Raw genomic sequence first — 112,481 nt, forward strand, 5'->3', positions numbered from 1 at the left:
ATTCGATTTCGCTGATGAGCATGTCGCGGTCGATGCCGATCAGCGGGTCGACCACGCGCACAATCATATTCGGCACCCACAGGGCACCGGTGGACTGCCGCCAACCCTGGATTTTGTAGCGCAGGGTCAGCGCCTTACCCATCCGGCTGCCGCGCTCCCAGTTGGCCCGCGCCTGGGCCAGCTCCGGGGTCATCTGGCCGCTCTCGTGGATCAGCAGCACCCGGCGCCGTGAGGCACGCGGATCGGTGACGCCGGCCTTCACTTCGCTGGCCGCCTCGCCGTAGTCAGTGTCGGTGCCCGAGCGCTGACCGGTGACGCGGTACTCGGAAAACACCCCCGAGAAATCCAGCTCGGCGCTGCCGGTCAGCAGGTTCTGCCCCAGTTCCAGGCGGTCGACGGCGCGGCCGGCACTGCCCGGCTTGATGATCACCACCCGCCCCCGGGCGTCATCGGTCGACAGCAGCCGCGACAGCGTCAGCAGGCGGTCGATGGACTCGAAGGCCGTTTCGCCCGGCTCTATCTGGTGGTCGGCCAGCTTGGTGGTTTCCGCGACCTCGCTCAGCACCCGCACACCGTAGGGCTCGGCCAGCGCCTGCACGATTTTCTGCACGCTCTGCCCGCGCCACTGGCCGGGCTTGTTCACCGCCGAACAGTCCACCAGGTCGGCAGTCAGCGAGCGGCCGGCCACCGACCGTTCGACACTGCGAGCGTCGTAGCTGATCGGCGTGCCGAACACCCAGCCGGTCAGCACCAGGTCGGCACCGATGCGGACTTCGCAGCGGTCGCCCTGGCGCACCGGGATTTCCTGCACCTGGCCCGGCCAGCTCCAGGTTACGCCCAGGCGGAAATCCCGGGCCTGGCGTTCGATGCCGGCACCGATGCTGACTTTCTTCCAGCCGCGATAATCCAGGCCGTTCACGCTCAGCGTGACAGCGTTTTGATAGTCCATGGGTTCACTCTCGGGCGATGGTCAGCGCGCCGACAGGCAAAAAGCCCGGGTGCTGCACCTTGTTACGCGTAACGATTTCCTCGGCGCGGGTGGCGTCGCCGTAGCGCTGGTAAGCCAGCACCACCGCCGGCAGGCTTTCCCGCGTGGTGACCTCGCTCAAACGCACGCCAGCGCGGGCCACTTCGGTCATGTGAGCACGCACCTGGCTGCGCACCGCCTCCAGCTGCTCGACGTGCTCGACGGGCGACGCCAGGGCGGCCAGCCACAGGGCGTCGCTGATGGCGTCACGCAGCGCTACCACGTCGGCAGTGACCGGCACCTCGGGGCGCTGGATCGGGGCCACCACCTGCTGTTCCAGGGTGGCAAAGCCAGTCAGCGGCTCGGGCGCCTGCACCACCGGCATGGCCACCGCCTCGCGCACGGCCAGCACGATCAGCGCGTCGCGCACCAACTCTCGGGCAGCGGTGACCACGGTGGCGGTGTCGGTTCCTTCGGCCGGCGGCGCCGCGTTGGCCAACTGGCGGGCCTGCTCCACCTGGCCGGTGATGGCCCGGCCGGACTCGGCGAAGTTGGCAAACTCCGGCGCCGCGTCGGGCAGCGCCGCGACAGTGCGGGCAAACTCCGGATCGGCTTCCAGGCTCGCCGACTCGCCGCCACTGGACGGCCCCCAGCGATAGCCCGACGACCGCGAACTGCCGCCGACACTGGCGAACTGCCCCCGGATCATTGCCGCGAAGTTGCCCGGGGCGTTAATCAGCATGTCGGCCAGCGCCTCCACCGAGCTGACCAGGCCGGTCAGCTGGCGAAGCTCTGAGGCAATGGCCATCTGCACGCCGGCCACTCCGTTCTGCAGCGCGACCACCGCCAGGCGCGCCCGGTTGACCACCGCCATGGCGGCCTTGTACCGGGCAATCGCCGACTCAAGCAGGCTTTCCGATGAGTCCTCCAGTTGCCGCGCCGTGTTCGGCACGCCGGCAGGAAAGCCCTTCTCGCCGTCCTCCACGAACACCAGGTCAAAGCGGACCATGCCGCCCTCGCGGCGCTCATGGCTGACGCTACACACCGTCGCGGTGGCCGTCAGCCGGCCATACCAGGGATGGACCAGCTCCCCCGCCCCGGGCTTGTCCAGGGCGTTGAGCAGGTTGTCACGCTGAAAATAGCAGTCCTCCCCGATCACGAAGCCGGCCAGCTTGATTTCCCGCGTGACGCGGCCCAGGTCTTCCACCAGCGGCTTGTCCCGCTGCGGATACTCATGCGTCTGTGTGCGCCGTCCTGCCGGCATGCTGTCGCTGTCGACGTGGAACGGCACGCCCCGGAATGAGGCCGGGTGCAGCTGATCCCGCCAGGTACTCATGACGCCCTCCCCAAGGATCGGTAGCCCACTTGTGGGCTGACCTGCAGCCCGGGTTGGTTGGTATCGGCCTGCTCCACCCGCATGCCGGGCGGCGCGTTGTCGAAGCGCACGACCATTTGCCCCTCCAGCTGGGCTTTGCTGGCCTGGGCCGCCTGCTGCACCAGGGAGCCCCGCGACGCAGCCAGGGCACCCGCTGCAGGTGCTGCCAGGCTGTTCTGCCCAGGCAGGCCCATTTCAGCGCGTTTCAGCGCCTCCCCCGGGGTCAGCCCTTTGGCCAGGCTTTCCTGCGCATGCTCGGCCATCTGCGAAGCCGACAGGGGCATAGCTGCCCATGGCCCCGGCTGGTCCGGCGCGCGCATCAGGCTGGCCGCGCTGGTGGCCTCCGGCATCAACTGCACCGGCTGCGCCATCGGCTTGACCAGTGCACCCGGTACCGGCTCGCCGGCGGCGTTGCGCGCCTTTTGCTGCTCGGCCCAGTCGTTGACCTTGGCCGTCGCCGCGCTGATCACGCCGTCACCACTCGACTCGCTGTCGAAGCCCAGGAATTTCATCATCGGCTCGATGATGGGTCGCAGCTTGTCCCAGATCCCTTTGAAAAAGCCGGTGATGGGCTCCCAGTGCTTGATGATCAGGCCCAGCGGCGACCAGTCGAACATGGTTTTGAGGAAGTCGAAGAACGGCACCGACAGGGCTTTGACCAGCTCCCACAGCGCGCCAAAGAACGCCGTCAGTGGCTCCCAGTTGGCGACGATCAGACCCAGCGGCGACCAGGCGAAAGTGGTTTTCATCCACTCCCACACTGCCATCGCCGGGGCCTTGATCTTGTCCCACACCGCTTGGAAGTACGGCGCCACGGTCGACCAGTTGGCAATCAGGACGCCGGCAGCGATGGCGATGCCACGGACGATCATGCCCACCGGGCTCATGCTCGCGACACCGTTCATCAGGGCCAGCGCCGCCGTGGCCCCGGCCGTGGCCAAGCGCAGCACGGTGAAGCCCACGGCCGCGCCCAGCACGCCCTTGATCAGCCACGGGTGCGCCCCGGCCAAGGTGGCCACGCTGCTGATGATTGGCCCCACGGCCGCCATGAAGTCGTTGAGCGGCGGCAACAGCATGCTGCCGACCGTAATACCCAGGCGGGTCACCCGGTTCTGCAGCAGCTGCATGGCGTTCTGCGTGGTCGCGGCCCGTGCGGCGTACTCGTTGTTCATCGAGCCGGCATACTGGCTCTCATCGCCAACCGCCTTGAAGTTGCGCTGCAGCGTGCTCAGGCTGGTCAGCAGCGGCGCAATGGCCCCTACCGACTCTTTGCCGAACAAGCTGGTCAGCACCGCCGCGTGCTTACTCTTGTCGACCTTGGCCAGCGTCTCCAGAACGCGGTTAATCGTCCCTTCACTGTCGGTCTGCATACCCTTGGCCAGCTCGTTGGCATCCAGGCGCAACGCCTTGTAGGCATCCTTCTGCGCCTTGGTAGCCGCCGTGCCGGCGGTCAGGCTCAGCATGAAGTTTTTGATACCCGTGGCAGCCACGTCCTGGGCGATGCCGACGCCGGCCAAGGTCGAGCCCATCGCGGCCAACTGCGCCGCGCTGACGCCCGCCACCTCACCCAGCGGACCAATGGCCGTCAGGATCGAGGAGATCTGCCCGGTGCTGGCCGCGCCGGTGTTGCCCAGGTAGTTGATCTGGTCGGCCAGCGTGACCACTTCGTCTTGGTTCATCTTGAAGGCCGTGCGCCACTTGGCCATCATCGAGCCCGACTCGGCGGCCGTCTGGTCGAAGGCAACGCCCATTTTCACGGCGTCTTCTGCGAAGCGGTTCAGCTCTTCCCGGGCAATACCGGACTGGCCGCCGGCGGCGACAATCTGCGCGATGCCCTCGGCCGCCATGGGCAGCCGCTCGGACAGGCCCAGCACGTCGTCACTCATCGCCTTGAACTGCGCCGGCGACTCGAAGTTGACCACCTTCTTCACGTCGGCCATGGCGCTTTCAAAGCCCATGGCCGCCTTCACGCCCATGACGAACGGGGCCGCAATCGCCCCACCCTGCAGGGCCTCACCGAAGGTGATCTTGCCCAGGCCCGAGCTGTTCAGCTGCTTGCGCAGCACCGCGGCGTTCTTGCGTACCCCGCTCAGCACCGGCGACAGCTTGTCGACGCCGGTGATCAGCGCCTTGAGTTGGAATTTATCCGCCACCGCCTCCCCCATTCAGCGCGTTGATGCGCCACGCGTTTTCCTCGCTCTCGAACAACGTGTCGAGGTTCCAGCCCAGCACCTCACCCGGGGTGGCTTTCCACCACCAGGCAAGGTCGTAGGCCAGCTCGGTCAGGCCGCCGACTGCTTCGAATCTTGGGGCATGAAAAAACCGACGATGATCCAGGCCAGGGTGTTCAGGTCCGACAGCTCCAGTTGGTTGACCGAACTGGCCGGGATCGCGGCGCACACGGCGATGTACTTCGCCGCCGCTTCAAGGTCTACCACCGGGTAACCGTCGCCGCCGAGGTTGTACGGCAGCACCTTGATTGCCCGGCACTCCTGCACGGTCGGGCGGCGCAAGTTCAGTTCTTTGACTTCCTCACCGTGGGCCTGGATCGGGGTTGCGAGTTCGTGGGTTGCGGTAGTCATTACTGCCAGTCTCCTTGGATGCCTTCGAATTTGAGCGAGACCTTGGCGTCATCGCCGGTCACTTTGGTTTCGTCCACCAGGTACGCGCCGCTCAGCACGTACACCGAGCCGTCGGCCAGCTCGGCGGTGACGGTCATGCCGATCCCGTTGGCCAGCTTGGCCCGGGGAAAGTTGGCGGTTTTCACCGCATCGACCACCACGTAGGGGATCAGGTCTTCTTCCTTGAAGAATCCCCGCGTGATGGTTTCGCGCTTCTTGTCCGACAGCGGGCATTCCACGCCGCCGGTGATCACCAGCTGATCGCCGTCGACCTTGATAAAACAGGTGCCCGCGACTTTCTGACCCATAAAGGGCGCTCCCATAAAAAAGCCCGCACTGGGCGGGCTGGGGTTGAACGATGAGGGTTACGCCGCGTCCGGGTACTGCAGGCGGAACTGGTACAGCAGCGCGAACACACGCAGCTGATTCACCAGGTCCGGCGGGAACAGCACACTCAGGCGGTTGGGGTTCTTCGGGTCGCGCTCGACGATCAGGTACTGATTGAACGCCTCGGCGTTCTCGACAATGCCCTCACGCTCCAGCGCGCCATAGGCCGCGATCAGCTCGCCGCGAATCACCTTCGGCGTGACGATGGCCTGGCCGGGACCGAAGCGCGTGCCGTCGTTAGCCAGCTTGTGACGGCCGTACTTACTGGTGATGATGCTGCGCAGATAGCGGATCACGTAGGCCGACTGGTGCAGCGTCTCGCTGTCCAGGTAGGAGTCATCCGGCTGGCCATAGGCGTTACGCTGGTAAGTCGTAACGGCGCGCTCGATGCGGTAGCTGCCGCCGTTGTAGACAGCGGTGGCCATGCCACTGGTCAGCAGCGACTGCCGCTCGGTCAGGGTGAAACGGTCACTTGCCTGCGCCGGGTCGATGCCCGTCAACGCGCCGGTCTGCGTCGGTCGCGCCGGGTCGGCGCTGATGAACACGGCGGTACGTGCCGCCCAAGCCGCCGCCACTTCCCACGCCGGCTGCGGCACGCCGCGCTCGAAGCCATGTACAGAGACGTGCGGGTCGTTGCGCAGGCGCCCAGCGGCGACCAGCTGGCCCAGTGTGCCGCGCTGCGCGCTGTACACATGGCCGTAGAGCTGCTTCGCCCAGGACCAGCGGCCGGCGCTGTCGTCCATGGCGGTTTTCCAGGCACCCAGCGTGTCGGCATCGGTCCAGGGCTGGGCGATGAACTCGAATTCTTCGTCGCCCAGTGCAGCCAGCGCCGCCGATACAGCCGGGGTGCCGGCGCCGTTGGTCATGGCCGTGGCCACCACCGTCAGGCCGGCCGGCGTGGTTTCGCCATTGGCGCGCCCCAGGCGGTTCAGCTGCACCTGGATATCGTTGCCCAGCTCGCCCTTGAACTTGGCCTGCAGGGTGACCACACCAGCGGCGGCCGTGGCCGTCACCGGCAGGTCAAGGGCGGCATTGATGGCCGCCGCCAAGCTGGCCGCCACGGCCTCGGCCGAGGCGCCGACCACCGCATCGGCCCGCACGCGCTGGCCAGCCACGTACAGATTGACCAGGCCGGCGGTGGCCACGCTGCCCGTTACGGTAACGGTGGCGGTCGCGGCCGCGCCGGTGGCCACCTTGAGCGGCAGGCACCAGACCTCGCCGGCCACGTCGATGGCCCGCCAGCGTGCATGCATGGCGGCCAGCATCGAGCCGGTACCGCCGATGTCCTTGGCGTCGCTGGTCTTCGACACCAGCACCAGGCGGCCGATTTCGTCGCTGTCGGCGTCGTCGTTGACCTGGCCCACGATCAGCCGGCGCAGGCTGGACCCGCCGCTGTTGGCCATGGAGTTGTCGACTTCGGCATAGAACAGCGGCACGCGAATGTCGCTCGGGATGTTGCTGAAACTGACGCTCATCGCGCTTTGCTCCCCCGGGTGGTGGTCTTCTGTTCCAGGGCGTCGCCGTCAAGTATGCGGCGCTCCCAATAGGCATCACGGGGCACTGCAGCGCCCTCGGCCGGCAGGTACTTGCCCGGCTGATCCGGCAGCGGGCAATCGCGCCCCGGGGCCGGCTTGAGGTGAATGGTGATCATGGGTTCAAGTCCTCACGGGTAATGAACTCGACCCGCCCGTCTGGCCCAGGGGCGTTGACGTTGGGGTCTTTCAGGGGGTTGAGGAAGTCGATACGGGTGTCGATGCCTTCCAGGGCCGGGAGGCCGGCCAGCTGCCATTCCTGCCAGGTCTGCGGCTTGCCTTCGCCGGTCTGCTCCCAGCGGCCGAGCTGGAAATCGGCATAGAAGCGATAGCGGTAGACCAGGCGGCTGCGGTCGAGCAGCAGCAGCTGACCGCCGTCGTACAACAGCGGCCCCGACTCGTCGTCCGGCTCAAAGCCCACCAGGGCGCGCCACAGCTGGGCGCGCAAGTCGTGTAGCGGATCGGCAACCGATTGCCCCCGCTCGTCGTCGGTTGGCAGCACGACACACACGTCGATGACGTCGCGCACGGCCTGGGTGTAAACGTTCTGCGCTTGCGGCTCGTCGGCCGAGTCGCCAACGGCGATCACATAGGCCGCCGGCGGCTGCATCTGGGCGCTGTCGGCGGTCGGGTCCCAATCCAGACCGCCGGCCACGCGCCCTTCGAAGCCAGGCGCATAGGCGCGCAGCTGCTCGATCACAGGCGTGATTTTCATGTCAGATACTCAGTTGAGCAACGCGGCGGCAAAGGCCTGCTGCAGGATGCGCCGCACCTCATCGCGGCTGTCGGCCAGGGCGTCGGTCATGTAGTTGTCACGGGGTCTGATCCGCCACCCGCCACCCGTCTTGCGGCGCACGCCGTAGTGCAGGTAAGCCGGGTAATACTCCTTCATGCTCGCGGTCTTGTTGGGCGCAACCCGCACCAAAAAGCCCGACCTGGACAGCTTGAAGTTGATCGAATCAGTGGTGGCCCCGGTCCGGTTGACTGGGTAGCCCTCCTGGCCACCGCCGAGCGCCAGATTCATCTGCGCCCGGCCGGTGATCAGCTGACCCACCTTGCGCATGCCGGCGCGGATCTTCCGCTTGTTGAAGGCCTCTTGGTCGAACTTGTCGAAGCCCTCGACGTGCAGATAGCCGTCAATCGAAACGGAGTTGGCCACGTCCACCCCCCGCTGGGACCTCCGGCCCCAGCTCCTCGACCTCGACTACCGACCAGATCTGCCGCCCGGCCAGCTCGCTAGGGCGCTTGACCCGGTAGACCCTGCCTCGCCCGACAAACTCCACATCGGCCTGCAGACCAGGAATGAATCGGCAGTACAAGCGGTGCGTGACCCCGGTCTTGGTCTGCTGGGCATGGGCATATGTCGCCGTACCCAGTGGCTCAACTTTCACCCACCGCATGCAGATGTGGCGAAACTCAGACGCCAAGCTCGGTCCAGCGGTCTTGTCGGTACGCTCTCGCACCTCCATCCGATGGATCAGCTCGCCCGATGCCGGCTCTCGGATGCTTCTCGTAGCTCCCGACGCCATGGCTAAAACCTCGGTGGGACAGTGATGTCCGCCAGTAGGTGATCAACGAAGCTTGACGGAACCTCTGCGAGAGCCTGACCGACGATCAGAACGCCACGGTGGGTAAACGCTGTTTCAGCAGCCATCAGCAACCAGCTGCGCACCCCGGGGTGCGCCTCTAGATCGACGCCGGCTCGGTAGCGGATTCGCAATCTGCCGTCAGGGCGACCATCGGGAAAGGCCAGATAGCTTTCCTTGCCACCTTGGATGAGATCTACAGCACCCTCAAAAGGTGACGAGCCACCGGAATGACCCAGCACCATGACAGATTCGATAGCGACAACCTGGCCAACATCCAGTGAATGGCCTGACGGATAGCTCGCCGGCCAGTCTTCCTCGTAGGTGGCCTCACGTATCGCCGCCCCCGTCCGTGACTCGCCTTGGGCAGTCACACCAGGGATGATGATCTGATCGATCAGCTCGGGCTGCAGATCTTCCGCCTCAGCCCGGCATTGAAAAGCCACCTGGTCCAGTGTCAGCACGGGCGCCCCCGTGTAGGCGATGCGACGCGCCATGATTAAGGCTTATCGTCGTCGGCGTCATTTCCAGCCGCGCCGGCATTCGGTGGAGGCTCGGACGAGGGACCGGGCTGAGGCGGCGCTTCCGGTGGCGGCGCCCCCTTGCCCTTGCCACTCGATTTACCAGCCTTCTTACCTTCGTACAGCTCAGCGCGACCGCCATCGATCAACGATTTCGCGATGTCATCGGGGAAGCCTGCAACCTCTTCCGCGCTGTAGCCCCGCCAGGAGCCAGTGAATTTGATAATTACTTTGTCCATGGATCTTCACCTTCCAGTTACGGCCCCGCTCGCGCAGGGCCAGGGTTTACATGCCCTTGCCCCACTTCACACCAATCGCCACCACGACGCTTTCAACGTGACGCGGGCCGAAGTCGTGCTTAGCAATGACACGCACCAGGGTCTGGTTGCGTTGGAAGGCGCTGACCATGTTGCCCTCGGCGTCCTTGTAGGAAGCCTCGCTGCTGAAGCCGATAGTCAGGTCCATGTCTTCGCCGATCATGCAGTCGGCGAAGTTGACGAAGTAGATCTCCGATTCGTCGCCGTCGGCGCCGAGGTTGGTCGGGATCTGCGTGCTGAGCCCGACCGGGTAGCCCTTCAGAAGGACTTGATCGATCTCCGGGTAGGCTTTGTTGCCATTGCCATCACGCAGCGACTGCAGCCAGCGCAGCACACGCGGAGCCATCAGCCAACCGCAGGACTTCATCTGGACGTTCGCAGCCTCAAGGCGCAGCATCATGCCGCCCAGGAACAGATCGATCTTCTCCAGCGTGAGGTCAGCCACAGCCGGCGCAGGCAGAACGTTGAACGCTGGAGCCCAGTGGCGCAGGCCCTTTGGCAGCACGCCAGAACCGTCCGCACGGATGAAGTGCAGATCCTCGGACAGCCCCATGCTGACGGTCAGGTCGCTCGCCACGATGGCATCAACCCGAGGGTTGACCCCGCTCATGGCCAACAGGTCGTTGGAGATCGGTACGATTGCCGCCGCAGTCTTGGCCGACAGCTTGGTATCACCGAAGGTCATCCCAGTGACCGGGATATCAGTATCGCTGCCGATGTAGCTGACTACGGTGTTGCCGGTGATTCGGGGCATGGTCAGGTTGCCGTTGTTCAGCGGCAGGCTGGTGACGCCCATCTTGCGAACGGTGGAGACAGGTCGCAGCGACTCGATAATGTCGGTCGCGAAGTTCTGCGGCACCAGCACACCACCGGCCCCCGGGGTGACGACACTCAGCGCCATGTGGACATCGGACGGATAGCCACCGTCTTTGGCGAGCTGGGCCGCCATCTGCTGATTGCCCTGCGCAGCTGCAAGCAGCCGGGTCATCTGTGCCATCCCGGTACCGGGCTTGGCTTTCTCGCTGAACGGACCGGAAATACTGCCCCCCGGCGGGCTGGTTGCGCCCTGCGCCGACTCGTTGACCGGCACCGCACTGGCCGCCGCCAGACGCTCGGCCGACTCGGCGCGGCTGATCTTGGCGGTCAGATCGTTGATCTGCGTTTCCAGACTGGTGAATTGCTGCAACTGTTCGGCGCTCAAGCTACCGCCGTCGGCCTCGATCTTCGCCAGGGTTTGAACCTGGGCGACCAGGCCGGCGCGCTCGTTGCGCATTTGAAGTACAAGGGACATGGTGCCTCCTGGGCATAAAAAAACCCGCACGTGGCGGGCCTTGGGATTCGTTGGTACCGCCTGGGCGGTCACATCATTGATTGCATCGCCAACGCTGCGGCGCGAACGCTGATACGGCTCGACTGGCGTGTTGCACGGTTCTGCGCAACAGCACGCGACAGTTCGTCAACGGCGTGCTGCGGGCTCTGCAGGCGATCAGCAAGCCCCGCATTGATTGCGCCCTGCCCGCGATAAAGGCCAGCCTCGGTGGCAATTACCTTGGCAACCGGCAGGCCGCGATACTCAGCGACGGCACTGACAAACATCTGATAGCTCTCCTGCACCAGCTCGTTGAGGAAGGCCAGTGACTGTTCGGTGATGGGTTCGTGTGGAGACAGGTCGTTCTTGTGCGCCCCCGCAAACACCGTGGTCACCTTGACGCCCATCCCCTCCTCCATCTTGGAGCGGTCCATATGGCTGGCAATCACGCCGATGGAGCCAACGCCGCTGGTACGGCTCACCACAAGCTCGCTGCACGCCGAACCGATCAGGTAGCCGCCGCTGTACGCCATGTAGTTGACCAGGCCGGTGATGGGCTTCTGCGCTGTCATCGCCCGGATATCTTCGGCCAGCTCGAACGCGCCCACAGCCGACCCGCCTGGGCTGTCGATATCCAGCACGATGCGCTCGACCAGAGGATCGGCCACTGCGCGCTGCAGCTGGGAGCGCAGCCCTTCGTAGCTGGTCATGGTCTCGCAGGCGTTGATGTGGCTTCCACGACTGACGAGCACGCCACTCACTGGGATAACCTCGACGCCGGTCTGCGCAATGGCGTTGCGGCGTTGCTCATCGGCAAACGCCACACGGTCGACAGGATCGTCGTCCTTCCAGAGCTGGGCCGAGCTGCCGCCGAGGTTGATGATGTTTAGGCTCATGGTCTGATTGGCCCAGCGCACGCCCAGGTCGAGCATGTCCGGGGTAACCAGCAGCGGCTGGTTGAATAGCAGGCTGGATGCCCGCAGGTATTGCTTACTCATTGGGCAAGGATCCTCCCGATCTCGGCGTGCTGAAGTTCCAACTGGGCGCGCACCGTGGGGTTGTTCAAGTCGGGCTGCTTGCCAGCGTCGACCATGTTGAGGGGCTGCAGGTAGATATCGCCGCCCTGTACCGGCGGCATGTTCTCCAGGCGCCGGATGTCGTTCACGCTCAGCCATCCCCACTGGCGACCAATAGCGTAGGCCTCATAACGGCTTTTCTGGTCGCCGCGCAGTAGACCGGACAGGTTGAACTCAATGAAGTAGTCCCGCCGATCCTTGGGCAGCAGGAAGTCGCGCATCATCGCTTGCTCATGGCGCTTCACCCAGGGCAGCAGGGCGAACACCACAAACTGGATCATCAGTTGCTCCAGCGTGTTGTAGTTCGACTTCTCCAGGTCGTTCACCATGGGCAACGGGATCTTGTAGATCCGCGCAATGTCCAGGCCGGTCAGCTTCATGATGCCGACGATCTCGGCATCAACGTTTGTCATGGAAACCGGCTTGAAGGTCATCCCCTCTTGCAACAGGGCGACTTTCTTGGCGTTGTCCATGCCACCGAACTTCTGGCCCCACTGATCAACGATCTTGTCGATGATCCCCTGATCCTTGATCGCGGGAGCTTCGCGGGGACGCTCAATCACACCGGACACGGCCACGCCGTTGGCGAAGCTCTTGCCGGTGTACTGCCGGACGGCCTGGGTCAACCCAATCGCGTCGGCGTGCAGCTCAATGGGCGACAATCCGAGGTAGGGGCTGGTGCCGAACCAGCGCACGTGATGCACCATCCGCATCGGTACCGCCTCGCTGACGCCAATGCGGTAGTACGGGAGCAAGTCGGCACCCTTGAGCACCTGCACCTGATCGTTTTTGAGCGACCAGAGGGCGGTGACATTGCCATCCTCTCGCCGGTCGATGAAACTGAATGCATTCCCTCGCAACCCCGCCGCACCCTGGTGCCGTTCCATGTACTCACATGGCGTTTGAAACGGGTTCGGCTGGTACCGGAGCACGTCGTACAGCGGATGATTGATCGCCGCGTCCCGCTGCCCCTTATCCTTGCGCTGGTACAGCTCCAGCGGTAACTGAGCCACAGTCTCAGCCAGCAAGGTCACGCAGTTCTGCAGGATCGGCAGAGCAAGCGCCGTTTCGGGTGTTACAGCCACACCCGCAGAGGCACGCCCCCGACCGAGCAAGCCACGCCAGAAGCCGCCATCCGCGTTGGTCAGCGTGCCCGCGCCCGAGGCACGCAAGCTGGAAAAGAACATGTTCAGCCCCCTTCCCTTTTAACTTGGCCCGCCGCCGCTTGGTCGGCCAGCTTCGCCCAGACCAGCAGCCCGCTACCGGCAATCATGAATGCGGCCGGCCGGTAAACCATCCAGACGCCCGCGACCAGCAGCGCGAAGCCCAGCAGGCCCGCCAGCCAGGACGCAATTTGCAACTTCATATACCTACCCCTTCGTCGTAAACCGACGTGCCTGACGCCTCGGAAATGTCACCACTGATGCCTGCCGCCATCACAGCAGCGACAATGCCGTCGATCCGGCCCGTGGCTTTGGATTTGTCGACCTTCCGGTTGTTGGCTGGGTCGAACACGATCACCGCGTTGCCTGCGTTCCAAGTCATCACCGGGTTGTCATCGTGCAGCAGGGTTTCGACGACCTCGGTGCTTGTGACCACCTCCGACACGACCTCATAGTCGTCAGCGTCCAGCTCGATGACGTCGGTCGGCTCGGCTTTGCGCCCCAGCAATCGGCGCTCGAACTCATCCACCGCCGGCCCCATGTCTTTAAAGCCCTGGCCGAAGGGCTTCAACTCGGGCAGCGTGATGCCGTTATCGGTCATCAGCTGCAGCAAGTCCTCGATCCGCCAGCGGTCGTAAGCGATCCGCCGCACATCGAAGAAATCGCAGATCGTCTGTAGCCGACGGAGCACGTGCAGCTTGCTGATGGCCCGCCCCGGGGTCGTCTCCAGGTGGCGTTCCTTGATCCACTGGAGGTACGGTACGCGGTCGCGTTTCTCCCGCCCCACCAGGTCCTCGTCAGGGATCCAGAAGTACGACAGGGAGCGCCAGTGCGGGTCGTAGGGCATCGGGCTGAACATCAGCACGAACGCCGTCAGGTCCGTGGTACTGGAAAGATCGAGCCCACCCACGCATGGTCTGTTGCGCAGAACGCGCATCGGCACCCGCTCGGCGGCGCCGCTCCAGATCTCCCACGAAAGCCACGGCGATGTCGCCTGTGTCCATTCGCAGAAGTTCAGGCGCCTGACCACGGCCTCTTTAGCTGGCAGCCCCTTGGCCTCGGCCACCTGCTCGCGCAGGTACTTGCGCCCCGGGATGCCATCGGTTTGCCCCTCAAGGATGTAATCCAAGGATGGGTTGACCTTCGGCCAGCAGGCCTCGTCCTTGAACGGGTCATCCCCCTTATCCAGGGAGCAGATGAAGGCGAAGAACGCATCGTTGTGCTCTTTGCCCTCGCAGATCCGCACGCCCAAGTCGTGATACTGGCCGCACACCGAGCCCTTGTCAGAACCGCTGTTGGTGATCATCACGATCAACGCCCGGCGCCGAAACTTGGTACCGGCCCGCATCATGTTCACGGCGCTGGCGGTCTTGTGTTCATGCAGCTCATCGATCAGCGCCACATGAGGCCGAGGGCCGGACTGGCCGTCGTCGGAGCTGATTGGGCGAAAGAAGCTGTTGGTTGCAGGGTAGAAAAGGTTCCAGACCTTCTCGTCGCGTCCTGATTGGATCAGTCGCCCGGCAAGATGCGGCGCCATGTTCACCATCGCGACCGCATCACGGAACAGGATCTGCGCCTGGTCCTTCTTCGTTGCAGCGGCATACACCTCAGCCCGCTGCTCGCCATCGGCCACCAGACCATACAGGCCGATCCCGGCGACCAGGGGCGACTTGCCGGAGCCCTTGCCGGTTTCGATGTACGCCTGCCGGAAGCGGCGGTAACCATCATCGGTGTACCAGCCAAACAGGCTACCGACGATGAACGCCTGCCACGGTGCAAGGCGAAATGGCATGCCTTCGAAGTCGCCGCCATTCAAACGCAGTACATCTTCGAAGAAGCCGATGGCACGTTGTGCCGCCTCGGCATTCCAGATCAATCCGCGCTCATGCCCGCTTTCCAGATCCAGCAGGTGCCGGCGTGCAGCGTTGCGAACAGCTGGCCCAGCGACGATTGAGCCGACCAGCACCTGGTCAACGAAGGCCTTTACCCGGCAGTCAGCTGAAATACTTTGAGGCTGCGTCTCGTCCTTCATTCGGGAACAGATCTCCTTGCGCCGCCGGGGCGGCTCTCATGTTCCGGCGCGCCAGGGGAGATAATCCGAACTGAGCACCGGCCGCGTTCGCACGCTTCTCGGCGTCGTTGGCCAGCTGCCGCAGCACGTGGGTCTGTTGGGCGCCGGTCTTGAACGTCTGCACCTCGCCGCCCAGGCCATCAGCCGACGCGGTGTTCCGTTCAGCAATCAGCCGCTGAAACCGCAGCCAGTCGCCGTAGGCCTGGCAGTAAGTGGCAAGCGCCATCTGGTCGAGACGCGACACCCAGCCCAGCGCCAGCAGCGCTTCGGTGATGCGGGTCCATTCAGCAGCGGCGTCGCCTGTGAGGAAGTCGGGCATGGGCGGCACGCCAACCGGCACCGCAGGGTCTTTGATTTCGTTCATCAACTGCGCGGGCGAGAGCTTGCTGCGGTTGCCGTTGAGCAGATGCACCGATGCGGGCAGGCCTGGCCGCCCGGAGTTACCGTTTCCGGCCATGGAAACCTCCTATGTCTGATACCCCCCCACCCTCATTTTTCCCGGTTTTGCACACGGAGGTGGGCGAGCGGTCAATGAGAGGGCGAGGGAAAAGTTTTTCACCCCCCTACCCCGGCAGGCCAGGGCGGGCGGGGCGCCGGGTCAGCGCCGGTTCCAGTGGTGGTTCGGGTCTAGGGGCATGCCCGAGGGGCTGCAGCCCGCCACCCGACCGCTGCGCTCCAGCCTCTGCTTCACCGAGTCATGGCACAGCTTGCAGAGCGGCTGCCAGTTGTCCTGATCCCAGAACAACTTCCATGCAGCCCTGGTCTGGTCAGGGTCACCAGCCTCCTTGGCTTCCTGCAGGCGGGGCGCGACCTTGTGGTCCACCACCGTGGCGGCCACCGGGCGATAGGCCGTTGAGCACATCGAGCAGAACGGGTTGGCCGCCAGGAACACCTCGCGGGCCAACCGCCAGCGGTGACCGTACCCACGCGATGCGCTACTGCCCCGCCTTTCGTTACCCTTCATGGCTGGCTGGCGGCACGTCGCATACGCCCAACCGTTTCGCCGCCCAACGTTCATACAAGCCGATAGCCACATCAGCACCCGCCATCGCGGTCAGGCACCCGAACGCTGCGGCCGACCAGAGCGACGCCCCCATCGAATACAGCAGCATGATGGTGGACAACCCGCAAACGATGCAGGCACCCGAGCGCAGCAAGATCCGGCGGAACAGCGCCCAGCCCCGTACACCGGCCTTGTCGGCCCGCCACATTTCACCCGACACACCGCCGACCAGGGAAAGGAAGATCACCATCCAGATTGGCATTTCAACTAACGCTTGTTGCTCGCTGTTCATGTAAGCCTCATTGGCAAAGCACGATGCCGGAAAAAGAAAACCCCGCCGGATGGCAGGGTTCTCAATGCGCCGACAGATCGGAGCGGATTGCACAGCACAGTGCTTGTAGGGGAAGCGCCTAAGCGCACTTTTGATATCGTGGCGACTTTTTACCCTGGACCGGAAAAACCGAAAAGGGGCAATTTTCGGTACTCCGTTTGGACGCTACCTCGGCGCATCTTCGGCGCACGCTCGGCGCATTCCAACCCGACGAACGGTATGCGTGCGGTTCGGCCCTGACCGCACAGCAAGAATCCCCTGCACCTGCAGATGCAGGGCTTTAACCCAGTTGCGATAGGTCCGGTCGGCGTGTTCAGCCAAACCAACCTGGCGCATTTGCTCTCGCACAGGCACCTCATACAGGTAGCGAAATACGGCCAGTCTAGCCAATACCTTGCCACGCTCGTCACGCCGCTCCAGCTCGGCCACTGCAGCGTCGACTTCAGCAGCAGCATGATCTAGCCCAGCGCCCGACACCAATATGCTTGAGCCGGCCCCGCTCCCGCGAGGCGCTGCCCCTTTCCACTCCATGATACTGCCCATCTGACTGCCCAAGCCCGATACAAGCCCGAGCCGGGCGCGCTGCTCGGCCCAATGGCGCATCAACATTTCGACGTCAGCAAGCATCCTCAGCTCCTCAGCGACGGGGGCGACCAAGCGGATACTCTTCCACTTCCTTACGCAGCTCTGCATCGCGGGTGCGCAGAGGCTCGAGCATGGCAACCACTGCCAGATAGTCCGGCAAGCTATCCCTCACCAAAATGCAATCCATCACATCTCCATGCGCGTGAACATGGAAGAGGTAGCTGATGCCTGGCAGAGGCGCGCCAACAACAGCGGGAGCACGTTGATATTGGGCGTAGACATCCCTCGCATCGTCCCAAAGGGAAAAGCCCATTGCGCCGAAGTAGTCATCGCAACTCCAAGACGATTCCCACTCCTGGCCGGAGTACTCATCTAGTGCCTCAGCAACACGTTTCAGTTGTCCATTTTCTACGGTGTAAACAGCCATTTTCTGCCTTCCTACGCTTCTGATTAATGTCGGAACTACTGTCTGAATTCTGTCGGAATGGTTAATCCCTTTAAATTCAATGATTTGATACCCGATTCAGACAATCAGACAGGTATTTTAAGAAAGCCTTACGTATGGGAGTGCGCGCACGCGCACATGAGGACTTTCAAAAACTCTGTCGGAATGTCGGAATGCCCGATTTCATTGGGCGAAGTCTTGTCGGAACGTTGTCGGAATAGTGTCGGAATGTCGGAATCAGAAAGGTCCCGGCGGGGGCAGTACATGGCGGTCGAAAGCCGTCGTAAATTTACGGCACTCCAGCCCGGCCTTGCCAGCCCAATCACGCCCTAAATCGCCCTTCTCAGCCAAGAACGACGGCGTCACATAGATCCGTTTGGTGATGAACTGATCACCCTTCGTGGGGTACCGAATATCTGTTCGTGCTTGCTTCAAGTCCCGCACAGCCTCCTGAGTGAAGTCGCGTTGCCTTCGCTTGAACTCATTCGCGCCGTCGCACCACTTACAGAATGCACGCCACAGATCGTCCTGGGTCACAGCAGCCGTCACCGGGAACTCTGTTTCCCCAGCCAACCAACGACGCACAAAGTACCTTGGCGCCGGAAGGCTTCCGTCAATGAGGCCCTGCTTTTCCTCGTTGAGTGGTGGCTTGGTATGGGGGCTGAATCCCGTCAAATCAAGGCTCATGAGATATTCATAGAATGCCGCGATGCCTCCCGATTCAATCTCATTCACCAGGGCTTGGAAGTATTCCTTTGGCGGCACTCGATCCACGTACAGCACGAGATAGCGCCGATCACCATCATCCAACGCCAGCGGCACCGTAGAATTGGAGAGAAACACGAAGTTAAGGTGATTCTTCTCTTCCCTCACCGGCATATTTTTCTCGTTGATCTGCAGCGTCTCCCCCGTAACCAGGTGCTTCAGCACACCCTTGTAGTGGCGCATCTCTTCACGGCTCACGACTTCTTCAGCCAACGCGAACAGCTTGCGACTTTGCCACCCAGTAAACTGGCTCTCCAACTGCGCTTGCCCGATGGTGGTTCCATAGGCTCCATAGATCTCACGGACGACCTTTTCCCATAGCAAGCTCTTGCCCGGGCCTTCGGCACCAAACATCACCACCGCAGTGGCCATTTTCGCGCCTGGGTTCTGTAACGGATACGCGATCCACTTCAACAGAAACCGATACTCATCAGCGCGGTTGTTGCACAGCAGCCCCAAGTGCTTGAGGATCAGCTGGCAGCCTTCCTGTCCACGCTCATCACGCTCAGCATGGAACCCATCGAAGAGGTTCAGCATCATCGGGCTGCAAGTCTCGGTGGGATCAAAAACCACATCCTGCGCCATACGGCGATGCTCACTCTCTTGCCACCATTTGTATGAGGTTCGCCCTACCGCTTCGCGGATAGCGGACAGCTTGATCATGCGCCCCCGAACACAGTCCCAGGCGACATCAGATCCATAGATCACCACGAAGTCACGCAACAACTCCTGCTCAGTGATTCTGAAGCCCCCCGAGCCCCCCGGTGCGTGTGCGCCCATCTGCTCGCTATCCTCCGGCCACTCCCGAGAAGGGGCGTCGGGAAGAGACTCAAAGTCCGCCGCCGCATGCGCTGGCTCTGACGCCGTCTTGGGTTCAAGCGAAACGCACCCATTGGCAGGGGCGCGGGGAAGGTCTTTCGCGGACGATCTTGCCTCTCCCAGCGGAGGTGGAGATGGGGGCTGCGTCGAACCGCTCAGGCCGAGCTGGCGGGCAGCCTCTCTCGTGGCAGTGCGAACATCACCACCATGTTCCAGGATGCAGAAAACGTCGAAAGCATCGTTCCTGTGACCATTAGCCAACGGGTCAGATGTGTGGTGCGAATAGAGCTTGCCATCGGTGATGGTCACACCAGGCTCGCCGCTACTGCTCTGCGGGCACAGCCATTTGCCATCCATGCGTTTGTACCCATGAGCCTCGATCAGAGTCGCGATATCGTGGCAACGGTTGAACTCAGGAATCACCTCAGGCAGCACCTGACCAGGTGCGACCGCTGCACGAGCCCGAGGCGGCACTTGGCGAGAAGACACCACAGCCCTTGGACGCCATGGGCAAATTTCCTCAGCCTGCGGTTTGAACTCGTCCCATCCCTGCCAAATTGCCAGTAGCTGGGCCGGAAGCTCGGGCAGGCCAGCTGCATCAGGACGGGTACGCCAGACGTAGGGCTTACCTGTGCCCGGATGAATGGACGGAGGCAGGACGTCCTGCACAAGCCCGCCTCTCAGCTCGAAGACAGTGACTTTCTTGAATGGATCAGCAGCCAATCGGAATGCCGCCTCTCGCGCAGCATCGCCATCATCGCTCGCAGCCTTCACCTGCGCCATGAGGCCCTTGTAGATGGTGCCATCAGGGTCATTTTTGTTCGGCCACACCAGGGCATGACGACTCAGTTCTACGCCATCCGGCACGCGAAACATCACACGGAACCGTGCCGGGTTGCCCACGGTTGTCGGGAAAGCAGCCGCAAGTGCGTCGACGTCGAGGCCAAGGGTCTGGCTTAGAACCAGTCGGGTCAGCTCGACATCATCGACATCAAGCGAGCAGATCCGACTCGGCCCAAGCACCACCCCAAGGTTGTGGTTTGGGCGCATCGTCCAGAAAGCCGCAGCAGCGTCTGCGTCAGTGATGTAGCCTCCAGGCTTGTTCCAACCGCTACCCTTCGGCCCCTTTTCCCCCGGTTCGATAGGAACCAGAGCCAGACCGAAGGTTTCAATGTAACGCCGCGCCCAATCAGAGGTGGTCGAAGCTGGGCGCTCGCTCATCGACGACGCTCCCGCAACTCTTGGCAATCCACACAGGTCTCACAACCCACAATCGACAGCTGACGAGCTGCGGGGATCGGCTCGTCGCAATCCACGCAGCTCTCCGCGCTTGGCTTCTCAGGAAGCCGCGCAAGGCGCTGCAACGACAGCTGCAGGAAGTATTCGGCTTGATCGTTGGCAAAATCGACGGCGTCAGCCATGGGTCTGATCCTCCATGGCTTGGCGAGCACCCGCAGTGATCGCGAGCACCTGACGGATCACATCCATCCCGCAGGCCTCAAGCTTCTGGACCTCGTGGGGCTCCCATACGTTATCCGCAGCCCCCTCATGCATGCTGCTGACAAACTGCGCCGCTTCCTCCAGCAGTTGGCCCACGGCCTTCAGCTGTTCGTTAGTCGCTGGAACCGGCTGCGGGCGGTACCAGACCACTCCAGCTGCCCGACCCAGCGCATCAAGCACGCGCTTGTCTGAGGTCCACTGCAGCACCTCTTCAAGCTCGTCAGGGTTGAGCCAGCGGCGCTCTTCGTCGTGCTTCAGCTTCTTCTGAAGGGCATCCAAGTCCATGCCCATGTTGAATGCGAGGGTAGTGATACCCCCCTTGTATTCGCGACCTGCGCGGTAGAGCGCGTGCCGGAGGGAAAGGGCCGGACCGGCGTCCGGCAGAGTGTCGATGCGACTCATAACCGTTAATCCTCGGTTAACGGTGTAGCCTTGGGAGCGGGCAAGCCCTATCCTACGACCACGACCGTTGTGTGGTGCTTAGCGTGCTGTGCGGGCACTTCATGCGGTTCTAGTCATCCGGCCATTCTTGTGGTGAGAGGGCGCCGGATGGCGGGGGTCAAACACTGGGCTGGGGATTCTTGTGGTGAGAACCCTGGCCTAGTGATCCTTACTTTTCCCTTCGTTTGCGCCGCCCTCCTATCTGGCGGATCTCGATGAACTCATAGCCTCCGTGCCCATCACTGCGTACGCGGATATCTCTTTTCGAACTGAGCATCTGCGATACCGCGCTTTGCGAAACCCCAAGCAACTCTGCAAGCCGGGGTTGCGTCTTCCCCTCCGCGAAATCGCGAAGGGATAACCCAATGCTGTCTTCCATCCCTAAATCCTCAATGAGGTATGGCGAGAGATATTAGCGTGACTTCTTTTTATGAGCAACAAGGAAAGACGTACCACTGTTTTGATTTAAGCAGCCACGCTTATACATTTCGTCACATGACACACGAGATCCCCCAAGGCCATAGCGCCCCAGCACACCGCGAGGCCGACGAAGCCATTCGCAAGGAAGAAGCGGATCGCCTCAAGAAGATCTATCAGGAGCGAAAGCGCTCGGATCCGAGCCTGAACCAGGAACGGATTGCAGACCTGTGTGGCTGGTCTGGCCAAAGCGTGGTCAGTCAGTACATGAATGCCAAGATCGGCCTAAACCTTCCGGCCCTGCTCAAATTCGCCAGCATCCTGGCCTTTGACCCTGCCGAAGTAAGTCCACGCCTGGTAGAACAGCTCTCTCTGGCCGATCCGGCGAAGCAACAAGCCCCAGGCCACGCACAGGCACCGTCGGATCGCCACATCGCTCTGGACCCAATCGAGGTTTGGGATGACGAGACACCGCTTGGGCCCGACGAGGTTGAAATCCCGTTCTTTCAAGAGGTGGAGGTATCCGCCGGTACTGGATCTGCAGTGATGCTCGAAACGAATGGCAGGAAGCTTCGCTTTGGAAAGCGGACCCTGCAGCGCAAAAACGTAGACCCCTCGACCGCCGGCTGCGTACCTGTGAAAGGGAACAGCATGGAGCCTGTGCTACCCGATGGCAGTACTGTAGGCGTCAACACTGACGCCAAGAGCGTTGTAGATGGCAAGATGTATGCCCTCGACCACGATGGCCTACTGCGCGTGAAGCTGCTCTATCGCCTCCCCGGCGGAGGAATACGACTGCGCAGCTACAACGCTGCCGAGTACCCGGACGAGCACTACGACAGCGCATACTGGAGTGAGCACATCCGCATTATCGGACAAGTTTTCTGGTATTCCGTCCTCCTGTGAGGTCGAGAAAGACCACAAAAGACCGCTTCGGCGGTCTTTTTTTTGAAGAGAAAAAAGCAACACTCATCCAAAAAAGATTGACACCTCATATTAGCTTTACTAATTTCTCAAGCCGTAGCCCTCACCACAGGAAATCGCTATGGCACACGCACAGCACACCCAAGGGGGCAAGGTCTACTTGCACCCCACCACCTGCACCCGCCCCGCAATTGTCGACGCATTCCAGCGCCGCACTGGCCTGCGGTTGATCGTCACCTCCACTGGCCTGGTACGCGCAGTACCCACAGGAGGTGACGCGTGAGCGAATTCACCATCCCCCTGCGTCGGGTCATGCTGCTGCAGAAAACGCTGGAAGAAGGTGGAACCGCCGCCTGCCCAATGCGCCGCCCCGAAACCACTATCAACGCGCAGATCGAGGTGGAGAACGACGACCGCACACACCACCTCAAGGCGAATTTCGGGCCTTTCACCGGCTCGATCACCCTGCAGCGTGGCGACTCCGCCAAGTACATGGCCCTACGGGACTTCCTTGAGGAACTGGCCAACGACGGAGCCAGCCCGGCCGAATTGTCGCTGCAAGCCATTGCCCTGATGGAGGCCCAGGACTGCGTCAATAGCGTGATAAGCGCAAATCAGATCGCCTACGTCATCCCAACCATTACCCCTGCCCGCCCCTACGGCGCCGTCGTAACCGACGACCAGGGCGAGATCCACGCGGCTGCCACAGGCACCTGCAAGCAACATCTTGCAGACGCCGTGCGCGCCCAGCTCAGGCCCTCCCCCGAGGGGTATGGGGAGACCCCATGAGTAGAACGCTGGACCAGCTACGCACCCAATGGACGACCCCCTGCCCAACGCTGACCGCTGTGCGAGAGCACTACTTTCCGCACATCAAGACGGACCGCCGGTTCAGGGAGCTGATCCAGAAAGGCGAGATCAAGCTAGCGCTCAAGAAGCTGCATAGCTCAGCACGAGCGCAATACGTGATCTACCTACACGACCTGGCCGACTACCTCGACCAGCAACACAAGCAGTCTGCGTAACCAGGCGGCCCCGGCCATCAGGGGCATCGCATCCAGCACCAGGCCACCACCACACTCCGGCCGAAGCTGGGCACTACGGAGCACAGCACATGCAACCGCACCAACTAGTCCTCTCCATGGGCATCCTTTGGCTTGCCACCTTGATCGTCGCGCCATACCTGTTCTCGAAGGCCCGCAGCCGCGCCTTCAACCGTGGCGTGGAGATCGGCAAAGAACACCATAGAGCCGACCTCAGACTGCAGTTGAAGACCCTCCGAGACGAACTGGACGAGACTCGCATCCAGACCGAGGCAGACCAGCGTAAACACCATCTGGCCGTGGCCTCGCTCAAGCGGACCATCACCGAGCTCGAAGAGCGGATCATGTCCTACACCGGCATGCCCGTGACAAGGGCCGACTACGACCTGATGATCAGCGCTGTCGAGACACTGGCCCTGGCTGAGAAAACGTTGAAGGTCGTCCAGGGGACTGAGCCATGGTGCAAGCGGGCCCTGCAACAGCGACAGGACATCCAGGCTCTTGCAGTGCGCGTGCACCATCAACTGCGTAGCACACCGGCCAGCGCCGCAACAGCGGGGGCTGCAGCATGAGCGCCCACGACCGTCCCCAATCTGACGCCGAACACAACGCAGTCGCTTGGCTCGGCCATGCCGGGCTGTACCGCACTCGACTGGAAGCCGTGCAGAACGGCGAGCAGCACCTGGAACCAGTTTCTGCCGACGAGCTGTTCGAACTTGCACGCAGCCACGTTCGCGAGGGCTACATCCATGCCTAACCCAACACGCACCTGGCAACTGATCAGCTTGATTCTGGCGTGCGCACTCATCGCTGCACTAATCCAGCTGCACCAGCCTGCGCCTGTAAACAAGCAAAAAGGCACGTTACCGACCGTTAACAAAATGACCGGCTACGAGCACCTGGCCCTGAGCCCGAATGCGCGTCGCGCTCATGAGAGGTATTCGCTGTGACGGTAACGAACATCACAAGCGGTGAGATCAAGCCCCACCCAGGCGCTGGGTTGGCGTCATGACCGACCAGACAATGTTCATGACACCGGATGAGGTAGCCGAGATGACTGGCTACCTCCGTCCCAAGGACCAAGCACGCTGGCTACAGGCCGAAAAGTTTGGATTTGTGATCGCTGCCAACGGTAAGCCGAAGGTGTTGAGACAGGTTGTGCTCGCCCGCTTAGGCGGGCATGCCGAGAAGAAAGGACCGGAACTACGGTTCTGATAGAGGGACGACCGATGAGGCCGCGAAAGAAGGACAGGCACCTACCTCCGTGCATGTACATGAAGCACGGGGCGTACTACCTGGTGAAGAAGGGGAAATGGGAGCGCCTGGATAACGACTACCAGGGCGCTCTAATGGCGTACGCCAAGATCATGGGTGGCAAGAACCAAGGTGGAATGCCGAAACTGATAGACGACGCGCTTGACGCGATGCGGGCGCGGCTTGCAGAGAACACCGTGAAGCAGTACGAGGCCGCCGCAGAACGACTGAAAAAGAACCTGGCAGAGTTCGAACCGCGCCAGGTACTGCCACGCCACGTAGCAGCACTCAAGCTGCACATGTCTGACACCCCCAACATGGCAAACAGGGTCATATCGTTCCTGCGCATGGTGTTCGCCTATGCTCTGGAGCAGCAAATCGTCGACTCGAACCCCTGTACCGGCATCAAGCGACACACCGAGAAGAAGCGTGATCGATACATCACCGACAAGGAGTTCGGTGCGATCTGCGCTGCAGCCTCACCCTACATTCGGTCCATTATTGAGATGTGCTATCTCACCGGCCAACGGATCGGCGACGTACTGGCCATCAAGCTGTCAGACATTAGTGAGCAAGGCATAGCCTTCGACCAGCAGAAAACCGGGGCCAAGCTCATCGTAGGCATGACACCTGACCTCGAAGCCCTGATCGCCAGGGCAAAGGCCTTGCCCAGAACCGTGCGCGGGGAAACGTTGTTCTGCACCCGCGGCCGGGGCAAACCAGTCTCGTATGAGACCATGAAGGATGCATTCAGGAAGGCTTGCCTAAAGGCAAACGTCACCGGTGCGACCATCCACGACCTCCGGGCGAAGTCGCTCACGGACACGGACAAACAAGGGAACGACGCACAAAAACTCGGCGGCCACACCGACGCCCAAATGACCAAACGTTATCTGCGGCTGCGAGAAATTGACGTAGCCCAGCCCCCAAAAATGCCGAAAAATGGCTCCTGATGCCACGCGTCGGCTGGCTTGGGTGTTAGCTTGCAATTCATTGAAACCGTGCTGGCATATCGATATAGTCACTCGCCCAAAAAATCAATCAAGGATCAGAGTGTGCTGGGACTGAAAGAGGCCAACTCGGAAAGCGCGATTCATTTCCCCAGAACGCTCAGCGATTCGGATCCTGAGGCGCTTTTCCGCTTCTGTGCTAGCCTCAACGGCCCAAGCGACGTGGTTCTTGATGCTAGCGAGCTAATGTACATTGATCCTCTCGGCTTAGCAGTGCTGAGAGCAACCTTGGAATGCCAGCCGGAAGGCAAAACGTTCCATGTGAGGTACATGCAGGCCCACATGATTCGTCATTTGGTGAGGATGGAATTCTTTTCTGGCCTCAGCGTCGACGGGATCGACGTCCAAACGGGGAGAAACCCCCAAGGAGAGCCTGATCATTGCGTTGAACTGCGAAAGGTCAATCAAGGTCAATCTGAGCAGATTGCCTCTCTGTTGATTCAAGCAGTCACAGGCCTTGTTCAGGGCGATACCGAGCAGGCCATGGATGCGGTCCGCCGCCCCATCGAGTACGCACTCAAAGAGCTTCTCGAAAATTCGCTGTCTCATGCGAAAAAGGAAGGAAATCTGGGCTCGTCAGTCTGGGTGGCGTGCAAATATTCCCAGTCCAATGGAGAGGTGCGCCTTGCTATAGTGGACAACGGATGCGGTTTTCTTGCCACCCTGCTGAACCATCCACAGCTGGCCGAGCGTACGGACGCAGAAGCCATTAGGGCAGCACTGATCGCCCGGGTTAGCTGTAATCGTGGCCCAACCATTGGCTATGACGTTGATAGCCAAAATCAAGGAGTCGGATTGACCACCACCGCTAGAATTGCTTATGCAGCAGGTGGATATCTGGTGGTCGCTAGTGGAGAAGCTTGGCTCCGAACGAATTCTGAGGACGCTCATTCGTTAAGCGGAGCCCCCTGGAAAGGGGTGGCGATCTCATTCCACTGCAGCCGTGACCAGCTGCCGAATGTGAACATCCCATCCTTGCTTCCTGCTGTCGAAGGTGATGCAGACGGGGAAATTAGCTTCGACTGAATTTGCTTAGCTGGAGCCCCTAGCTAAAATTTCTACTGATGCGTACGATAAAAATCTGCGCTGATAATGCCGAGGAAAGCGTTATGCAAACTCTGATCAATCTAGCGTTGGGCGCTGAAAGCATCCGAACGCTGGGAATGAGAGCCTCTGCGACACCGATTCGAAAGGAAATCGAACGGTGCCTCCAAGAAGGATCCATTATCGCCATCGACTTTTCGGGCAAGGACGCGACCCAGTCCTTTGTAGACGAACTGATTGGCGGTTTGATTCTGCGCCACGGGCGTGCCGTACTGGGTCAGCTGTCATTCAAAAATTGTTCCGATGATGTGAAATCCATCATCAAATTCGTTGTGAATGATCGCGTCCATCAGATCGAAAGTGAGCGAGCAATCGCCTGATAGGTGTGAACCCTCACCCGAAAGCCCCGCATCCTGCGGGGCTTTTTGCTTTGGTCATCCTGTGAAGGGCAGCATCAAACCTGTAGTATTAGACGTTTCGCATTTGTCTAATAGACGCATAGCTCCAAGGCCTTGAATGTCCAGTCTTTCCGACCACACACCGATGATGCAGCAATACTGGAAGCTGAAAAACCAGCACCCGGACCAGCTGATGTTCTACCGCATGGGCGACTTCTACGAGATCTTCTACGAAGATGCAAAGAAAGCCGCAAAGCTGCTGGATATCACCCTGACCGCCCGCGGGCAGTCGGCGGGCCAGTCGATTCCCATGTGCGGGATTCCGTTCCACTCGCTCGAAGGCTACCTGGCCAAGCTGGTCAAGCTCGGCGAGTCGGTGGTGATCTGCGAGCAGATCGGCGACCCGGCTACCAGCAAGGGCCCGGTGGAGCGCCAGGTGGTGCGCATCATCACCCCGGGCACGATCAGCGACGAGGCGTTGCTCGATGAGCGTCGCGACAACCTGATTGCCGCCTTGCTCGGCGATGAGCGGCTGTTCGGCCTGGCGGTGCTGGACATCACCAGCGGCAATTTCACCGTGCAGGAGATCAAGGGCTGGGAGAACCTGCTGGCCGAGCTCGAGCGCATCAACCCGGTGGAGCTGCTGATCCCGGATGACTGGCCACAGGGCCTGCCAGCGGAGAAGCGCCGTGGCGCCCGGCGCCGCGCCCCGTGGGACTTCGACCGTGATTCGGCACGCAAGAGCCTTTGCCAGCAGTTCGCCACCCAGGACCTCAAGGGCTTTGGCTGCGACAAGCTGACCCTGGCCATTGGCGCCGCCGGCTGCCTGCTGAGCTACGCCAAGGAAACCCAGCGCACCGCACTGCCCCACCTGCGCAGCCTGCGTCACGAGCGCCTGGACGACACCGTCATCCTCGATGCCGCCAGCCGCCGCAACCTGGAGCTGGACATCAACCTGGCCGGTGGCCGCGACAACACCCTGCAATCGGTGATCGACCGCTGCCAGACCGCCATGGCCAGCCGCCTGCTGACCCGCTGGCTGAACCGTCCGCTGCGCGACCTGAAGGTGCTCAAGGCACGCCAGGACTCGATCCGCTGCCTGCTCGACGGCTACCGCTTCGAAAAGCTGCAGCCGCAGCTCAAGGAAATCGGCGACATCGAGCGGATTCTCGCGCGTATCGGCCTGCGCAACGCCCGCCCGCGTGACCTGGCACGCCTGCGCGACGCCCTTGGCGCACTGCCCGAGCTGCAGAACGCCATGGCCGAGCTGGAGGCTCCGCACCTGGCGCGCCTGGCGGCGATCACCGGCACCTACCCGGAGCTGGCCGGCCTGCTGGAGCGGGCTATCATCGACAACCCGCCGGCGGTGATCCGCGACGGTGGCGTGCTCAAGACCGGCTACGACAGCGAACTGGACGAACTGCTGTCGATCAGCGAGAACGCCGGCCAGTTCCTCATCGACCTGGAAGCCCGTGAGAAGGCCCGCACGGGCCTGGCCAACCTCAAGGTCGGCTACAACCGCGTGCATGGCTATTTCATCGAGCTGCCGACCAAGCAGGCCGAACAGGCTCCCGCCGACTATATCCGCCGGCAGACGCTCAAAGGCGCTGAACGCTTCATCACCCCCGAGCTGAAGACGTTCGAGGACAAGGCGCTGTCGGCCAAGAGCCGTGCCCTGGCTCGCGAGAAGATGCTCTACGATGCCTTGCTCGAAACGTTGATCGGGCACCTGGCGCCACTGCAGGACAGCGCCGCGGCGCTGGCCGAGCTGGATGTGCTGAGCAACCTGGGCGAACGCGCCCTGAACCTGGACCTGAACTGCCCAAGCTTCGTCGACGAGCCGTGCCTGCGCATCGAGCAGGGCCGCCACCCGGTGGTCGAGCAGGTGTTGACCACGCCGTTCGTGGCCAACGACCTGGGCCTTGACGACAGCACGCGCATGCTGATCATCACCGGCCCGAACATGGGCGGTAAGTCCACCTACATGCGCCAGACCGCGCTGATCGTGCTGCTGGCGCATATCGGCAGCTTCGTCCCGGCAGCCGCCTGCGAACTGTCGCCGGTGGACCGTATCTTCACCCGTATCGGCTCCAGCGACGACCTGGCCGGCGGGCGCTCGACCTTCATGGTCGAGATGAGCGAAACCGCCAACATCCTGCACAACGCCACCGACCGCAGCCTGGTGCTGATGGACGAAGTCGGCCGCGGCACCAGTACCTTCGATGGCCTGTCGCTGGCCTGGGCCGCCGCCGAACGCCTGGCCCAACTGCGCGCCTACACATTGTTCGCCACCCACTACTTCGAACTGACCGTGCTGCCGGACAGCGAGCCGCTGGTGGCCAACGTGCACTTGAATGCTACCGAGCACAATGAACGCATCGTGTTCCTGCACCATGTGCTGCCGGGCCCCGCAAGCCAGAGCTACGGCCTGGCCGTGGCGCAACTGGCGGGCGTGCCGGCGGCGGTGATCCAGCGGGCCCGCGAGCACCTGGGCCGGCTGGAGACCACCAGCCTGCCCCATGAAGCGCCAGTTACAACGCCGCGGGACAATATGCCCCACGTGCCCCACCAGAGCGACTTGTTCGCCAGCCTGCCACACCCGGCCATCGAGAAGCTGGGCAAGCTGGACCTGGATGACATGACGCCGCGCCAAGCTATCGAAATGCTATATCAACTGAAAAACCTGTTATAACGGCCCACCGCGCAAGCTGGTAGAATCCGGCGCGGTTTGCGAAGGCTGCAGGTTATTAGCCTGGTCTGCAGCCAGCACCGTGAACCGCGCTGCCCTGGAAGGAAGGGCAAGCTGCCGTCGCCTGAGGAGAGAATTAGAAATGACCTTCGTCGTCACCGACAACTGCATCAAATGCAAGTACACCGACTGCGTGGAAGTCTGTCCGGTGGACTGCTTCTACGAAGGCCCGAACTTCCTGGTGATTCACCCGGATGAATGCATCGACTGTGCGCTGTGCGAGCCTGAGTGCCCGGCCCAGGCGATTTTCTCGGAAGACGAAGTGCCGTCCGGCATGGAGAACTTCATCGAGCTGAACGCCGAGCTGGCCGAGATCTGGCCGAACATCACCGAAAAGAAAGACGCCCTGGCGGACGCCGAAGAGTGGGATGGCAAGCCTGGCAAGATCGCTGATCTTGAGCGCTGACAGCGCCCAGGTACGAAAAAGGCCCGCGAGGGCCTTTTTTCATTTTCAGCAGGCAAAAAAAGGGGCGGTTTGACCCGCCCACATTTTTTCCGTAGTCCCTGTATGTCCCAATCATCATCCTGATGAATCGCGTCCCGCGATGTCCTTGGCCATCATCCTTGATAGCCTGTGTCAGTCCGTAGACACAGTTCGAATACTAGCGATTCCCCGCCTTGCTACAAGCAGCGAATATCTCAGGATGATTCAGGCGAAACATCTTCTGATATTTATAAAAATTATATATTTCATGCACTTAGAAAAAGTATGCCATTAGAAACGACATTGATTTACTGATCCCTACAGCGATCACTTACATGATGAGTAAGCGAATGCTTACACGCGATACTACGAGGGTGGCGAAATAAACACTTTTGCTGAGGGTGTCATGGACTCCTCCCTCCTCAATGCCGCCCTCGCCAACGGTCAAGCCCCAGCAGTACCAGCCCGATGGCCCAGAACCCTGCCAGCACCCCCACCGCATTCGTCAGCACCTGCCCATAGCCAAGCCGCGCCACGTCGACGAACGGATAGGGATAGACGCCGATCTCATGCCCGCGCAGCAGCACGAAGGCAAAATACAGCATCGGATACAGCGCCCAGGCTGCCAGATGCCAGAGCCGCAGCCGCCCCTTAGGTACCTCGAACCACCAGTACAGGATGAACAGCAGCGGCATCACGTCGTGCAGCAACTCGTCCGCCAGCCACTGCCAGCCCTGGGGTTGCCATAGGTGTCGCAGCAATAGGCTATACGCCAGCGCCACCAGCACGATACTGGCCGCAACGCACGAGCTGATCGCCGGGGAAAGAAACCAGCGCCTGGCCGCCGAATCACGACCAAACGCGGCATGGCTCAGCACCGTGGCCACCAGCGTATTGCTGAGCACGGTGAAATAGCAGAACAGGTTGACCATCCCGCCGATCAGGCTGGCCTGTTCCTGCCAACGTGCCAGCAGTACCAGGTACAGCTGGATCGCCAATCCCGCCCAGCCAAGAACGGCCGCCAGGGCAAGCCAAGGCCGGCGCGGCATCAGCCTTTGCGCTGCAGCTTCACGTAAAGCTGCTCGACCTTCTCCCGGGCCCAGGGGGTCTTGCGCAGGAAGGTCAGGCTCGACTTGATCGTCGGGTCGCTTTTGAAGCAGCGGATATCGATGCGTTCGGCCAGGCCCTGCCACTGATAGTGCGCCACCAGCTCGGTGAGGATCTGTTCGAGGGTCTTGCCGTGCAGCGCGTTATGGTTGGCCGTGCTCATGCAGTGCTCCAGGTTCGGGAAGGTGCGCACCTTACACGAGTGTAGCGAGCGGGTGGGATCGAGGTTGCTTGGCCCGCCACAGCCCGGCTGAAGACGATGCAAAAACCACTGGCAAGCACGGAAAGCCTTGTGCTGAAATAGTTATGTTATATTGTAACAACACAAAGAATCTGCCAAGGAACGCCACATCCCCATGCGTCACATGCCGCTGCACCTCTCCCCCCTTGCCGTCGCGCTCTGGCTGGCCTCGACTTCCAGCCAGGCGGTGGAACTGCAACCCCAGGTAATTACCGCCAACCCATTGGGCAACGCCCAGCTGGCCGCCCCCACCACCGTCCTTGAAGGCGATAACCTGCTGCAGCAGCAACAGGGCAGCCTCGGCGAGACCCTCAACAAACAGCCTGGTGTTGCCTCCACCTGGTTCGGCCCCGGCGCCAGCCGCCCGGTGATCCGCGGCCTGGACGGTGACCGCATTCGCATCCTGCGCAACGGCGTCGGCGCCCTGGATGCCTCGTCGCTGTCCTACGACCACGCCGTGCCGCTGGACCCGGTGACCGTCGAGCGGGTCGAGATCGTCCGCGGCCCGGCCGCCCTGCTCTATGGCGGCAACGCCATTGGCGGGGTGGTCAACACCTTCGACAACCGCATCCCCGACGCGCCCATCGACGGCATCCATGGCGCCGGCGAGCTGCGCTACGGCGGTGCCGACACCACACGCAGCAGTGCCGGCAAACTGGAGGCCGGCAACGGCACCTTCGCCCTGCACCTGGATGCCAACAGTCGCCAGTTCAACGACCTGCGCATCCCCGGCTATGCCCGCGGCTCGAAGGTGCGCGACGCCGACGAGCCCGGTAGCAAGCACCGCCTGAAGAACAGCGACGGACGCCAGGACGGCGGTGCGATAGGCGGTTCCTATCATTGGGATCACGGCTATACCGGCCTGTCCTACAGCCGCTATGACAGCAACTACGGCTCGGTAGCCGAGCCCGGCGTGCGCCTGGACATGCAGCAGGACCACTACGGCTTCGCCTCGGAGCTGCGCGATCTCGACGGACCATTCAGCTCGGTGAAGGTCGATGCCGGCTACACCGACTACCAGCACCGTGAAATCGAAAGCGGTGAAGTGCACACTACCTTCAAGAACAAGGGCTACGAAGCACGCATCGAAGCCCGCCACCAGCCGCTGGGCCCGGTCGAGGGCGTGATCGGTGCACAGGTCAGCCGCAACGAGTTCTCCGCACTGGGCGAGGAAGCCTTTGTCCCGCACACCGATACCGACAGCCTGGCGCTGTTCCTGCTCGAGCAATGGCAGGCCACCGAGCGCCTGAACCTGAGCCTGGGCGCGCGCATGGAACATACCCGGGTCGATCCGGATGCCAAGGGCAACGAAACATCTGCAGGAGCCGATAGCGCCAGCAGCTTCAATGCCTTCAGTCTGTCATCGGGCGCGGTGTACCAGCTCGACCCGGTCTGGTCGCTGGCCGCCAACCTCGGCTATACCGAGCGCGCGCCGACCTTCTACGAGCTGTATGCCAACGGCGCCCATGTGGCGACCGGCGCCTACGAGATCGGTGACCCGAACCTGAACAAGGAAAAAGCCATCTCCGGCGACCTGGCCCTGCGCTTCGACAACGGCACCCACAAGGGCAGCGTCGGTGTGTTCTACAGCCATTTTCGCAACTACATCGGCCTGATCGGCACCGGCAACCTGCGTGAAGGGCATGATCACGACCATGGCGACGATCATGACCATGATCACGATCACGGTGATATCCCCGAGTATGCCTACCAGGGTGTGCGCGCACGCTTCTACGGTATCGAGGCCCAGGACCGCTGGAAGTTGCTGGAGAATCGCTACGGCAGCTTCGCCCTGGAACTGTCCGGCGACTACACCCGGGCCAAGAACCTCGACAGCGGCGAGCCGCTGCCACGTATCGCACCACTGCGCCTGAACAGCGGCCTAGTCTGGGAACTGGATCGCTGGCAGGCTCGGGTCGATGTGCAGCATGCCGCGTCGCAACGGCGCAAACCGGCCAACGAAACCGGCACCGACGGCTACACCACCCTCGGCGCAAGCGTGGGGTATCGCTTCGACATCGGCCAGAGTGAATGGCTGGCGTTCGTGCGCGGCGAGAACCTCACCGACCAGACCGTGCGCTATGCCAGCTCGATCCTGCGCGATATCGCGCCGGCGCCGGGGCGTAGTGTGCAGGTTGGCTTGCGCACCTCGTTCTGACCTTATCGCAGGGTAAGCCCTCTCCCACTGTGGGGTGGGCTACCCGGCGAGGGCCGATGGACTGTTACCCCATCAGCAACAATCCCCTGCGACATTTTGTCTTTTTTTCTTACAACTTCCCCTATATCCTCCCCGCCGCAAGCTGAATCGCTTCACTCGATACCCATCGCAGCCATTTCCCTTCGAAGACCTCGCACTTCGTTGCGCTTGCCGTTTCCTCAACAATCAAAAGATAGCGCTATCTCATGCTCCAGCTGTCCAATACCCGCTACTCCGGCCTCGCCCTCGCCACCCTGCTCGGTGCCCTTTCCCCTACCACCAGTGCTGGCGAAATGTTCGCCAAGGACTCGAAGTGGATGCTCGGCGACTGGGGCGGTACCCGCAGTGAACTGCTGGAAAAGGGCTACGACTTCACCCTTGGCTACACCGGCGAGATGGGCAGCAATCTGCACGGCGGCTACAGTCACGACCGCGCCGCACGCTACAGTGACCAGTTCACCTTCGGCGTGAACATGGACCTGCAGAAGATCCTCGGCTGGCACGACACCGAGGTGCAGCTGACCGTCACCGAACGTCACGGCAACAACATCAGCAACGACCGCATCAACGACCCGCGCGTCGGCGGCTTCACCTCGGCCCAGGAAGTCTGGGGCCGTGGCCAGACCTGGCGTCTGACCCAGATGTGGATCAAGCAGAAGTACTTCGATGGCGCGCTGGACGTGAAATTCGGCCGCTTCGGCGAGGGCGAGGACTTCAACAGCTTCCCCTGCGACTTCCAGAACTTGGCGTTCTGCGGCTCGCAGGTGGGCAACTGGGTGGGCGGCATCTGGTACAACTGGCCGGTCAGCCAGTGGGCCCTGCGCGTGCGCTACAACCTCGATGACGCGCTCTACGCCCAGGTCGGGGTGTTCGAGCAGAACCCCTCGAACCTCGAGAGCGGCAACGGTTTCAAGCTCAGCGGCAGTGGCACCCAGGGCGCGGTGATGCCGATCGAACTGGTCTGGAGCCCGCGGGTCAATGGCCTGAAAGGGGAATATCGCGTCGGCTACTACTACAGTAATGCCAAGGCACAGGATGTACTCAAGGACAGCAACGGTACGCCCGCCGCCATCAGCGGCGCCGCCTATCGCAGCAGCTCGAGCAAGCACGGCCTGTGGCTCGGCGCCCAGCAGCAGGTGACCGCGCTGGCCTCCGACCAGTCCCGCGGCCTGAGCCTGTTCGCCAACGCCACGGTGCACGACAAGAAGACCAATGCCATCGACAACTATGTGCAGGCAGGTGTGGTTTACAAAGGGCCGTTCGATGCCCGCGCCAAGGACGACATCGGTTTCGCCCTGGCCCGCGTGCACGTCAACCCCGGCTATCGCAAGAACGCCCGCCTCAGCAACCAGGCCAACGGCCTGGACGACTACGACAATCCCGGCTTCCTGCCCGTGCAGGACACCGAGTACAGCGCTGAACTCTATTACGGCATCCACCTGGCCGACTGGCTCACCGTACGCCCGAACCTGCAGTACATCCGCCATCCGGGCGGGGTGTCGCGGGTCGACGACGCGTTGATCGGCGGCCTGAAGATCCAGAGCAGTTTCTAACCCGACCCTTTCACACTACGGAGAACAGACGATGAGCACTGACGGTGCCAAGAATGGAACCCGCTGGCTACCGCGCCTGATGGGCGTGCTGCTGCTACTGATGGGCCTGGCCCTGCTGGCCGGCGGCATCAAGCTGAGCCAGCTGGGCGGCTCGCTTTACTACCTGATTGCCGGTATCGGCTTCGCCCTGTCCGGCATCCTGCTGCTGGCCAAGCGGCGCATCGCCCTGGGCCTGTATGGCCTGGTACTGCTGGGCAGCACCGCCTGGGCTCTGCTGGAAGTGGGCCTGGACTGGTGGCAGCTGGTGCCGCGCCTGGCCATCTGGTTCGCCATCGGCGTGGTCCTGCTGCTGCCGTGGGCGCGCCGCCCGCTGGTCGGCCCTGCGTCCAAGGTCAACACCGCCCTGCTCAGCGTCGCCGTGGTCGCCTCCGGCGCCACTGCCGTGGCCAGCCAGTTCACTCACCCGGGCGAAATCCGTGGCGAGTTCACCCGCGACAACAGCGAGATGGGCAGCGCCGCCCCGGCCATGCCCGACGGTGAATGGCAGGCCTACGGCCGCACCGAGCACGGCGACCGCTACTCGCCGCTGCGCCAGATCACCCCGCAGAACGCCTACCGCCTGGAAGAGGCCTGGCGTATCCGCACCGGCGACCTGCCGACCGAGAACGACCCGGTGGAGCTGACCAACCAGAACACGCCGCTGAAGGTCAACGGCATGCTCTACGCCTGCACCGCCCACAGCCGCCTGCTGGCGCTGGACCCGGACACCGGCGCCGAGATCTGGCGCTTTGATCCGCAGGTCAAGAGCCCCACCGGCACTTTCAAGGGCTTCGCCCACATGACCTGCCGCGGCGTCTCGTACTATGACGAGAACAACTACGTCAGCCGTGATGGCAGCCCCGCGCCGAAGATCACCGACGCAGGCCAGGCCGTGGCCCAGGCCTGCCCGCGCCGCCTCTACCTGCCCACCGCCGACGCCCGCCTGATCGCCATCAACGCCGACAATGGCAAGGTCTGCGAAGGCTTCGCCAACCAGGGCGTGATCGACCTGACCCGTGGCATCGGCCCGTTCACCGCCGGTGGTTACTACTCCACTTCCCCGGCCGCGATCACCCGCAGCCTGGTGATCATCGGTGGCCACGTCACCGACAATGAGTCGACCAACGAGCCGTCCGGCGTGATCCGCGCCTACGACGTGCACGACGGCCACCTGGTGTGGAACTGGGACAGCAACAACCCCGACGACACCAAGCCCCTGGCCGACGGCAAGTTCTACAGCCGCAACTCGGCCAACATGTGGTCGATCGCCAGCGTCGACGAAGACCTCGGCATGATCTACCTGCCGCTGGGCAACCAGACCCCTGACCAGTGGGGCGCCGACCGCACCCCGGGCGCCGAGAAGTACAGCGCCGGCATCGTCGCCCTGGACCTGGCCACCGGCAAGGCGCGCTGGAACTACCAGTTCACCCACCACGACCTGTGGGACATGGACGTCGGCAGCCAGCCCACCCTGGTGCACCTGAAGACCGACGACGGCGTCAAGCCGGCGGTCATCGTGCCGACCAAGCAAGGCAGCCTGTACGTGCTCGACCGCCGCGACGGCACGCCGATCGTGCCGATCCGCGAGATCCCGGTACCCCAAGGCGCGGTCAAGGGCGACCATACCGCGCCGACCCAGGCCCGTTCCGACCTCAACCTGCTCGGCCCTGACCTGACCGAACAGGCCATGTGGGGCGCCACGCCGTTCGACCAGATGCTCTGCCGCATCCAGTTCCGCAGCCTGCGCTACGAAGGCCAGTACACCCCGCCGTCCGAGCAGGGCAGCCTGGTCTACCCAGGCAACGTCGGCGTGTTCAACTGGGGCAGCGTCTCGGTCGACCCGGTGCGCCAGATCCTCTTCACCTCGCCGAACTACATGGCTTTCGTGTCGAAGATGGTCCCACGCGAGCAGGTCGCCGAAGGCAGCAAGCGCGAAAGCGAGACCAGCGGCGTGCAGCCGAACACAGGTGCGCCGTACGCCGTGACCATGCACCCGTTCATGTCGCCACTGGGCATTCCGTGCCAGGCGCCGGCCTGGGGCTACGTGGCAGCCATCGACCTGTTCACCAACAAAGTGGTGTGGAAACACAAGAACGGCACCACCCGTGACAGCACCCCGGTGCCGATCGGCATGCCGGTGGGCGTGCCAAGCATGGGTGGCTCGATCGTCACTGCCGGCGGCGTCGGCTTCCTCAGCGGCACCCTGGACCAGTACCTGCGCGCCTACGACGTGAAGAACGGCCAGGAGCTGTGGAAGGCTCGCCTGCCGGCCGGCGGCCAGGCCACGCCGATGAGCTACACCGGCAAGGATGGCAAGCAGTACGTGCTGGTAACCGCCGGCGGCCATGGCTCGCTCGGTACGAAAATGGGCGACTACATCATCGCTTACAAATTGGCTGAGTAAGCGTCACGCCTGTCGCGGGGCAAGCCCGCTCCCATCGAGGGAGCGGGCTTGCCCCGCTATTGTTTCCCCCGCAGTTCTCCCCCCTTCGTCTACCATTGAAACCTGCCAACCACCGCCCCATCTAAGCACCATAGCCATTCACGCAGGTGCCCCATGAGCGACCAGCAGGATTTCCCGGAACACCCCGACGAACACAGCGAAGTCGAACATCTCGATCCCTCGACCGCACCCGGTCACCATCTCGCCCTGCCCGGCCAGCAGCTGCCGGACAAGGTCTACGTGATCCCGATCCACAACCGCCCGTTCTTCCCCGCGCAAGTGCTGCCGGTGATCGTCAATGAAGAACCTTGGGCCGAAACCCTCGACTTGGTCGCCAAGACCCCGCACCACTCCCTGGCGCTGTTCTTCATGGACACCCCGCCGGAAGACCACCGCCACTTCGACACCAAGGCCCTGCCCGAATACGGCACCCTGGTGAAGGTGCACCACGCCAGCCGCGAAGGCGGCAAGCTGCAGTTCGTCGCCCAGGGCCTGACCCGCGTGCGCATCCGCACCTGGCTCAAGCACCACCGCCCGCCCTACCTGGTGGAGGTCGACTACCCACGCCAGCCGGCGGAGCCCACCGACGAGGTGAAAGCCTACGGCATGGCCCTGATCAACGCGATCAAGGAGCTGCTGCCGCTCAACCCGCTGTACAGCGAAGAGCTAAAGAACTACCTCAACCGCTTCAGCCCCAACGATCCGTCACCACTGACCGACTTCGCCGCCGCCCTCACTTCGGCCACTGGCAACCAGCTGCAGGAAGTGCTCGATTGCGTGCCCATGCTCAAGCGCATGGAAAAGGTCCTGCCGATGCTGCGCAAGGAGGTCGAGGTCGCCCGCCTGCAGAACGAGATCTCCGCCGAGGTAAACCGCCAGATCGGCGAGCACCAACGCGAATTCTTCCTCAAGGAACAGCTCAAGGTCATCCAGCAGGAGCTGGGCCTGACCAAGGACGACCGCAGCGCCGACGTGGAGCAGTTCCAGCAGCGCCTGGCGGGCAAGACCCTGCCCGAGCAGGCGAAAAAACGTGTCGACGAAGAGATGGGCAAGCTGGCGATCCTCGAGACCGGCTCGCCGGAGTATGCCGTCACCCGCAACTACCTGGAGTGGGCCACCGCCCTGCCCTGGGGTGTGTACGGCAAGGACAAGCTCGACCTCAAGCACGCGCGCAAGGTACTCGACCGCCACCACGCCGGGCTCGACGACATCAAGGAACGCATCCTCGAGTTCCTCGCCGTCGGCGCCTGGAAGGGTGAGATCAGCGGCTCCATCGTGCTGCTGGTGGGCCCGCCCGGGGTGGGCAAGACCAGCATCGGCAAGTCCATCGCCGAATCCCTGGGCCGGCCGTTCTACCGGTTCAGCGTCGGCGGCATGCGCGACGAGGCCGAGATCAAGGGCCACCGCCGCACCTACATCGGCGCCCAGCCGGGCAAGCTGGTGCAGGCGCTGAAGGAGGTCGAGGTGATGAACCCGGTGATCATGCTCGACGAGATCGACAAGATGGGCCAGAGCTACCAGGGCGACCCAGCCTCGGCGCTGCTGGAAACCCTCGACCCGGAACAGAACGTCGACTTCCTCGACCACTACCTGGACCTGCGCCTGGACCTGTCCAAGGTGCTGTTCGTCTGCACCGCCAACACCCTGGACTCGATCCCCGGCCCCTTGCTCGATCGCATGGAAGTGATCCGCCTGTCCGGCTATATCACCGAAGAAAAGCTGGCCATCGCCAAGCGCCACCTGTGGCCCAAGCAGCTGGACAAGGCCGGCGTGGCCAAGACCAGCCTGAGCATCAACGACGCCGCGCTGCGTGCGGTGATCGAGGGCTATGCCCGCGAAGCCGGGGTGCGTCAGCTGGAGAAACAGCTGGGCAAGCTGGTGCGCAAGTCGGTGGTCAAACTGCTGGAAGACCCGGACGCCAAGCTCAAGATCGCCGCCAAGGACCTCGAGCCCGCCCTGGGCATGCCGGTGTTCCGCAGCGAGCAGGTGCTGGCCGGTAAGGGTGTTATCACCGGTCTTGCCTGGACCAGCATGGGCGGCGCCACCCTGCCGATCGAGGCCACGCATATCCACAGCCTCAACCGCGGCCTCAAGCTCACCGGGCAGTTGGGTGACGTGATGAAGGAATCGGCAGAGATCGCCTACAGCTATATCAGTTCGAACCTCAAGCAGTTCGGTGGCACCCCCGGCTACTTCAACGAGGCGTTCATCCACCTGCACGTGCCCGAGGGCGCCACGCCCAAGGACGGCCCCAGCGCCGGTGTGACCATGGCCAGCGCCCTGCTGTCGCTGGCCCGCGACCAGGCGCCGAAGAAAGGCGTGGCCATGACCGGCGAGCTGACCCTGACCGGCCAGGTGCTGCCGATCGGCGGGGTGCGCGAGAAAGTGATCGCCGCGCGGCGCCAGAAGATCTTCGAGCTGATCCTGCCGGAGGCCAACCGTGGCGATTTCGAAGAATTGCCTGACTACCTGAAGGAAGGGCTGAGCGTGCACTTTGCCAAGCGCTTTGCCGACGTGGCGAAAGTATTGTTCTAAAGAGGACGGGGCCGCGTTGCGGCCCTATCGCCGGCAAGCCGGCTCCCACAAAGTGCAGGATGTATCCTACTTGTGGGAGCCGGCTTGCCGGCGATAGGGCGCGCGTAGACCACACAAACTTGCGACAGCTTCGGTTATCCTCAGGCCATTCCAGCTTCAGGAGCCAACATGACCCTCCCTCGCCTGCTCGTTCCCGCCGCCCTGGCCCTGCTCACCGCTTGCGCCCAGCAACCGCAACGCACCGTCGAACTGGACGGCGAAAGCGAATGCCCAAAGCGCCTGCAGGTCGGCCAGACCCTGACCCTCACCCTGCCCAGCAACCCCACCACCGGCTACCGCTGGCTGCTGCAGAACCCGGCTTCGGAGATCCTGCGCAGCCTTGGCCCCGAGGTATACAGTTCTCCGGAGCAAGCTGGCATCGTCGGCAGCGGTGGCCTGTCCAGCTGGCGCTTCCAGGCCAAGGCCGCCGGCGAGGGCCATCTGATCCTGGTCTACCAGCAGCCCTGGGCCCCGGAAGTACGTCCGGTACAGACCTTCGATTGCGCCATTCGGGTCAACTGAGCGAACGGCGCCGGTCAGCCAGTCATGCAAGCTTGCCGTGGTTTGGCTAGAATGCCGCCCCTGTAGATTGCCAGCCGCCTGGACCCACCGTGAGCAAACAACCCGACCGCCTATTCGCCCAACCCCTGGAGCAGGTGCCCGACTTCGTCTTCAACGAAGACGTGGTGCAGGTGTTCCCGGACATGATCAAGCGTTCGGTGCCCGGTTACCCGACCATCGTCGAGAACCTCGGCGTGCTGGCCGCGCGCTTCGCCCAGCCGGGCTCCGCACTGTACGACCTCGGCGCCTCGCTGGGCGCGGTGACCCAGGCGCTGCGTCGCCACGTGCGCGCGGACGGCTGCCGGGTGATCGCGGTGGATAACTCCGCGGCCATGGTCGAGCGCTGCCGCCAGTACCTCACCGCCCAGGACTCGATGTTCCAGGAGTTGCTGCCGGTGCAGGTGCTGGAGGCCGATATTCTCGCCCTGCCCTTCGAGCCGGCCTCTGTGGTGGCGATGAACTTCACCCTGCAGTTCGTCGCTCCCGAACAGCGCCTGGACCTGCTTGCCCGCATCCGCCAGGCACTTTTGCCGGGCGGCGCGTTGATTCTCTCGGAGAAACTGCGCTTCACCGACGCCCAGGAGCAGGAACTGCTCAACGAACTGCACCTGGACTTCAAGCGTGCCAATGGCTACAGCGAACTGGAAATCGCCCAGAAGCGCAGCGCCATCGAGAACGTGATGAAACCCGACACCCTGGAAACCCATGAAGCGCGCCTGCGCGCCGCCGGCTTCTCCAAGGTCGTGCCCTGGTTCCAATGCCTCAACTTCGCCTCGCTGATAGCCCTGCCATGATCGATCTGTCCCCCCTTGTCCGCCGCCTGGCGGGCACCCCCCTTGCCACCTGGTCCCAAGGCCTGCAGGCGCAACTCGAGAGCAAGCTGGAAAAAGGCCACGGCGACCTCGATCGCTGGCGCGGCGCCCTCGACGCACTGCCGCAGCTGACCCCGAGCGAAGTCGACCTGGTCGACGGCCTGCGCCTGGACTGCGACTGCGACGACGCCACCCGCGCGCAGATGCGCCAGGCGCTGATGGGCCTGTCGCCCTGGCGCAAGGGCCCGTTCGACCTGTTCGGCGTGCATGTCGATACCGAATGGCGCTCGGACTGGAAATGGTCGCGGGTCGGCCCGCACCTGGACCTCAAGGGCAAGCGCGTACTCGACGTGGGGTGCGGCAACGGCTACTACCAGTGGCGCATGCTCGGCGCCGGCGCCGACATGGTCATCGGCGTCGACCCCAACTGGTTGTTCTTCTGCCAGTTCCAGGCCGTGCAGCAATACCTGCCGGACTTGCCGGCGTGGCACCTGCCGTTCGCCCTCGAAGAGCTGCCGGCCAACCTCGAAGGTTTCGACACCGTGTTCTCCATGGGCGTGTTCTACCACCGCCGCTCGCCCATCGAGCACCTGCTGGCGCTCAAGGATTGCCTGGTCAAGGGTGGCGAGCTGGTGCTGGAAACCCTGGTGATCGAGGGCGACGAAAACCAGGTGCTGGTACCCGAGGACCGCTACGCGCAGATGCGCAACGTATGGTTCCTGCCGTCGGTGCCGGCCCTGGAGCGCTGGCTGCGCCGCGCCGGTTTCAGCGATGTGCGCTGTGTCGATGTCAGCGTCACCAGCGTCGAGGAACAACGCAGCACCGAGTGGATGCGCTATCAGTCACTGGGCGACTTCCTCGACCCGAACGACCACGGCAGGACCATCGAAGGCCTGCCGGCACCACGCCGCGCCACATTGCTGGCGCGCAAATAAAAAAAGGCGCCCGCTAGGGCGCCGAGGCTCACCTGCGCCGAGGAGCTGTGGCGGCGCAGGCGTGTGGTGCTCAATCCTTGGCCAGCTCGCGGGCCTTCTCTTCTGCCTTGCGCTCGCGCTCGGCCACAGCTTGCTGCTTGTCGCCGTGCAAACGCGCCTGATCCTCGCGGAAGGCTTGCCAGAATTGCTTCGAACGCTCCCCGCCACCCTCGGCGAAAATGCTGGTGCTGCCCAGGGCGAGGATCGCCAGCAGCAGGTACTTGGTCAGGTTCATCGTGCTTGCCTCGTGATAACCGTTTCGACAGGGCCATCATCGCAAGCGGGAGCTAACGCCAAGGTGAGGCAGACATTACAGTCCTGAAATCCCCGCCGTACCGCGTGGGAGCGGGCTTGCCCCGCGATTGCGACAAGCCTGTCGCGCATATGACCCACAGATTACAAATCAGCAATCCTCCTCTTTTCGCCATTCGCATCCAGTAACATTCCCGCCGCTTGACCCTGATGTCACTACAGGGTCGAGAATCGCCCCCTTTCCACACAGAGCCCGACCATGCGCCTACTGATCATCGAGGACGAACCACGCACCGCCGACTACCTGCAACAGGGCCTGCGCGAGAACGGGTATGTGGTCGACTGCGCCTCCAGCGGCACCGATGGTCTGCACTTGGCCCGCCAGCAGCCCTACGATCTGGTGATCCTTGACGTCAACCTGCCCGGGCTCGATGGTTGGGGCGTGCTGCAGCGCCTGCGCGCCGAATCCTCCACGCGGATCATGATGCTCACCGCCCACGGCCGTCTCGCCGATCGCGTCAAGGGGCTGGACCTGGGCGCAGACGACTACCTGCTGAAGCCGTTCGAATTCCCCGAGCTGCTGGCGCGTATCCGCAGCCTGCTGCGGCGCAACGACCAGCGCCTGCAGCCGAGCACCTTGAAGGTCGCCGACCTCGAACTCGATCCGGGCCGCCACCGCGCCTGGCGCGGCGGCCAGCGCATCGACCTGACCGCCAAGGAGTTCGCCCTGCTGCACCTGTTGATGCGCCAGAGCGGCGAGGTGCTGTCACGCACCCAGATCATCTCGCTGGTGTGGGACATGAACTTCGACTGCGACACCAACGTGGTGGAGGTATCGATCCGCCGCCTGCGGGCGAAGATCGACGACCCCTTCGACGACAAGCTGATCCACACCCTGCGCGGCGTCGGCTATGTGCTAGAGGCGCGGACGTGAAGCGCCCCAGCCTGTCGTTGCGCCTGGGCCTGGGCGTCACCCTGCTGGGCGCGGCGCTGGTGCTGCTGCTGGCGTGCCTGGCGGTATTTGCCCTGGACCACGAACTGGATAGCCGGGCGCGCAAGGACCTGACGCGCAAGATGCAGCAAGTCGAGCACAACCTGCGCGTAGACCTGCGAAGCGACGACCTGGGCGCCCGCGCCCACCCATTGCTCGATCTGGTCATGGGCCACGACAACCTCAGCCTCAGTGTGATCGCCATCAATGGCCGTCATCCGGCACTGCTCAGCCTGGGCCCGGCCATGCAGTCCCAGCATTTGCTGAACCTGGAAGCGGACGAGCGGCTGACCTTCCATGCCTGGCGCGACGACGGCGACAATCAGATCCTCACCGCCAGCCGCTTGATGCGCCTGCGCGACGACACCCCGGTCAAGGTGTTGATGTCGCTCAACCGCAGCGACGACAACAGCCTGCTGCAAGCCTATCTGCACTCGACGCTACTGGCCCTGCCGTTGCTGCTGGTGCTGATCGGCATCGCCGCCTGGAAGCTGGTGCAGCGCGGCCTGCGTCCGTTGCGGCACTTCCGCCGGATCGCCGGGCAGGTTTCGGCACAGGACCTTACTCACCGGCTGCCTGATGAGGGCCTGCCCAGCGAGCTGGCCGACCTCGCGCGCGCCATCAACATCATGCTCGACCGGCTCGACCAAGGTGTGCGCCAGCTATCGCAGTTCTCCGACGACCTGGCCCACGAGCTGCGCACGCCCATCGGCAACCTGATGGGCAAGGCCCAGGTGACCCTGGCCCGTGAGCGTGACGGCGACAAGTACCGCGAAGCCCTCGAAGACAGCGTCGAGGAGCTGACCCGCCTCAACCGCATCATCAACGACATGCTGTTCCTCGCCCAGGTCAGCCAGCCGCAGACCCAGGTTGCCCTGGCGCCCCTGACGTTGGCCGACGAAGTGGCGCGGGTGAGTGAACTGTTCGCCTTCAGTGCCGAGCTCAAGGGCATCTCCCTGCACCTGCAAGGCTGGGGCACGGCCCTGGCGGACCGGTTGATGTTCCAGCGGGCGCTATCCAACCTGCTGAGCAATGCGATTCGCCATGCACCGGAGGGCGAGCCGGTTGCCGTAGGCATCGAGCGGCTGGGCAACGAGATTGCCGTGTGGGTGCAGAACCAGGGCAGAGGGATAGAGGAGACCCACCTGCCGCACCTGTTCGAACGCTTTTACCGGGCCGGGGCCGGGCGTTCACGGCTGGAGGGTGGCACCGGGCTGGGGTTGGCGATCGTCAAGTCGATCATGCAATTGCATGGGGGGCGGATCGAGGTCAGGAGCAGCCCTTTGGGCCCTACCCGCTTCACTCTGGTATTTCGAGCGGAGTAAGTGGTTGATGCCAACGGCCTCATCGCCGGCAAGCCGGCTCCCACATGGATCGCACTGGCCTTGAGTGCTGCGCAGTACCTGTGGGAGCCGGCTTGCCGGCGATGAGGCCGGTGCAGACGATCAGAAAATCACCGCGAAGCGGCGACGATCAGCGCTTTCATCTCGGCCACCGCGGCCTTGAAGCCGACGAACAGCGCATGGGCCACCAGCGCATGGCCGATGTTCAGCTCGTTGATGCCCTTGATCGCGGCCACGGCCTCGACGTTGTGGTAATGCAGGCCATGCCCGGCATTGACGATCAGGCCCTGGCCAACACCAAACGCTACGCCATCGACGATGCGCTTGAGCTCCTCGGCGACTTCGGACGGCGTCTCGGCATCGGCGTAACGGCCGGTGTGCAACTCGATGGCCGGGGCGCCGACACGGCGCGAGGCCTCGATCTGCCGCTCGTCGGCATCGATGAACAGCGACACCTCGGCACCGGTGCGCGACAGGCGCTCGACCGCCGCCTTGATCCGCGCCTCCTGGCCAGCGACGTCGAGGCCGCCTTCGGTGGTCAGTTCCTGACGGGTTTCCGGCACCAGGCAGATATGCGCCGGGCGGATCTTCTCGGCGAAGGCCATCATCTCTTCGGTGACGCCCATCTCGAAGTTCATGCGGGTCTGCAGCACGTCCTTGAGCAGCAGCACATCGCGCTCCTGGATGTGCCGGCGGTCTTCGCGCAGGTGCACGGTGATGCCGTCGGCACCCGCTTCCTCGGCGTCCAGGGCGGCCTTGACCGGATCCGGATAGCGGGTGCCCCGGGCCTGGCGCAGGGTCGCCACGTGGTCGATATTGACACCGAGAAGCATGCGGTTGCTGTGAGTCACGAAGGGGCACTCCTGAAAGTTGAGGGCCACAGCATACGTGCTGCTCAGCGCTTGCGAAACAGTTCCCGGCTGACCAATGGCTTGGGCCCGAGGTGGACCGCCAGTGCCTGGCGCATCAGGCGCTTGGCGGCGAGCAAGGCACCGGGCGCCTCCCAGTCGGCCTGGGCCAGGGCCAGCAGTTCGCCGCCCTTGAACAACCCAGGCTGGAACAGTTCGACCCGCTCGAGGCCGGCGTCCACCTGCAGGCGATAAAGGCCTTCGGCGACCACAGGGCTGTCGTTGACGTCATGTTCAAGCGAGAAGGCGTAACCTAGCTCATCCAGCAGGCGCCATTCGAAGGAGCGCAACAGCGGCTCCAGCGCACGCCCGGCGGCCAGGGCCTGCAAAGTCAGGGTGTAGTGCTCGAACAGTGCCGGGTGCGGCGCCTCGGCGGGCAGCAGGCGCATCAGCAGCTCGTTGAGGTACAGCCCGCTGAACAGCGCGTCACCGTGCAACCAGGCGGCAATGCCGACGGCATCCAGGCGGCCGACGTTCTTCAACTCGCCGCGCCCGCGCAGCTCCACCTCCAGCGGCACGAACGGTCGCACCAGGCTGCCGCCCTTGCCCCGCGCCCGGCGCAGCACGGCGCGTACCTTGCCTTGCGGGGTAAGAAAGTCCACCAGCGCACTGGTTTCCTTGTAGGCGCGGCTGTGCAGCACGTAGGCCGGATGGGGGGTGGGTCGGTCCATCAGCGATTTCTCAACGTCATAAATGACTGTGGGAGCGGCGATGCGGCGGCCCGAATTGCCCCGCGATAGCTGTCGCGGGGAAAGTCGGGCCGCCGCATCACCGCTCCCACAAGAGGTACGGGTCCGGTCGGCGGATTACAGGTCTCCGTAGCCCAGCGAGCGCAGGGCGCGCTCGTCGTCGGACCAGCCGCCTTTGACCTTGACCCACAGGTTGAGCATGACCTTGGAGTCGAACAGCACTTCCATGTCCTTGCGCGCCTCGGAGCCAATGCGCTTGATGCGCTCGCCCTTGTCGCCAATGATGATCTTCTTCTGCCCGTCGCGTTCAACCAGGATCAACGCATGGATGTGCAGCACATGGCCCTGCTGCTTGAACTCCTCGATCTCCACGGTGATCTGGTACGGCAGCTCGGCACCGAGCTGACGCATGATCTTCTCGCGCACCAGCTCGGCGGCAAGGAAACGGCTGCTACGGTCGGTGATCTGGTCTTCCGGGAAGAAGTGATCGTTCTCGGGCAGGTGCTTGGCGATCTGTGCTTCCAGCGCTTCGAGGTTGTGCCCCTGCTGCGCGGAAATCGGCATCACCTCGGCGTTCGGCAGCTGCTCTTGCAGCCACTGCAGGTGCGGGATCAGCTCGGCCTTCTCTTCCATGCGGTCGGTTTTGTTGACCGCGATGATCAGCGGGCCGGTCACGTACTGCACGCGCTCCAGCACCAACTGGTCTTCGTCGGTCCACTTGGTGCGGTCGACCACGAAGATCACCACGTCGACATCCTTCAGGGCTGCCGAGGCGTTGCGGTTCATGTAGCGGTTCAGCGCCTTGTCGTTGGCCTTGTGCATGCCGGGGGTGTCGACGTAGATCGCCTGCACGTCACCCTCGGTCTTGATCCCGAGCATGTTGTGACGGGTGGTCTGCGGCTTGCGCGAGGTGATCGCCAGCTTCTGACCGAGGATGTGGTTGAGCAGCGTGGACTTGCCCACGTTGGGGCGACCGACAATGGCAACATAGCCGCAGCGGGTCGAAGTATTCTCAGTCATTGCCATTCTCCACGCCCAGGGCGATCAATGCGGCGGCGGCGGCGACCTGCTCGGCGATACGCCGGCTCACGCCCTGGCCGCGGCTTTTCTTGTTCAGCAGGACCACTTCGCATTCGACGAAGAAGGTCCGGCAGTGCGGTTCGCCCTGGATATCCACCACTTCGTAACGTGGCAACTCGCAGGCACGCGACTGCAGGAACTCCTGCAGGCGCGTCTTGGGGTCCTTGTTGGTGTCGACCAGGGTCAGGCCATCGAACTCGTCGGTCAGCCAGGCGAGGATTCGCTCGCGCGCGGTCTGCATGTCGGCGTCCTGGTAGATCGCACCGATCAGGGCCTCGAGGGCGTCGGCAAGAATCGACTCGCGACGAAAACCACCGCTTTTCAACTCACCCGAGCCCAGGCGCAGGTATTCGCCCAGGTCGAAGCCGCGGGCCAGCCGCGCCAGGGTCTCGCCCTTGACCAGACGGGCGCGAAGACGCGACAACTGGCCTTCACGCGCCTGCGGGAAGCGCTCGAACAGCGCCTCGCCGACCACGAAGTTGAGGATGGCATCGCCAAGGAACTCCAGGCGCTCGTTATTGCGCCCGGCGTAGCTGCGATGGGTCAGGGCCAGCAGCATCTGGTCCTGGTTCTTGAAGGTGTAGCCGAGCTTGCGCTCCAGGCGTGCAAGGGAACCACTCATGGGGCCACCCCGGCAATGTTCAACGCGTTGTTCAAATCAACATCCTGAAAGACGGTTTGACTGTGGTCAGACGCCGGCAACGGCGAAAGCCTCGCTCCCTGAGAACACAGCCTATGTCAGAAATGCAATCGGCGCCGTCCGTGGACAGCGCCGTCGTTACTCAATGGATCAGCCCGACCCGCGACAGGTTCGGGAAGTGGCTGAGTTTCGGCTCTGGCCAGCTCATCCAGACCGCGAAGGCCTTGCCGACGATGTTCCGGTCCGGAACCATGCCGTGCAGTTCCTTGGGAATGTTCGGATCATCCCAGAAACGGCTGTCGTTGGAGTTGTCGCGGTTGTCACCCATCATGAAGTAGTGACCGGCCGGCACGCTCCATTGCTGGTCCGGCGGCATGCGGTAGCGGGTCATTTCCTTGCGGATCAGGTGCTCGGCTTCACCGAGCTTCTCCTTGTACAGCTCGGCGCTGCCCAGGGTGCCCGGCTCGCTGCCGACCAACTGCTCGGCAATCGCCTGGCCATTGACGAACAGGCGCTTGTCGGCGGTGTAGCGGATCACATCGCCCGGCAGGCCGACCACACGCTTGATGTAGTTGACGTTGGGGTCGCTCGGGTAGCGGAACACCATCACATCCCCGCGCTGCGGATCACCCACCTCGATGACCTTCTTGTCGATCACCGGCAGGCGAATGCCGTAGGAGAACTTGTTCACCAGGATGAAGTCGCCCACTTCCAGCGTCGGCTTCATCGACCCCGACGGGATCTGGAACGGCTCGACCAGGAAGGAGCGCAGCACCAGCACGATGAACAGCACCGGGAAGAACGACTTGCCGTACTCAACCAGCAACGGTTCCTTGTTCAGGCGTTCGACCACGGCCATTTCGGGTTGGCTGACGCTGCCCTGGTAGTTGGCGATCGCCGCACGCCGGCGCGGGGCCAGGAACAGCAGGTCGAGCAGACCCAACAGACCGCAGACGGCAACGGCGATGACGAGCAACAGCGGGAAATTTAGCGACATAGGACCTAGCTATCCAACCTGAGCACAGCGAGGAAGGCTTCCTGTGGAATTTCCACGTTACCCACCTGCTTCATGCGTTTCTTACCGGCCTTCTGCTTCTCCAGCAGCTTCTTCTTACGGCTGACGTCACCGCCGTAGCACTTAGCCAGTACGTTCTTTCTGAGCGCCTTGACGGTTGTCCGCGCGATGATCTGGCCGCCGATAGCTGCCTGGATCGCCACGTCGAACATCTGCCGAGGGATCAGTTCCTTCATCTTTTCGGTCAACGCACGGCCTTTGTAGGCGGCGTTGTCGCGGTGCACGATCAGGGCCAGGGCATCGACCTTGTCGCCGTTGATCAGCACGTCCAGCTTGACCAGGTTGGCCGACTGGTAGCGGTCGAAATGGTAGTCCAGCGACGCGTAGCCGCGGCTGGTGGACTTGAGCCGGTCGAAGAAGTCCAGGACCACTTCGTTCATCGGCATGTCGTAGCGCACCTGCACCTGGCTGCCGAGGAACTGCATGTCGCGCTGCACGCCACGCTTCTCGATGCACAGGGTGATGACGTTGCCCAGGTGCTCCTGCGGAACCAGGATGGTCGCGGTGACGATCGGTTCGCGGAAGTCGGTGACGGACGAGACGTCCGGCAGCTTCGATGGGTTGTCGACGACGATGGTCTCGCCGGTCTTGAGCTCGAGCTCGTAGATCACGCTTGGCGCGGTGGTGATCAGGTCCAGGTCGTATTCGCGCTCCAGGCGCTCCTGGATGATCTCCATGTGCAGCATGCCGAGGAAGCCGCAACGGAAGCCGAAGCCCAGGGCGTCGGAGCTTTCCGGCATGTATTGCAGCGACGAGTCGTTCAGGGTCAGCTTCTGCAGGGCGTCGCGGAAGTCCTCGAAATCGTCGGAGCTGACCGGGAACAGGCCCGCGTAGACCTGCGGCTGGATCTTCTTGAAGCCCGCCAGCATTTCGACTTCCGGGGTGCTGGACAGGGTCAGGGTGTCACCGACCGGCGCGCCGTGAATGTCCTTGATGCTGGCGATGATGAAGCCCACTTCACCGGCTTTCAGATCGGCGGTCTGGGTGTGTTTCGGGGTGAACACGCCGACGCTGTCGACCAGGTGCACCTTGCCGGTGGACTTGACCAGGATCTTGTCGCCTTTCTTCACGCGGCCCTGGCGCACACGCACCAGCGAGACCACGCCCAGGTAGTTGTCGAACCAGGAGTCGATGATCAGTGCCTGCAGCGGTGCATCGATCTCACCGGTCGGTGCGGGAATGGTATGTACCAGGCGCTCGAGCACCTCGTCGACGCCCATGCCGCTCTTGGCACTGCACGCCACGGCGTCGGTAGCGTCGATGCCGATGATCTTCTCGATCTCGTCCTTGACGCGGTCCGGGTCAGCCTGGGGCAGGTCCATCTTGTTCAGCACGGGCATGACTTCCAGGCCCTGCTCGATGGCGGTGTAGCAGTTGGCCACCGACTGCGCCTCGACGCCCTGGCCGGCATCGACCACCAGCAGCGCGCCCTCGCACGCCGCCAGCGAGCGCGAGACTTCATAGGTGAAGTCGACATGGCCGGGGGTGTCGATGAAGTTCAGCTGGTAGGTTTTACCATCCTGCGCCTTGTAGTGCAGCGTGACGCTGTGGGCCTTGATGGTGATACCGCGTTCGCGCTCCAGGTCCATGGAGTCGAGGACCTGGGCTTCCATTTCGCGCGCAGACAGGCCACCGCACATCTGGATGAAACGGTCGGCCAGCGTCGACTTGCCATGGTCGATGTGGGCGATGATGGAGAAATTGCGGATATGACTCAAATCACTCACGGGTCAACACTCGAAAAGGCTGCGAGCCGGACGCCCGCCGAAAAATAGCCGGGAATTGTACCTCAAGCCGCGGGGATATGGGAGATTCCTCTATCGGTCTGTATACAAGCTGCATGGCAGCAGGCCGCCACGGACAGCGGACGCCTGCCCACTCATAGAAAAGGGCAGCCGAAGCTGCCCTTTTCCTACCTTTCATCCAGCTTATTCAGCCAGCTTGAAGGTGATGAAGCTGGCGCGCCCCTGGCGCAGCACGCGCATGGACACTGAACGGTTCTTCGGCAGGTCCTTGGCAATCTCGGTGAACTGCTTGGCCGAGGCAATGGCCTGGTTGTTCAGGTGGCTGATCACATCGCCCGGACGCAGGCCGATCATGGCCGCAGGGCCATCCTGGACTTCCTTGATGACCACACCGCCCTTGAGTTCGAGCGACTTTTTCTGCTCGGCGCTCAGGTCGGCGACAGAGACGCCCAGGCGGTTGCTGCTGCGTTCGGCACTGCCATCGGCACCGGCACCCATGCCGATGTCGGCGTCATCCTCGGGCAATGCGCCGATGGTGACATCCAGGTTCTGACGCTTGCCGTTGCGGATGATCTCGAGCTTGGCTTTCTCGCCATCCTTCAGGCTGCCCACCAGGTGCGGCAGGTCGGCGGACATGACGATCGGCTGGCCATTCATGCTCAGAATGACATCGCCCACCTGCAGGCCGCCCTTGGCTGCCGGCCCGTTCTCCAGGACCTGTGCCACCAGGGCGCCGGCCGGCTTGTCAAGGCCGAAGGATTCGGCCAGATCTTTGTTGACCTCCTGGATCACCACGCCCAGCCAGCCGCGGCTGACCTTGCCGTCTTTCTTCAGCTGGTTCGACACATCGATCGCCACGTCGATCGGGATGGCGAACGACAGCCCCATGAAGCCGCCGGAACGGGTGAAGATCTGCGAGTTGATGCCCACCACCTCGCCTTTCATGTTGAACAGCGGGCCACCGGAGTTCCCCGGGTTGATCGCCACGTCGGTCTGGATGAACGGCACATAGGTGTCGTTAGGCAACGTGCGGCCCTTGGCGCTGACGATACCCTTGGTCACCGAGTGGTCGAAGCCGAACGGCGAACCGATGGCCAGCACCCATTCACCTACCTTGAGCTTTTCCGAATCGCCCAGCTTCACGGTCGGCAGGTTCTTGCCGTCGACCTTGAGCAGAGCCACGTCGGTGCGTGGGTCGGTGCCCACCAGCTTGGCCTGCAGCTCACTGCGGTCGGACAGGCGGACGATGATCTCGTCGGCGTCGGCTACCACATGATTGTTGGTCAGCACGTAACCGTCGCTGGAAATGATGAAGCCAGATCCCAGAGACTGCGCTTCACGCTGGCGATCACCGCGTGGGGAGCGCGGCTGCTGCGGCATGTTGCGCTCGAAAAACTCGCGGAACATCGGCGGCAGGCCTTCGAGGTCGGGCATCTGCCCGGCGGCAACGCGGCGATCCGGCAGTTTCTGCTTGGTACTGATGTTGACCACTGCCGGCGAGGCCTGCTCGACCAAGGTGGTGAAGTCCGGCAGGGACTCTTCGGCCTGGGCGCTGAGCATCTGGCCGAGCATCAGCACGGCAGCGAACATCGATAGGTAGGTTTTCAAGCGTGGTATTGACATACGGCTCCCGTCACAACGAGCGTAGTTAGCAGTAAGGTTCCCGCAGACGCAGGAAAGGCCAGACTCCGAGAAGCCTGACCTATAGAAAATTTGCGGCAGGATTGCAAATGACAATGCCTTAATTTCATGTCAGCTCTGTGTAACAAGAGCTGTCAGAACACTGCGCTGTCATTGCCGCGCCTGGGCATCCTGGGCCCGCATCGACAAGGCGACACGTTCGGCCGTGCCCAGCGGAATCTCGCCAACCACCGTGACCATCACCTTGCCTTTGGGGGTTGTCAGGCGCCGCGATACTGCGACAGTGGGCCCAAGCTGGGCGCGGGTATCGATACCGGACTCGTTGCCGATCGGTTCAAGGAAGACCGAAAAACGGGCCAGACCATCGTCATACATCAGACTGCTGACAGTACTCTTGCGCTCGGGATCGCGCCGTACTGAGCTGTTGACCAGCTCGAAACCCGGCGGCAGCCAATCGGAACGCCATCCGGCAACACCCTCTGAAGTGCCTGGCGCGATCTTATCGACAGGTCGGCAGGCAGCGCCAGCACCAAGGTCGGCGTCGGTCGGCACCGTGTCGGTATCCAGGCGAGTCATCTGGAAACGCTCAAGCAACTGGCCCTTGTCGTTGAGCATCAACGAACGCAGGGGCAGTCCGGTGCGGCGATCAAGGTGCAGTTCGAAGGCATAGCGGTGCTGGTCACGCGGGGTGAGGGAGACAACCACGGCGTCGCGCCCGGCAACGCGTGACTCGCCTGACACGCTCAGGTCGTACCAGCTCATCAGTTTCAAGGGATCAAGCACACGCGCGGCATTATCCGGCGGGGCACTCACACTGGTGACCAGGTTGCCACTGACGCACTGCACCTTGCCATTGACCCGCACGATTTCCTGGGCCGAGCCGTCGAGCTGCAACAGCCGCTCGCTGACCTTGCCATCCTGGACGCGATGCCAGATATCGTGGGAAGAGAAGCTGCCGTTACGCTCGTAAACGAAGGAACCCTGGTAACTCTGCTGCTGCTCGGCCCGTGCCAGCTTGTTCAGCCACTCACTCGCCTCAGGCGAGGAATTGGCGGCCAGGGCCTGCACCGTCAGGCTGCTGCCAAGCAGCAGCGACAGGAGAGGTAGCGCGCGCATGATCCTCCTTACTTAGCGGTTTTCCAGGCTGGCAGCGCGAGCGTAAGGCAGCGCGGTCTCGTTGCCCTTCAGCGCGGACTCCTGGGCATGCTGACGCAGGTAACCTGGCAGCCGCTGATCCCAGCCAGCCTGGTTCTGCAGCACACCGTTGGCCATTGGCCCGGTCGGTTGCTCGTTGCTCTCACTATAGCCTGCCAATACAGCCGGACCTTGCACCTGAGGCATGCTCAGCCCTTGCTGGGCCGGTTGCTGGGCGGCCAACTGGGCTCCGGTGATTTCATCCTGGTTGTACAAGCGCACGCCAGCGAGCACGGCAACAGTCACCGATGCGGCCACGGCCAGGCGGCCGATGCTGCGCCATGGGCCCTGCTTGACCTTGGCCGGGACGGCCTCGTCGGCCAGCGCCGCGGAAACTGCCGAGGCGATGTCCAGCTTGGGCATCAGCAGTTCCTTGTGCATGGCTGCGCGGGCAATCTGGTAGCGCGACCAGGTGGCGCGGGTTTCTGCATCGTCGACCGCGTTCAGCACGCGACGCAGTTCCAGTTCGTCCGCTTCGTTATCCATCACTGCGGACAGCGATTCCTGCAAAGCTTCACGACTCATGGCGGTTCCTCTCTTGGCTGTCGCCGCTGTCTCAGGTTTCCTGCAACAAAGGTTGCAGGGCTTTATCTATGGCCTCCCGAGCGCGGAAAATTCGAGAGCGCACGGTACCCACCGGACATTGCATGACACTGGCAATGTCTTCATAACTCAGTCCATCGAACTCGCGCAGGGTCAGTGCCGTGCGCAAATCTTCCGGCAGTTGCTGGATTGTTCGATGGACAGTGCCTTCGATTTCATCCCGCAACAACGCGCGCTCTGGGGACTCGAGATCCTTGAGGCCATGATCGCCGTCGTAAAACTCCGCATCCTCGGAGCTCACATCACTGTCTGGTGGCCGCCTTCCACGGGATACCAGGTAGTTCTTCGCCGTGTTTATGGCGATGCGGTACAGCCAGGTGTAGAAGGCACTGTCTCCGCGAAAATTCCCAAGCGCACGGTATGCCTTGATGAAGGCTTCCTGCGCCACGTCCTGCGCTTCATGGGTGTCGTGTACGAAACGTACGATCAACCCGAGAATCTTGTGCTGATACTTCAGCACCAACAGATCGAACGCTCGCCTGTCGCCACGCTGCACGCGCTCGACAAGCTGCTGATCCTCTTCCTGGGTTAGCATGAACACTCCTCAATGATCTCGAAGGAGCGTTGCAACAACCATCGTTCAGGCTTGCAACCATAGACTCGGGCTTTGCGCAAAAGTTCTCCCCTCCAAGCAAGTTTCCTACGGCCCTTGGTCGGCTCGCACGGAAGACGCAGCGCGGTTACGGCCGGCTACGTCGATAATCAGGATTCATTACGCAGGTGCCAGCCCAGAATAGGACTGGTGCCTTGCGTCGCCGCGGCAATCTTTGGCGTAAGGGCAGCCTGTATAGGATTTCCAGGCATATCGGAAAGTTCCCAGAAAGATCGCCACTCACCCGCAAGTGCCATTGGAAATCAGGCGCCCGGGACTGCTATAAAGGCAACCCGATCCGGTTTCACGATAGTTTCACATTGCCATCGGCGCCCGACTATTGTGCCGTGCCCCCCCCAAAGATTACTAGTGTCCCGACATGAGCCAACAATTCCAACATGATGTCCTGGTGATCGGTAGCGGTGCCGCCGGTCTCAGCCTGGCACTGAACCTTCCCGGCCACCTGCGCATCGCCGTGCTGAGCAAGGGCGACCTGGCCAACGGTTCGACCTTCTGGGCCCAAGGCGGCGTCGCCGCAGTGCTCGATGACACCGATACCGTACAGTCGCATGTCGAGGATACCCTCAATGCCGGAGGTGGCTTGTGTCATGAGGATGCAGTGCGTTTCACCGTCGAGCACAGCCGCGAAGCCATCCAGTGGCTGATCGAGCAGGGTGTGCCGTTCACCCGTGACGAACACTACAGCGTCGACGACGGCGGTTTCGAGTTCCACCTGACCCGCGAGGGCGGCCACAGCCACCGGCGCATCATCCATGCCGCCGACGCCACCGGCGCCGCGATCTTCACTACCTTGCTGGAGCAGGCGCGCAAGCGGCCGAACATCCAGTTGCTGGAACAGCGCGTGGCCGTCGACCTGATCACCGAGCGGCGCCTGGGCCTGGATGGAGATCGCTGCCTTGGCGCCTACGTCCTGGACCGCAACACCGGCGAGGTGGACACCTTCGGCGCCCGTTTCACCGTGCTGGCCACCGGCGGCGCGGCCAAGGTGTACCTCTATACCAGCAATCCCGACGGTGCTTGCGGCGACGGCATCGCCATGGCCTGGCGCGCCGGCTGCCGGGTGGCAAATCTTGAGTTCAACCAATTCCACCCGACCTGCCTGTACCATCCGCAGGCCAAGAGTTTCCTGATCACCGAGGCCCTGCGCGGCGAGGGTGCGCTGCTGCGCCTGCCCAACGGCGAGCGCTTCATGCCGCGCTTCGACCCACGTGAAGAGCTGGCGCCACGGGATATCGTTGCCCGCGCCATCGACCACGAGATGAAGCGCCTGGGGGTGGACTGCGTCTACCTGGACATCAGCCACAAGCCGGCCGACTTCATCAAGAATCACTTCCCGACAGTCTACGAACGCTGCCTGGCGTTCGGTATCGACATCACCCGTCAGGCTATCCCGGTGGTACCGGCAGCCCATTACACCTGTGGTGGGGTAATGATCGACGAGCATGGCCACAGCGACGTGCCCGGCCTGTACGCCATCGGCGAAACAAGCTTCACCGGCCTGCATGGCGCCAACCGCATGGCCAGCAACTCGCTGCTTGAATGCTTCGTCTACGGTCGCGCTGCCGCCGCCGACATCGAGGCGCGCCTGGACCAGGTCGCCATGCCCCGTGCCCTGCCCTGCTGGGATGCCAGCCAGGTCACCGATTCGGACGAGGACGTGATCATCGCGCACAACTGGGACGAACTGCGGCGTTTCATGTGGGACTATGTCGGCATCGTGCGCACCAGCAAACGCCTGCAACGGGCCGAGCACCGGGTGCGCATGTTGCTGGACGAAATCGACGAGTTCTACAGCAACTACAAGGTCAGCCGTGACCTGATCGAGCTGCGCAACCTGGCGCAGGTGGCCGAGTTGATGATCCGCTCGGCCATGCAACGCAAGGAAAGCCGGGGCCTGCATTACACCTTGGATTATCCGGGGATGCTACCGGAGGCCAAGGACACGATCCTGGTACCAGCGAACCACGAGTAAGACCTGGACCGGCATGGGACCGGGCTAGCCGCGAAGAGAACAGCCTCTGTATCGACCTCGCGGCGCCGGCCCGCTCCCACGAACCGCCATCAAGCCAATGCTGGATCGATCACCAGCACCAGCTTCCCGGAAACCTGGTTGCTTGCCAGCTCCGCATACGCAGCTTCGGCAAATTCACCCGGATAGGTGTCGACCAGCTGTGGCGACAGTCGCCCCTCGCTGAACAACGGCCACACCTGCTGGCGCAATTCGCGCAACAATTCGGCCTTGAACCCGTCATCACGGTTGCGCAGCGTGGACCCGGTGATTTCCAGGCGCTTGCCCAACACCAGCGCCAAATCCAGCTCGACCTTGCGCCCGCCCATCAGGCCAATGATCACCCAACGCCCGTCTAGGGCCAGCAGTTGAAGGTTGAGCGACGCATAGCTGGCACCCACCGGGTCCAGAATCACATCGAATGGACCGAGCTGCTTCAGGTCGTCGAGGTTGCCATTACGCACCACGCCACCCGCAGCCCCCAGCGACTCACAGTAGGCCAGGCGCTCCGGCGAGCCGACGCTGACCCACACCGGGCTGCCGAATGCCTTGCACAGCTGGATGGCCGCAGAGCCCACGCCACTGGCGCCGGCATGCACCAGTACCTTCTCGCCAGCCTTCAATGCCCCCAGCTGGAAGATGTTCAGCCAGGCCGTGGCATACACCTCTGGAATCGCAGCGGCCTCGTGCAGGCTCAACGCTTCGGGCACCGGCAGCACATGACGGGCGTCGACCACCACCTCCTCGGCCATGCCGCCGCCGGCGAGCAATGCACAGACCCGATCGCCCACGCGCCAATCGGCACCGGCTCCAACTTCCTCGACCACGCCGGCGCATTCCAGGCCCAGGTAAAGGCTCGCACCGGGCGGTGGCGGATACAGCCCTGCGCGCTGCAGCAGGTCGGCGCGGTTCAGGCCCGCGGCGGCCACACGGATACGTACCTGCCCGGCATCGCATGCCGGGCGCTCGGCCTCGACCCACGCCACATGTCCGTCAACGCCTTGCAATGCCTTCACAGTGCCTCCATAGTTGAATCATATGACCGAGCCTGGGCACGCCAAGTCCCAGGCTTTTTGCAGTATGCGTCCGGCTCCGATGGAACCGGCGAACGGATAAGACGGCCTACTATGCGTGATCAATTGCCTCCACGTCGAATCAGCATGAAGCATTTCCTCCCCAGCACCGCCCTCGCCCTCATGATCGGCCTGGGCAGCCTCACGCTCGGTGGCAATGCGGCCGCCGCCAACAAGTGGGACAGCCTGCAGCCAGACCGCGACGAAGTAGTCGCCAGCCTCAACATCGTCGAGCTGCTCAAGCGCCACCACTACAGCAAGCCGCCGCTGGACGACGCCCGTTCGGTCATCATCTATGACAGCTACATCAAGCTGCTCGACCCTTCGCGCAGCTACTTCACTGCCGCCGACATCGCCGAATTCGACAAATGGAAGACCCAGTTCGACGACTTCCTGAAAAGCGGCAACCTCGAGCCGGGCTTCACCATCTACAAGCGCTACCTTGACCGCGTGAAATCGCGCCTGGACTTCGCCCTGGCGGAGCTGGCCAAGGGTGCCGACAAGATCGACTTCACGGTGAAGGAAGACCTGCTGGTCGACCGCAAGGATGCCCCGTGGATGAAGAACCAGGCCGAGCTCGACGACCTGTGGCGCAAGCGCGTCAAGGACGAAGTGCTGCGCCAGAAGATCGCCGGCAAGGATCCCAAGCAGATCCAGGAAACCCTGACCAAGCGCTACAAGAACCAGCTGGCGCGCCTGGACCAGACCCGCGCGGAAGACATCTTCCAGGCCTATATCAACACCTTCGCCCAGTCCTACGACCCGCACACCAACTACCTGTCGCCGGACAACGCCGAGAACTTCGACATCAACATGAGCCTGTCGCTCGAAGGCATCGGCGCGGTGCTGCAGAGCGACAACGACCAGGTCAAGATCGTACGCCTGGTGCCGGCCGGCCCTGCCGCCAAGACCAAGCAGGTGGCGCCGGCCGACAAGATCATCGGCGTCGCCCAGGGCAACAAGGAAATGGTCGACGTGGTCGGCTGGCGTCTTGACGAAGTGGTCAAGCTGATCCGCGGCCCGAAAGGCTCGGTGGTGCGCCTGGAGGTCATCCCGGCCAGCAACGCGCCGAACGACCAGACCAGCAAGATCGTCTCGATCACCCGCGAAGCGGTCAAGCTCGAGGAGCAGGCGGCGAAGAAGTCGGTGCTCAAGCTCAAGCAGGATGGCCGCGACTACAAGCTCGGCATCATCGAGATCCCGGCCTTCTATCTGGACTTCAAGGCCTACCGCGCTGGTGATCCGGATTACAAGAGCACCACCCGCGACGTGAAGAAGCTGCTCACCGAGCTGCAGAAAGAGAAAGTCGACGGCGTGGTCATCGACCTGCGCAACAACGGTGGCGGCTCGCTGCAGGAAGCCACCGAGCTGACCAGCCTGTTCATCGAGAAGGGCCCGACCGTGCTGGTGCGCAACAGCGACGGGCGCGTCGACGTGCTCGAAGACGAGAACCCCGGCGCCTTCTACAAAGGCCCGCTGGCACTGCTGGTCAACCGCCTGTCGGCGTCCGCCTCGGAAATTTTCGCCGGGGCCATGCAGGACTACCACCGTGCGCTGATCATTGGTGGCCAGACCTTCGGCAAAGGCACCGTGCAAACCATCCAGCCGCTCAACCATGGCGAACTCAAGCTGACGCTGGCCAAGTTCTACCGGGTTTCCGGGCAGAGCACCCAGCACCAGGGCGTGCTGCCGGACATCGCCTACCCGTCGATCATCGACACCAAGGAGATCGGCGAAAGCGCGCTGCCTGAAGCCATGCCGTGGGACACCATCCGTCCAGTGGTCAAGCCTGCCTCCGATCCGTTCAAACCGTTCCTGACGCAGCTCAAGGCGCAGCATGAGGCGCGCAGCGACAAGGATGCCGAGTTCGTCTATATCCGCGACCGCCTGGCACTGACCCAGAAGCTGATGAACGAGAAGACCGTCAGCCTCAACGAGCAGCAACGTCGCGCTCGCCACGACGAGATCGAAGCCAAACAGCTGGCGCTTGAGAACATCCGACGCAAGGCCAAGGGCGAAGAGCCGCTCAAGGAACTGAAAAAAGAGGACGAGGACGCCCTGCCCGCCGAGCCGGACGACACCAAGCCCGAGGACGATGCCTACCTGTCCGAGACCGGTCGCATCCTGCTCGACTACCTGAGCCTCAGCACCTCGGTGGCCAAGCACTGAAATGATGGCAAAATAATGTGAGCTGTCATCAAACAGTCACCGGACTGTCGTGAAATAGAAGGGCCGAACGTGCAAGCGTCCGGCCCTTTTCAATTCAGGAAGCAGTCCATGACCGTCACCGAACAGCTCAGCGCATTGAGTGCCATCCTGGCTCAACGCAGCATCCACTGTCTGTTCCAACCCATCGTCTGCCTTTCCGAACGGCGCATCCTCGGCTATGAGGCCCTGAGTCGCGGCCCCTCCAACAGCCCCTTGCACTCGCCCCTGAACCTGTTCGCCATCGCCCGCCAGGCCGGTCGCCTGGGTGAACTGGAGGTGCTGTGCCGGGAAACCGCCTGCCGACGCTTCAGCGAGCTGAACCTTGGGGGCCAGCTGTTTCTCAACGTCTCGCCCGAATCCCTGGTGGAACCCAATTACCCTTCCGGGCGCACTCTGCAGATGCTCGAACAGGTCGGCCTGTCCCCCAGCCGGGTGGTCATCGAACTGACCGAGCAGACCCCCACCGAAGACTTCCAACTGCTGTACAACGCCCTGCACCACTACCGCGACATGGGTTTTTCCATCGCTCTGGATGACCTGGGTGCCGGGTACTCCAGCCTGCGGCTGTGGTCGGAATTGCGCCCGGATTATGTAAAGATCGACCGACATTTCATCGACAGCATCCACCAGGACCCACTCAAGCGTGAGTTCGTCGGTTCGATCCTGCAGATCGCCCGTGCTTCCCGTGCCCAGGTGATCGCGGAAGGTATCGAGTTGGCCGAGGAACTGGCGATACTGGGCGACATGGGGGTGGATCTGGTCCAGGGCTACCTGCTGGGGCGCCCCCAGGAGTTTCCCCCAGGTGACAGCATCGGCCCGTTGCCCCCGGCGATGGATACGAACGTGGCACTGGACGAAGACAGCAGCGATCTCAGCGCGCTACTCATCCTGCAACCCTCGGTCACGCGCGATACCACCATTCAGCACGTGCTCGAGGCGTTCCACCGCCAGGCCAACCTCAATTCGCTCGCGGTGCTGGACGAGCGTGGCAAACCCTGTGGCATCGTCCACCGCTATTCACTAGCCGAGGCCCTGCTAAAGCCCTTCGGCACCGACCTTTTCGCCCGCAAACCAATCAGCCGATTGATGAGCCAGGATTTTCTCGCCGTCGAGCGCAGCCAGTCGCTGCAGCAAGTCAGCCGGCTGCTTACCAGCCGCGCCCGCCAGCGCATCGAGGAAGATTTCATCATCACCCAGAGTGGGCGCTACGTGGGGCTGGGGCGAGTGATCGACGTACTCAAGCTGATCACCGAACAGAAGATCCAGCAGGCAAGGCACGCCAACCCACTCACTTTGCTGCCGGGCAACGTGCCGATCCAGCAGTGCCTGGCGCGCTTGCTGCTGCAACGGCGCGAGGCCGCCGTATGCTACGTGGACATCGACAACTTCAAACCCTTCAACGATATCTATGGCTATGCCCGTGGCGACGAAGTGCTGTTGTGCCTGGCACAGTGCCTGAGCGACTGCGTCGATCCAAGCAGGGATTTCGTCGGCCATATCGGTGGGGATGATTTCATGCTGGTATTGGGATCGGCAGACTGGCGAGCTCGTATTGAACTGCTGGTAGAGGCCTTCGTTCGGGACTGTCGACGCTTCTATCGTGGTGAACATCTGGAAGCCGGATGCTTCGTCGCTCACAACAGGCAAGGTCAACATGAAACGTTCGAGTTGCTGTCCTTGTCGATCGGGGTGGTTTGGCTCGAACCGGGAAGCTGCGCAGGGATGGATGCCGGCCAGCTGGCCGAGCTTGCCTCACAAGCGAAAAGAAAGGCCAAGGAAATCGGTGGCGCGAGCCTGAGCCTGATCGATACGACAGTACTGGAGTAACCCCCTGGCAGGCTCCGGCAACCGCTACCACGTCAGGTAGCTCCCTCCTCCGGTTTCAAGCCTCTTCTGGATAGCGGTACTCGAACACCCGCACCACTTCCGAGGCATGCCAGGACGCAGCCTCCATGCCGTCCACCGGACCGGAAAACCGTCCCAGGCGCTCGACACACTCGAAAAACCCGGTACGTGGCAGGCGGCTGGCGCCTTGGCTGATCACCAGCGAACTGCGCAGCGGCTGCTCGGCGCGGGCGTCGAGCACCGCCAGGTACTCAAGGGCCGCGGTCAAGGTCTGCATGGCCGGGCTGGGCAATTGCAAACGCTCGAGCAGTGCCCGGTAGGTCAGCAGATGGCGTTGCCGGCGGGCCAGGTCGAGCTCGCTCAGCAGGCCCTGCCACTGCTGACGGCTGATCCTGACCTGGCTCATGACGGCTCGCTCCAGCCGGCCACGCCCAGGTGCCACGCCAGGCTGCGCAGAATGGCCGCGTCGGGGCGGCGCTCGCCAGACTCGATCATGGCCAGGTATGCCGGGCTGATGCCGACACTGCGTGCCAGCTGCTCCGGCGCCAGCCCCTTGGCCTGACGCAAGGACGCCAGCTCATCCAGTGAGGACAGGCTGGCGCTTGGTTGAGTGCTGGCAACATTGCTGTCGGTGACGGGTGCGCTGGCCGGTGCCTGGCCTGCGGCCGCGAGCAACGCCTGATACTGCTCCCAGGGAACCACTGCGTACTCGGGCTGACCGTCCCGGCTGATGACCTGAATACCCATACAACCCCCTTGACGTTGGATTACGGCATGTAATCCGTAGGCATAACCCTTATGCCAATTATATTACCAACCTCGGGGGTCTGTGCGGAATCAGCTGCCAGGCCTTTCCAGGCGCAGCGCTTCAGCGGTATCCGGCAGCCGTTCGACCACGCGCAGCCGCTCCGGCGCCTGGCTGTCGCGCCAAGCCTTGAAGCGGCCCAGCTCATCAGCCACGGTCTTGAGCACCCAGCCCAGCACGGCGATGTCATCGAGTAGGCCGACACCCAGCAGCCAGTCGGGGATGGCATCCAGTGGGCTGACGAAGTAGAGCAGCCCGGCGACGATGGTCACCAGTGCCTTGGGGCTGACAGCGCGGTACTCGCCACGCCACCAGGCCAGGCAAAGCGCCTGCATCAGGCGCAGGTCCTCGCGCAGTTGGCCCAGCTTCGGCCCTTTACGGGCCACTGCGAACAGCAATGCCGGCAGCCGGCCGCGGCTGAGCAAGCGTTCGGCAAGGGGCAGGAAGCGGGCGAAATTCCAGGGTGCGCTCATGGGGCCTCCAGGGGAGCCAGAGGTTATCCACATTTATTGTGGATAACCTTGTGAACAGGGCGGCATTGACGCCGCGTGGTGCCCACCGGGCAAGGGCCGGGTACGAATCGGGCGTTTTTTACACAACCGTTTCAACCGCGCAAACGTTTTGCGACAAAGGCACCTATATTCAGGCCGGGCACTGCTTGCGACAGTGAATGACGCCAACGGTTCGCGTCAAGCACTGCTGAAAACGACGACGCCCCGTCGAAACGGGGCGTCTTCATGCAACACGACGGCTATTACTTGGCCGGTGCTTCGCCAGCCTTGGCCGGGTCTTTGATGGCCAGCAGTTCCAGGTCGAACACCAGGACCGAGTTGGCCGGAATCAGCGGGCTCGGGCTCTGGGCGCCGTAGGCCAGTTCAGCAGGGATGTACAGCTTGTACTTCTCGCCGACATGCATCAGTTGCAGGCCTTCGACCCAACCCGGGATCACGCCGCTGACCGGCAGGTCGATCGGGCTGCCGCGCTCGACGGAGCTGTCGAATACCTTGCCGTCGGTCAGCTTGCCCTCGTAGTGGACGGTGACGACGTCGGTCGGCTTGGGTTGCGGGCCATCGGCCTTCTTCACCACTTCATACTGCAGGCCCGAGGCGGTGGTGATCACGCCAGGTTTCTTGCCGTTTTCCTCAAGGAATTTCTTGCCGGCGGCGGCTGCTTCCTCGCTGGCCTTGGTCAGGCGTTCTTCGGCGCGCTTCTGCAAGGCGGTGAAGGCTTCGACCAGCTCTTCGTCCTTGATGCGCTGTTCCTTCTTGCCAACAGCGTCCTCGATGCCTTGGGCGACGGCTTTCGAGTCGAGGTCGTCCATGCCTTCCTGGGCCAGGCTCTTGCCCATGTTCAGGCCGATACCGTAGGAGGCCTTCTGTGCTGGGGTCTTCAGCTCGACGCTGCTGGTCTGGGCGTCGCAACCGGCGAGGACCAGGCCTACCAGGGCAACCGCGGCCGCCAAACGATGCTGTTTCATGTAATTTCCTTGTTCATGCGCCATGAGGGCAATCAGGGTAAAGCCGCGAGCTTAGCAGGCGGCCGCGACCAATGGCTACCGGGATAAGAGCTGCTTTGGGAGCGGAAGTTCCTGGGTGAAAGGTTGTTCATGGTCGCACAGGCAGCCTTTGGCCAGTATTCACGCTGTTTCATGAGTCGTAGCACGCTTTTGCAGGTGAGGCTCCAGTCTTGCAATTGCTGTCGCGGCCTCTCGCCGGCAAGCCGGCTCCCACAGAAAACACCGTTGCCCTTTCAGCAACTGACTCAGGCGATCCCGACCTGATTGCGCCCACTGTTCTTGGCCTGGTACAGCCCCTTGTCCGCCGCCGAGATCAGCTGTCGGCAATGGCTGCCGACACTCGGGGTCAGGGTCGCCAGGCCGATGCTCACGGTCAGGTGCGACGCCGCCTCGGGCACGGTATGGGCGATCTTCAGGCCCATGATGGTCTGGCGCAGTTTTTCGGCCACCAGGCGCGCGCCGCCGGGCGAAGTGTTGGGCAGCACCAGGGCGAACTCCTCACCGCCATAACGCGCCGGCAGGTCGGTGGGACGCGAGCAGCAGCCACGGATGGCCTCGGCCACCTGGCGCAGGGCCTCGTCGCCGGCCAGGTGGCCGAAACTGTCGTTGAACGCCTTGAAATAGTCGACATCGATCATCAACAGCGACAACTGCTGCTGCTCGCGAATCGCCCGGCGCCATTCCAGCTCCAGGTATTCGTCGAAGTGACGACGGTTGGATAACCCGGTCAGGCCGTCCGAGTTCATCAGCCGCTGCAGCATCAGGTTGGTGTCGAGCAACTGCTGCTGGCTTACGCGCAGCGCGCGGTAGGCCTCGTCGCGCTGCAACAGGGTGAGGTAGGAGCGCGAGTGGTAGCGGATACGCGCCACCAGCTCGATGGTATCCGGCAACTTGACCAGGTAGTCGTTGGCCCCGGCGGCGAAGGCCGCGCTCTTGACCAGCGGATCCTCCTTGGTCGACAGGACGATGATCGGAATGTCCTGGGTGGCCGGGTTGTTGCGGTATTCGCGCACCAGGGTCAGGCCATCAAGGCCCGGCATGATCAGGTCCTGGAGGATTACCGTGGGCTTGATGCGCATGGCCTGGGCCACCGCCTGGTGCGGGTCGGCGCAGAAGTGGAAGTCGATGTTCTCTTCGTGGGCGAGGCCACGGCGCACCGCTTCGCCGATCATGGCCTGATCATCGACCAGCAGGACCATCGCCGCACTTTCGTTGATGGTCGTGAAACCTTCGATCGGTAGATCATTCATGCGTAATCACCCATCCACTGCCGGCCACGCGGCGCGACTCAATACATATCGTCATTTCGGAAAGATTTCCATCAGTCGTCCGGCGATTCGCTCCAGCGGACGTATTTCCACCGCCGCGTCGATCGCCGCAGCGGCCTTGGGCATGCCGTACACCGCGCTGCTCTGCTGGTCCTGGGCGATGGTCAGGAAGCCCTGCTGGCGCATCAGCTTCAGGCCCTGGGCGCCGTCGCGCCCCATGCCGGTGAGCAGCACGCCCACCGCATCGCCGGACCAGCAGCGCGCCACGCTCTCGAAGAACACATCGATCGAGGGGCGGTAGATTTCGTTGACGGGCTCGGCAGTGTAGGCCAGCTCGCCATTCTTAAGGAGGCGGATATGGTGGTTGGTGCCGGCCAGCAGCACCTGCCCCGGCTGTGGCGGCTCACCCTCGCGGGCCAGGCGCACCGGCAGGCCGGAGGCGCTGCTGAGCCACTCGGCCATGCCGGCGGCGAAAACCTGGTCGACATGCTGGACCAGCACGATGGCCGCCGGAAAACTGCGCGGCAGCCCCTTGAGCAGTACTTCCAAAGCGGCAGGCCCACCCGCGGACGAGCCGATGGCGACCAGTGCGCGGCGCTGCGAGGCCTCGCGCAGCGGCACGCTAACCGCCCGAGGCGCGCTGGGCCGCTGCTGGCCGATCAGCCAGCCGATGTTGAGGATCTTGCGCAACAGTGGCGCGGCCGCCTCGCGTGCATCACCCGCGCCCAATGCCGGGGTGTCGACCACATCCAGGGCGCCATGGCCCATGGCCTCGAAGACCCGGTGCACATTCTGCTTGCGGTCCACGGTGACGATGACGATGGCGCACGGGGTTTCGGCCATGATGCGCCGGGTCGCCTCCACGCCGTCCATGACCGGCATGATCAGGTCCATGAGGATCAGATCCGGCGTCTGCTCGGCGCACAGGCGCACCGCCTCGGCGCCGTTGCCGGCGACCCAGATCACCTGGTGCGCGGGCTCGAATGCCAACGCCCGGCGCAGGGCCTCGACGGCCATGGGCATGTCGTTGACAATGGCGATTCTCATCCCTGGGCACCTCCGATCAGCTCCTCGACCGCATCCAGCAACGCATCGTCGTGGAAGCTGGCCTTGGCCAAATAATAGTCGGCACCGGCATCCAGTCCACGACGCCGGTCTTCTTCGCGATCCTTATAGGACACCACCATCACCGGCAACGATTGCAGGCGGTTGTCGCGCCGCACCAGGGTGACCAGCTCGATCCCGTCCATGCGCGGCATGTCGATGTCAGTGATCAACAGGTCGAAATCATCGCTGCGCAGCGCGTTCCAGCCGTCCATGCCATCCACGGCCACCGCCACTTCGTAGCCGCGGTGACCCAGCAGCTTGCGTTGCAGTTCGCGCACGGTGAGCGAGTCGTCGACCACCAGGATGCGCTTGCGCACCGCACCCTTGACGCCCCGCCCACCGCGCTCGATACGCTCCAGGCGGCCGGTGCTGAGCAGCTTGTCCACCGAGCGCAGCAAGTCCTCGACATCGACGATCAGCACCACCGAACCGTCGTCGAGCAAGGCGCCAGCGGAGATGTCCTGGACTTTGCCCAGGCGCGGGTCCAGCGGCATCACCACCAGCACCCGCTCGCCGATCAGCCGCTCGACGGCCACCCCATAGAGCTGCTCGCGCTCGCGGATCACCACCACCCGCAGGCTCTGTTCGTCGCCCTGGGCCGCCGGCCGGTTGAGCAGCTGGCTGGCGGCCACCAAGCCGATGTGTCGCCCTTCGTGCCAGAAGTGCTGCCGCCCTTCAATCTGCACGATGGCCTCGGCCGCCACGTCGACGGTGCGCTCGATATGCGCCAGCGGGAAGGCGTAGGCCTCGCCGCCCACCTCGACGACCAGGCTGCGAACCACCGACAAGGTCAACGGTACTTCCACATGGAAGCAACATCCCTGGCCGGCCACCTGGGTCAACTCGATGGAGCCGCGCAGCTCACGGACCATGTGCTGCACCGCATCCAGGCCGACACCGCGCCCGGACACTTCGGTGACCGTGTCGCGCAGGCTGAACCCCGGCAGGAACAGGAAGGTCAGCAGCTCGGCCTCGCTCATCTGCGCCACCGTCTCGGCCGGCGACAATGCGCGCTCGACGATACTCTCGCGCAAGCGCTGCAGATCGATACCGGCACCGTCGTCGGACAGTTCCAGAATCAGCAGCCCGGCCTGGTGCGAGGCGCGCAGGCGCACGGTGCCCTCGCTCGGTTTACCGGCCAGCAGGCGCTGCTCGGGCAGTTCGATGCCATGATCGACCGCGTTGCGCAGCAGGTGCGTCAGCGGCGCCTCGAGCTTTTCCAGCACGTCACGGTCGACCTGGGTCTTCTCGCCCTCGATTAACAGGCGCACCGGCTTGCCCAGCGAGCGCCCGAGGTCGCGGACCATCCGGCTCTGGCCGGTGAGCACATCGGCGAACGGACGCATGCGACAGGCCAGCGCCGTGTCGTACAGCAGTTGCGCGCGCTGGCTGGCCTGCCAACCGAACTCGTCGAGATCGGCCGCCTGCTGCAAGAGGATCTGCTGGGTTTCAGCCAGCAACTGCTGGGTCTGGGCCAGCGCTTCCAGCACCTCCGGCCCCTGCCCGCTCTCTTCCAGCTGGGCCTTCAGGCCATCGAGGCCGCGCATGCCCTGGCCATGCATGCGCTTCAGGCGCTGCAGGGTGGCCAGGTAGGGTTTCAGCCGCTGGGTCTCGACCAGCGACTTGCTCGACAGATCCAGCAGGCTGTTAAGACGGTCGGCGGTCACCCGCAAGACCCGCTCGCCCCCCTCACCACCGCGCTTGCCGGCCTTGCGGGCTGGCACGGGTTCAGCTTCGGGTTCAAGCTCCGGCGGGGCCTGGAGCGTTGGCTCGGGTTCCGGCCGCGCCGCCAAGGCAGCGGGCGGCGCGCCTGGAACGCCAGCCTGCGCGATCACCGGCACGGGCGCAGAAGGCTCGAGCAGTGCTGTCATCTGTGCCAAGAACACCGCCACGGCGGCGTCGCCACCCTGATCTCCAGGGGTCGCGATGCGCATCAACAGGTCAGTGCCCTGCAACAAGGCGTCGATATGCTCCGGACGCAGCAGCAGGCGACCTTCCTGGGCGGCCACCAGGCAGTCTTCCATGACGTGGGCGACGCTGACCCCGGCATCGATACCGACAATCCGCGCAGCACCCTTGAGCGAGTGCGCCGCACGCATGCAGGCCTCGAGCTGGTCGGGTTGCGCAGGGTTGCGCTCCAGCGCCATCAAGCCGGCGCTGAGCACCTGGGTCTGGGCCTCGGCCTCCAGGCTGAACAGCTCGAGCAGCGACGCATCGCGCATTTGCTCCGGGGTCATGACAGGCTCCGCTTCACGGCTGACATCAGGTGTTGTTCATCCAGCACTCGCACACTGCGCCCTCGCCACTGCAACACGGCGGCGGTGAAATGCGCAGCATCGCGGCCGTGGTCCTGGCCCGCAAGGTCAAGACGATGGATGCCGTCGATCTCGTCCACCGGCACCACCACCGGCCCACCCTCGGCCGCCAGGATCAGCATGCGCGGCATGCTCCGCCCGGTGCGCTCCGCGCCCGACTGCGTCGGCACGCCCAGCAGGTCGGCGAGCGACAGGCAAGGCACCAGCGCACCGCGCACATTGGCGACCCCCTGCAGCACCCGCGAGCGCTGGTGCGGCAACGAGTGCACCGGCTGCGCCGGGGCGATCTCGGCAAGGCAGGCGGTGGCCAGGGCCAGCCACTCCTCGCCGAGGCGGAACAGCAGCATCGAGCGGCCGACCGCGCATTCCCCCACGATGGCCGTTTCGACCTGTTCGTCCTGGACCAGCGCATAGCGATCCAGCAAGCGCGTGGCCGCGTCGGCATACACCTCGCAATTGCGGCAGTGCACATGCCGCTCCAGCAACGGGCACTGTTTGTCGCCATGCACGCCGATGCGGTTCCAGCAATCGTCGATGGGCTGGTCGTCATTGGCGATCAGTTGCATATGGTATCCGCCGCTCATCGTTCAGACTCCCTGCCGGCCCGGGCGGCACGCTCCTGCAGGCGCCGGGCACCGGCCTCGTCCCCCTGCGCAGCCAGCAGCATGGCCAGGTGCATCAGTGCCTCAGGGTGCTGCGGCTCGAGGTAGAGCGCCTTGCGATAATGGGTGATGGCCTGCGCGGCATCGCCTTCGGTGTCACTGAGCAACCCCAGCCAGTAATAGACCTGCGCCTTGGGGGCGAACTGGCGCAGATAGCGCTCGCAGTCCGCCCTGGCCTGCCGGTTTTCACCGGCATTGGCCTGCCGGGCAATGAGGGCCAGCAACTGCGCTTCGTCTTGCGCCGGTACCGGCGTCGCTGGCACCGCGCTCGACCTGGCGACGCGGGGCGGCAGTGCCACGACACGTGGCGGCAGCGGCGCAGCGACCGGCTGGCGCGCAACCGGCAACGGCTTGGCAACAGGCCGTGGGGCATCATCCTGGCGCACGTAGGCGAATGACTGGGCAATCCCCAGCGGGCGCATGCCCAGGCGCGCCAGCAGGCTGCCCTCGGCGGGGCCGATGAACAGCACGCCCTGGGCGTGGATCAGGCGCTTGAGTACCTCGAACACCCGCTGCTGGGTCGGAACATCGAAGTAGATCAGCAAGTTGCGACAGAACACGAAATCGTATAGCCCTTCACGCGCTTTGAGCGCCGGGTCGAGCACGTTGCCCGCCTGCAGGCTGACTTGCTGGCGCACCCGCTCATCCAGGCGATGGGTATCGCCGCTTGGGCTGAAGTGCCGCTCGCGAAAGGCCAGCTCGCTGCCGCGAAAGGAGTTGCGCCCGTACAGCGCCTGCTCGCCCTTGGCCACCGAACTGGGGCTGATATCAATGCCATCGACGCGGAAAGCGCCCGGGCTCAGGCCAGCGTCGAGCAAGGCCATGGCGATCGAGTAGGGTTCCTCGCCCGTCGAGCACGGCAGGCTGAGGATGCGCAGGGGCCGTGCGCCGGCAAGTTCTGCCGCACGCTTGTGCGCCAGCCCCGCCAGCGCGGTGAAGGATTCTGGGTAGCGGAAAAACCAGGTCTCCGGAACGATGACCGCCTCGATCAGGGCCTGCTGCTCATCGCCGGACTGCTGCAAACGCAGCCAGTAGTCATCGAGATCCGCAGCCTGCACGAGCGTGCAGCGCTGGCGCAGGGCGCGCTCGACCATCGCTGCGCCGACCGACTCCACATCCAGCCCGATACGTTCCTGCAGGAAACGGAAGAAACGTTGCTCGCTCATGCTGGCTCCTGCCCGGGCCCGCCGGGGTACAGCAGCTCACGCACCGCGTCCGACAACAGGTCGTTCACCTGGATGCGCTGCAACAAACCGCGGGCGTCCTGGCGGACCGGCCCGAGGTAGCGCGCGTCGGCATTGTCCAGGCCGTATGGCTGGAATTCCTCGGGGGCACAGCGCAGCGTATCGGTAGCCTGCTCCAGGACAAGCCCCAGCTGCAGGTCAGGGCGGCGCGAGTCAGCGCGGTAGTGCACCAGTACCATCCGCGTACTGCTGCGCGACTGTGCCGGCACACCGAAGCTCAGCGCCGACAGGTCGATCACCGGCACCAGCACACCACGGTGGGCGAGCACGCCGGCCACCCAGCCCGGCGACTGGGCAATGGGCTTGAGGGTACGGCACGGCAGCACTTCGATCACTTCGCGCACGTCCAGGGCGAAGCGCTGGTCGGCGATGCGAAATTGCAGGTACAGCACGCCCTTGCCGGCTGATTCGCGATCCTCGCGAGGGGACGGTTCGTTCATCGTCGTCAGACTTTGAACCGCGAAACACCGCCACGCAGCCCGGCGGCTACCTGGCTCAGTTCGTCGATGGCGAAACTGGCCTGGCGCAGCGATTCCACGGTCTGGGTACTGGCATCGCTGAGCTGGGCCAGTGCCTGGTTGATCTGCTCGGCGCCGGTGGCCTGGGCCTGCATGCCCTCGTTGACCATCAGCACCCGCGGCGCCAGCGCCTGCACCTGATGGATTATCTGACTGAGCTGCTCGCCCACCTGCTGCACCTCGAACATGCCGCGGCGCACCTCCTCGGAGAACTTGTCCATGCCCATCACCCCGGCCGACACTGCGGACTGGATCTCGCGCACCATCTGTTCGATGTCGTAGGTGGCCACGGCGGTCTGGTCGGCAAGGCGGCGTACTTCGGTGGCGACCACGGCGAAACCGCGACCGTACTCACCGGCTTTTTCCGCCTCGATGGCGGCGTTGAGCGACAGCAGGTTGGTCTGGTCGGCGACCTTGACGATGGTCACCACCATCTGCGTGATGTTGCTGGCCTTCTCGTTGAGGATCGCCAGCTTGGCGTTGACCAGGTCGGCGGCGCCCATCACCTGGTGCATGGTCTCCTCCATGCGCGCCAGGCCCTGCTGGCCGGCACCGGCAAGGCTCGAGGCCTGGTCGGCCGACGAGGTGACTTCGGTCATGGTGCGCACCAGGTCCCGCGAGGTCGCGGCGATTTCCCGCGAGGTGGCGCCGATCTCGGTGGTGGTGGCGGCCGTCTCGGTGGCGGTGGCCTGTTGCTGCTTGGAGGTGGCGGCGATCTCGGTGACCGAGGTGGTCACCTGCACCGACGAACGCTGGGCCTGCGACACCAGATTGGCCAGGGATTCGGCCATTTCGTTGAAGCCGCCCTCGATCGCGCCGAACTCATCCTTGCGGTCCAGGCTCAGGCGCATGCTCAGGTCGCCCGAACGCAGGCCGTCGAGGGCGTGCACGATGCGCTGCATGGGGGCGGTGATCGCGCGCATCAGCAGCAGGCCGCAAACGCCGGCGGCGACGATTGCCAGCAGCAGCGAGACGATCATGCTGCCTTTGGCGGTGGCCACGGCGCTGACGATTTCATTGGTGGCGTTGTCGGCCGACTCCCGGTTGCGCTCGATCACTTCGTTCAGGTGCAGGCGCCCTTCTCTCCAGGCGGGCGTCAGCACCTCGGCGATCAACCGCTGGGCTTCGGCGTAGTTCTTCTGGCGATAGGTTTCCAGGACCTGGTCGACAATCTTGACGTAAGCCTCTTCCTGGCGCGTGAAATCGTCGAACGCGGCCTGGTCGGCCGGGTCGCGGATAGTGCCCTGGTAGCTGGCCATATGCTGCTTCAAACGGTCGTCGAAACTCTTGAACAACTCGGCATCGGTGGTGGTGAACTCGCGGTGGTTCGACAAGCCGACCAGTTGCTGGCTGGTGACATAGCTGTCGACCCAGGCGCTGCGGATCATCGAGCTGTAGTAGAGCCCGGGAATGCTGTCGGACCCTACCGCCTCCTCGCTGGACTCGATCGCCACCAGCCGCGAGTAGGCGGCCACGATCATCAGCAGCATGATGGCGATGATCACGGCGAAACTTGCCAGGATCCGTTGGCGCAAGGTCCAGTTCTTCACATTCAGCCCTCAGGAATTCGATACGAGCGGGAAAAATCGCCGAAGTATAGCCCAGGCGTCCTACGTATTTGCGGCTGAATGCTGCTGTACTCAGGCCTCCGTGCCCATTGATATGGCCAATTGCAGGCTCATTGACCCGCGGCAAGCCTGACCTGGTTCTCCAACTCCAGGCGCAAGGCAGGGTCCAGGCGCAGCTGGCGCGCCAGTTCGTCGAGGTAGGCGCGCTCCATGAAGTTCTCCTGGTCGACCATCATCACGCTGGCCAGGTACATCTCGGCAGCCATTTCCGGGGTCTGCGCGGCGCGGGCCACTTCGGCCGGATCCAGCGGCTTGTTCAGTTCAGCGTGCAGCCATTGCTGCAACTCGCGGTCGCTGTCCAGGCGAGTGAACTCGCCTTCAATCAGAGCCCGCTCACGGTCATCGATATGGCCGTCGGACTTGGCTGCCGCCACCAGCGCGCGCAACACGGCCTGGCTGTGCTGCTCGACCTGGGCCGGGGGCAGGCGATCCAGCGTCTGCGGCTGCTGATCGCCGGCGCCCTGGCGGACCTGCCAGTTGCCATAGGCCTTGTAGGCCAGCACCCCGAGCGCGGCCAGGCCGCCGTAGGTCAGTGCCTTGCCGCCATACCTGCGGGCCTTCTTGTTGCCCAGCAGCAAGCCCATGGCGCCCGCTGCCAATGCGCCACCGCCGGCACCAGACAACAGGCTGCCAATGTTCCCCGAACCTTTGTCGCTGAGGCTCTTGCCCTGCTGGTTCTGCAGCAGAGATTGACCGGTTTTCAAGAGCTGATCGAGCAGACCACGCGTGTTCATCTGACACACCTCGCAAACATTCGACGTTGAGAAGGCCCCAGAGTAGGCCGGCAAGCTGAAGCCTCGCTTAACGCATTTGCATCCAGATGTTGCCCACTCTCGTTTGTCGGTACGGCCAGTCGCTTCTAGTCTGTAGCGTCATTGCGGCGCAGTGCGCTCGAGGCCCATAAGGAGAACCGCTCCATGCAAACCCGAATGCTGATCAACGGTCACCTGGTGAACGGCGAAGGCCCGGCCTGGACCGTGCTCGACCCGGCCAAGGGCAGCGCCCTGGCGCAGATCAACGAAGCCACCGAAGCCCAGGTAGACACCGCCGTGCGCGCCGCCGACCAAGCCTTCCAGCACTGGTCGCAGACCACCCCGAAGGAACGCGCCAGCGCTTTGCTGGCGATTGCCGAGGTCATCGAACGACACGCCGAGGAACTGGCCCGGCTGGAGTCGGACAACTGCGGCAAGCCCTATGCCGCGGCGCTCGGCGACGAGATCCCGGCCATTGCCGACGTGTTCCGCTACTTCGCCGGCGCGGCACGCTGCCTGGGTGGCCTGGCGGCGGGCGAGTACCTGCCCGGGCACACCTCGATGATCCGCCGCGACCCGCTGGGCGTGGTCGCCTCCATCGCGCCGTGGAATTACCCGCTGATGATGCTGGCCTGGAAGATCGCCCCCGCGTTGGCTGCCGGCAACACCGTGGTCATCAAGCCATCGGAGTTGACCCCGCTGACGGCCCTGCGCCTTGGCGAGCTGGTCCGTGAGCTGCTGCCGGCCGGCGTGCTCAATATCCTTTTCGGCCGTGGCCAGACCGTCGGCACCCCACTGGTCACCCATGCCAAGGTGCGCATGGTGTCGCTGACCGGCTCCATCCCCACCGGCGCGCACATCATTGGCGCCACCGCCGACAGCGTGAAGCGCATGCACATGGAACTGGGCGGCAAGGCGCCGGTGCTGGTATTCGACGATGCCGACCTCGACGCGGCCATCGACGGCATCCGCACCTTCGGCTTCTACAACGCAGGGCAGGACTGCACCGCCGCCTGCCGGCTGTACGTGCAGGACGGCATCTACGAACGCTTCGTCGAACGCCTGGGCGCGGCGGTTGCGAGCATCAAGCCAGGCCCGCAGCAGGCGGCCGACACCGAACTCGGCCCGTTGATCAGCGCCCAGCATCGCGACAAGGTCGCCGGCCTGGTGAACCGTGCCATCGCCCAGCCGCACATTCGCCTGGTCACCGGTGGCAAGGCACTGCCCGGTGATGGCTTCTTCTTCGCACCGACCGTGCTGGCCGATGCGCTGCAGGACGACGAAATCGTCCGCCACGAGGTATTCGGCCCGGTGGTGTCGGTCACCCGCTTCAGCGACGAAGCCCAGGCGCTGGAATGGGCCAACGACTCGGAGTACGGCCTGGCCTCGTCGGTGTGGACCCGTGACAGCGGACGCGCCCACCGCCTCGCCGCACGGCTGCAATATGGCTGCACCTGGGTCAACACGCATTTCATGCTGGTCAGCGAGATGCCGCACGGCGGGCAGAAGCATTCCGGCTATGGCAAGGACATGTCGATGTACGGGTTGGAGGACTACACCTGTGTGCGCCATGTGATGTTCAAGCACTGATGCACGACTAGCCGGTGGGGGAAACACTCACCGGCTTTTTTCCTGCAAAGCAACGCGATTTTTCCTACCTATTGCCTGAACTACACCCTACCGCCGATCTATTGAGTTAAATGGCGCTGGTATCACAGACTGATACCATGAATAGTCAACGTGCGTTACTCGAACTTGTCTTCAACAAGCTCGTTCCCCGAACGCTGGACTGGTCGCGCCTGGAATCCCTGCTGGTCTCGCTCGGTGCCCGGGTTGTCGAGGGTAGAGGCTCGCGTGTGCGCTTCGAACTCAACGGTGAGGTTGCGACCTTTCATCGCCCTCACCCCGATCGGCACGCCAAACCCTATCAGGTGCGCGATGCCCGCCAGTTCCTGGAGCAGGCAGGAGTTACACCATGAATGTGATGAATTACCGCGGCTACTCGGCGCGCATTGAATACAGTGACGAAGACCAGTTGCTGATCGGCCATGTCGCCGGGATCCGCGACGTGATCGGCTTCCATGGCGAGTCGATCAGTGAATTGCGCCAGGCGTTCGAGGAAGCTGTCGACGACTACCTCGAAACCTGTCGGCGCCTGGGGCGTGAACCGCAGAAAACCTACTCCGGCAAACTCAGCCTGCGCCTGGAGCCTACTCTCCACGCCAGCGTGGCGGCCAAGGCCGAGCTGGCGCAGAAGAGCATCAACCAGTGGGTCAGCGACATCCTCAGCCAAGCCGCCTGCAGCTGAGTCAGTCGCGCAAGTCCGATTCGTGGATCGGGTTGGCCCGGCTTGTCGCGCGTTGGTATTGCGCCGGCCAGGTCGCCTTGTTGCCGCCCAGGTCGTCGTCGGCGTGCAATGGCCAGTAAGGGTCGCGCAACAGTTCGCGGGCAAGGAAGATCACATCGGCCTGGCCGGTACGCAGGATATGCTCGGCCTGGGCTGGCTCGGTGATCATGCCGACGGTGCCGGTGGCGATCTCCGACTCCTTGCGCACCCGCTCGGCGAAACGGGTCTGGTAGCCGGGGCCGGTGGGGATCTCTGCGTTGACCGAGGTCCCTCCCGACGACACGTCGATCAGATCGACACCCAGGGCGCGCAGCCGGCGGGCCAGCTCCACGGTCTCGTCCGGGTTCCAGCCATCCTCCACCCAGTCGGTGGCCGACACCCGCACCAACAGCGGCAGCTCCTGTGGCCAGGCCTGGCGCACCGCTTCGACAACCTGCAAGGTCAGGCGGATACGGTTTTCAAAGCAGCTGCCGTACTCGTCGCGGCGCTGGTTGCTCAGCGGCGAGAGGAACTGGTGCAGCAGGTAGCCGTGGGCGGCGTGGATCTCGACCACCTTGAAGCCGGCCTTCAAGGCCCGCTCGGTGGCGGCAACGAACGCGTCGACGACCTGCTGGATCTCGTCCTTGCTCAGTTCATGGGGGACGGTGTGCTCGGGGTCGAAGGCAATCCTGGAGGGCCCTACCGGCTGCCAGCCGCCGTCTTCGAGCTTGACGCTGCCGTGCTTGCCCAGCCACGGCCTGTGGGTGCTGGCCTTGCGTCCGGCGTGGGCCAGCTGGATGCCGGGAACAGCGCCCTGGGCGGTGATGAAGCGGGTGATGCGCTGCAACGCGGGGATCTGCTCGTCGCTCCACAGGCCGAGGTCTTCTGCTGTGATGCGTCCATCGGCGGTGACCGCGACCGCTTCACTGATCACCAGGCCGGCGCCACCGACAGCGCGGCTGCCCAGGTGAACCAGGTGCCAGTCATTGGCCAGGCCGTCGACGGCGGAGTACTGACACATGGGGGAAACGGCGATACGGTTGGGCAGGGTCAACTGACGCAGGGTGTAGGGTTCGAGCAGCAGGCTCATGGCGCACCTCCCAGGGACTCCAATGGTTGCCGGGCCGGCATTTGTAGTAGGGCGTGGGCCGGTACCGGTAGGTTTCAGCCTAGACCATGGCTCCGAGGGACGTTCGCCCATCGCCCTGCGCCACGCGTTCCTCCTCGCGCAAGGTCAGCACCTCGACGCCGCTCTGCGTCACCGCCACGGTGTGCTCCCATTGCGCCGACAGGCTCCGGTCACGGGTAATCACCGTCCAGCCATCGCGCAAACCGCGGGTCCCACGCCCTCCCTGGTTGATCATCGGCTCTATGGTGAACACCATTCCCGGTTGCAGCTTCATACCCGTGCCACGCTGGCCGTAGTGCAGCACCTCCGGCGCCTCGTGCATCTGCGTGCCGATGCCGTGCCCGCAATATTCGCGCACCACGCTGTAGCCGGCGGCCTCGGCGTGGGCCTGGATGGCGTGGCCGATGTCACCGAGGGTCGCGCCAGGGCGCACCTGCTCGATGCCTTTCCACAGCGCAGCATAGGTAGTGTCCACCAGCCGTCGGGCCTCTTCGCCGATCTGGCCGATGCTGTACATCTTCGACGAATCGGCGATATAGCCGCCCTGCTCCAGGGTGATGTCGACGTTGACGATCGAACCCTCCTTCAACACCTCATCGGCCTTGGGCATGCCATGGCAGACCACATGGTCCACCGATGTGTTCAGGGCAAAGGGAAAACCGTATTGGCCCTTGCTCGCCGGCCGCGCCTTGAGGGTCTGGACGATGAAGGCCTCGGCGCGGTCGTTGATCTGCATGGTGGTCACGCCGGGGCGGATGAAACCGTCGAGGTCGGCGAACACCCGGGCCAGCAACTGGCCGGCACGGCGCATCAATTCGAGCTGGGCGGGGTCCTTGAGGATGACCTTGCTCATTGCAGCAGCTCCTTGAGATTGGCCTGCTCCTGGCGCAGCAACTGGCGCAGCAGTTCCTGGTAGGTGGCCTGCGGGTGCAACTCGGCCAGCATGCCGATACGGATCCAGTGCTCGGCCTGGGCGTTGATCGAGCGCGACAGCGCGGCGCTGGCTACGCGCAGGTCTTCGTGGAGTTCGTCGGCGATCTTGACGATACCCATGTGCGGTTACCTATATATGAAACGTATGCGAATCATATAGCCATAGTTCGACCGATGCCATCCGCTGGTGCGCAGCTCCCCATATCGGTGCGCGTCCCACGCCGGGCGAGCCCACTCTCACAGCAACACCGCGCCCTGCATGAAATGGCCCGGGATTTGCTGTTTGCACGGCATCGAGGCCATCAACGCCGATGGTTCTCTCTCCACGACGAAGGCGCCGTGTTGCCCCGCTTGCCACTTGCAGGCCGGGCAGCCGGCGCCTTTGTCGTTTAGTCAGCAGGAGATCGTGATGAGCGGCAGTGAAGTGCGCAGTGTTTGCCCGTATTGCGGGGTCGGGTGCGGCATCGTCATGCACGTGAAGGGGGGCAAGGTGGTCAAGGTCAGCGGCGACAAGCAGCACCCCAGCAACTTCGGGCGCCTGTGCACCAAGGGGTTGACCGCCCATGTGCCGTTGGAGGTCGGGCGCATGGCCCACGCTTTCGTCCGTGACCAGCGCAGCCAGCAACCAGCCCGTCGCCCGCTGGAGACCGCCATCGCCGAGACGGCCAGGCGCCTGCGCACGATCATCGACACCCACGGCGCCGATGCCGTAGCCCTCTATGTCTCCGGGCAGATGTCGCTGGAGGCACAGTACCTGGCCAACAAACTGGCCAAGGGTTTCATCCGCACCCGCCATATCGAGTCCAACTCACGCCTGTGCATGGCCAGCGCCGGTAGCGGCTACAAGCAATCGCTTGGCGCCGACGGCCCGCCCGGCAGCTACCAGGATTTCGAGCGCGCCGAGGTGTTCCTGGTGATCGGCGCGAACATGGCCGACTGTCACCCGATCCTGTTCCTGCGCCTGCTCGACCGGCTCAAGGCCGGTGCCAGGTTGATCGTCGTCGACCCCCGGCGCAGCGCCACCGCCGACAAGGCCGACCTGTTCCTGCAACTGCGCCCGGGTACCGACCTGGCCCTGCTCAATGGCCTGCTGCACCTGCTGCACGCCAATGGCCATACCGACGCGGACTTCATCGCGCGCCACACCGAAGGCTGGGAGGTACTGCCGGCGTTTCTCGAGGACTACACCCCCGCACGCGTCGCGGCCATCACCGGGCTGGCCGAGGCCGATATCCACGAAGCCGCCCGCCTGATCGGCGCGGCGGGCGAATGGATGAGCTGCTGGACCATGGGCCTGAACCAGAGCATCCACGGCACCTGGCATAGCAATGCTCTGTGCAACCTGCACCTGGCCACCGGCGCCATCTGCCGACCCGGCAGCGGGCCGTTCTCGCTGACCGGCCAACCCAATGCCATGGGCGGCCGCGAGATGGGTTACATGGGACCGGGCCTACCGGGCCAGCGTTCGGCGCAGGTGGCGGCCGACCGCGCCTTCGTCGAAGCGCAATGGCAACTGCCCCCCGGCACCCTGCGCAGTGAAGGAGGCGAAGGCACCGTGGCGCTGTTCGAGCAACTCAAGCAGGGCAAGGTAAAAGCCTGTTGGATCATCTGCAGCAACCCGGTGGCCAGCGTCGCCAACCGCCAGCAGGTGATCGACGGCCTGCGCCAGGCACAACTGGTGATCAGCCAGGACGCCTTCCTCGACACCGAGACCAACCGCTACGCCGACATCCTGCTGCCGGCGGCACTGTGGGCCGAGAGCGAGGGGGTGATGATCAACAGCGAGCGTAACCTGACCTTGATGCCCCGCGCCGTCGAGGCGCCCGGCGAAAGCCTCGAGGACTGGCGCCTGATCGCGCGCGTCGCCTGTGCCATGGGTTATGCGCACGCCTTCGACTACCCCGACGCCGAAGCGGTGTTCGATGAGATCCGCCGCTTCCACAATCCGGACACCGGTTACGACCTGCGCGGCATCGACTATAGCGACCTGCGCCAGGGCCCGCGGCAGTGGCCAAGCGCGCCGGGGCGCAAGGACACTCGCAGCCCGCTGCGCTATGTCGCGCCAGACGCCCCACAGACGCCGGTGTTTCCGACGCACACCGGCAAGGCGCGGTTCTTCGCCCGCCCCTGGCTGCCGCCGGCGGAGCTGCCCGAAGATGCCTTCCCCTTCGTGCTCAACACCGGCCGCGTCCAGCACCAGTGGCACACGCTGACCAAGACCGGCCAGGTACCCAGCCTGAACAAGCTGGAGCCCGGCCCCTTCGTCGAGATCCATCCCGACGACGCCCGGCGCCTGGGCATCGCGCCAAAGGACCAGGTGGCGATCCGCTCGCGCCGTGGCCAGGCCGTACTGCCGGCGCGGCTCAGCGAGCGAGTGCTGCCGGGCAACTGTTTCGCTCCGTTTCACTGGAACGATCTGTACGGCGAGCAACTGGCAATCAACGCGGTGACCTGCGACGCGGTGGACCCAACCTCGCTGCAACCGGCCTTAAAGCATTGTGCCGTGGCCTTGGAAAGGGTCGCTGGCGAGCGCATCGATGTCCTCGAACTGACGCGTGCCTCGGAGCCCATCACCCTGCCCACCGCCACCCTGGCCCGGCTGCTCGGCCTGGAGTCGTTGCCGGCGCCAGTCCTGGCCGAGGACGAGCGCCATTACCTGCAAGGTTTCCTGCTCGGCCTGAGCCAGGCCCACAGCGATGGCGTGCCCTCCCTCCCGCCCAATGCGCCCCTGGCGCCGGGGCGACGCCTGTTCATCGACGGCCTGCTGGCTAGCCTGTACGCCCCGCCCACACCGGCATCCCAAGCAGCGCTCTTGAGCCCTCGCCACCACGTGCTGTGGGCCTCGCAGACCGGCAATAGCGAACAGCTCGCCGAACGCTGCGCCCAGCGCCTGCGCGACGCGGGGCTGGTGGTCGCGCTCAGTTGCATGGAGGCGGTGCGCCCATCCCAACTGCGAGGTGCCGCCAGCCTGCTGCTGATCGCCAGCACCTTCGGCGACGGCGATGCGCCGGACAGCGGCACCGCGTTCTGGCGGGCGCTGCTGGACGACGAAGGCGCCAGTTGCGCCACCCTCCCTTACGCCGTGCTGGCCTTGGGCGATTCAAGCTACGACCAGTTCTGCGGCTTCGGCCGCAAGCTCGACCAACGCCTGGCCGACCTGGGCGCCCAGCGCCTGCTGGATCGGGTCGACTGCGAGCCGGATTGCGAGGCGGCCTTCGGCGCTTGGCTCGATGCCCTGTTGTCCGAGCTTGGCGGTGCCCCGGCGACCACCGCCGCCGCGCCAGTCACCGTCCGCGGCAAACAGCAGCCCTGGCCTGCCACCTTGCGGGAAAACCGCCTGCTCAGCGGCCCGGGTTCAACCAAGGAGACTCGCCAACTGGTCTTCGACCTGTCCGGTAGCGACCTGCGCTATCAACCTGGCGATGCCCTGGGCGTATGGCCGCGCAATTGCCCGGATCTGGTCGACGAGCTGCTCACGCTGATGCAGCTGGAAGGCCAAACCGAGATCGAACTCGAGGGCCATGCCCCAATGCCCCTGCGAACCGCGCTGGAGCGGCACCTGGACATCACCCAGGTCAGCCGCCAGCAGCTCGAAACCTTCAGCCAGCACGCTCCCGACCTGCAACGCCTGCTGCTGCCAGAGTGCAAGGACGAACTCAAGGAATGGTTGTGGGGCCGCCAGCTGGCCGACGTGCTGCGCGAACACCCCCAGGCCTTGCCGCTGGGCAACTGGTTGTCGCTGCTCAAACCCTTGCAGCCGCGCCTGTACTCGATCAGCTCCAGCCCCCGGGCTCATCCCGGCCAGGTGCACCTGACCGTGTCCATCGTGCGCCATGGCGAGCGCAAGGGCGTCTGTTCGAGCTTCCTCGCGGACCGGGCAGCGGCGCTGGAGGTGGGGATATTTGCCCAGCCATCGAAGCACTTCCGCCTGCCCGAGGACGACGGGGTGCCCATCGTCATGATCGGCCCTGGTACCGGTATCGCCCCCTTCCGCGCCTTCCTTGAAGAGCGCGAGGTACGTGGGGCCAAGGGGCGCAACTGGCTGTTCTTCGGTGAGCAGCATGCCGCCTGCGACTTCTATTACCGCGAACAAATGCAGGCCTGGGAGGCCAGCGGGCATGTGCGTCTGAGCACCGCGTTCTCGCGTGACCAGCCGCAAAAGGTCTATGTGCAGCACCGCCTGCTGGAGCACGGCGCCGAGCTGTGGCGCTGGTTGCAGGACGGCGCGCATGTGTATGTCTGTGGCGATGCCCGGTTTATGGCCCGGGACGTGGACGCGGCCTTGCGCCAGCTCGTGGCGGAACATGGTGGCCTGGACAAGACCATGGCAGCGGCGTACGTCGAGGGGTTGGCGCGGGACAAGCGCTACCGGCGAGATGTGTATTGATGCACCACGGTGGTGAGGCTGCACCCTGTTTGTGCGACCGCATCACATGGCCAACTCATGCCCAAAGGTCTCGTGGCACGCTGCAACCCTCTTGGGAGCGGGCTTGCCCCGCGATGACCGGGAGCCTGGCACATTCCCTGCTTCAACCGATGCACAACAGCCCCAACGACCAACGGCGGTCGACAGGGGCCTCACACTGATGAGTACAGGCAAAGGCGCCTGGAGCTTCGGCTCCAGGCGCCTTTTTCGTTTTTCCGTGATCGAGGATCGGCTATGCAGGCAACAGCGAACGAAGCACAACGAGCGCGACTGGTCATCGTCGGCAACGGCATGGTCGGCCATCACTGCGTCGAGCAACTGATCGAGCGCGGCGCCTTGGCGCGCTTCGAACTGCACGTATTCGCCGAGGAGCGTCAGCGCGCCTATGACCGGGTGCACCTCTCGGAATATTTCACCGGCAGTTGCGCCGAAACCCTGGCCCTGTGCGACCGCGACTACTATGCGAGTAACGGCGTGCACCTGCACCTGGGCGAGGCGGTACTGGACATCGATCGCGAACGCCAGGAAGTGATCACCGCCGAAGGCCGCCTCGGCTACGACCAGTTGATCCTGGCCACCGGTTCCTACCCGTTCGTGCCGCCCATCGAAGGGTCCAGCGGCAATGCGCGCCTGGTCTATCGCACCCTTGAAGACCTCGATGCGATCCGAGCCGCCGCCGGCAGCGCCCGCCGTGGGGTGGTGGTCGGCGGCGGCCTGCTCGGCCTCGAAGCCGCCAACGCCCTCAAGTCGCTAGGCCTGCAAGCGCATGTGGTGGAGTTCGCACCGCGCCTGATGCCGGTCCAACTGGATGGCGAGGGCGGCGCGGCGCTCAAGGCGCGCATCGAGGCGCTGGGCGTGGGCGTGCACCTGGCCCGCGCCACCCAGTCGATCAGCGCTGGCGAACACTACCGCTACCGCATGAACTTCGATGGCGGCGAACACCTGGAAACCGACCTGATCGTGTTTTCCGCCGGCATTCGCCCGCAGGATGCCCTGGGCCGCGCCTGCGGCCTGGAGATCGCCCCTCGCGGCGGCGTGGTGATCGACAGTCAGTGCCGCTCCAGCGACCCACGCATCTTCGCCATTGGCGAATGCGCTTCGTGGAACGGCAGTGTGTTCGGCCTGGTCGCTCCGGGATACGCCATGGCGCGTAACCTGGCTGCCCTGGTGATGGGCGAGTCGGCGGGCGAATTCAGCGGCGCCGACATGTCGACCAAGCTCAAGCTGCTGGGTGTGGACGTCGGCTCCATCGGCGATGCCCAGGGCGTCACGCCGGGCGCGCGCAGCTACCGCTTCATCGACGAGGCCAGCGCCTCATACCGGCGCCTGGTGGTCGATGCCAACGGCAAGCGTGTGCTTGGCGCGGTACTGGTGGGTGACAACAGCTACTACGACACCCTGCTGCAATACGCCCAGAACGGCATCAAGCTACCGGCCGACCCGGCCGCGCTGATTCTGCCCCAGGGCAGCGGCGCACCGGCGCTAGGCGCCGATGCCTTGCCCGACAGCGCGACCATCTGCTCGTGCCACAACGTCAGCAAAGGCGCGGTGTGCGCCGCCATCGACGGTGGCTGCAGCGACCTCGCCAGCGTCAAATCCTGCACCAGGGCGGCCAGCGGTTGCGGCGGTTGCGCGGCGCTGCTCAAGCAAGTGTTCGAGCACGAACTGACCGCCCGCGGCGTGACCGTCGACAAGAGCCTTTGCGAACACTTTGCCTACACCCGTCAGGAGCTCTACGGGCTGGTGCGGGTGGAGGGTATCCGCACTTTCAGCGAGCTGCTCGAACGCCATGGCAAAGGCCACGTGGGGTGCGCCATCTGCAAGCCGGCGGTGGGCAACATCCTCGCCTCGTGCTGGAACCAGCCGATCATGGACCCGGCGCTGGTGCCGCTGCAGGACACCAACGACACCTTCATGGCCAACATGCAGAAGAACGGCAGCTACTCGGTGGTGCCGCGCATTCCCGGCGGCGAGATCACCCCGGAAAAACTCATCGTGATCGGCCAGGTGGCAAAGAAGTACGACCTCTATACCAAGATCACCGGCGGCCAGCGCATCGACCTGTTCGGTGCCCAGTTGCACGAGCTGCCGCTGATCTGGGGCGAGCTGATCGCCGCCGGCTTCGAGACCGGGCACGCCTACGGCAAGTCGACACGGACGGTGAAATCCTGCGTCGGCAGCACCTGGTGCCGCTATGGCGTGCAGGACAGCGTGGCCATGGCCTTGCGCCTGGAGGACCGCTACAAGGGCCTGCGCGCGCCGCACAAGCTCAAGTTCGCGGTGTCTGGCTGCACCCGCGAATGCGCCGAGGCGCAAAGCAAGGACATCGGCGTGATTGCCACCGACAAGGGCTGGAACCTGTACGTGTGCGGCAACGGCGGCATGCGCCCGCGCCACGCCGAACTGTTCGCCACCGACCTGGACGACGAGACCCTGGTACGCCTGATCGACCGTGTGCTGATGTTCTACATCCGCACCGCCGACAAACTGCAGCGCACCTCGGTGTGGCGCGAGGGCCTCGAAGGCGGGCTCGACTACCTCAAGCAGGTGGTGATCGACGACAGCCTGGGCCTGGCCCGCGAACTCGAGACGCAGATGCAGCAGGTGGTCGACCGCTACGAATGCGAATGGGCCAACGCATTGGGCGACCCGGAAAAGCTCAAGCGCTTCCGCACCTTCGTCAATGACCAACGCGCCGATCCGGATGTGCACTTCGTGCGCGAGCGCGGCCAACGCCGGCCGGCGGCGCCCCTGCAGCTGATTCCCACCCATGAGGAGACAATGTGATGAACCTGTCCAACACGGCTGTAGCAAGTGAAACCCGCTGGCAGGCGGTGTGCCAGGCCAGTGACCTGGTCGCCGACTCCGGGGTGGTAGTGTGGCATGCAGGCGAGCAGGTCGCGCTGTTCTACCTGCCGGGGCGGGATCGACAGGTCTACGCGCTGGAAAACCGTGATCCGCGCTCCGGCGCCAATATCATCGGGCGCGGGCTGGTGGCCAGTCTGCAGGGCGAACTGGTAGTCGCGGCGCCGCTCTACAAGCAGCATTTTTGCCTGCACGACGGGCGCTGCCTGGAGGACCCGACACAGGCCTTGCGGGTGTGGACGGTGCGCCTGCGCGGCGGCGAAGTCGAACTGGCCCGTAGCTGATGCTCGAACGGAGCAACCAGACGTTGCAGGTCTGGCCCGCGCGGATACACTGCCGGGCATGAACCTCGATACCCGCATCAAGTTCCGCCACCTGCTGTGCTTCCTGGAGATTGCCCGACAGGGCAGCCTGGCCAGGGCCGCCGACGTGCTGGCGATCAGCCAGCCAGCGATCTCCAAGACCCTCAAGGAGCTGGAGGATCTGCTGGAAGCTCGCCTGTTCGAGCGCAGCCACCAAGGCGCCGCCTTGACCCCGGCCGGTACCCGTTTCATGCGCTATGCCGGCCCCAGCGTGCAGGCGCTGCGTGACGGGGTCGGCAGTTTGCGCGGTGAGGCTCGGGCGCCGTCGCAGGTGCGTATTGGCGTGCTGTCGACAGTCGAAGGGCTGCTGATGCCCGAGGTGCTGTGCCGCCTGCACCAGCAGCACGAGGCATTGGTCATCAGCGTGGTGACCGGGGCCAGCGCCCAGCTGCTTGGGCAGTTGCACCTTGGCGAGCTGGAACTGGTGATCGGTCGCATGACCGACAGCCCGCAGATCCAGGGGCTGTCGTTCGAGCATTTGTACAGCGAGTCGATGACCCTGGTGGTGCGACCCGGGCATCCACTGCTGGCGGCCCAGCCTATTGACCACAGGCAGGTCGGTACCTATCCATTGGTGCTGCCACCGCCCGGCACGACCATTCGCCAGCACGCCGACAGCTTGTTCGTGCAATGCGCCATCCCGCTGCCGGCACAACGCCTGGAAACCCTGTCGCTAGCCTTGAGCAGGCGCTACGTGCTGGGCAGCGAGGCGGTCTGGGTGGCCCCGCGCGACGCCGTGCTGATCGACCTCGGGCGGGGCGAACTTGCCGAACTCGACCTGGGCGTGCGCGAACCGGGCGGCTCGGTGGGGATCTGCCGCAATGCCGCCCTGGCACAGAGCCTGCCGGCGCAGTGGGTGTGCGAGGTGCTCCGGGAGGTGGCCGAAGCCTATCGACTCGGCGTATACCCCTGAAAACCGGCCCGCGGTTTCCTATACAATCCACGCCAGTTCCCAGCGCCTCCAGGACCCCTTCATGGACGAAACCGCGCAGCACTGGCTGCATGCCCTCTCCGCCCCCATGGCCGCCCTCAACGGCGCCAGCTACACCGCCCCCGATTACTTCGAAGGCGAAGACCAGACCGATCTGGAACGCTGGTGGGGGATCAGCGACCGTGCCCAGTTGCTGGATATGCTGAACATGGCCGACAACGGCCACGCCACCGAAATGAGCGAAGCCTACTGGCAGTACCAGCGCTGCCTGCCCAGCCAGTGGCAGGCCCTGCTCGACACCCTGCCCCCACGCGAACGCATCCGCCACGAATATGCCGCACGCACCTTCCCCGACTGCGGCCCGGGCGGCACCCGCGCCTGGGACCTGGGGCGCATGAGCTTCCTGCTGCGCGCCGGGGTCAAGAAAGGCCTGATCGATCGCGACGAAAGCCTCTACCTGCACTACCGCCTGGCGCTGCGCGCCCGCCACTACTACAACCGCTGGGATTGCTACCTGGCCGGCTACCTGTTCGGCAAGGCGCTGTGGAATGTCAGCGACAGCAGCGACGAGACCCTGGCCGCCGATCTCGAGCGCCAGGGCAGCGAACACTGGAACCGCTGCATCCTGCTTAACCTGCGTCTCGGCGCCCATGAGCTGCTGGCCGGGCTGCCCTGGGACATGGACCTGCCGGAACCTGCGCGCCCCGCCACCCTGGAAGAGGACTGCTGGTCATGAGTTGCTGGATTCGCCTGGGGATCGAACCGACCCAGGACCTGGACGCCATCCGCCTGGCCTACCGCGGCCGCCTGCCCGCGCACCATCCGGAAACCGACCCGGAAGGTTTCCAGGCCCTGCGTGCGGCATACGAGGAAGCGCTGCGCCTGGCCCGCGAGCAGGAAACCCAGGAGGCCGAGCCAAGGGTCGCCGAGGACACTCCCCATCCGGCGCTGCAGCACTTCCATCGCCTGCTCGAGGAGCCGTCCCTGCGCTTCGACCCACAAGCCTGGCAGGGCTACATCGCCGAGCTGGACGAACTGCCACTGGACGAACTGGACGACCTCGGCTGGCAGCTGCTGCACACACTGCGCGACTGCGGGCCGCTGTCCCATCACTGCGCGGGTCTGCTGGCCCGGCGCCTGGGCTGGGCCGAGCAGTTGCTGCGCCTGGACAACCCCCACGAAGTGGAAGCCTTCCTCGACCGTCTCGCGCAGCCGGATCCCTTCGATACCGCCTGCATGCGCGACTGGCCAGCCCCGGCGCAAATGGAGAGCCTGTGGTATTTCCGCAGCCTCGAATACTGCTACCAGCACCGTCCATTGTTCGAGTACGAGCAGTTCGCCAGCGTGCATACCTGCCTGGCGATCCCGGACGACCCGGCACTGGTACAGCGCCTGCTGGTGCAGTTCAGCCAGGCCGGCATCGCCAGCCGGACCTTCCACGGCATGCTCCAGGCACAACAGGCGCAAACCCCGGACGATGCCGACCTGCTCTACCTGCTGGCCCGCCAGGCCGATGCCCTGGGGGCCGAGCAACAAGCCCTGGACTGCTGGTTGCGGCTGTACCGCCAACACCAGCATCCACAGGCCGAGCGCTGGCTGATCGACCTCTGTGCCCGCCATCAGCCCCAGCGCCTGCCCCTGCTGATCCAGGCCTTCGACCGCCTGCACACGCCAGCCGGCTGGCCCCAAGACCTTGGCGACCCGGCCCAGGCATGGGGCAGCCCGGGGCAGTCAGCGCAGACCTTGGCGCGCTGGTCCGAAGCCTCGCGCCTGGGGCTGGACGGCATCGCCAGCACCTTCGTCGACTGGCATCTGGACGGTGACGACGAACTGCCCCTGCTGGCCTGGCTGCTGCAGGAGCAGCCGGAGCAGAACCTGCACCGCCTGTATTGGCATGCCTGGGCCCTGCAGCGCGGCGAGGCCGGTTTGCTGCGCCTGGTCCTTGCCCAGCCACCGGCCGAGGACGCCCTCGACGCGCTGATCCTCGAGGGCTTCCAGCGCCAGGCAAGCCAGCAGTTGCATTGGCTCGATCAGGCTCCTGTGGTCCAGGCGCTGACGCAGCTCTGCGCCAGCGATGATCCGGCGGTTACCTTGCCCGAGGCCCTGACCGAAGATGCCATTCGCCCGGTCTGCCGTGAATGGCTGCGGCGCATGCGGGTCTATCCGGCCCATGCCCTGCACACGCTCAACCGTCAGTTCGACATGCGCCGCCTGTTCACCACGCCATTCGCCCTGCAACTGCAGGACCGCCTGGCCGAAGCCGGGGTCCTGTTGCCGCCGATGCCCGAAGGGGAGGCACTGTGGCAGTGGCACCGCCAGCAGCTGTTCATGCTGGCGCTGCTGGAGCAACCTTCACGTTGGCTGGCACTGATCGACCCGGCCTTGCCCGCGCAGCTGCACTACCCGGCCGAGCATCCGTTCGCTCCGACACACGCCCTGCTCGGTCAACTGCTGACCAGCCCCGAAGGCGCCAGTGGGCTGCTCGGCAGCCTGGATATCCGCGACCCGGTACAAGCGCTGATCTCGGCACGCCTGCTGACCTTGCAACAGGTGCTCAACAGCACGCGCCTGCCCAACGCCGCGCAACTGCTGGCTTGCCTGGACAACGACGACGGCGGGCTGCGTACCGATTACGCACTGGGCTACCTGCTGTTCTGCGCAGTGCTGCACCACGATCCGTCGCTGGACGAACCACAACGCTGCGCGTTGCGCGACCGCATGCAGGCGCTGGACCTGCAAGACGACTGGTTCGAAGCGCTACGCCGGGGGCTGCTGGACGGCCAGGCCAAACACCCGCCGGCTGCCGCGATACGCGCGCAAGGCCTCGACAGCCGCACGGTCGACGAGGTACTGGATGCGCTGAACAGCCTGCTGAACACTTGCACCCCACCCAAGACCCGGGTGCTGCGCGCCCTGCAAAAGGTCAAGGACGACCCGGAACAGGACCCCGGCCTGCGCTGCGCGATCATGGCTGTGCTGTCATGGAGCGAACGCCTGCTGCTGGACATGATCAAGGAACCGCCGGCACCGATGTGGGCGTTCTGGAAGCTCAAGAGTCGACTGAACCGCACGGGCCTAGCCGTGCACGTGGCAATCATCGCCTTGGGCGCCAGCCTGATGCTGCATATCCCGGCGATGTTGGTGGCGATCAGCATCCTGTCGATCAGCGGCTTCCTGCGCCGCCTGCGCGACCTCGGCCACGGCGTGCCGGCACTGCTGCTGGTAATGGTGCTGACCCGTGTGTTGCCGTTCTCGTCACTGGTGCTGCTGGGCCTGCCCGGCGACAAGCTGCCAAACCGTTACGGCCCGGTACCGGGCAAAGGGCAGCCGCTGGAGGGCGGCCTGCAGGCCACCCTGCGCCGGCTCAACGCTCAGTAACGCAGCTCGTCGAGCGCCTGGCTCAATGCCTGGCGCTCACGGCTGATCTCGCTGGCCTGCTGCCCGGCCAGCACGGCATTGAAGGCGTCCAGCCAGTTGCCGATCAGCTCGCGCTCGTCGCCCAGGCTCTGCATCCAGGCTCGCTCCAGGCGGGCCAGCAAGGTGCGGTTGGGCAGCGTGTCACGTGGGTGGATCTTCAATTTTGCCAGGCGCTCCTCACTGGCCTGGCGTGCCTGCGCATCCAGCCCGGTGGGGCTGCGGTCGATACTGTGGCTATGCTTCTGGCCGCTCTCGAGGAAGGTCACGTCCACTTCCAGCAGGCCGTTGATGTCGTAGCTGAAGCGCACGTCCAGCGACTGGATCTCGCCGGTCGACTGCAACGGAATCTCGAAACTGTCCACCAGGATGTTGTCCCGCACCCATGGCCGCTCGCCCTGGTACACGGCGATGCGCACGAACTTCTGTTCCGGGTGGCTGCTGTAGAAACGCTGCACCTTGGACGTGGGGATGATCGTGTTGCGCTCGATGATCGGCGAGAAGGCGCCGGTGACATCTTCGCCCCGGGACGAGGCCACGCCGAGGGTATAGGGACAGACATCGGTCAGGATCAGTTCGTCGATGGCCTCGTCGCGGGCCTTGCACGCCGCCTGGCTGGCGGCGCCGAGGGCGACGATGGTATCCGGGTCCAGGTGCCGGTACGGCAGGCGGCCAAACAGCTTGGCCACCAGTTGCTGCACCTGCGGCATGCGCGTGGCGCCGCCGACCAGCACCAGGCTGTCCAGCTCCCGCGGGCTCAAGCGGGCATCGCGCAGGGCCTGTTCGATGGGGGTGCGCACCCGTGCCAGCAAGGGTGCCCAGATCGCCTGCAGCTTCTGCTCGTCCAACTGCCACTCGCGGGGCTGGCCATCCATGCTCCAGGCAAAGGTGCGACTGCCCTCGCCCACCTCGCACTTGAGCTGCTCGATGGCGTCGTGCAGGCTGGCCAGGGCCTGGGGTTCCAGGTCCTCGGCCTTGAGGTTCCAGTCACGCAGGCAGGCCTGCAGCAGCGCCTCGGTGAAATCCTCGCCGCCCAGGTAGTTGTCGCCGGTAGAGGCATGCACCTCGATCAACGGCAGGGCGTACTCCAGTACCGTGACGTCGAAGGTGCCACCACCCAGGTCAAACACCAGGGTGCGCTCGAACTTCTGCTCATGCAGGCCGTAGGCCATCGCGGCGGCGGTGGGTTCGTTGATCAGCCGCTGGACCTTGAGCCCGGCCAGTTCGGCCGCGAACACCGTGCGTTTGCGCTGCTCGTCGCTGAAATAGGCCGGCACCGAGATCACCGCCTCGCTCACCGGGCAGCCCAGATAGGCCTCGGCGTCCTGCTTGAGCGAACCCAGTACCAGCGCTGACAGTTCTTCAGGGGTGAAGCGGTGTTCGCCCAGGGCGTAACGCTTGTCGCTGCCCATGAAGCGCTTGAACGCCGCGGCGCTGCGTTGCGGGTGGGTAGTCAGGCGTGCTCTGGCGGCCTGGCCGACGAGGATGCTGCCATCGTCATCGACGCTGACCACTGACGGCGTCAGCACCTCACCCAGGGCATTGGCGATCAGCCGCGCTTCGCCATCCTGCCAGACGGCGATCAGGCTGTTGGTGGTACCCAGGTCGATTCCCAGCAAGGGAGTGGCGTGTGTCGGAGCGGTAGAGAGGCTGGCATCCTGCATGGTCGGTCTCTTGCTTGCGGTAGGAACCGGCGCAAGGCCTGCTGGCCACTTGCGGCGGACAGGGGGATTCTGACGCAACGCCAGAAACAAAAAAAGCGACCCTAAGGTCGCTTTCTCTGTTGCTTCCGGGTGTTCAGTGGGCCCTGGAAGCTTAATATGGCGCGGCGGACGGGACTCGAACCCGCGACCCCCGGCGTGACAGGCCGGTATTCTAACCGACTGAACTACCGCCGCGCTATACATCGAGTGGTGGGTGATGACGGGATCGAACCGCCGACCCTCTGCTTGTAAGGCAGATGCTCTCCCGGCTGAGCTAATCACCCTTCGTCTCGGTGTGGCGCGCATTCTACGGAGGACCTCCTACCCTGGCAAGCACTTTTTTCAAAAAAAATGAAAAAAATTTCCAGGCCTTTCAAAGACCTAGCCGCGCCGCGATTTTCTTCCTCTATATAGGACTGCTGGCCCTCTGACAGGGTTGGCCTGGAACCGTCGCTCGGAGAATAATGCCCGCCTTATGTATTAAGGAGAGATTCCCCCTCATGTGGTTCAAGAACCTGCTGTCCTATCGCCTGACCCAGGAAGTACCGTTCGAGGCCGAGGCCCTGGAGGCCGCCCTGGCCAGCAAGCCGGCCCGCCCCTGCGCCAGCCAGGAACTGACCACCTACGGTTTCGTCGCACCGTTCGGCAAGGGCGAGGATGCCCCCCTGGTTCACGTCAGTGGCGAATTCATGCTGATCGCCGCACGTAAAGAAGAGCGAATCCTGCCCAGCAGCGTTGTCAACGACGCGGTCAAGGAGAAGGTCGAGGAGATCGAGGCCGAGCAGATGCGCAAGGTCTACAAGAAGGAACGTGACCAGATCAAGGACGAGATCATCCAGGCCTTCCTGCCGCGCGCTTTCATTCGTCGTTCGATGATCTTCGCCGCCATCGCCCCGCGCCTGGGCATGATCCTGGTCAACTCGGCCAGCGCCAAGCGCGCCGAAGACCTGCTGTCGACCCTGCGTGAAGTGATCGGTTCGCTGCCGGTGCGCCCGGCCACCGTGAAGATCGCGCCAAGCGCGACCATGACCGACTGGGTCAAGTCGCAACAGGCCGCCGAAGGCTTCTACGTCCTCGACGAGTGCGAACTGCGTGACACCGCCGAAGACGGCGGCATCGTGCGCTGCAAGCGTCAGGACCTGACCGGCGAGGAAATCCAGCTGCACCTGAGCACCGGCAAGGTGGTCACCCAGCTGGCCCTGGCCTGGCAGGACAAACTGTCGTTCGTGCTCGACGACAAGATGGTGATCAAGCGCCTGAAGTTCGAGGAGCTGCTGCAAGAGCAGGCCGAGCAGGATGGTGGCGACGAGGCCCAGCAACAGTTCGACGCCAGCTTCCTGCTGATGATGATGACCTTCACCGAGTTCCTGCCGGTGCTGTTCGAAGCACTCGGCGGCGAAGAGATCCCGCAGGGGGTCTGACCCTTCAGGCCGGCGCGGCCCAGCGGCGCCGACTGAACTTCAGCCGCACCCGCAGCCTTCGATGCTGTTCCTGCGCCAGGGCATCCTTGGGGATGCACTGGCTCTGGCTGAACCATTGCCCCTTGCGCACGAAGCGCAGCACTACCACCGCGGGCAAGGCAACGCTGTCACGGCACAGGCGCGCTGGCTGCCACCCCCGGGCACGACTGTATATATGCCAGCCACGCGACTCGCGACGCAGGCCGGTGACGGCGCCGGGGTGGGTCAGCAGGATCCGGCGGGGAATGGCCCAGCAGGCGTGGGCAAGGGAGGCAATGACCAGCAGGCCCTTCAGCCAACCGGGCAACGCGACCACAACGCCGACGATGAGTGCCAGCGCCAGGCAGGCGAGATAGGCCGCCAGCAACAGGCGTGAGCCCTGCCAACGGCATTCGAAACAATCACTTGGGCTGGACACGATCCAGAATGATGCGGACCATGCGCTGCAGCTCCGGATCTTCGGACTCGGTACGCTCCATGAACCAGCCGAACATGTCCTGGTCCTCGCAGGTCAGCAGGCGACGGTACAGCTCGCGGTCCGCTTCGCTCAGGCTCGGGTAGACTTCCTGGGTGAACGGTACCAGCAGCACGTCCAGTTCCAGCATGCCGCGACGGCTGTGCCAGAAAAGCCGATTGAGTTCAGTTTGTTCGACCATGGGGCCCTCCTCGAATGGTCGCGCAGTATACCGCGCAGCGAATGAAGCGGCACAAGGCGTTGGTCTACTCACCTACCTATTTTGTTACCGGCGTTCTATGATGGCCGCCAGTCTTTAGCTACCGCGATGACCCATGGCCGATTCCGCTTTCTTCTGTTCCCTCTCCCATGAGGGCATCCTCGCCGTCCGCGGCTCCGACGCCGGCAAGTTCCTGCAGGGTCAAGTCACCTGCAACATCAGCTATCTCAGCGAAGCCCATGCGAGCCTTGGTGCCCGCTGCACGGTCAAGGGCCGCATGCAATCGAGCTTCCGTATCCTGCCCGAGGGCAACGGCTACCTGCTGGCCATGGCCAGCGAGCTGCTCGAGGCGCAGTTGGCCGACCTGAAGAAGTACGCGGTGTTCTCCAAGGCCACGCTGAGCGACGACAGCGCCGCCTGGGCGCGCTTCGGCCTGCAGCGCGGCGACGCGGCCCTGCAGGCGCTGAGCTTGAGCGTGGCGGACGAGGCCGGCGCGACCGCGCGTCATGATGGCCTGATCGCCGTCCGCGCCTCGGCCGGCCGGGTCGAACTGTGGGCGCCTGCCGAGCGGGCAAGCGCTGTGCGTGAGGCCCTCGCCGCCGCGCTGCCGGAGGGCACGCTCAACGACTGGCTGCTCGGCCAGGTGCGCGCGGGCATCGGCCAGGTCATGGGCCCGACCCGCGAGCTGTTCATCCCGCAGATGATCAACCTGCAGGCCGTCGATGGCGTCAGCTTCAAGAAGGGCTGCTACACCGGCCAGGAGATCGTCGCCCGCATGCAGTACCTGGGCAAGCTCAAACGCCGCCAGTATCGCCTGGCGCTGGCCGAGACAGCGGTACCCGAGCCGGGCGCCGAGATCTTCTCGCCAACCCACGGCTCGTCGGTCGGCGAGGTGGTGATAGCCGCCAGCAGCGGCAGCGCCGTCGAACTGCTGGCCGTGCTCAGCGCCGATGCGGTGGTGGACGACAACCTGCATCTGGGCAGCCTCGAAGGCCCGCGCCTGACGCTCCTCGACCTGCCTTACGAACTGGACCGCGACCGGGAAATCCAGCGCTGACCAGCCCGCCCCGGCTTCATGCCGGGGCTGCACCACCTTTGCCGTAGAGAAGTCCATGAACAAGCTGGCCGAGAAGGTCCAAGCGCTATTGCTCGCCGCCATCGACCGGGACGACCTGGTCCTGCCGACGCTTCCGGAAGTTGCCCTGAGCATTCGCGAAGCCGCCGAAGACAGCGAGATCAGCGTGTCCGCCTTGAGCAAGGTGATCGGCCGCGACGCCGCCCTGTCGGCACGCCTGATCAAGGTGGTCAACAGCCCGCTGCTGCGCGCCGCCGTCGAAGTCACCGACCTGCACACCGCGATCACCCGCCTGGGCATCAACTACAGCTGCAACCTGGCCATCGGCCTGGTGATCGAGCAGATCTTCCATGCCCGCGCCCCGGCGGTCGAACACAAATTGCGCGATATCTGGGCCAACAGCCTGGATGTGGCGGGCATCAGCTATGAACTGTGCCGACGCTACACCCAACTCAAGCCCGACCAGGCTACCCTCGGCGGCCTGGTGCACCAGATCGGCGCGTTGCCGGTGCTGATCTATGCCGAAGAGCACAACGAACTGCTGTCCGACCCGATCTGCCTGCATTTCGTGATCGAGCAGATCCAGCCAGTGCTGGGCGACAAGATCCTCAGTGCCTGGGAGTTCCCCGAGCAGCTGGTCAACCTGCCCAGCCAGGTGCAGGACCTGGACCGGCGCACCGACCAGATCGACTACATCGACATCGTCCAGATCGCCCGCTGCATCAGCCAGCGCGAGCGCAGCCGGCCACTGGCCGCCCTGCCCGCCTACCGGCACCTGGGGCTGCCCTATGGCACCGAACTGGATATCGCCGAACTGCTGGATGCGCGGAGCATGTTGCGCTGAATCGACAGGGCTGATCGCGGGGCAAGCCCCGCGACAGCCGACATCAATCCGCGATAAAACTCACCCGCACCTTCAACCCGCCGCGCTCGCCGTCATGCAGGCTGATCTGCGCCAGGTGCGCCCGGCAGATCTCGCCGACGATGGCCAGCCCCAGCCCGCTGCCCTGGGCGCTGCGCCGGTAGAAGCGCTCGAACACCCGCTCACGCTCATCCTGCGGGATCCCCGGCCCATCGTCCTCGACTTCGAGGACCGCCGGCGCCAGGACCCGCAAGACCACGTCGCCACCGGGCGGGGTGTGGGCCAGGGCATTGTCCACCAGGTTGCTGAGCAGCTCGTTGAGCAAGGTTGGTTCGCCCTTGAGCCATACCGGGGCCTCGGCCTCCAGCGCCAGGGCAACGCCGCGGGCATGGGCCAGCGGCGCCATGGCCATGCCCAGCTCGCGGGCCAGCTGGCTCAGGTCCAGGCGCTGGGCACCGCCTTCGGCGATGGCCCGGGCGCCGTTCTCCACACGCGCCAACGACAGCAGCTGGTTAGCCAGGTGGGTGAGTCGGTCCGTGCCCAGGGCTGCCGCCTCCAGGGTCTTGCGCCACTCCTCCGGCTCCCGCGAACGCAGGCCCAGCTCGACCCGCGCCTTGAGCGCCGCCAACGGCGTGCGCAGCTCGTGGGCGGCATCGGCGATGAACTGCGCCTGGCGCTCGAACTGGCCACGCAGCCGCTCGGTGAAATGGTTGAGCGCACGCACCAGCGGCCCCAGTTCACGTTGCACCTGCACCACCGGCAAGGCGCGCAGGTCGTCCGGCTGGCGCTCTTCCACCGCCGTGCGCAAGCGCTCCAGGGGACGCAGCGCGGCGCTCACCGCGAACCACACCATCACCAGCGCGCCGAAGGCCAGCATCCCCAGGCGCAGCAGGGTGTCGGCCATCAGCCCGCGGGCCATGCGCACCCGCGCCTCCTCGGTCTCGGCCACGCGGATCTCGGCCATGCCGTTCATGTTCGGCTCGCTCACCGCCTTGAGAAGGCTGACCACACGCACATCCTGGCCCAGGTAGGTGGCATTGTAGAAACGCGCCAGCGCCGGGTAGTCGTCGGTGCGCGGCGTGCCCGGTGGCGGGGGCGGCAGGTGCTCGTAGCCGGAAATCAGCTTCTGGTTGATGTCCAAAACCTGGTAGTAGATACGCCCGGCGCTGTCATAGGCGAAGGTGTCCAGGGCCACGTAGGGCACATCGGCGCTGAGGGTGCCGTCGCGCTGCGACAGGCCGGCGGCGATGGTCCGCGCCGACGCCAGCAGGGTCCGGTCATAGGCGGTGTCGGCGGCTTCGCGGCCATTCCAGTAGGCGCTCAGGCCGCTGGCCAACATCAGCACCACCAGCAGCAGCGCCAGGTTGCCCAGCAGGCGCCCGCGCAGGCTGCCGTTGTCACGCATCGCGGTGCTCGAGCAGGTAGCCCAGGCCACGGAAGGTGACGATGGCCACCGGGTGACCGTCGAGCTTCTTGCGCAGGCGGTGAATGTAGATCTCGATGGCATCGGGGCTGGCCTCCTCGTCAAGGCCGAACACCTGCGCCGCCAGCTGCTCCTTGCTCATCACCCGGCCGGGGCGGGCGATCAGCGCCTCGAGCACGCTCTGTTCGCGCTGGGTCAAGGTCAGCGGCTCGCCGTCCAGGCCGAAGCGCCGGGTATCCAGGTCATAGACCAGCGGGCCGCAACGCTGCTGGCGCTCGCCGCCGAGCACGCTGCGCCGCAGCAAGGCCTTGACCCTTGCTTCCAGCTCGGTCAGCTCGAAGGGTTTGGCCAGGTAGTCGTCGGCGCCGAGGTTCAGCCCATGCACCCGGTCCTTCACATCGCTGCGGGCGGTGAGCATCAGCACTGGCAACGTCTTGCCGCGGCCGCGCAAACGCGCCAGCACTTCGAAGCCGTCCATGCGCGGCAGGCCGACATCCAGCACCGCCACGGCATAGTCCTCACTGGCCAGGGCCAGGTCGGCGGCCACGCCGTCATGCAGCACGTCCACGGTCAGGCCCTGGCTCTTGAGGGCCTGGGCCACGCTTTCGGCCAGTTGCAGATGGTCTTCGACCAGCAGCACACGCATCGGATTCTCCCTGTTCGGCTGGGCTTTTTGCGCGGAGTGTACCGCCGTGGCGAGTGCTGTGAAGCCCTCGCAACAAACCTTTCACGCTGAAAGGTTAGCGAAAGGTTGGTTACCTAGCATCGCACCACGGCTGCCCCGCGCGCCGCAAAAAGCACCAGCAAGGTGCAAACACATAAGAACAATAAATGGAGTCACCGACGATGCTGTCCACGCAGCCGCAGGCGTACGCGCCTATCCGTTCCCTCGCCGCCCGACCTTCCGCCCTCGCCAGCGCCTTCGCCCTTGCCGGTGTCGCGCCCATGAGCCAGGCCGCCTTCTTCGAAGACAGCACGGCCACCTTCGAAACCCGCAACATGTACTTCAACCGCGACTTCCGCGAAGGCACCAGTGCGCAGCAATCCAAGCGCGACGAATGGGCCCAGGGTTTCATGCTCAACTTCGAGTCCGGCTATACCGAAGGCACCGTGGGCTTCGGCCTGGACGCGCTGGGCATGCTCGGGGTCAAGCTCGACTCCAGCAAGGACCGCACCGACACCGGCCTGCTGCCGACCCACGACAACGGCAAGGCTGCCGACGAATACTCCAAGCTCGGCCTGACCGGCAAGGTCAAGGTCTCGCAGACCGAACTGAAGGTCGGCACGCTGATCCCCGAGCTGCCCACGCTGCAGCCCAACGACGGGCGCATCCTGCCGCAGACCTTCGAAGGCGGCCTGGTCACCTCGAAGGAGATCAATGGCCTGACCTTCACCGGCGCCCGCCTGGAAAAAGCCAAGGACCGCAACGACACCAACTGGGAAGACCTGGCCCTCAACAACAAGAACAGTCGCTTCGGCGGCACTTTCAGCGCCGACCATTTCGACACCGGCGGCCTGGACTACCAGTTCACCGACCGCATCACCGGCAGCTACCACTTCGCCCAGCTCGACGACATCTACCGCCAGCACTTCATCGGCATGCTCGCCACCCAGCCGTGGGGCCCGGGCACCCTGGGCGCCGACCTGCGCCTGGCGATCAGCGACGATGCCGGCGCGGCCAAGGCCGGCAAGATCGACAACACCACCGTCAACGGCATGCTCAGCTACACCCTGGGCGGGCACAAGGTCAGCGGCGCCTGGCAGCAGCTCTCCGGCGACAGCGCCTTCCCCTACGTCGACGGTGCCGACCCCTACCTGGTCAACTTCGTCCAGATCAATGACTTCGCCGGCAGAGACGAGCGCTCCTGGCAGGCACGCTACGACTACAACTTCGCCGCCCTCGGCATCCCCGGCCTGACCTTCATGACCCGCTACATCAGCGGCGACAACGTCAGCCGCGCAGCTGGCGGCGAGGGCAAGGAGTGGGAACGCAACACCGAACTGAAGTACGTGGTACAAAGCGGCCCGTTGAAAAACGTCGCCGTGCGCCTGCGCAACGCCACCTTCCGCTCCAACTTCGCCCGCGACGCGGACGAGGTGCGGCTGCTGGTGAGCTACAGCGTGGCTCTGTGGTAACCCATAACAACAACGCTCACGGAGATAGACGATGACTTTTTCACTGCGCCGCCTCGTCCTGGCCACCGGCTGCCTGCTGCTGGCCGGCAACGCCCTGGCCGCCGAACCCAAACGCCCCGAATGCATCGCCCCGGCCTCGCCCGGCGGCGGTTTCGACCTGACCTGCAAGCTGGTGCAAAGCGCCCTGGTCAACGAGAAGATCCTCAGCAAGCCCATGCGCGTGACCTACATGCCCGGCGGCGTCGGCGCGGTAGCCTACAACGCCGTGGTCGCCCAGCGGCCAGGCGATGCCGGCACCCTGGTGGCCTGGTCCAGCGGTTCGCTGCTGAACCTGGCCCAGGGCAAGTTCGGCCGCTTCGACGAGAACGCAGTGAAATGGCTGGCGGCGGTCGGCACCAGCTATGGCGCCATTGCGGTGAAGAGCGACTCGCCCTACAAGACCCTCGATGACCTGGTCGCGGCCCTGAAGAAGGACCCGAGCAAGGTGGTGATCGGCTCCGGCGGCACCGTCGGCAGCCAGGACTGGATGCAGACCGCGCTGATCGCCAAGGCCGCCGGCATCAACCCGCGCGACCTGCGCTACGTGGCCCTGGAAGGCGGCGGCGAGATCGCCACCGCGCTGCTCGGCGGGCACATCCAGGTGGGTTCCACCGATATTTCCGACTCCATGCCGCACATCCAGAGCGGCAACATGCGCATCCTCGCGGTGTTCTCCGAGAACCGCCTGGACGAGCCGGAGATGAAAGACATCCCCACCGCCAAGGAGCAGGGCTACGACATCGTCTGGCCGGTGGTGCGCGGCTTCTACCTCGGGCCGAAGGTCAGCGACGAGGACTACGCCTGGTGGAAGGCCTCGTTCGACAAGCTGCTGGCCTCGGAGGACTTCGCCAAGCTGCGTGACCAGCGCGAACTGTTCCCGTTCGCCATGACAGGCGAAGAGCTGGACGGCTATGTGAAGAAGCAGGTGGCGGACTACAAGGCGCTGGCCCGGGAATTCGGCCTGATCCAGTAAGCCATGCAGCCTGTACTGGCCTCATCGCCGGCAAGCCGGCTCCCACAGGGCCTGCGCTAGGTTCTGAAGCGACGGACGTCCTGTGGGAGCTGGCTTGCCAGCGATACGGCCAGCACAGATCCCGAGTTGTGCTTCAGCAATCCTTTTCGAGGATTTCTACATGATCCTGCAACGCCTCTTCGCCCTCGTCCTGCTGGCGCTGTGCGCCGTGCTGGCGGTGATGGCCTGGCCCTACCAGGCCGCCTTCTCCTACGAACCGGTGGGCCCGCGCGCCTACCCGCTGCTGATGCTCGGCCTGATGAGCCTGGGCCTGCTGTACCTGGCCATTCGCCCCACGCCCATCGTGCGCAAGGATGATGAGCCGGAACTGGACCGCGAGACCCTGATCAAGATCGCGGCCTGCGTCGGCCTGCTGATCGTCTTCGCCGCCACCTTCGAGGCGCTGGGCTTCATCCTCAGCGCCATCCTGGTCGGCCTGCCCATGGCCCGTTTGTACGGTGGCCGTTGGCTGCACAGCGCCCTCGTGGTGGTGGGCATGAGCATCTTCCTCTACTGGCTGTTCGACCGGGTGATGGACGTCCCCCTGCCCCTCGGCCTGCTCGACGTACTGGAGAACTGACACATGGATACCTTGAGCTACCTGGGCCAGGGCTTCGGCGTCGCCCTGAGCCCGTACAACCTGGTCACCGCCCTGACCGGCACCCTGATCGGCACCGTGGTCGGCCTGCTGCCGGGCCTGGGCCCGATCAACGGCGTGGCCCTGCTGATCCCCATCGCCTTCGCCCTCGGCCTGCCGCCGGAGTCGGCGCTGATCCTGCTGGCCGCCGTGTACCTGGGCTGCGAGTACGGCGGGCGGATCAGCTCGATCCTGCTGAACATCCCGGGCGAAGCCTCCACCGTGATGACCACCCTCGACGGCTACCCCATGGCCCGCCAGGGTCTGGCCGGCGTGGCCCTGTCGCTGTCGGCCTGGAGCTCGTTCATCGGTGCCTTCATCGCCACCTGCGGCATGGTGCTGTTCGCCCCGCTGCTGGCGAAATGGGCAATCGCCTTCGGTCCGGCGGAGTACTTCGTGCTGATGGTGTTCGCCATCGTCGCCCTCGGCGGCATGGCCGGCGACAAACCACTGAAGACGTTCATTGCCGCGCTGATCGGCCTGTTCCTCTCGGCGGTGGGCATCGACGCCAACAGCGGCGTGTACCGCTTCACCGGTGACAGCGTGCACCTGGCCGACGGCATCCAGTTCGTCGTGCTGGTGCTGGGGCTGTTCTCGATCAGCGAGATCCTCCTGCTGCTGGAGAAAACCCACCATGGCCATGTGGCGGTCAAGGCCACCGGGCGCATGCTGTTCAACCTCAAGGAAGCGGCATCGGTATTCTTAGTCAACATTCGCTGTGGCCTGCTCGGCTTCTTCATGGGCGTGTTGCCGGGTGCCGGTGCGACCCTGGCCAGTGCCGTTGCGTACATGACCGAGAAGCGCATCGCCGGCGATAAAGGCAAGTTCGGCAAGGGTGACGCTCGCGGCCTGGCTGCCCCGGAAACCGCCATTGGCGCGTCCTGCTGCGGCGCCCTGGTGCCGATGCTGACTCTGGGCGTGCCAGGCTCGGGCACCACCGCGGTGATGATCGGCGCCCTGACGCTGTACAACATCACTCCCGGCCCGCTGTTGTTCGAACAGCAACCGGACATCGTCTGGGGCCTGATCGCCTCGCTGTTCATCGCCAACATCATGCTGGTGATCCTGAACATCCCGATGATCCGCATCTTCACCCGCATCCTTGCCGTGCCGAACTGGGCACTGGTGCCGGTGATCGCGATCATCACCGCGATCGGCGTGTACGCAGTGCATGCCACCACCTTCGACCTGTTCCTGATGGTCGGCATCGGCATCATGGGCTACATCCTGCGCAAGCTGGACTTCCCGCTGTCGCCGATCCTGCTGGGCTTCATCCTCGGCGGTCTGATGGAGCAGAACCTGCGCCGCGCGCTGTCGATCTCCAACGGCGAACTGGGCATCCTCTGGTCGAGCACGATCAGCATGGGCGTGTGGGTGCTGGTGGTGTGCATGCTGAGCCTGCCGCTGCTGCGCATCTGGCGCAAACGTGCCCTGCAGCGCCGGGCAACGGCCGATGCCTGACCGGTCGTTGCCACTGTTCTGGGCCACCGGGCTGGTCGGCCTTGCGGGCGGCTTTGCCGCCAGCAAGGTCGGCTGGCCCTTGCCGTGGATGGTCGGCTCGTTGCTGGCGATCATCCTGGTGCGCTGCCTGACCCCCTGGCAGCTCAGTGAAATCCCCAATGGCCGCAAGTGCGGGCAGTGGATCATCGGCATCGGCATCGGCCTGCACTTCACCCCGGCGGTGATCGAACAGGTGGCCAGCCACTTCGCGCTGATCTTCTTCGGTGCGTTGTTCACCACCCTCTCCAGTGTGATCAGCGTGTGGCTGCTGCGGCGCACCGGTGAAGACCGGGCGACGGCGTTCTTCGCCAGCATGCCGGGCGGCTCGGGCGAGATGGTCAACCTCGGTGCGCGCAATGGCGCGGTGCTCAGCCAGGTGGCCGCGGCGCAGAGCCTGCGGGTTCTGGCGGTGGTGCTGTGCGTGCCGGCGCTGTTCAAACTGCTGCTGGGCGATGGCGTGCCGCTGAACCATGCCGGCAGCGTGAGTTGGGGCTGGCTGGCGTTGATAGCGCCGTTAGGGGTGCTCATGGCACTGCTGTGGCAACGCCTGCGCCAACCCAACCCCTGGCTGTTCGGGCCGTTGCTGGTGGCTGCCGGCGTAAGCCTGGCGGGCAACCTGCAGATAGGCCTGCCCAACGGCGCCAGCCAGATCGGCCAGTGGTTGATCGGCAGTGGCCTGGCCTGCCACTTCAACCGGGCGTTCTTTCGCCGGGCGCCATCGTTCCTGGGGCGCACCCTGCTGGCCACGGCGTTGTGCATGCTGATCGCCGCCGGCGCGGCCTGGGCGCTGAGCCTGCTGACGCACCTGGACCTGCGCTCGCTGACCCTGGGCATGATGCCTGGGGGTATCGCCGAGATGAGCCTGACGGCCGAGACCTTGCAACTGTCGGTGCCGCTGGTAACGGCCCTGCAGGTGATGCGCTTGCTGTTCGTGCTGTTTCTGGCCGAGCCGTTGTTCCGGCAGTGGGCCAGGCACTGAGCAAGATGAGCCGCTTCGCGGCCCTCCTTCAGGTCACAACGGCGGCAACGCCCAATCGATCGGCGCGATGCCGCGCTGCTCGAGGAAGCTGTTGGTGCGGCTGAAATGGCCGCAACCAAAGAACCCACGGTAGGCCGACAACGGCGACGGGTGCACCGACTTGAGTATCAGGTGCTTGCTGGCATCGATCAGCTTCTGCTTGCTCTGCGCATGCGCGCCCCACAGCAGGAACACCACGTTCGGGCACTGCTCGCTGACCACCTGGATGATCCGGTCGGTGAAGAATTCCCAGCCTTTCTTCGCATGCGAAGCCGCATTGGCCCGCTCCACGGTCATGGTGGTGTTGAGCAGCAGCACGCCCTGCTCCGCCCAGCTCTGCAGGTAGCCGTGGCTGGGGATCGGCAGGTTGAGGTCGCGCTGCAGCTCCTTGTAGATATTGACCAGCGACGGCGGCGTGGCGATGCCCGGCTGCACCGAGAAACACAGGCCATGGGCCTGGCCCGGGCCGTGGTACGGGTCCTGGCCGAGGATGACCACCTTGACCTGCTCCAGCGGCGTGGAGTTCAGGGCGTTGAAGATCAGCGGCCCGGGCGGGTAGATCTCCTTGCCGGCGGCGTATTCGCCGCGCAGGAACTCGCGTAGCTGATGCATGTAGGGCTGGTCGAACTCGGCACGCAGCGCGGCTTTCCAGCTGGGCTCGAGTTTGATGCGATCGTCGTCGGTCATGGGGGCATCCAAAAGCAAAGTGCCGCGACACTAGGAAAGCCTGGCCGGCTTGTCAATCGATCCGACCGACGACCGGCAGCTTCGGCGCGGCAGGCCATACTGAGGGGATGATTTGCGCGAGGTAACCCATGTCCATTCAATGCGAGGTATTGACCGGCGCCGACGGCGCCCGTATCGGCATCGCCACCCTTGACGCGCCCAAGGCGCTCAATGCCCTGACGTTGCCCATGATCGAAGTGCTCGACGAACGGCTGCGCGCCTGGGCCAGCGACCCCGGGATCGTCTGCGTGCTGCTGCGCGGCAACGGGCCGAAGGCCTTCTGTGCCGGCGGCGACGTGCGGGCACTGGTCCAGGCGTGCCGCGAACACCCCGGCAGTGTACCGCCGCTTGCGGCCACCTTTTTCGCCAGTGAGTACCGTCTCGACCATCACCTCCACACCTACCCCAAGCCCCTGCTGTGCTGGGGCCATGGCCATGTGCTGGGCGGCGGCATGGGCCTGCTGCAAGGCGCCGCAGTGCGCATCGTCACACCCAGCAGTCGCCTGGCCATGCCCGAGATCAGCATCGGCCTGTATCCCGACGTCGGCGCCAGCTGGTTCCTGGCCCGCCTGCCCGGCAAGCTTGGCCTGTTCCTGGGGCTGACCGGCGCGCCCCTCAATGCCCGCGACGCACTGGACCTGGGCCTGGCCGACCGCTTCCTGGGCGAGCATCAGCAGGAGGCGCTGATCGAAGAGCTGCTGCAGTTGAACTGGCAGGAGCAGACCGCCCTGCAGCTCAACAGCCTGCTCAAGGCCGAACAGCACCGTGCCTGCGTGGAGCTGCCCGAAGGGCAATGGCTGGCACGTCGGGCCGTGATCGACGAAGTGCTCGACGTCGCCGACCCCGTCGCGGCCTGGCGGGCATTGGCCGGCCTGGCCCGGCATGCCGATCCGTTGCTGGCGGCGGCGGGTCAGCGCCTGCATGAGGGCTGCCCGCTGACGGCGCACCTGGTATGGGAACAGATCCGCCGGGCACGGCACCTTTCGCTGGCCCAGGTATTCCAGATGGAGTACACAATGAGCCTGAACTGCTGCCGTCACCCGGAGTTCAGCGAAGGGGTGCGCGCCCGCCTGCTGGACAAGGACAACACCCCGCACTGGCACTGGCCGGATGTGGCGCAGGTACCAGCGGCGGTGGTGGAAGCGCATTTCAGCAAGGTCTGGGAGGGGCGGCACCCGCTGGCAGAACTGGGATGACGCATCGCGGTGCCTGTGCGCACGCGGTCAACGCGACCAGCCCCGCTCGCTACCTCGCCCGCCGTCTGGTCGACGGTCGCGATTGCCCTGGCCGTTCGAATGCCAGCGATCACCTCGGCGATCGTCATTGCGGTAGTCGTGGCGGTCGCGATCGCGCCCATAGTCGTAGCGCTGGCGGTTGCCATAGTCGTAGCGTGGGTTGCCTTGCCAGCGCGGCTGCACGCCGGGCGCCGGATAAGGGCGGTACTGCGGCACCGGTGCGGGCCGGTAGTAACGCGGCGCGGGCTGGTAGTAATAGCGTGGCTGCGGCGCCACATAGTAGCGATCCTCGCGGTAGTAGCCAGGGTATACGTAGCGATCGCTGGTGTAGTAGTCACGCCGGTAATAGCCGTTGTCCGCATAATAAGGGGCGCAGGCCGATGTCAGCAGTCCGAGCAGGACGATGAGCAGGATTCGTGGGTACATGGCGGCCTCCTGGACCGCAGGGGTGCCCGGCACAGCGGCGCTGGCGGGCGTCGATGGCAATGCGTTCATCGACACTGGATAAGACAGTCGCGCCAGGGTTCGGTGCCATTTCTGCAACAAATTGAAACAGGTCGTATAACCCTGAAAAACATGCAGTCATTTTTCGGTCATCTCACTAGAATGTGGCCACCGGCACACTTCACGGGAAGATCATGCCTTCGCCCTCCGCCCTGTTCTCGCAACGCTCGCTGATCCTTGCCCTGCTGCTGTTGCTGGCCTGCGGCTTCCTGGCCACCTCGCTGTTGAGCTACTACGCCTCGCGCGGGGCGATCCGCGACGGGATCGTCAACACCGAGCTGCCGCTGACCTCCGACACGGTCTATTCGGAAATCCAGAAAGACCTGATTCGCCCGGTGCTGATCTCATCGATGATGGCCCAGGACACCTTCCTGCGGGACTGGGTACTGGGCGGCGAGCAGGACACCACGCGCGTCACCCGCTACCTCGGCGAAGTGATGGGCAGCCAGGTCACCTGCACCAGCTTCTTCGTTTCCGACCGCAGCCTCACCTACTACCAGGCCAAGGGCGTGCTCAAGCAGGTACGCCCCGATGCCTGGCGCGACGCCTGGTACTTCCGCCTGCGCCAGTCGAACAAACCCTACGAGATCAATGTCGACCTGGACATGGCCAACCAGGACAAGCTCACCGTATTCATCAACCACCGCGTGCTCGACTACCAGCAACGCTTCATCGGCGCCGCCGGGGTGGGCCTGAGCGTGGAGTCGGTGGTGCGCCTGATCGATGACTATCAACGCAGGTACCAGCGATCGGTGCTGTTCACCGATGCGCAGGGCAAGGTCCTGCTGACCGGCTCCGACGGTGGTCCCCACGGCTTGCGCGCCGGCCAGCAACTGGCCGACAGCAACCAGTGGCAGGCATTGCTGGCGCGCATGCCGACACCCACCACCGGCAGCCATGAGTACACCGACAACGACGGCCACAGCCACTTCCTCAACGTGCGCCTGCTGCCGGAGCTGGGCTGGTACCTGCTGGTGGACAAGCGCGAGACCGGCGCCCTGGAGCGCATCCGCCAGTCGCTGTACCTGAACCTGGCGATCTGCGCGATGATCACCCTGGTCGTGCTGTCGCTGCTCAACGCCATGGTCAAGCGCCACCAGGACAACGCCGAGGCGCTGGCCACCCTCGACAGCCTCACCGGCCTGCCCAACCGCCGCAGCTTCGACCTGCTGGCCGGCCAGGCGCTGGTCGAGGCCCAGCGCGACAGTGCGCCGCTGGTCGCCCTGCTGATCGACCTCGATCATTTCAAGGCCCTCAACGACACTCACGGCCACCTGGCCGGCGACGAAGTGCTGCGCCAGTTCGCCAATGTGCTGCAGAGCAGCCTGCGCCAGTCCGATATACTCTGCCGCTGGGGCGGCGAGGAGTTCATCGTGCTGCTGCGTGAAGCCGAAGGCCGCCAGGCCATCGAAGTGGCGGAGAAGATCCGTCGGCGCACCGAGCAACTGACCTTCAGCTATGCCGACCAGCCACTGCGCCTGACCGCGAGCATCGGCCTGTCTGCCCTGCAGCGCGGCGACAGCCTGCACAATCTGCTGACCCGCGCCGACCACGCCCTCTATCGTGCCAAACAAGGTGGACGCAACCGCGTCTGCAGCGAGATGCCCGGAACCGACCATGCCTGACCCCCAACGCTGCCCCGCCTGCGGCGCCCTCAACCAATGCGGCCTGGCCGATCCACGCAGCGCCACGCAAGGCTGCTGGTGCTTCGAGGTGGTCATCGACTCGGCAGTCATCGAAGCCCTGCCCGCAGAACTGCGCGACAAGGCCTGCCTGTGCCCGCGCTGCGCACAGGTGGACGCGCAGCTCAAGGCAGCGCAGGCGCGCACTATCCGTTAGACTGCGCGCCGATTTCCCGCAGACGACCCACCATGCGCCTCGACCGATTCCTCGGCAACCTGCCCTGCTACAACCGCCAGCAAGTGCGCCTGCTGCTGGCGCAAGGGCGTGTGCGCGTGGACGGAGTGGCGACCGCCGACCCACTGCTGGAGGTGCGTGAATTCAGCCGCGTCGCAGTAGACGAGCAGGTGCTCCAGGCCGGGCACCCGGCACGCTACCTGATGCTGCACAAGCCCAGCGGTTGCGTCAGCGCCACCCAGGACCCACAGCACCGCACCGTGCTCGACCTGCTGCCGGCGGCGCTGCGCGATGAGTTGCACATCGCCGGGCGCCTGGACTACAACACCACCGGGCTGATGATCCTGACCAACGATGGCCAGTGGTCGCGGCGCCTGACCCAGCCAAAGACCAAGCAGCCCAAGACTTATCTGGTGCACACCGAAGACGAGATTGGTGCGCACTACGTCGAAAGGTTCCGTGAAGGCTTCTACTTCGCCTTCGAAGACCTCACCACCCTGCCCGCGCAGCTGGATATCCTCGGCCCGCGCAGCGCGCGCCTGACCATCGTCGAGGGCCGCTATCACCAGGTGAAGCGGATGTTCGGACACTTCCAGAACAAGGTGGTGGCGCTGCATCGGGAAAGCATGGGGTCGATCACCCTGGACCCGATATTGCATCCTGGAGAGTTCAGGGCGTTGACCGACGCGGAAATCGCCTCGGTCTGAGCCGATCACCATTCGGCGGTTTCCCACCAAAGATTGTCCCGACGGCACTTGCGCGATCCTAGCCGCGCTGCTTGACTGCTAACTCGTCGGTCTGCATGTGACCAACCAGTCACAACCGCAGTCCAAGACGCCCTTTACCGGCCACCTGGGGTCTCGATGCCCTGGGGCACGGTAATCGCCCGCCACAACAATACCGTCGACACCAGCGTCAAGGATCGACACAAGGGCCCACCGGTTTTCAGTTCCAGGCGAATGCCTACCTGTCATAAAGCACGTGCACCCTGATGGCCATTCCGGTCGGTTCGGCGCCAGCCCGCCAAGCGACCACGCAGGCCACGAGGTGACGCGAATACCCTTTTTGCGCCAGGAGTCGATGACATGAGGCCAGAAATCGCTGTACTTGATATCCAAGGGCAGTACCGGGTTTACACGGAGTTCCATCGCGCGCAGGGCGCCGAGAAGACGATCATTCTGATCAATGGCTCGTTGGCCACGACGGCGTCCTTTGCACAGACAGTGCGCAGCCTGCACCCGCAGTTCAACGTGGTGCTGTACGACCAGCCGTACGCCGGCAAGTCGAAACCCCACAACCGCCATGAACGGTTACTGACCAAGGAAACCGAGGCGCACATCCTGCTTGAGCTGATCGAGCACTTCCGTGCCGATCACGTGATGTCGTTCTCCTGGGGCGGCGCCTGCACCCTGCTGGCCCTGGCGCACCAGCCGCGGCTGGTGAAGAAGGCCATCGTCAGCTCGTTCTCGCCGGTGATCAACGAACCGATGCGCGACTACCTCGACCGCGGTTGCCAGTACCTCGCCGCCTGCGACCGCTACCAGGTGGGCAACCTGGTCAACGACACCATCGGCAAGTACCTGCCGTCGTTGTTCAAGCGCTTCAACTACCGGCACGTCAGCAGCCTGGACAGCCATGAGTACGCGCAGATGCACTTCCACATCAACCAGGTGCTCGACCACGACCTGGAGCGGGCGCTGAAGGCCGCGCGCAACATCGACATCCCGGTGCTGTTCATCAACGGCGACCGCGACGAGTACACCACCGTCGAGGATGCGCGCCAGTTCAGCCGCCATGTCGGACGCAGCCAGTTCAGCGTGATCCGCGGTGCCGGCCACTTCCTGGACATGGAACACAAAAGCGCCTGCGAGGATACCCGCGATGCCATGCTCGGTTTCCTCAAGCCGGCCTTGCGTGAATCCCGCCAACGCTACACACAGGAACCGGGGCAGCATGCACTGGCGATCTGACCGCATCGGCGTCCTGTAGCCCTCGCCACCCTCAGGCTACGGGCCGCCGACAGGCTTTTTTACAAGCTTGGGGCTTCTCATTCGAGGAGGGTTCTGGTAAAAAGTCTTGCTTCGAAGCGGGTATAGTTTATTGGTAAAACTATAGCTTCCCAAGCTATTGAGGAGGGTTCTTATAGGACTCGCCATTTTGTGATCAAGCGTCAGGTGCAAAAGCGGGTATAGTTTAGTGGCAAAACGAAAGCTTCCCAAGCTTTAGTTGAGGGTTCGATTCCCTCTACCCGCTCCATCTCCAAGGCCCAAAATTCGCGGGCTTCAGCCTAAAAAACACTTCCAATTTTCCTCTTGATCACAAGAATCCCACCTTGTGATTAACCGCCCTTGAAGCCCTCTCACCTCACAAAAACTCTCGATTTCTGTGACCATAGAAATGCCCCACCAAGACGGCTTTGCCAAAGGGTGCGACTGAGCAACGCCACCACCCCACCCTCCTCCACAGCCCCCTGAGCAACGCCACCACCTCACCCTCCTCCACAGCCCCCTGAGCAACGCCACCACCTCACCCTCATCCGCAGCCCCCCCCCAGAGCACCACCCCTCCACTTCCCTCATCAATGTGGTGCGAACTCGCCTACTCACACCATATGAACCTCACAACGCCAAGACACCTTCGACGCAATCCTGCAAATCCACCAGGCGCAAGAACGCCGCCCAGCTCAAGCCCGAGATCAAGAGGGAAGAAATAAAACGAAAAAAGAATAAACGGCCTAGAAAATAGACTAAATCGGAATAATGAAGCTAAAGCAAAGCATGTATAGTGCGCGGCTCGACTTTATACCAGAGCTGCACAAATGCGTCAATATATGCTTAATTATTTTTTACCGCCTGAAAATTTCAACCATCCACACCAAAGCGCTTCCTGCTCTCGGTTGGCTGCGAAGAAAGCTCCGGTGAAGGCCGCAGACCAGGAGGTGAAGCTCTCCAGCCGCAACAAGAGTTGCTCGCTGGTGGCAGCGACCGATCTCCGCACGAGTGCTCCTCGTGAGGCCTACAACACCTTCACCTCCCCTTGCCTGGAGCCGTCACCAGGCCAGCGTGCAGAGACAGCATCATCAGCCTACCCCTACCAGGTGCTTGGTGCGATTCCCGCTAGCGGGATGACTGCAGCATGAAGAACGTGCTCTACGTGGTTGCCGGCTACCCTCGACTCTACGACTTAGCCACAGGTGAGCCAATTGAGGCGTTTAATACTCACTCGGACTATATCTGCAACCAAATCAGACAAACATTCTCAAGCGATACGCCTGAGCAATACACTAGAAACTTGGCTCGTTTTTTTGATTTCAGTTATGAAACTGGAGTCATGGGTGCCTCTCCGCTTAAAGAAGAAGCCGCACTCAAAACAATAAACCTTTACTACGACTTTCTAACAAAGGGTGCCGAGAGCCAGGATTATGTAATCCGCAAAGCCGCCATATCACTTGAACACAAGCCTGTAACGCATGCTAGTGCAAACACCTACTTAGCACCAGTAAATGGCTTCCTACGTTTAGCACAGGCCAGGCTAAAAGATACTGCAAGATTGCTGAGAATCCTCACAGGTAACAAGGTCTTTGATCATGTAAGCTCGCTCCCTATACTTGAGGATAGACAGCGTTCAAAAGCTGAAATGGATAGCATCCATAATACTACCTTAAAGTTCGGCAGAGACTCAGACACCTACAACAATCTTGCAGCCGGTGGAATTCGGGGCGGGAAAGTATCAGGAAACAACCTTCCCAAACACTTTCCTATCAACAAAATCCAGAGCTTACTTAACGGAATTGAAGACCCCATGCATCGTTGCTGCGCGGCCTTAATGGCAGCAGGAGGAGTTCGCCAGTCTGAGCTTTGGGCGGTAAGGCTTGAAGACATTGATGAGTTTACTCGAACCATCAAGATTGAAGATCCGAATTTCCATCGAAACC

Annotated in this window: 110 protein-coding genes and 3 tRNA genes (2 of these 113 cut by a window edge); 49 read left to right on the forward strand and 64 right to left on the reverse strand. The window is 64.0% G+C overall.

The features are described 5' to 3' along the window. From C3F42_RS10180 to C3F42_RS10295, 26 genes are all read right to left on the reverse strand, one after another. A protein-coding gene (locus C3F42_RS10180) for a phage baseplate assembly protein (protein ID WP_104444373.1) crosses the window boundary here: on the reverse strand, nt 1-949 show its 5' portion. Its footprint begins 164 nt before the window's first position; only the first 949 of its 1,113 coding nucleotides appear in the window; its start codon is at nt 947-949; its stop codon lies beyond the left edge, outside the window. A 4-nt stretch (nt 950-953) separates the two neighbouring features. Further along, complete coding sequence (locus C3F42_RS10185) at nt 954-2,303, reverse strand: DNA circularization protein (protein ID WP_104444374.1); 1,350 nt, start codon at nt 2,301-2,303, stop codon at nt 954-956. Next, a complete protein-coding gene (locus C3F42_RS10190) occupies nt 2,300-4,495 on the reverse strand; it encodes a phage tail tape measure protein (protein WP_104445298.1) in 2,196 nt (731 codons plus the stop codon). Before C3F42_RS10190 ends, C3F42_RS10185 begins: the two co-directional genes overlap by 4 nt. 129 nt (nt 4,496-4,624) lie before the next feature. Further along, nucleotides 4,625-4,924: a phage tail assembly protein gene (locus C3F42_RS10195; RefSeq protein WP_104444375.1), complete on the reverse strand. Its 300-nt coding sequence runs from the start codon at nt 4,922-4,924 to the stop codon at nt 4,625-4,627. Beyond that, complete coding sequence (locus C3F42_RS10200; RefSeq protein ID WP_104444376.1) at nt 4,924-5,271, reverse strand: phage tail tube protein; 348 nt, start codon at nt 5,269-5,271, stop codon at nt 4,924-4,926. The genes C3F42_RS10195 and C3F42_RS10200 overlap by 1 nt, the downstream gene beginning before the upstream one ends. Nucleotides 5,272-5,328: 57 nt before the next feature. Further along, a complete protein-coding gene (locus C3F42_RS10205) occupies nt 5,329-6,825 on the reverse strand; it encodes a phage tail sheath subtilisin-like domain-containing protein (protein WP_104444377.1) in 1,497 nt (498 codons plus the stop codon). Continuing rightward, complete coding sequence (locus C3F42_RS10210; RefSeq protein ID WP_218277422.1) at nt 6,822-7,001, reverse strand: DUF2635 domain-containing protein; 180 nt, start codon at nt 6,999-7,001, stop codon at nt 6,822-6,824. Before C3F42_RS10210 ends, C3F42_RS10205 begins: the two co-directional genes overlap by 4 nt. Then, the gene (locus C3F42_RS10215) at nt 6,998-7,597 is read right to left on the reverse strand and encodes a hypothetical protein (protein WP_104444378.1); all 600 of its coding nucleotides are present in this window, start codon (nt 7,595-7,597) and stop codon (nt 6,998-7,000) included. The genes C3F42_RS10210 and C3F42_RS10215 overlap by 4 nt, the downstream gene beginning before the upstream one ends. A gap of 9 nt (nt 7,598-7,606) precedes the next feature. Next, nucleotides 7,607-8,041, reverse strand: coding sequence for a hypothetical protein (locus C3F42_RS10220; RefSeq protein WP_104445300.1), 435 nt, complete (start codon nt 8,039-8,041; stop codon nt 7,607-7,609). Continuing rightward, complete coding sequence (locus C3F42_RS10225; RefSeq protein WP_104444379.1) at nt 8,019-8,411, reverse strand: head-tail adaptor protein; 393 nt, start codon at nt 8,409-8,411, stop codon at nt 8,019-8,021. Before C3F42_RS10225 ends, C3F42_RS10220 begins: the two co-directional genes overlap by 23 nt. A gap of 2 nt (nt 8,412-8,413) precedes the next feature. Then, on the reverse strand, nt 8,414-8,965 hold the full coding sequence (locus tag C3F42_RS10230; protein ID WP_104444380.1) for a hypothetical protein: 552 nt from the start codon (nt 8,963-8,965) through the stop codon (nt 8,414-8,416). Nucleotides 8,966-8,967: 2 nt separating this feature from the next. After that, nucleotides 8,968-9,228, reverse strand: a complete 261-nt coding sequence (locus C3F42_RS10235) for a hypothetical protein (protein ID WP_104444381.1) — start codon at nt 9,226-9,228, stop codon at nt 8,968-8,970. A 46-nt stretch (nt 9,229-9,274) separates the two neighbouring features. Continuing rightward, nucleotides 9,275-10,597, reverse strand: coding sequence for a phage major capsid protein (locus C3F42_RS10240; RefSeq protein WP_104444382.1), 1,323 nt, complete (start codon nt 10,595-10,597; stop codon nt 9,275-9,277). A 68-nt stretch (nt 10,598-10,665) separates the two neighbouring features. Beyond that, entirely contained in the window at nt 10,666-11,613 is a 948-nt protein-coding gene (locus C3F42_RS10245; RefSeq protein WP_218277424.1) for a S49 family peptidase, read from the reverse strand. After that, on the reverse strand, nt 11,610-12,878 hold the full coding sequence (locus tag C3F42_RS10250; protein ID WP_104444383.1) for a phage portal protein: 1,269 nt from the start codon (nt 12,876-12,878) through the stop codon (nt 11,610-11,612). The genes C3F42_RS10245 and C3F42_RS10250 overlap by 4 nt, the downstream gene beginning before the upstream one ends. A 2-nt stretch (nt 12,879-12,880) precedes the next feature. Then, the gene (locus C3F42_RS29625; protein ID WP_177410836.1) at nt 12,881-13,057 is read right to left on the reverse strand and encodes a hypothetical protein; all 177 of its coding nucleotides are present in this window, start codon (nt 13,055-13,057) and stop codon (nt 12,881-12,883) included. Further along, entirely contained in the window at nt 13,054-14,886 is a 1,833-nt protein-coding gene (locus C3F42_RS10255; protein ID WP_104444384.1) for a terminase large subunit, read from the reverse strand. Before C3F42_RS10255 ends, C3F42_RS29625 begins: the two co-directional genes overlap by 4 nt. Then, nucleotides 14,849-15,382: a phage terminase small subunit P27 family gene (locus tag C3F42_RS10260; RefSeq protein ID WP_104444385.1), complete on the reverse strand. Its 534-nt coding sequence runs from the start codon at nt 15,380-15,382 to the stop codon at nt 14,849-14,851. Before C3F42_RS10260 ends, C3F42_RS10255 begins: the two co-directional genes overlap by 38 nt. 141 nt (nt 15,383-15,523) lie before the next feature. After that, nucleotides 15,524-15,889 carry an HNH endonuclease signature motif containing protein gene (locus tag C3F42_RS10265; RefSeq protein ID WP_104444386.1) on the reverse strand — a complete coding sequence of 122 codons (366 nt, stop codon included), beginning with the start codon at nt 15,887-15,889 and terminating at the stop codon, nt 15,524-15,526. Further along, the gene (locus C3F42_RS10270; protein WP_104444387.1) at nt 15,879-16,220 is read right to left on the reverse strand and encodes a phage holin family protein; all 342 of its coding nucleotides are present in this window, start codon (nt 16,218-16,220) and stop codon (nt 15,879-15,881) included. Before C3F42_RS10270 ends, C3F42_RS10265 begins: the two co-directional genes overlap by 11 nt. A gap of 204 nt (nt 16,221-16,424) precedes the next feature. Further along, nucleotides 16,425-16,886 carry a hypothetical protein gene (locus C3F42_RS10275; RefSeq protein WP_256586288.1) on the reverse strand — a complete coding sequence of 154 codons (462 nt, stop codon included), beginning with the start codon at nt 16,884-16,886 and terminating at the stop codon, nt 16,425-16,427. Between the two features lie 10 nt (nt 16,887-16,896). Further along, nucleotides 16,897-17,271, reverse strand: a complete 375-nt coding sequence (locus C3F42_RS29335; RefSeq protein ID WP_158659555.1) for a hypothetical protein — start codon at nt 17,269-17,271, stop codon at nt 16,897-16,899. Nucleotides 17,272-17,526: 255 nt separating this feature from the next. Next, on the reverse strand, nt 17,527-20,094 hold the full coding sequence (locus C3F42_RS10280; RefSeq protein WP_104444389.1) for a bifunctional DNA primase/polymerase: 2,568 nt from the start codon (nt 20,092-20,094) through the stop codon (nt 17,527-17,529). Further along, nucleotides 20,091-20,294 carry a TraR/DksA C4-type zinc finger protein gene (locus C3F42_RS10285; protein WP_104444390.1) on the reverse strand — a complete coding sequence of 68 codons (204 nt, stop codon included), beginning with the start codon at nt 20,292-20,294 and terminating at the stop codon, nt 20,091-20,093. Before C3F42_RS10285 ends, C3F42_RS10280 begins: the two co-directional genes overlap by 4 nt. Next, entirely contained in the window at nt 20,287-20,775 is a 489-nt protein-coding gene (locus tag C3F42_RS10290) for a phage regulatory CII family protein (RefSeq protein WP_104444391.1), read from the reverse strand. Before C3F42_RS10290 ends, C3F42_RS10285 begins: the two co-directional genes overlap by 8 nt. Nucleotides 20,776-20,983: 208 nt before the next feature. Continuing rightward, entirely contained in the window at nt 20,984-21,193 is a 210-nt protein-coding gene (locus C3F42_RS10295) for a helix-turn-helix domain-containing protein (protein WP_104444392.1), read from the reverse strand. Nucleotides 21,194-21,309: 116 nt separating this feature from the next. Here C3F42_RS10295 and C3F42_RS10300 point away from each other — a divergent pair, with 116 nt between their 5' ends. From C3F42_RS10300 to fdxA, 12 genes are all read left to right on the forward strand, one after another. Then, the gene (locus tag C3F42_RS10300; RefSeq protein ID WP_104445302.1) at nt 21,310-22,137 is read left to right on the forward strand and encodes a S24 family peptidase; all 828 of its coding nucleotides are present in this window, start codon (nt 21,310-21,312) and stop codon (nt 22,135-22,137) included. Nucleotides 22,138-22,276: 139 nt separating this feature from the next. Continuing rightward, on the forward strand, nt 22,277-22,438 hold the full coding sequence (locus C3F42_RS29340) for a hypothetical protein (RefSeq protein WP_158659556.1): 162 nt from the start codon (nt 22,277-22,279) through the stop codon (nt 22,436-22,438). Then, on the forward strand, nt 22,435-22,944 hold the full coding sequence (locus C3F42_RS10305) for a hypothetical protein (protein WP_104444393.1): 510 nt from the start codon (nt 22,435-22,437) through the stop codon (nt 22,942-22,944). The genes C3F42_RS29340 and C3F42_RS10305 overlap by 4 nt, the downstream gene beginning before the upstream one ends. Continuing rightward, nucleotides 22,941-23,180 carry a pyocin activator PrtN family protein gene (locus tag C3F42_RS10310; protein WP_104444394.1) on the forward strand — a complete coding sequence of 80 codons (240 nt, stop codon included), beginning with the start codon at nt 22,941-22,943 and terminating at the stop codon, nt 23,178-23,180. Before C3F42_RS10305 ends, C3F42_RS10310 begins: the two co-directional genes overlap by 4 nt. Nucleotides 23,181-23,269: 89 nt before the next feature. After that, the gene (locus C3F42_RS10315) at nt 23,270-23,770 is read left to right on the forward strand and encodes a hypothetical protein (protein WP_104444395.1); all 501 of its coding nucleotides are present in this window, start codon (nt 23,270-23,272) and stop codon (nt 23,768-23,770) included. Beyond that, on the forward strand, nt 23,767-23,955 hold the full coding sequence (locus tag C3F42_RS10320) for a hypothetical protein (RefSeq protein ID WP_104444396.1): 189 nt from the start codon (nt 23,767-23,769) through the stop codon (nt 23,953-23,955). Before C3F42_RS10315 ends, C3F42_RS10320 begins: the two co-directional genes overlap by 4 nt. A 266-nt stretch (nt 23,956-24,221) precedes the next feature. Continuing rightward, the gene (locus tag C3F42_RS10325; protein ID WP_104445303.1) at nt 24,222-24,413 is read left to right on the forward strand and encodes a DUF4224 domain-containing protein; all 192 of its coding nucleotides are present in this window, start codon (nt 24,222-24,224) and stop codon (nt 24,411-24,413) included. A gap of 14 nt (nt 24,414-24,427) precedes the next feature. Then, nucleotides 24,428-25,405 (forward strand): tyrosine-type recombinase/integrase, encoded by a 978-nt coding sequence (locus C3F42_RS10330; RefSeq protein WP_104444397.1) that lies wholly within the window; start codon nt 24,428-24,430, stop codon nt 25,403-25,405. A gap of 30 nt (nt 25,406-25,435) precedes the next feature. Beyond that, nucleotides 25,436-26,488 (forward strand): ATP-binding protein, encoded by a 1,053-nt coding sequence (locus C3F42_RS10335; RefSeq protein ID WP_158659557.1) that lies wholly within the window; start codon nt 25,436-25,438, stop codon nt 26,486-26,488. 83 nt (nt 26,489-26,571) lie between these two features. Continuing rightward, nucleotides 26,572-26,886, forward strand: coding sequence for an STAS-like domain-containing protein (locus C3F42_RS10340; protein WP_104444399.1), 315 nt, complete (start codon nt 26,572-26,574; stop codon nt 26,884-26,886). Nucleotides 26,887-27,022: 136 nt separating this feature from the next. Then, nucleotides 27,023-29,596 carry a DNA mismatch repair protein MutS gene (gene mutS / locus C3F42_RS10345; protein WP_104444400.1) on the forward strand — a complete coding sequence of 858 codons (2,574 nt, stop codon included), beginning with the start codon at nt 27,023-27,025 and terminating at the stop codon, nt 29,594-29,596. Nucleotides 29,597-29,735: 139 nt separating this feature from the next. Beyond that, nucleotides 29,736-30,059, forward strand: a complete 324-nt coding sequence (gene fdxA, locus C3F42_RS10350) for a ferredoxin FdxA (protein ID WP_023629582.1) — start codon at nt 29,736-29,738, stop codon at nt 30,057-30,059. 440 nt (nt 30,060-30,499) lie between these two features. Here fdxA and C3F42_RS10355 read toward each other — a convergent pair whose 3' ends face one another. Together C3F42_RS10355 and C3F42_RS10360 are read right to left on the reverse strand one after the other, a co-directional pair. Further along, complete coding sequence (locus tag C3F42_RS10355; RefSeq protein ID WP_094010117.1) at nt 30,500-31,126, reverse strand: Pr6Pr family membrane protein; 627 nt, start codon at nt 31,124-31,126, stop codon at nt 30,500-30,502. Further along, nucleotides 31,126-31,347 (reverse strand): VF530 family DNA-binding protein, encoded by a 222-nt coding sequence (locus C3F42_RS10360; RefSeq protein WP_046856826.1) that lies wholly within the window; start codon nt 31,345-31,347, stop codon nt 31,126-31,128. The genes C3F42_RS10355 and C3F42_RS10360 overlap by 1 nt, the downstream gene beginning before the upstream one ends. A 193-nt stretch (nt 31,348-31,540) precedes the next feature. Between C3F42_RS10360 and C3F42_RS10365 the strand changes: the two genes are divergently transcribed. The 7 genes from C3F42_RS10365 to cmoB all read left to right on the forward strand — a co-directional run bounded on the left by C3F42_RS10365 (nt 31,541) and on the right by cmoB (nt 42,539). Next, nucleotides 31,541-33,583 (forward strand): TonB-dependent receptor, encoded by a 2,043-nt coding sequence (locus tag C3F42_RS10365; RefSeq protein WP_104444401.1) that lies wholly within the window; start codon nt 31,541-31,543, stop codon nt 33,581-33,583. Nucleotides 33,584-33,828: 245 nt separating this feature from the next. Beyond that, nucleotides 33,829-35,175, forward strand: a complete 1,347-nt coding sequence (locus tag C3F42_RS10370; RefSeq protein WP_094010119.1) for a carbohydrate porin — start codon at nt 33,829-33,831, stop codon at nt 35,173-35,175. Between the two features lie 31 nt (nt 35,176-35,206). Beyond that, complete coding sequence (locus C3F42_RS10375; RefSeq protein ID WP_094010120.1) at nt 35,207-37,618, forward strand: glucose/quinate/shikimate family membrane-bound PQQ-dependent dehydrogenase; 2,412 nt, start codon at nt 35,207-35,209, stop codon at nt 37,616-37,618. Nucleotides 37,619-37,771: 153 nt separating this feature from the next. Further along, nucleotides 37,772-40,192 (forward strand): endopeptidase La, encoded by a 2,421-nt coding sequence (gene lon, locus C3F42_RS10380; RefSeq protein ID WP_104444402.1) that lies wholly within the window; start codon nt 37,772-37,774, stop codon nt 40,190-40,192. A 168-nt stretch (nt 40,193-40,360) separates the two neighbouring features. Beyond that, nucleotides 40,361-40,753: a protease inhibitor I42 family protein gene (locus tag C3F42_RS10385; RefSeq protein ID WP_023631860.1), complete on the forward strand. Its 393-nt coding sequence runs from the start codon at nt 40,361-40,363 to the stop codon at nt 40,751-40,753. Between the two features lie 89 nt (nt 40,754-40,842). Beyond that, complete coding sequence (gene cmoA / locus C3F42_RS10390; protein WP_094010121.1) at nt 40,843-41,586, forward strand: carboxy-S-adenosyl-L-methionine synthase CmoA; 744 nt, start codon at nt 40,843-40,845, stop codon at nt 41,584-41,586. Continuing rightward, nucleotides 41,583-42,539, forward strand: a complete 957-nt coding sequence (gene cmoB, locus C3F42_RS10395) for a tRNA 5-methoxyuridine(34)/uridine 5-oxyacetic acid(34) synthase CmoB (RefSeq protein WP_038705566.1) — start codon at nt 41,583-41,585, stop codon at nt 42,537-42,539. The genes cmoA and cmoB overlap by 4 nt, the downstream gene beginning before the upstream one ends. A 70-nt stretch (nt 42,540-42,609) precedes the next feature. On the opposite strand, the gene C3F42_RS10400 is transcribed toward cmoB, so the two are convergent. Further along, nucleotides 42,610-42,813, reverse strand: a complete 204-nt coding sequence (locus C3F42_RS10400; protein WP_104444403.1) for a hypothetical protein — start codon at nt 42,811-42,813, stop codon at nt 42,610-42,612. 276 nt (nt 42,814-43,089) lie between these two features. On the opposite strand from C3F42_RS10400, the gene C3F42_RS10405 reads away from it, so the two are divergent. Further along, nucleotides 43,090-43,764 carry a heavy metal response regulator transcription factor gene (locus C3F42_RS10405; protein ID WP_023631995.1) on the forward strand — a complete coding sequence of 225 codons (675 nt, stop codon included), beginning with the start codon at nt 43,090-43,092 and terminating at the stop codon, nt 43,762-43,764. After that, nucleotides 43,761-45,146, forward strand: coding sequence for a heavy metal sensor histidine kinase (locus C3F42_RS10410; RefSeq protein ID WP_094010123.1), 1,386 nt, complete (start codon nt 43,761-43,763; stop codon nt 45,144-45,146). Before C3F42_RS10405 ends, C3F42_RS10410 begins: the two co-directional genes overlap by 4 nt. 128 nt (nt 45,147-45,274) lie before the next feature. Here the strand turns inward: C3F42_RS10410 and pdxJ are convergent, their stop codons facing one another. From pdxJ to rpoE, 10 genes are all read right to left on the reverse strand, one after another. Then, nucleotides 45,275-45,997, reverse strand: coding sequence for a pyridoxine 5'-phosphate synthase (pdxJ, locus tag C3F42_RS10420; protein WP_201754923.1), 723 nt, complete (start codon nt 45,995-45,997; stop codon nt 45,275-45,277). A 62-nt stretch (nt 45,998-46,059) separates the two neighbouring features. After that, entirely contained in the window at nt 46,060-46,743 is a 684-nt protein-coding gene (recO, locus tag C3F42_RS10425; protein WP_104444404.1) for a DNA repair protein RecO, read from the reverse strand. Nucleotides 46,744-46,878: 135 nt separating this feature from the next. After that, nucleotides 46,879-47,781 (reverse strand): GTPase Era, encoded by a 903-nt coding sequence (gene era / locus C3F42_RS10430; RefSeq protein WP_031315023.1) that lies wholly within the window; start codon nt 47,779-47,781, stop codon nt 46,879-46,881. Next, nucleotides 47,774-48,463, reverse strand: coding sequence for a ribonuclease III (gene rnc, locus C3F42_RS10435; protein ID WP_023630413.1), 690 nt, complete (start codon nt 48,461-48,463; stop codon nt 47,774-47,776). Before rnc ends, era begins: the two co-directional genes overlap by 8 nt. A 160-nt stretch (nt 48,464-48,623) precedes the next feature. Then, a complete protein-coding gene (gene lepB / locus C3F42_RS10440; protein ID WP_094010125.1) occupies nt 48,624-49,478 on the reverse strand; it encodes a signal peptidase I in 855 nt (284 codons plus the stop codon). A gap of 5 nt (nt 49,479-49,483) precedes the next feature. After that, entirely contained in the window at nt 49,484-51,283 is a 1,800-nt protein-coding gene (lepA, locus tag C3F42_RS10445; protein ID WP_038705563.1) for a translation elongation factor 4, read from the reverse strand. Between the two features lie 201 nt (nt 51,284-51,484). After that, nucleotides 51,485-52,891 carry a DegQ family serine endoprotease gene (locus C3F42_RS10450; RefSeq protein ID WP_371041504.1) on the reverse strand — a complete coding sequence of 469 codons (1,407 nt, stop codon included), beginning with the start codon at nt 52,889-52,891 and terminating at the stop codon, nt 51,485-51,487. Between the two features lie 201 nt (nt 52,892-53,092). Further along, complete coding sequence (locus C3F42_RS10455; RefSeq protein WP_094010127.1) at nt 53,093-54,058, reverse strand: MucB/RseB C-terminal domain-containing protein; 966 nt, start codon at nt 54,056-54,058, stop codon at nt 53,093-53,095. Nucleotides 54,059-54,070: 12 nt separating this feature from the next. After that, on the reverse strand, nt 54,071-54,661 hold the full coding sequence (locus tag C3F42_RS10460; RefSeq protein ID WP_094010128.1) for a sigma-E factor negative regulatory protein: 591 nt from the start codon (nt 54,659-54,661) through the stop codon (nt 54,071-54,073). A 31-nt stretch (nt 54,662-54,692) separates the two neighbouring features. Continuing rightward, entirely contained in the window at nt 54,693-55,274 is a 582-nt protein-coding gene (gene rpoE / locus C3F42_RS10465) for an RNA polymerase sigma factor RpoE (RefSeq protein ID WP_010220971.1), read from the reverse strand. A 436-nt stretch (nt 55,275-55,710) separates the two neighbouring features. Here rpoE and nadB point away from each other — a divergent pair, with 436 nt between their 5' ends. Next, nucleotides 55,711-57,324, forward strand: a complete 1,614-nt coding sequence (gene nadB, locus C3F42_RS10470; RefSeq protein ID WP_094010129.1) for an L-aspartate oxidase — start codon at nt 55,711-55,713, stop codon at nt 57,322-57,324. A gap of 89 nt (nt 57,325-57,413) precedes the next feature. Here nadB and C3F42_RS10475 read toward each other — a convergent pair whose 3' ends face one another. Continuing rightward, nucleotides 57,414-58,376: an NAD(P)H-quinone oxidoreductase gene (locus tag C3F42_RS10475; protein WP_104444405.1), complete on the reverse strand. Its 963-nt coding sequence runs from the start codon at nt 58,374-58,376 to the stop codon at nt 57,414-57,416. 144 nt (nt 58,377-58,520) lie between these two features. Here C3F42_RS10475 and C3F42_RS10480 point away from each other — a divergent pair, with 144 nt between their 5' ends. Together C3F42_RS10480 and C3F42_RS10485 are read left to right on the forward strand one after the other, a co-directional pair. Further along, nucleotides 58,521-60,602: a carboxy terminal-processing peptidase gene (locus tag C3F42_RS10480; RefSeq protein WP_031314804.1), complete on the forward strand. Its 2,082-nt coding sequence runs from the start codon at nt 58,521-58,523 to the stop codon at nt 60,600-60,602. Nucleotides 60,603-60,710: 108 nt separating this feature from the next. Beyond that, the gene (locus tag C3F42_RS10485; RefSeq protein ID WP_094010131.1) at nt 60,711-62,468 is read left to right on the forward strand and encodes a bifunctional diguanylate cyclase/phosphodiesterase; all 1,758 of its coding nucleotides are present in this window, start codon (nt 60,711-60,713) and stop codon (nt 62,466-62,468) included. A gap of 55 nt (nt 62,469-62,523) precedes the next feature. On the opposite strand, the gene C3F42_RS10490 is transcribed toward C3F42_RS10485, so the two are convergent. From C3F42_RS10490 to C3F42_RS10545, 12 genes are all read right to left on the reverse strand, one after another. Beyond that, nucleotides 62,524-62,892, reverse strand: a complete 369-nt coding sequence (locus tag C3F42_RS10490) for a hypothetical protein (RefSeq protein ID WP_023629774.1) — start codon at nt 62,890-62,892, stop codon at nt 62,524-62,526. Further along, nucleotides 62,889-63,233 (reverse strand): helix-turn-helix transcriptional regulator, encoded by a 345-nt coding sequence (locus tag C3F42_RS10495; protein WP_038705561.1) that lies wholly within the window; start codon nt 63,231-63,233, stop codon nt 62,889-62,891. The genes C3F42_RS10490 and C3F42_RS10495 overlap by 4 nt, the downstream gene beginning before the upstream one ends. A gap of 90 nt (nt 63,234-63,323) precedes the next feature. Further along, nucleotides 63,324-63,764: a YkvA family protein gene (locus C3F42_RS10500; protein WP_023632316.1), complete on the reverse strand. Its 441-nt coding sequence runs from the start codon at nt 63,762-63,764 to the stop codon at nt 63,324-63,326. 281 nt (nt 63,765-64,045) lie between these two features. Further along, a complete protein-coding gene (locus C3F42_RS10505; protein WP_038705560.1) occupies nt 64,046-64,768 on the reverse strand; it encodes an FKBP-type peptidyl-prolyl cis-trans isomerase in 723 nt (240 codons plus the stop codon). Between the two features lie 284 nt (nt 64,769-65,052). Next, nucleotides 65,053-66,057, reverse strand: coding sequence for a PleD family two-component system response regulator (locus C3F42_RS10510; RefSeq protein ID WP_038705559.1), 1,005 nt, complete (start codon nt 66,055-66,057; stop codon nt 65,053-65,055). Nucleotides 66,058-66,108: 51 nt separating this feature from the next. Continuing rightward, complete coding sequence (locus C3F42_RS10515) at nt 66,109-67,122, reverse strand: chemotaxis response regulator protein-glutamate methylesterase (RefSeq protein ID WP_038705558.1); 1,014 nt, start codon at nt 67,120-67,122, stop codon at nt 66,109-66,111. Then, a complete protein-coding gene (locus C3F42_RS10520) occupies nt 67,119-69,419 on the reverse strand; it encodes a hybrid sensor histidine kinase/response regulator (RefSeq protein WP_094010133.1) in 2,301 nt (766 codons plus the stop codon). Before C3F42_RS10520 ends, C3F42_RS10515 begins: the two co-directional genes overlap by 4 nt. Then, complete coding sequence (locus C3F42_RS10525) at nt 69,416-70,081, reverse strand: chemotaxis protein CheW (RefSeq protein ID WP_038705556.1); 666 nt, start codon at nt 70,079-70,081, stop codon at nt 69,416-69,418. The genes C3F42_RS10520 and C3F42_RS10525 overlap by 4 nt, the downstream gene beginning before the upstream one ends. Further along, nucleotides 70,078-71,325, reverse strand: a complete 1,248-nt coding sequence (locus tag C3F42_RS10530; RefSeq protein WP_094010134.1) for a protein-glutamate O-methyltransferase CheR — start codon at nt 71,323-71,325, stop codon at nt 70,078-70,080. The genes C3F42_RS10525 and C3F42_RS10530 overlap by 4 nt, the downstream gene beginning before the upstream one ends. Continuing rightward, complete coding sequence (locus tag C3F42_RS10535; protein ID WP_094010135.1) at nt 71,322-71,843, reverse strand: chemotaxis protein CheW; 522 nt, start codon at nt 71,841-71,843, stop codon at nt 71,322-71,324. The genes C3F42_RS10530 and C3F42_RS10535 overlap by 4 nt, the downstream gene beginning before the upstream one ends. A 5-nt stretch (nt 71,844-71,848) precedes the next feature. Further along, the gene (locus C3F42_RS10540; RefSeq protein WP_038705554.1) at nt 71,849-73,471 is read right to left on the reverse strand and encodes a methyl-accepting chemotaxis protein; all 1,623 of its coding nucleotides are present in this window, start codon (nt 73,469-73,471) and stop codon (nt 71,849-71,851) included. Nucleotides 73,472-73,599: 128 nt separating this feature from the next. Further along, entirely contained in the window at nt 73,600-74,283 is a 684-nt protein-coding gene (locus tag C3F42_RS10545) for a tellurite resistance TerB family protein (RefSeq protein WP_094010136.1), read from the reverse strand. A 183-nt stretch (nt 74,284-74,466) separates the two neighbouring features. On the opposite strand from C3F42_RS10545, the gene C3F42_RS10550 reads away from it, so the two are divergent. From C3F42_RS10550 to C3F42_RS10560, 3 genes are all read left to right on the forward strand, one after another. Next, nucleotides 74,467-75,891 carry a gamma-aminobutyraldehyde dehydrogenase gene (locus tag C3F42_RS10550; RefSeq protein WP_038705552.1) on the forward strand — a complete coding sequence of 475 codons (1,425 nt, stop codon included), beginning with the start codon at nt 74,467-74,469 and terminating at the stop codon, nt 75,889-75,891. A gap of 137 nt (nt 75,892-76,028) precedes the next feature. Beyond that, complete coding sequence (locus tag C3F42_RS10555) at nt 76,029-76,280, forward strand: type II toxin-antitoxin system HicA family toxin (protein WP_094010357.1); 252 nt, start codon at nt 76,029-76,031, stop codon at nt 76,278-76,280. After that, the gene (locus C3F42_RS10560; protein WP_023631076.1) at nt 76,277-76,609 is read left to right on the forward strand and encodes a type II toxin-antitoxin system HicB family antitoxin; all 333 of its coding nucleotides are present in this window, start codon (nt 76,277-76,279) and stop codon (nt 76,607-76,609) included. Before C3F42_RS10555 ends, C3F42_RS10560 begins: the two co-directional genes overlap by 4 nt. Before the next feature lies 1 nt (nt 76,610). Here C3F42_RS10560 and C3F42_RS10565 read toward each other — a convergent pair whose 3' ends face one another. The 3 genes from C3F42_RS10565 to C3F42_RS10575 all read right to left on the reverse strand — a co-directional run bounded on the left by C3F42_RS10565 (nt 76,611) and on the right by C3F42_RS10575 (nt 78,809). After that, nucleotides 76,611-77,717 carry an NADH:flavin oxidoreductase/NADH oxidase gene (locus C3F42_RS10565; RefSeq protein WP_094010137.1) on the reverse strand — a complete coding sequence of 369 codons (1,107 nt, stop codon included), beginning with the start codon at nt 77,715-77,717 and terminating at the stop codon, nt 76,611-76,613. Between the two features lie 79 nt (nt 77,718-77,796). Continuing rightward, on the reverse strand, nt 77,797-78,609 hold the full coding sequence (gene map / locus C3F42_RS10570) for a type I methionyl aminopeptidase (protein ID WP_094010138.1): 813 nt from the start codon (nt 78,607-78,609) through the stop codon (nt 77,797-77,799). Beyond that, nucleotides 78,606-78,809 carry a ParD-like family protein gene (locus C3F42_RS10575; protein WP_023632596.1) on the reverse strand — a complete coding sequence of 68 codons (204 nt, stop codon included), beginning with the start codon at nt 78,807-78,809 and terminating at the stop codon, nt 78,606-78,608. Before C3F42_RS10575 ends, map begins: the two co-directional genes overlap by 4 nt. Nucleotides 78,810-79,098: 289 nt before the next feature. On the opposite strand from C3F42_RS10575, the gene C3F42_RS10580 reads away from it, so the two are divergent. From C3F42_RS10580 to C3F42_RS10605, 6 genes are all read left to right on the forward strand, one after another. Further along, nucleotides 79,099-83,076: a bifunctional nitrate reductase/sulfite reductase flavoprotein subunit alpha gene (locus C3F42_RS10580; RefSeq protein ID WP_104444406.1), complete on the forward strand. Its 3,978-nt coding sequence runs from the start codon at nt 79,099-79,101 to the stop codon at nt 83,074-83,076. A 273-nt stretch (nt 83,077-83,349) separates the two neighbouring features. Next, nucleotides 83,350-85,902: a nitrite reductase large subunit NirB gene (gene nirB / locus C3F42_RS10585; protein ID WP_094010140.1), complete on the forward strand. Its 2,553-nt coding sequence runs from the start codon at nt 83,350-83,352 to the stop codon at nt 85,900-85,902. Beyond that, nucleotides 85,902-86,264, forward strand: a complete 363-nt coding sequence (gene nirD / locus C3F42_RS10590) for a nitrite reductase small subunit NirD (RefSeq protein WP_094010141.1) — start codon at nt 85,902-85,904, stop codon at nt 86,262-86,264. The genes nirB and nirD overlap by 1 nt, the downstream gene beginning before the upstream one ends. Before the next feature lie 58 nt (nt 86,265-86,322). Then, a complete protein-coding gene (gene pcaQ / locus C3F42_RS10595; protein ID WP_038705547.1) occupies nt 86,323-87,255 on the forward strand; it encodes a pca operon transcription factor PcaQ in 933 nt (310 codons plus the stop codon). A gap of 61 nt (nt 87,256-87,316) precedes the next feature. Next, on the forward strand, nt 87,317-88,009 hold the full coding sequence (locus C3F42_RS10600; protein ID WP_038705546.1) for a DUF1266 domain-containing protein: 693 nt from the start codon (nt 87,317-87,319) through the stop codon (nt 88,007-88,009). Then, a complete protein-coding gene (locus C3F42_RS10605; protein ID WP_094010142.1) occupies nt 88,006-90,651 on the forward strand; it encodes a DUF805 domain-containing protein in 2,646 nt (881 codons plus the stop codon). Before C3F42_RS10600 ends, C3F42_RS10605 begins: the two co-directional genes overlap by 4 nt. On the opposite strand, the gene C3F42_RS10610 is transcribed toward C3F42_RS10605, so the two are convergent. From C3F42_RS10610 to C3F42_RS10620, 3 genes are all read right to left on the reverse strand, one after another. Further along, nucleotides 90,645-92,351 (reverse strand): molecular chaperone HscC, encoded by a 1,707-nt coding sequence (locus C3F42_RS10610; RefSeq protein WP_094010143.1) that lies wholly within the window; start codon nt 92,349-92,351, stop codon nt 90,645-90,647. The two genes, C3F42_RS10605 and C3F42_RS10610, sit on opposite strands and share 7 nt — an antisense overlap. Before the next feature lie 157 nt (nt 92,352-92,508). Next, nucleotides 92,509-92,585 (reverse strand) — tRNA-Asp (locus tag C3F42_RS10615). A gap of 13 nt (nt 92,586-92,598) precedes the next feature. Then, a tRNA-Val gene (locus tag C3F42_RS10620) sits at nt 92,599-92,674 on the reverse strand. 216 nt (nt 92,675-92,890) lie between these two features. Between C3F42_RS10620 and rdgC the strand changes: the two genes are divergently transcribed. Continuing rightward, a complete protein-coding gene (gene rdgC / locus C3F42_RS10625) occupies nt 92,891-93,811 on the forward strand; it encodes a recombination-associated protein RdgC (protein WP_023631647.1) in 921 nt (306 codons plus the stop codon). 4 nt (nt 93,812-93,815) lie between these two features. Here the strand turns inward: rdgC and C3F42_RS10630 are convergent, their stop codons facing one another. Beyond that, on the reverse strand, nt 93,816-94,268 hold the full coding sequence (locus tag C3F42_RS10630) for a protein YgfX (RefSeq protein WP_094010144.1): 453 nt from the start codon (nt 94,266-94,268) through the stop codon (nt 93,816-93,818). Continuing rightward, nucleotides 94,252-94,506: a succinate dehydrogenase assembly factor 2 gene (locus C3F42_RS10635; protein WP_023631750.1), complete on the reverse strand. Its 255-nt coding sequence runs from the start codon at nt 94,504-94,506 to the stop codon at nt 94,252-94,254. The genes C3F42_RS10630 and C3F42_RS10635 overlap by 17 nt, the downstream gene beginning before the upstream one ends. A 133-nt stretch (nt 94,507-94,639) precedes the next feature. Here C3F42_RS10635 and C3F42_RS10640 point away from each other — a divergent pair, with 133 nt between their 5' ends. Then, the gene (locus tag C3F42_RS10640; RefSeq protein WP_094010145.1) at nt 94,640-95,581 is read left to right on the forward strand and encodes a folate-binding protein YgfZ; all 942 of its coding nucleotides are present in this window, start codon (nt 94,640-94,642) and stop codon (nt 95,579-95,581) included. A gap of 55 nt (nt 95,582-95,636) precedes the next feature. Continuing rightward, nucleotides 95,637-96,443: an HDOD domain-containing protein gene (locus C3F42_RS10645; RefSeq protein WP_104444407.1), complete on the forward strand. Its 807-nt coding sequence runs from the start codon at nt 95,637-95,639 to the stop codon at nt 96,441-96,443. Nucleotides 96,444-96,486: 43 nt separating this feature from the next. Here C3F42_RS10645 and C3F42_RS10650 read toward each other — a convergent pair whose 3' ends face one another. Both C3F42_RS10650 and C3F42_RS10655 read right to left on the reverse strand, forming a co-directional pair. After that, nucleotides 96,487-97,866 (reverse strand): sensor histidine kinase, encoded by a 1,380-nt coding sequence (locus C3F42_RS10650; RefSeq protein ID WP_094010146.1) that lies wholly within the window; start codon nt 97,864-97,866, stop codon nt 96,487-96,489. Further along, nucleotides 97,859-98,530: a response regulator gene (locus C3F42_RS10655; protein ID WP_038705540.1), complete on the reverse strand. Its 672-nt coding sequence runs from the start codon at nt 98,528-98,530 to the stop codon at nt 97,859-97,861. Before C3F42_RS10655 ends, C3F42_RS10650 begins: the two co-directional genes overlap by 8 nt. A 200-nt stretch (nt 98,531-98,730) precedes the next feature. Here C3F42_RS10655 and C3F42_RS10660 point away from each other — a divergent pair, with 200 nt between their 5' ends. The 5 genes from C3F42_RS10660 to C3F42_RS10680 all read left to right on the forward strand — a co-directional run bounded on the left by C3F42_RS10660 (nt 98,731) and on the right by C3F42_RS10680 (nt 104,187). Further along, nucleotides 98,731-100,020: an OprD family porin gene (locus C3F42_RS10660; RefSeq protein WP_094010147.1), complete on the forward strand. Its 1,290-nt coding sequence runs from the start codon at nt 98,731-98,733 to the stop codon at nt 100,018-100,020. Nucleotides 100,021-100,051: 31 nt separating this feature from the next. Then, a complete protein-coding gene (locus C3F42_RS10665; RefSeq protein ID WP_038705538.1) occupies nt 100,052-101,032 on the forward strand; it encodes a tripartite tricarboxylate transporter substrate binding protein in 981 nt (326 codons plus the stop codon). 160 nt (nt 101,033-101,192) lie between these two features. Continuing rightward, a complete protein-coding gene (locus C3F42_RS10670; protein ID WP_023632081.1) occupies nt 101,193-101,651 on the forward strand; it encodes a tripartite tricarboxylate transporter TctB family protein in 459 nt (152 codons plus the stop codon). A gap of 3 nt (nt 101,652-101,654) precedes the next feature. Beyond that, nucleotides 101,655-103,169: a tripartite tricarboxylate transporter permease gene (locus C3F42_RS10675; protein WP_094010148.1), complete on the forward strand. Its 1,515-nt coding sequence runs from the start codon at nt 101,655-101,657 to the stop codon at nt 103,167-103,169. Continuing rightward, nucleotides 103,162-104,187, forward strand: a complete 1,026-nt coding sequence (locus tag C3F42_RS10680) for an AbrB family transcriptional regulator (protein ID WP_038705536.1) — start codon at nt 103,162-103,164, stop codon at nt 104,185-104,187. The genes C3F42_RS10675 and C3F42_RS10680 overlap by 8 nt, the downstream gene beginning before the upstream one ends. A 33-nt stretch (nt 104,188-104,220) precedes the next feature. Here C3F42_RS10680 and ung read toward each other — a convergent pair whose 3' ends face one another. Beyond that, nucleotides 104,221-104,913 carry a uracil-DNA glycosylase gene (gene ung, locus C3F42_RS10685; RefSeq protein WP_094010149.1) on the reverse strand — a complete coding sequence of 231 codons (693 nt, stop codon included), beginning with the start codon at nt 104,911-104,913 and terminating at the stop codon, nt 104,221-104,223. Between the two features lie 128 nt (nt 104,914-105,041). Here ung and C3F42_RS10690 point away from each other — a divergent pair, with 128 nt between their 5' ends. After that, nucleotides 105,042-106,148 (forward strand): enoyl-CoA hydratase/isomerase family protein, encoded by a 1,107-nt coding sequence (locus C3F42_RS10690; RefSeq protein ID WP_094010150.1) that lies wholly within the window; start codon nt 105,042-105,044, stop codon nt 106,146-106,148. A gap of 27 nt (nt 106,149-106,175) precedes the next feature. On the opposite strand, the gene C3F42_RS10695 is transcribed toward C3F42_RS10690, so the two are convergent. Beyond that, nucleotides 106,176-106,613, reverse strand: coding sequence for a hypothetical protein (locus C3F42_RS10695; RefSeq protein WP_094010151.1), 438 nt, complete (start codon nt 106,611-106,613; stop codon nt 106,176-106,178). Between the two features lie 212 nt (nt 106,614-106,825). Here C3F42_RS10695 and C3F42_RS10700 point away from each other — a divergent pair, with 212 nt between their 5' ends. The 7 genes from C3F42_RS10700 to C3F42_RS10725 form a co-directional block, all read left to right on the forward strand. Beyond that, nucleotides 106,826-108,316, forward strand: a complete 1,491-nt coding sequence (locus tag C3F42_RS10700) for a diguanylate cyclase (RefSeq protein WP_046856882.1) — start codon at nt 106,826-106,828, stop codon at nt 108,314-108,316. After that, nucleotides 108,309-108,530 (forward strand): cysteine-rich CWC family protein, encoded by a 222-nt coding sequence (locus tag C3F42_RS10705; RefSeq protein ID WP_023631641.1) that lies wholly within the window; start codon nt 108,309-108,311, stop codon nt 108,528-108,530. The genes C3F42_RS10700 and C3F42_RS10705 overlap by 8 nt, the downstream gene beginning before the upstream one ends. 32 nt (nt 108,531-108,562) lie before the next feature. Next, nucleotides 108,563-109,255: a pseudouridine synthase gene (locus C3F42_RS10710; RefSeq protein WP_038705533.1), complete on the forward strand. Its 693-nt coding sequence runs from the start codon at nt 108,563-108,565 to the stop codon at nt 109,253-109,255. Between the two features lie 378 nt (nt 109,256-109,633). Next, nucleotides 109,634-110,518, forward strand: a complete 885-nt coding sequence (locus C3F42_RS10715; RefSeq protein ID WP_094010152.1) for an alpha/beta fold hydrolase — start codon at nt 109,634-109,636, stop codon at nt 110,516-110,518. 212 nt (nt 110,519-110,730) lie between these two features. Further along, nucleotides 110,731-110,804 (forward strand) — tRNA-Gly (locus tag C3F42_RS10720). A 561-nt stretch (nt 110,805-111,365) separates the two neighbouring features. Beyond that, nucleotides 111,366-111,686, forward strand: coding sequence for a hypothetical protein (locus C3F42_RS29345; protein WP_158659558.1), 321 nt, complete (start codon nt 111,366-111,368; stop codon nt 111,684-111,686). After that, nucleotides 111,683-112,481 carry the 5' portion of a site-specific integrase gene (locus C3F42_RS10725; protein WP_104444408.1) on the forward strand. Its footprint extends 578 nt past the window's final position, so only the first 799 of its 1,377 coding nucleotides appear in the window; the start codon lies at nt 111,683-111,685; the stop codon falls past the right edge of the window. Before C3F42_RS29345 ends, C3F42_RS10725 begins: the two co-directional genes overlap by 4 nt.

It is taken from the genome of Pseudomonas sp. PONIH3, from assembly GCF_002934345.1.
GTDB classification, from domain to species: Bacteria; Pseudomonadota; Gammaproteobacteria; order Pseudomonadales; family Pseudomonadaceae; genus Aquipseudomonas; species Aquipseudomonas soli.

Excerpts from the sequence above, each read along its gene's own strand:
- C3F42_RS10185 (WP_104444374.1), bottom strand. The coding sequence starts at position 2,303 with ATGAGTACCTGGCGGGATCAGCTGCACCCGGCCTCATTCCGGGGCGTG.
- C3F42_RS10195 (WP_104444375.1), bottom strand. The coding sequence starts at position 4,924 with ATGACTACCGCAACCCACGAACTCGCAACCCCGATCCAGGCCCACGGT.
- C3F42_RS10200 (WP_104444376.1), bottom strand. The coding sequence starts at position 5,271 with ATGGGTCAGAAAGTCGCGGGCACCTGTTTTATCAAGGTCGACGGCGAT.
- C3F42_RS10205 (WP_104444377.1), bottom strand. The coding sequence starts at position 6,825 with ATGAGCGTCAGTTTCAGCAACATCCCGAGCGACATTCGCGTGCCGCTG.
- C3F42_RS10210 (WP_218277422.1), bottom strand. The coding sequence starts at position 7,001 with ATGATCACCATTCACCTCAAGCCGGCCCCGGGGCGCGATTGCCCGCTG.
- C3F42_RS10215 (WP_104444378.1), bottom strand. The coding sequence starts at position 7,597 with ATGAAAATCACGCCTGTGATCGAGCAGCTGCGCGCCTATGCGCCTGGC.
- C3F42_RS10225 (WP_104444379.1), bottom strand. The coding sequence starts at position 8,411 with ATGGCGTCGGGAGCTACGAGAAGCATCCGAGAGCCGGCATCGGGCGAG.
- C3F42_RS10230 (WP_104444380.1), bottom strand. The coding sequence starts at position 8,965 with ATGGCGCGTCGCATCGCCTACACGGGGGCGCCCGTGCTGACACTGGAC.
- C3F42_RS10235 (WP_104444381.1), bottom strand. The coding sequence starts at position 9,228 with ATGGACAAAGTAATTATCAAATTCACTGGCTCCTGGCGGGGCTACAGC.
- C3F42_RS10240 (WP_104444382.1), bottom strand. The coding sequence starts at position 10,597 with ATGTCCCTTGTACTTCAAATGCGCAACGAGCGCGCCGGCCTGGTCGCC.
- C3F42_RS10245 (WP_218277424.1), bottom strand. The coding sequence starts at position 11,613 with ATGAGTAAGCAATACCTGCGGGCATCCAGCCTGCTATTCAACCAGCCG.
- C3F42_RS10250 (WP_104444383.1), bottom strand. The coding sequence starts at position 12,878 with ATGTTCTTTTCCAGCTTGCGTGCCTCGGGCGCGGGCACGCTGACCAAC.
- C3F42_RS29625 (WP_177410836.1), bottom strand. The coding sequence starts at position 13,057 with ATGAAGTTGCAAATTGCGTCCTGGCTGGCGGGCCTGCTGGGCTTCGCG.
- C3F42_RS10255 (WP_104444384.1), bottom strand. The coding sequence starts at position 14,886 with ATGAAGGACGAGACGCAGCCTCAAAGTATTTCAGCTGACTGCCGGGTA.
- C3F42_RS10260 (WP_104444385.1), bottom strand. The coding sequence starts at position 15,382 with ATGGCCGGAAACGGTAACTCCGGGCGGCCAGGCCTGCCCGCATCGGTG.
- C3F42_RS10265 (WP_104444386.1), bottom strand. The coding sequence starts at position 15,889 with ATGAAGGGTAACGAAAGGCGGGGCAGTAGCGCATCGCGTGGGTACGGT.
- C3F42_RS10270 (WP_104444387.1), bottom strand. The coding sequence starts at position 16,220 with ATGAACAGCGAGCAACAAGCGTTAGTTGAAATGCCAATCTGGATGGTG.
- C3F42_RS10275 (WP_256586288.1), bottom strand. The coding sequence starts at position 16,886 with ATGCTTGCTGACGTCGAAATGTTGATGCGCCATTGGGCCGAGCAGCGC.
- C3F42_RS29335 (WP_158659555.1), bottom strand. The coding sequence starts at position 17,271 with ATGGCTGTTTACACCGTAGAAAATGGACAACTGAAACGTGTTGCTGAG.
- C3F42_RS10280 (WP_104444389.1), bottom strand. The coding sequence starts at position 20,094 with ATGAGCGAGCGCCCAGCTTCGACCACCTCTGATTGGGCGCGGCGTTAC.
- C3F42_RS10285 (WP_104444390.1), bottom strand. The coding sequence starts at position 20,294 with ATGGCTGACGCCGTCGATTTTGCCAACGATCAAGCCGAATACTTCCTG.
- C3F42_RS10290 (WP_104444391.1), bottom strand. The coding sequence starts at position 20,775 with ATGAGTCGCATCGACACTCTGCCGGACGCCGGTCCGGCCCTTTCCCTC.
- C3F42_RS10295 (WP_104444392.1), bottom strand. The coding sequence starts at position 21,193 with ATGGAAGACAGCATTGGGTTATCCCTTCGCGATTTCGCGGAGGGGAAG.
- C3F42_RS10300 (WP_104445302.1), top strand. The coding sequence starts at position 21,310 with ATGACACACGAGATCCCCCAAGGCCATAGCGCCCCAGCACACCGCGAG.
- C3F42_RS29340 (WP_158659556.1), top strand. The coding sequence starts at position 22,277 with ATGGCACACGCACAGCACACCCAAGGGGGCAAGGTCTACTTGCACCCC.
- C3F42_RS10310 (WP_104444394.1), top strand. The coding sequence starts at position 22,941 with ATGAGTAGAACGCTGGACCAGCTACGCACCCAATGGACGACCCCCTGC.
- C3F42_RS10315 (WP_104444395.1), top strand. The coding sequence starts at position 23,270 with ATGCAACCGCACCAACTAGTCCTCTCCATGGGCATCCTTTGGCTTGCC.
- C3F42_RS10320 (WP_104444396.1), top strand. The coding sequence starts at position 23,767 with ATGAGCGCCCACGACCGTCCCCAATCTGACGCCGAACACAACGCAGTC.
- C3F42_RS10325 (WP_104445303.1), top strand. The coding sequence starts at position 24,222 with ATGTTCATGACACCGGATGAGGTAGCCGAGATGACTGGCTACCTCCGT.
- C3F42_RS10330 (WP_104444397.1), top strand. The coding sequence starts at position 24,428 with ATGAGGCCGCGAAAGAAGGACAGGCACCTACCTCCGTGCATGTACATG.
- C3F42_RS10340 (WP_104444399.1), top strand. The coding sequence starts at position 26,572 with ATGCAAACTCTGATCAATCTAGCGTTGGGCGCTGAAAGCATCCGAACG.
- mutS (WP_104444400.1), top strand. The coding sequence starts at position 27,023 with ATGTCCAGTCTTTCCGACCACACACCGATGATGCAGCAATACTGGAAG.
- fdxA (WP_023629582.1), top strand. The coding sequence starts at position 29,736 with ATGACCTTCGTCGTCACCGACAACTGCATCAAATGCAAGTACACCGAC.
- C3F42_RS10355 (WP_094010117.1), bottom strand. The coding sequence starts at position 31,126 with ATGCCGCGCCGGCCTTGGCTTGCCCTGGCGGCCGTTCTTGGCTGGGCG.
- C3F42_RS10360 (WP_046856826.1), bottom strand. The coding sequence starts at position 31,347 with ATGAGCACGGCCAACCATAACGCGCTGCACGGCAAGACCCTCGAACAG.
- C3F42_RS10365 (WP_104444401.1), top strand. The coding sequence starts at position 31,541 with ATGCGTCACATGCCGCTGCACCTCTCCCCCCTTGCCGTCGCGCTCTGG.
- C3F42_RS10370 (WP_094010119.1), top strand. The coding sequence starts at position 33,829 with ATGCTCCAGCTGTCCAATACCCGCTACTCCGGCCTCGCCCTCGCCACC.
- C3F42_RS10375 (WP_094010120.1), top strand. The coding sequence starts at position 35,207 with ATGAGCACTGACGGTGCCAAGAATGGAACCCGCTGGCTACCGCGCCTG.
- lon (WP_104444402.1), top strand. The coding sequence starts at position 37,772 with ATGAGCGACCAGCAGGATTTCCCGGAACACCCCGACGAACACAGCGAA.
- C3F42_RS10385 (WP_023631860.1), top strand. The coding sequence starts at position 40,361 with ATGACCCTCCCTCGCCTGCTCGTTCCCGCCGCCCTGGCCCTGCTCACC.
- cmoB (WP_038705566.1), top strand. The coding sequence starts at position 41,583 with ATGATCGATCTGTCCCCCCTTGTCCGCCGCCTGGCGGGCACCCCCCTT.
- C3F42_RS10400 (WP_104444403.1), bottom strand. The coding sequence starts at position 42,813 with ATGAACCTGACCAAGTACCTGCTGCTGGCGATCCTCGCCCTGGGCAGC.
- C3F42_RS10405 (WP_023631995.1), top strand. The coding sequence starts at position 43,090 with ATGCGCCTACTGATCATCGAGGACGAACCACGCACCGCCGACTACCTG.
- pdxJ (WP_201754923.1), bottom strand. The coding sequence starts at position 45,997 with ATGCTTCTCGGTGTCAATATCGACCACGTGGCGACCCTGCGCCAGGCC.
- recO (WP_104444404.1), bottom strand. The coding sequence starts at position 46,743 with ATGGACCGACCCACCCCCCATCCGGCCTACGTGCTGCACAGCCGCGCC.
- era (WP_031315023.1), bottom strand. The coding sequence starts at position 47,781 with ATGACTGAGAATACTTCGACCCGCTGCGGCTATGTTGCCATTGTCGGT.
- rnc (WP_023630413.1), bottom strand. The coding sequence starts at position 48,463 with ATGAGTGGTTCCCTTGCACGCCTGGAGCGCAAGCTCGGCTACACCTTC.
- lepB (WP_094010125.1), bottom strand. The coding sequence starts at position 49,478 with ATGTCGCTAAATTTCCCGCTGTTGCTCGTCATCGCCGTTGCCGTCTGC.
- C3F42_RS10450 (WP_371041504.1), bottom strand. The coding sequence starts at position 52,891 with ATGTTCGCTGCCGTGCTGATGCTCGGCCAGATGCTCAGCGCCCAGGCC.
- C3F42_RS10455 (WP_094010127.1), bottom strand. The coding sequence starts at position 54,058 with ATGCGCGCGCTACCTCTCCTGTCGCTGCTGCTTGGCAGCAGCCTGACG.
- C3F42_RS10460 (WP_094010128.1), bottom strand. The coding sequence starts at position 54,661 with ATGAGTCGTGAAGCTTTGCAGGAATCGCTGTCCGCAGTGATGGATAAC.
- rpoE (WP_010220971.1), bottom strand. The coding sequence starts at position 55,274 with ATGCTAACCCAGGAAGAGGATCAGCAGCTTGTCGAGCGCGTGCAGCGT.
- nadB (WP_094010129.1), top strand. The coding sequence starts at position 55,711 with ATGAGCCAACAATTCCAACATGATGTCCTGGTGATCGGTAGCGGTGCC.
- C3F42_RS10480 (WP_031314804.1), top strand. The coding sequence starts at position 58,521 with ATGAAGCATTTCCTCCCCAGCACCGCCCTCGCCCTCATGATCGGCCTG.
- C3F42_RS10485 (WP_094010131.1), top strand. The coding sequence starts at position 60,711 with ATGACCGTCACCGAACAGCTCAGCGCATTGAGTGCCATCCTGGCTCAA.
- C3F42_RS10490 (WP_023629774.1), bottom strand. The coding sequence starts at position 62,892 with ATGAGCCAGGTCAGGATCAGCCGTCAGCAGTGGCAGGGCCTGCTGAGC.
- C3F42_RS10495 (WP_038705561.1), bottom strand. The coding sequence starts at position 63,233 with ATGGGTATTCAGGTCATCAGCCGGGACGGTCAGCCCGAGTACGCAGTG.
- C3F42_RS10500 (WP_023632316.1), bottom strand. The coding sequence starts at position 63,764 with ATGAGCGCACCCTGGAATTTCGCCCGCTTCCTGCCCCTTGCCGAACGC.
- C3F42_RS10505 (WP_038705560.1), bottom strand. The coding sequence starts at position 64,768 with ATGAAACAGCATCGTTTGGCGGCCGCGGTTGCCCTGGTAGGCCTGGTC.
- C3F42_RS10510 (WP_038705559.1), bottom strand. The coding sequence starts at position 66,057 with ATGAATGATCTACCGATCGAAGGTTTCACGACCATCAACGAAAGTGCG.
- C3F42_RS10515 (WP_038705558.1), bottom strand. The coding sequence starts at position 67,122 with ATGAGAATCGCCATTGTCAACGACATGCCCATGGCCGTCGAGGCCCTG.
- C3F42_RS10520 (WP_094010133.1), bottom strand. The coding sequence starts at position 69,419 with ATGACCCCGGAGCAAATGCGCGATGCGTCGCTGCTCGAGCTGTTCAGC.
- C3F42_RS10525 (WP_038705556.1), bottom strand. The coding sequence starts at position 70,081 with ATGAGCGGCGGATACCATATGCAACTGATCGCCAATGACGACCAGCCC.
- C3F42_RS10530 (WP_094010134.1), bottom strand. The coding sequence starts at position 71,325 with ATGAGCGAGCAACGTTTCTTCCGTTTCCTGCAGGAACGTATCGGGCTG.
- C3F42_RS10535 (WP_094010135.1), bottom strand. The coding sequence starts at position 71,843 with ATGAACGAACCGTCCCCTCGCGAGGATCGCGAATCAGCCGGCAAGGGC.
- C3F42_RS10545 (WP_094010136.1), bottom strand. The coding sequence starts at position 74,283 with ATGAACACGCGTGGTCTGCTCGATCAGCTCTTGAAAACCGGTCAATCT.
- C3F42_RS10550 (WP_038705552.1), top strand. The coding sequence starts at position 74,467 with ATGCAAACCCGAATGCTGATCAACGGTCACCTGGTGAACGGCGAAGGC.
- C3F42_RS10555 (WP_094010357.1), top strand. The coding sequence starts at position 76,029 with ATGAATAGTCAACGTGCGTTACTCGAACTTGTCTTCAACAAGCTCGTT.
- C3F42_RS10560 (WP_023631076.1), top strand. The coding sequence starts at position 76,277 with ATGAATGTGATGAATTACCGCGGCTACTCGGCGCGCATTGAATACAGT.
- C3F42_RS10565 (WP_094010137.1), bottom strand. The coding sequence starts at position 77,717 with ATGAGCCTGCTGCTCGAACCCTACACCCTGCGTCAGTTGACCCTGCCC.
- map (WP_094010138.1), bottom strand. The coding sequence starts at position 78,609 with ATGAGCAAGGTCATCCTCAAGGACCCCGCCCAGCTCGAATTGATGCGC.
- C3F42_RS10575 (WP_023632596.1), bottom strand. The coding sequence starts at position 78,809 with ATGGGTATCGTCAAGATCGCCGACGAACTCCACGAAGACCTGCGCGTA.
- C3F42_RS10580 (WP_104444406.1), top strand. The coding sequence starts at position 79,099 with ATGAGCGGCAGTGAAGTGCGCAGTGTTTGCCCGTATTGCGGGGTCGGG.
- nirB (WP_094010140.1), top strand. The coding sequence starts at position 83,350 with ATGCAGGCAACAGCGAACGAAGCACAACGAGCGCGACTGGTCATCGTC.
- nirD (WP_094010141.1), top strand. The coding sequence starts at position 85,902 with ATGAACCTGTCCAACACGGCTGTAGCAAGTGAAACCCGCTGGCAGGCG.
- pcaQ (WP_038705547.1), top strand. The coding sequence starts at position 86,323 with ATGAACCTCGATACCCGCATCAAGTTCCGCCACCTGCTGTGCTTCCTG.
- C3F42_RS10600 (WP_038705546.1), top strand. The coding sequence starts at position 87,317 with ATGGACGAAACCGCGCAGCACTGGCTGCATGCCCTCTCCGCCCCCATG.
- C3F42_RS10605 (WP_094010142.1), top strand. The coding sequence starts at position 88,006 with ATGAGTTGCTGGATTCGCCTGGGGATCGAACCGACCCAGGACCTGGAC.
- C3F42_RS10610 (WP_094010143.1), bottom strand. The coding sequence starts at position 92,351 with ATGCAGGATGCCAGCCTCTCTACCGCTCCGACACACGCCACTCCCTTG.
- rdgC (WP_023631647.1), top strand. The coding sequence starts at position 92,891 with ATGTGGTTCAAGAACCTGCTGTCCTATCGCCTGACCCAGGAAGTACCG.
- C3F42_RS10635 (WP_023631750.1), bottom strand. The coding sequence starts at position 94,506 with ATGGTCGAACAAACTGAACTCAATCGGCTTTTCTGGCACAGCCGTCGC.
- C3F42_RS10640 (WP_094010145.1), top strand. The coding sequence starts at position 94,640 with ATGGCCGATTCCGCTTTCTTCTGTTCCCTCTCCCATGAGGGCATCCTC.
- C3F42_RS10645 (WP_104444407.1), top strand. The coding sequence starts at position 95,637 with ATGAACAAGCTGGCCGAGAAGGTCCAAGCGCTATTGCTCGCCGCCATC.
- C3F42_RS10650 (WP_094010146.1), bottom strand. The coding sequence starts at position 97,866 with ATGCGTGACAACGGCAGCCTGCGCGGGCGCCTGCTGGGCAACCTGGCG.
- C3F42_RS10655 (WP_038705540.1), bottom strand. The coding sequence starts at position 98,530 with ATGCGTGTGCTGCTGGTCGAAGACCATCTGCAACTGGCCGAAAGCGTG.
- C3F42_RS10660 (WP_094010147.1), top strand. The coding sequence starts at position 98,731 with ATGCTGTCCACGCAGCCGCAGGCGTACGCGCCTATCCGTTCCCTCGCC.
- C3F42_RS10665 (WP_038705538.1), top strand. The coding sequence starts at position 100,052 with ATGACTTTTTCACTGCGCCGCCTCGTCCTGGCCACCGGCTGCCTGCTG.
- C3F42_RS10670 (WP_023632081.1), top strand. The coding sequence starts at position 101,193 with ATGATCCTGCAACGCCTCTTCGCCCTCGTCCTGCTGGCGCTGTGCGCC.
- C3F42_RS10675 (WP_094010148.1), top strand. The coding sequence starts at position 101,655 with ATGGATACCTTGAGCTACCTGGGCCAGGGCTTCGGCGTCGCCCTGAGC.
- C3F42_RS10680 (WP_038705536.1), top strand. The coding sequence starts at position 103,162 with ATGCCTGACCGGTCGTTGCCACTGTTCTGGGCCACCGGGCTGGTCGGC.
- ung (WP_094010149.1), bottom strand. The coding sequence starts at position 104,913 with ATGACCGACGACGATCGCATCAAACTCGAGCCCAGCTGGAAAGCCGCG.
- C3F42_RS10690 (WP_094010150.1), top strand. The coding sequence starts at position 105,042 with ATGTCCATTCAATGCGAGGTATTGACCGGCGCCGACGGCGCCCGTATC.
- C3F42_RS10695 (WP_094010151.1), bottom strand. The coding sequence starts at position 106,613 with ATGTACCCACGAATCCTGCTCATCGTCCTGCTCGGACTGCTGACATCG.
- C3F42_RS10700 (WP_046856882.1), top strand. The coding sequence starts at position 106,826 with ATGCCTTCGCCCTCCGCCCTGTTCTCGCAACGCTCGCTGATCCTTGCC.
- C3F42_RS10705 (WP_023631641.1), top strand. The coding sequence starts at position 108,309 with ATGCCTGACCCCCAACGCTGCCCCGCCTGCGGCGCCCTCAACCAATGC.
- C3F42_RS10710 (WP_038705533.1), top strand. The coding sequence starts at position 108,563 with ATGCGCCTCGACCGATTCCTCGGCAACCTGCCCTGCTACAACCGCCAG.
- C3F42_RS10715 (WP_094010152.1), top strand. The coding sequence starts at position 109,634 with ATGAGGCCAGAAATCGCTGTACTTGATATCCAAGGGCAGTACCGGGTT.
- C3F42_RS29345 (WP_158659558.1), top strand. The coding sequence starts at position 111,366 with ATGCGTCAATATATGCTTAATTATTTTTTACCGCCTGAAAATTTCAAC.